Source organism: Myroides indicus (genome assembly GCF_004364575.1).
GTDB classification, from domain to species: Bacteria; Bacteroidota; Bacteroidia; order Flavobacteriales; family Flavobacteriaceae; genus Flavobacterium; species Flavobacterium indicum_A.
The window spans coordinates 1-87,359 of sequence record NZ_SOAG01000012.1 but is presented as its reverse complement, the minus strand read 5'-3'; the positions used below and the strand labels follow the sequence as shown (position 1 = coordinate 87,359).

Genomic DNA, 87,359 nt, shown 5'->3' with positions numbered 1-87,359 from the left:
GGTTCTTCAAAATATTTATTATGTTCTGAAAGTGGTTTCAGTTGATACAATTCACAACTTGGTGTTGCATTTTCAAATATATCTGCCACTACAGGGGCTGTAATGTTTACTTTATAAGCTGTTTCTTCATAACATCCCTCATCACTGTTTAATTGCAACAAATATATCACGTGTTCACCCGGTTCGGCCAAAACATCTCCAACCTGGTATTCTTTGCCCTGACCACCCGGTTCGGTATAATAATACTGATCGCCGTTGACTTGTGGGAATACATATTCTGCGCATACTGCAACGTTTTCAGGTTTAGAAGGAACAGCTCCTTGTTCTACCTTAATACGCAAAATAAATACTTCGTAGCAGCCCGTACGAGTATCTTCTATACGGATGTAAACATTTGAATCTTCCTCTCCTTCTACAACATAAGCTGATGTATTTTCAATAACATTTCCACTTCCCTGTGCAGCTTCTTCTTGTGTCAAATAATAAGCTGTAGTATAATCTTCTCGTTTAACCTCTGCAAACATTTCTGCTTCTACACCTGATAAATCCACTGTTCTTTCTTTGAGTGAATATCTGCAAACTTCAAGTTCTGCCGGCTTGTAAACCACTTTAGAAATAGCAGGATAAATCTCTACTTTAACAGATCCTATAACTTCACAGTTTATATCCGGATACCTTCCAACAACTTTATAGGTTCCAAATTCACAAGCTTCATAATTTGGTTGAGTGGCTCCCGCTATAGCTACATCATCTTTATACCATTGGATCTCCACATCCTCAGAAGTTAAACCGGATTTCAATGTAACACATTCTCCTCCACATAGTGCATTGTCTGTCTCTACTAATAAATCAGCACCCAAATCCAAATTCCCCAAATCAAAACTACCCGCATTAAAAAACACTGCTGAAGCATCTGCCAAGAAACCGCAAAAATCTGCTATGGCTAATTTGATATGGTATTTTTTACCTGGTTTAACCGCAACGGTCTCCGAACTCATCGGAACAGTCATCCCTGTATAATTAACAGGAGCTGACAAAGGATCATCTTGATTGTTATCATAGTTTCTCCAGTAATACTCCGGGTTAGTACTCTCACAACTAGCACCTGATTTTTGATTATCTCTAATCGTAGAAATGGCTATAGGATCTGTTGTACCCGGAACTAATGCCAGATTCTGCCCTTCTCCTGTTTCTATCTCAGTCAGCCAAGCTGCAAATAATGCTCCTCCCGGCTGGCAAACCACAGCACATCCTCTATTAAAACTATCCGATACAAACAAATATTCAAACTTAATAGAATCTTTTACCGGAATAAAATCAAATTCCAAGACAGCTACTGCCTTCTGACTGCCAAAACCAGCTCCTCCAACCTGATCAATCACTTCATTTAAATCCGGGTCACCTGTCCAAAATGGAATACGCGGCTTAAAGGCTTCAAACCCTCTGTAAGGTCCCGCAATATACTCTGAACCGTGTGTGGCTAAAACAATACCCTCTTCGAAAGGAAAATCAGAATCTCCCCGGTTAAAATAAGCCAGTGTATTCATGCCATTAGTACCGTCTCCTGCCTGATATCTTACATTGGAAACCAAATCGCAATTGGAATTGATCAATACATCGTTTATAAGCTCCTCAACAGAGTATTTTTCACCGCTGGGGCTTACTTCCAAATATCCTCCGTCATAGGAAGTTAAACACAAGTTAAATAACAATTGTGTCGGACTCGACCCACCTATGCGAAGATAGTATTTCTGACCAGGTATCAAACCGGTTAGCAAAGCCTGATATCCTCTCCACTCTGACATAGAAAAACATTCCAAAGACGCTCCTGCAGGCGACGCCATGGTACTGCAATCCTGGTCAAACAAAGCAACCTCTATATTCGGACTCCATGCATTGAGTAAATCTTTTACATCCAACGCTCTTAGCATATGCGCTGTTGAGGTAGCTGTAAACTCAAACCAAATATCAAACTGAAAACCCCATGCGTTACACACATTAGCAATAGAAGACATCGTCGCTCCGTTAGTGCTCACACTTACTGTTTTTTCGCATGCTGTCGTTTTATTTACAGGAATATTAATCGCTCCAACGCAATCATCATTAGCTCCGATTTTAGTTCCTCCTATGACTGGCGATCCCCAATCACTGTAAGATTTACCATCTGTACATTTTGCTCTCACGTAAATAGTATATGCCTTGCCTGAACCAAGTCCTGTTACCGTTGTTTTGGGTGTACCTGTTACAGTGACCGTCTGAACCGGTGTAGCCGTTGCGTCTTCTCCGTAATTGACCACAATAACCTCCCATTCTGTAGAATCACCGTATTGTTCCCACTCCACATCCATGGTTGTAGAAGTTTGATTACTTACTTTTATGTAATAAGGCTCCGGACAGGTTTCTACTTTTTTCAAGAAAACATTGTCTAAATAAACACTTGAATATCCAGAAGTAGTTACTCTCCATGCAATATTAGCATCCCCGATAATACCGTTAAAAAAGACTACATCCTCTGTGTATTTATCATTTTTATATGTCTGACTTGGTTTTATAACCGTAGTAAAATCTGCTGTATCGGTTCCGGTCACAGATGCCAAAATCTCAAACTTATTATCATAATACGATGCGGTCTGATGGTGGTACTTTAACACGTACATGCCGCCGTCTAACACAATTGTCGGAGATATTAACCAATCATCACTTGGGTTTCCTGAACCGTTGAAAGACATTACTCCATCTCCCTCATACATACTGTAATTGTTTTGACCCCACATCGCACCATTATTATCAGCATCAATTATCTCCCAGCATCTCGATGTTTGGGAGTCAGAATTAAACCCTTCCCAAAATGGTACCGTATAAACATCGCAAAGTGTTACAAATACAAAAGGTCCTGCCCAAATACTGTATTCTCCATTGCCGCAATCCGTACGCACATAATATTCATAGTCTGTATTGGGTTCCAATGAAGTGCCCGAAGCATCTGCTGTAACCACATTTTCTTTTTGAGTAGTAGCTGTACCTGACCCTGTCGGCAGCCCCTCTCCGGCTTTTTGAACTGTGTATTCCCATTTAGAAGCTCCAAAATCATCAGTCCACAAAATAGTAGCTTCTCTCTTATCGATGTCTTTTACCTCCAGATTTAAAGGTTCCGGACACCCTGTAACCTCCTCCACAAACACATTGTCGATATAAAGAGTCTTGGACCCCATGCCTTTTACGTGCCAGGCCAGATTAACACTTCCGCTTAACCCGGCAATAAACACCTTTTCCTCTATATAATTGTCATTTGTGTAAACTTTATCCTTTACTATTTCTTTTATAAAGTCAGTCGGTTTAATTCCGCTACTGGACGCCAAAACTTCAAAATTATTACTGGCATTATATGAATTTGCTTTATAATGATACTTTAAGCGGTAAATTTTACCTGGATTAAAGTTAAAAACAGGAGAAATCAACCAGTCATCTGTGCTAACTGTATTAATATAGTCATAAACATAGAAGTACATAGCATGCGACCCTTCATACTGGCTATAATTATATTGACGCCACATTCCGGAACTGCTTGTTCCATCGCCATTCATATCAAGGATTGTCCAACAATAAATACCTTCTGATTTACTGTTAAATCCTTCCCAGAAAGGAGTCGTAAATACAGAACAAGCTGTCCTAAACTTATACGGTCCGGACCACTCTCCTTCTTTGCCACTTCCACAGCTGGTACGAACGTAAAATTCATACTCCGTATTGGCTTCCAATGCATCTCCGTTTTTATCAGATGTAACCGCGATCTCCTTGGTTTTAGTTCCTGTGCCCGACGAAGGAACATTCCCCCCTGATCGCTGAACTACGTATTCCCAATCTTTGCCAAAATCATCCTGCCAAAATATAGTCGCCTTATCTATGTCGATATTTTTAACGCCTAGATTCATCGGTTCAGGACAAGCTACCTCTTCTAGGAAAACATTATCTACATACAAATTACTTCCTTCATCATTAGCGTTGACATGCCAAGCTACATTGATAATGCCATCAACTCCACCAATAATAATTTTTTCTTCTTCCCACTTGTCATTCATATAGCCTTTTTTGGTCAATAAAACTTTAGTAAAATCAGCAGGATTAACTCCTGTCGTGGAAAGAGCCACCTCAAAATCATTTTTGTAATAAGTATTTGTCTTATAATGATATTTTAACTTATAAATTTTGGTTGCATCGAGATTAAATCTCGGCGAAATCAAATAATCATCATGCGGTCTTTTAGACACATCATATTGAGAGCCTGAAAAAGACATTTGTTGATCTCCCTCATAGGCTCCGTACGTATACGTCATCCACATATTATTGTATGTTGTACCATCATTATTGTTATCGATAATAGACCAGCAGCTCAAGGTTGGAGAAGTAGTATTAAATCCTTCCCAGAAAGGCAGTGTCTGCACATCACATGGTGTTCTGAATTTAAATGGTCCGATCCAACCACTGTTTTTGCCCGGTCCGCATACAGAACGAACCCAAAATTCATATTCAGTATTAGGCTGTAAATTTGCACTGCCCGTACCATTTGTTCGCGTTACCGTTACAGGCTTGCTGTTGGTAATGGTACCGCTGCCTGTAGGCTTGGAACCACCGGCTGCCTGAACATAGGTTTCCCACTGTGAATTTGTAGTGTCCGTCCAGTTAAATTTAGCTTTGTCTTTTTCTAAATCACTGATTGTAATATCATCCTCCGGTCCAATACAGTCCACTTTCTCAAGGGTAATCATATCCAGGTAAACATATGTGGTACCGGTTGAAACCACATGCCAGCCGATATGAACCTCCCCGCTTGCTCCGGTAATATACGCTGTCTTTTTAACGTAAGAACCGTTTTTATAAGTACTCTTAGGCACAACATCAGTTGTAAACTGGCTGGGATCTGTTCCATTATTAGACCACTTTACTTCAAACTCATTGTCATAGGAAGAAGAAGTTTTATAGTAATAAGTCAACTGGTAAGTATCTGTGCTACTCATGTTTATTGCAGGAGAAATAACCCAATCGTCATGTGTAGTCCCTGAAGAACCGCTAAAATACATACTGTAACTGCCCTCATAAGCATTAGAAGAACTGTTATAAAGACGCCACATATTGCTTGAAGTAGGTGAACCGTCTTTATTGCTGTCAATAATAGTCCAGCAAGCCAAAGTTTGAGAAGTAGTTTCAAAATTTTCTGTAAACGGCCAATTCAAGGCTTTACAGCTAGTTCTAAATACGAAAGGTCCCGACCAATCACCAAAGCTTCCATCCGAACACTTGGCACGAACATAAAACTCATACTCCGTATTATCTTTTAAATTGGCTCCGCCACGGTCTTTGGTTACAGTCGCTTCTTTTGTACTTAAGGCTGTTCCAGTTCCGCTTGGGTACCCATCTCCTTCTGCCTGTACAATATACTCCCAGCTCGCATTAAAATCATCACTCCAAACAATAGTTGCCGTATTGGTTTCGATATCTTTTACGCCCAAGTTTACCGGATCGGCACAATCTACCTCAACAAGAGTAACAGCGTCCAAATACAAATAGGTTCCTGCACCTTTGGAAGTTACCCGCCACGCCAGATTGACGTCTCCTGAGATTCCGCCTATAAATAAAATCTCTTCCTCCCAGGCACTGCTGCTATGTCCCTTTTTAGCCAAAAGCGTAGTTGTAAAACCACTTAAAGCCGTTCCGCTTTGGGAAAGCAAAACCTCAAAATCATTGCTGTAACTTGTAGTTGTTTTATAAAAGTACGTGAGTTTGTATAATTTAGAAGCATCTAAAGTTAATGCAGGGGAAATCAAGTAGTCATCGTGCGGCATTTTGGAAGCATCACTTTGATAACCAGAAAAATACATTTGCTGATCTCCCTCATAAGCACCATATGTATACGCCATCCAAGTATTACTATATGTTGTCCCATCACTATTGTTATCTATGATAGTCCAACAATCCAAAGATGGTGAATCCGTGTTAAATCCTTCCCAAAAAGGAACGGGAAAAGATGTACAAGTAGTAGCTGAAAAATTCCTTTCATCACTTTTTGCTGTAAAATTGCTAGTGCCACTCAATTGCGTCGAGACATTAAACTTTTCAGAGGTTTCCTCAACAAAGGTTCTTTTGATTTTAGTGTCTAAACCTAAAATCCTTCCGCTTATATCATACTCCATATTTATAGCATACATTATAACACTACAAATAAGAAGCAAAACACTTGCAAAAGTTTTTGTAATTTTTTTCATCTTAAACTAATTTTAGTTAAACAACCAAAGATATATTTTTTAACTTATTATAACAAAAAAATAACATTAAAAAAAATAACGCATTACAAATAAAATAATATACAAAAAATTTACGCAATAAAAGTATCAATATTAGACACTATTCTTTATTTAAAAGAAAAGGATAATATTTATCTACATCTGATAAGTTTAATAAATAAAACACAACGTAGGTTTGCCCCGAGGTATTGTTATAACAGAGTAAGCTCACCTTAATATACTTTGTGATAATCCTCATCAGGCTTACCTTCATTTTCTATATACTTTCCGTATTACTTTTGTTTCCATAGAAACCTGCTGTATTCGCGTAAAAGCCACTTGCCCATAGATTACCTCCCTATAATAATTGCTTTATCCAGGATGAAAACGAGACACTTCACGAACGGTTATAATTTTTACTGCACGTACCATTATTTGACTCAAAGACAAACTTGGTAGATTTTGTATCAAAAATGTACGTGATCTGATTCATACCTATTTCCAAAAAGCTTTCTCATAGCTTTCTCATAGCTTTCTGATATTTCTTTACAGATTGTAACTAAAGTAATTCCTGACTATTCAGTAATTATTTTACACCTATATTTCATAGATGGTACTATTACTATTAAGATATAATACTAAGGTCTTATTGTGACTGCTACAAATATGCCCATCATCCATATAGCTAGTTTGCATTTTTTCAAAGTGTGTTGAAAAACTGGTCGTTTTTAAATTTTTTCTTTTGGCTCCAAGGCAATCTTCGGGAATTCTTTATATTACAAACATTTTAAGTAGCTAATAAAAAAACACTTCAAAAGCAGTAAACAAAAAGAATAATTTTTCATTGTTTTCCACCTAAAAATAAGTAAGTTTACACTCTACCAATTAAAACCATTTTAGATTTATGAAAATTCGAGTTTATATTTTATCTGCATTTTTAACTTTGGGACTGTTTTCTTGTAAAGACACCCAAAAAGAAGCTCTAGCAACTGAAGATACTGAATTACAAGCTACAATACCTGCTCAGGAAACGCCTGCGCAAAATGAAGCACAGGAAAAAGCTCCGACAACAAATAATCAGACTCCTGACAATTTAAATCCTGCTCACGGACAACCAGGTCACAGATGTGATATTCCAGTAGGTGCTCCTTTAGACACGCCTGTTCACGAGCATGATCATAATACACAATCACAACTTCCTTCTCAGCCTTCCTCTGGCTCTAACGGCAGCAGTCCGTTTTTAGTTAATGATCAGGCCAAGAGTAAATTGCAAAATTCAGGAGGTTCGGCAGGAACAACTGCTTCTGGAAAAGTTAATCCTCCTCATGGACAACCCGGACACAGATGTGATATTCCAGTAGGACAACCGCTATAGAATATTTTCTAAAAAATCCTTGCTTTTATCAAACAAGGATTTTTTTTAACGATATACTTTTCCGCTAATTATTTTCAGTTGCTCTCTTTTTTCTAACTGCTTAACAGTACGAATTACTGTTTCTACCCGAAGTCCTGTCAAATCTGCCAATTGCTGACGGGTTAATGGCACTAAAAAGTCTTTAGTTAAATCTATTGACTGATGTTCTTTCATATAGTCAATTAAAGTAAGAATCCTTTTTTCCGGATCTTGAGAAGATATTTCAGGAGCCATTACCGATTTATAATACAACCGCCGGGCTAAACTTTGTGTTACCGCCAAAGAAGTTTCGGGATATTTTTTAAGCATTTCATAAAAATTGTTTTTTTTAAGCTGAACAACAGTTGCATTTGTAACCGCAACAGCACTTGCGGGATAGGGTTCGTCAATAAACAAAGGTGGCTCACCAAAACTTTGTCCCACTGTAAAAATATTCTGAATAAACTCCTTACCGTCTTCATTGTAATTATTCATCTTTATTTTTCCTTCCAAAACCTGATAATAATGCGTAGGGTAATGATCCACACTAAAAACAATTTCATTTTTGTGCAGCTCTCTTATTTCTGCTCCGCTTTGCATTAACAAATCCAACTTAATCATTGAAGTACCGTATTTTATACAAATATAACCTCGTATGTTTCAATTTGCAAATTGAAAAAGAAAACTAAACAAACAAGAAAATAGAGGTAAAATACTCTTGCACTTTTATCTCTTTTGCTTTTGTAAAGAAATACTGTATACCGTAAAAGGATATATTTTTTTGGACACTATAAAACTTACAAAAACAAAAATTAAAAGAGGCAGAATTAGGCTGTAATTATTAAATATTCCGCAAGTAAGAAAAACTGCTGTAAAAGGAGCATGCAAAGTAGCGCTAACCGTTAATGCTATTCCCATAATTACAAAATTTATTAAAACAACATCGTCATAAAAGTAAGTTTTAACAATTATCCCAATCATTAATCCTAAGCAAGCTCCTCCAAAAATACTGGGAGCAAATACGCCTCCATCCCCTCCTCCTGCCAAAGTAATTCCCGTAATCCATGGTTTAATCAATACTAAGACCATCAATAATCCCGTTGAAAAAGTCAATATAGTTTGCGGAGAAGTAAACGACTTTAAAGTATGATACCCGTCCCCATACAAGTGGGGAAATACAAATAAGATTGACCCTATCAGTATACTTGCTGTGACGAACTGTAAAACGGGCATATTTTTAAAAGGAAATTTTTGCTTGGAAAACAATACTATTTTTGTCATATATACTCCATAAATTCCCGCTAACAGACTAATAATAAAAAAATAAGGCAGTGCTTGTAAGTGCCATATTTTTGGTAAAAAATGTAATTCAAACAATGGTTGAACATCAAATAAAAACATTAGGAGCACAGCTATAGAAACTCCAATTGCATGGGAAATCCAAAAAACATTTGAATTTTGTTTTTTGATATTTTCATATGAAAAGAAAAAACCTGCCAACGGACTGCAAAATAATATTGAGATGCCTGTCGCTACTGCAGCTCCCATAAATTCTTTTTTATATTTTTTAAAAATCGGCTCTTTTTTAGAAGCCAAATCTCCCATGGCCGCCGTTGCAACTACGGTGGAAACTTCTATCCCGGTGGCTCCGCCAAAAATCACAGTAAGAAAACCATTAAAAAAATGTGACGGAATTTTATAAGCGGGCAGCTTCTTTTTAAAGTGAACGGCTTCTAAAACTTCCGATATCCCCTTATTTTTTCGGTTGTGAAAAACAAAAAGTCGCAAACAATAAATGAGTCCTAACCCCATTAAAGGGAGAACAAAAAACATAACTTTAGTGGATTGAGCCTTAGAAAAAAGGATATGCTCATACTCTTCAACCAAATTTTTAAACATCAATGTTACCAACCCTACTACAAACCCTATCAAAACAGAACAAAATATAATTTTACTCCATTTAATCCAATAAAAATTTTTCTTTGAAACGTGAATCTTTAAATCCATAAAACACAAAAAGAGAAGTCAAACTTCTCTGCAATTAATTTGTTCAAAAAAACAACACTGCGTAAAATTACTCATTATACAGGTTCTAATTTTATGATTAAAATCATAAAATTATTGCTTTTACACATTGCAATAGACTGTTTTCTATATTCACCAGCGCGATATTTATTTAATTTAAGTCTCTTTAAATCCGCTTGTATTGTTTATTTTTGTATTTTATTTATATCTGATATGATACAAAACCCTAAGAGATATACCATCACAGCCGCTTTGCCCTATACAAATGGTCCTATCCATATTGGTCATCTAGCAGGTGTATATGTTCCTGCTGATATTTATGCTCGTTTTTTGCGTTTGCAAAACCAAGACGTAGCTTTTATTTGTGGTAGTGACGAACACGGTGTGGCCATTTCTATGAAGGCAAAAAAAGAGGGAATAACGCCACAGGAGGTTATTAACAAGTACAATCAAATCATAAAACAATCTTTTTCAGATTTTGGAATTTCATTTGACAATTACTCCCGCACCTCTTCTTCTATTCACCATCAAACCGCCTCAGAGTTTTTCAGAAAATTATATAAAGAAGGTAAATTTATAGAAGAAGTTTCTGAACAATTATACGACGAACAAGCCCAACAATTTTTAGCAGACCGCTATGTATTGGGTACTTGTCCCAAATGTGGAAATGAAGAAGCTTATGGAGATCAATGTGAAAAATGCGGTACTTCGTTAAATGCTACAGACCTTATTAATCCAAAATCAACGCTTACAGGTTCTAAACCTATATTAAAATCTACCAAACACTGGTTTTTACCATTGGATCAATATGATACATTCTTGCGCCAATGGATTTTAGAAGGACATAAAAATGACTGGAAGCCAAATGTATACGGTCAGGTAAAATCATGGTTGGATGACGGTTTAAAACCTCGTGCAGTAACCAGAGACTTAGACTGGGGAATTCCTGTTCCGGTAGAAGGAGCAGAAGGAAAAGTACTCTATGTTTGGTTTGATGCGCCAATCGGCTATATATCCTCTACCAAAGAGTGGGCAGAACGAGAAGGAAAAAACTGGGAACCTTACTGGAAATCTGAGGACACTAAACTGGTTCACTTTATAGGAAAAGACAATATTGTTTTTCACTGCGTTATTTTTCCTGCAATGTTAAAAGCTGAAGGAAGCTATATTTTGCCTGACAATGTTCCGGCTAACGAATTTTTAAATCTGGAGGGCAACAAGCTTTCCACTTCTAAAAACTGGGCAGTTTGGCTACATGAATATTTAGAAGACTTTCCTGACAAACAGGATGTTTTGCGCTATGTTTTAACGTCAAATGCACCCGAAACAAAAGATAACGATTTTACCTGGAAAGATTTTCAGGCAAGAAACAACAACGAGCTCGTTGCTATATTTGGTAACTTTATTAACCGTGTGGTTGTCCTGACCAACAAATATTACAACGGCATAATTCCCCATCCTAATGAATTTACCGAGACAGATATTGCTACTTTACAGGAATTAAGAGCTTATCCTTCTGTTATCGAAAGTTCGGTCGAACGCTATCGGTTTAGAGAAGCGTTATCAGAAATGATGAATGCAGCGCGGTTAGGGAATAAATATCTGGCAGACGAAGAACCTTGGAAGCTAATTAAAGATAATCCGGAGCGCGTAAAAACCCAAATGTATATTGCTTTGCAAATTGCAGCAGCTCTAAGTACTCTGGCAGAACCTTTTTTACCTTTTACTGCTCATAAATTAAAATCTATTTTAAAGATAGATCAACCTACTTCTTGGAATAATTTAGAAAAAGATATTCCTCTTTTAAAAGCAGATCACAAAATTGGCGAAGCAGCATTATTATTTGCCAAAATTGAAGATGAGGAAATCCAAAAACAGTTAGATAAGCTAGAAGCTTCTAAAAAAGCAAATGCTTCTGCCAATAAAATTATTGAACGGCAAAAAGAAACTGCTACTTACGAACATTTTTCAAAATTAGATCTCCGAGTAGGAACCATACTTGAAGCTGAAAAAATGCCAAAAGCCAATAAACTTTTAGTATTAAAAGTAGATACAGGAATGGATGTTAGAACTATTGTTTCCGGGATTGCTGAACATTTTTCACCTGAAGAAATTATCGGAAAAAAAGTAACTGTTTTAGCTAATCTTGCTCCTAGAAAGTTAAGAGGAGTTGAGAGTCAGGGAATGATACTGATGACGGAAAACGCTAACGGCAAATTAGTTTTTGTTAATCCGGATGAAGGAAATACTACCAACGGAGCTATTATAAGCTAATAAAAAAAGAGCTATTGCAATAGCTCTTTTTTTATTAATATACACTTGCCCTTTCCAATTCTTTTATTTCTTCATCTGATAATTCCAGAGATACAGATTTTATTAGACTTTGTAATTGAGTAAAGGTAGTTGCGCTGACAATAGGTGCAGTTATTTCTGGTTTTTGAATTTGCCATGCAATTGCTATTTCTGCCAATTCTGCATTATGATTAGATGCAATAACTTGTAAACTGTCTAGAATTTTCATTCCTCTTTCATTAAGGTAACCTTTTACCATGTCTTTGCGTTTACTATTTTCCAAATCTGTTTGGGTTCGGTATTTCCCACTTAAGAATCCGCTTGCCAGAGCAAAATAACTCATAACAGCCATATCATCTTGTTGTGAAAGTGGTAGATATTCCGTTTCAAATCTCTCCCTGTCATATAGATTGTATAAAGGTTGTAACGCAACATATTTTTCCCAACCAGATTCCAATGCAATTTTATTAGCGGAAACTATACGTTCTGCTGTAAGATTTGAAGCGCCTAAATAACGTACTTTTCCCTCTTTTACTAATTCATTAAACTCTTTCATCGTTTCTTCCTGAGGTGTATCAATGTCATCATAATGTGAAAAATATAAATCAATATAATCCGTATTTAATCTTCTCAAAGAATCTTCTACACATTGTCTTATATAATCTCCTCTGAGCCCCCGTGTACCATCTCCCATTTTACCTCCAACTTTAGTAGATAGCACAACTTTTTGCCGTTTGCCTGTTTGCTTAAACCATTTTCCGATAATTATTTCGGACTCTCCTCCTGTATTCCCGGGTACCCAATGCGAGTAATTATTGGCAGTATCTATAAAAGTTAATCCTTTATCATAAAGTTCATCTAACATTCTAAAAGATACTTTTTCATCTAACGTCCATCCAAATACATTCCCTCCAAAAGACAATGCGGGGGTAAATAAGTTTGTTTGTCCAAATTTATATTTTTTCATTTTTTGCAACTTTAAAACTAAGTTATGAAATTACAACATAATATCCATTTAGCAATCAAAAAAAGGGCTATACAAATTGTACAGCCCTTTTTTTTGATTATATAAAAAAATAATTTTTCTTAGAAGTTAAATCTCATGGTAAAATTCCATGTTCTTCCTGCTCCCAACATAACCTCATTTCTCACATCTACACCTTTCCAAGTTACACTTTCCGGGGTAGCTTCAATATTTGTTCTTGCAGAGGAAATATATGTAGTGTCAAATACGTTATTCACATTAACACGCATAGTCAAGGAATTTTGTTTTTCTTTCCCAACTTCCATTCTATATGATAGACCAGCATCAAATAAATTAAAAGCCGGAAGCTTCATTGAACCACTCATTCCTTCTTCCTTCGCATCAGCAATAGCTAAAGTTCCATAAAAATTATCATTGTATCTGTAGTTAGCATCCACATGTAATCCTTTTACTAGCTCGTAACTAGCTCCTAAGTTTGCAATTAACTGTGGTGCACCTCCAACTTTTGCACCATCAATATATAATGTATGTGTTTTGAATCCGGAATCAGGATTACCTGGCTCATTATAAATTGGTTGATTTGTTTCTTCGTTATAATATGTTCCAGTTACATCCGATGCATAATGCCAATCACCCCATGAAAATGATCCTGTTACCGTTAATCGATCAGTTGGGAAATAGATGAAATCCATTTCCATTCCAGTGTGAACTTGCTCTACTCCAACTAAAGTAGCATATCCATTAACTGCTTTTTTACTTCCATCTTCAGCAATATCCTCAAATCTTCCTGTTGCACGCGTTACTCTGTCTTTCCAAGATGTTCTATATAAGTTCAAATTTGCTCTGAAGTTTTGGCTTCGATAGCCATATCCGGCTTCTAATCCGAACACTTTCTCGTTTGTCAAATCTGGATTAACAGTATTTGTGTTATTTAAATACACCCCATTGTTCATAAAAGGTTGGCGAGAAAAATAACCGGAATTTACGAATACATTGTGATTTTCGTTAATATTATAGTTTGCTCCTCCTTTAATGCTACCTCCTAAGATACTTTCCCAATCACTTTTATATTCTTTTGCTCCTTCTCCAGTAGTACGATCATAATTAAAGTAGTCTATTCTTTGCATCCACTGATTAGAAATAGCTCCCTGCACAAATACTGATAAATTATCTTTGGAGTATTCTACTTGTCCAAACCCACCCAACCATTTTACATTACCGTCATTGTGATATCCTACTTTTTCTCTGTTATTCCAATTTACCCACGGATTCATAGATGCTTTTGCATCATATGTTTGACTTACAATATAATGTTGTCCTCCGTTATTTTTATTATTGTCAACGTAAAATCCATCAGCTCCCATTAAATTATCAAGCAATTGATAGTGATATCCTTTATAGATACGTCCGTCTAAACCAAAATCAATCATCCAGTTCTCGTTTACTTTAGCATTCAGGTTTATAACTGTACCATACCAGTCATGTGAATTAATACTTGTACGACGCGCCCAACCTCCTCTATCTTTATTTCTTGAATCATAATTCATTACATAGTAACCCTGTTTATCGGGATTGTTCGGATCATCTATCAATACATTACCCGTACCATTATCTATAGGATTCCCTTCTTTGTCAAGTTTATTCCAATCAGCAATAATTTCGCCTCTATTCCAGGCAGCAATATCATCAAAACGCATATGCCCGTTAGCATCTCTTACTTCTGTGCCAAAATCTCTGTAGCCATTCGGTCCGCCACCAATTGCTCCGGTTCCGCCACCACGACCCCAAGATCCATAGAATACAGTTCCTAATGTCCAAGTTTCGTTAATATTGAAATCGTAATTGATGGACATTACTGGTTTGTTGTAGTAATTAGATTTAAAGTTAAATCTCTCTCCATTATAAAAACCAGTATCGGGATTAAACCTTTTATTCATTCTCCCATTATTCCATTTTTGGATATTTTCAATAGAAACTGAAGTAGATCTTTGATCATGATCTTGCTTAGCACCAGTAAATGTAAATTGAATATTATGACGAGAATCTTTAGAACGGTATCCTAAACCTAAATAATAGTTATATCCCTCAAATCCTGTTCCTTCAACATATCCGCTTCCTCTTGCGTAACCTAATAATACGGAAGCTGATAAACCATTCTCTAAAACCCCCGTATTATATGAAGCTAATCCTTTAAAATAATCTCCAGTTCCTACACTTCCGGAAATCGATCCTCCTTCTCTAGCGTCAGAAGTACGGGTTAACACATTAATTGTACCTCCAACAGAAGAAATTGCAATTTTAGAGGAGCCTAATCCTCTTTGAACCTGTATAGCGGTAGTTACATCCGACAGTCCAGCCCAGTTTGACCAATAAACAGCTCCTCCTTCCATATCATTAACAGGCATACCATTAATTAATACAGCAACATTTCTTTGGTCAAACCCTCTGATATTGATATTTGAATCTCCGTAGCCTCCGCCACCTTTTGAAGCGTATACAGAAGGGGTTGTGTTTAAAATTTCGGGAAACTCTTGTGAACCTAGTTTTTCTTGAATTTCAGCAGCTTTAATTGTAGAGACAGCTACCGGTGTTTTACGGTCTTTTGCAACGTCTGCAACTCCCATAATAACAATATCATCCAACATATTCTCGTCGGCTTTAAGAACAATGGTTCCCAGATTTGTCTTACCGCTCCCGATAGTAAAAGGAACTGTTCTGGTTTGGTAGCCGATAAAAGAAATCGTTACTTCGCCTTTGTCACTGCTAACGCTAAGCTCAAACTCTCCATTCGTATCTGTCGAAGTTCCATTTTGAGTTCCCTTAACAATAACGGACGCTCCCGGCAATCCGAAATTCATTTCGTTGTCGATTACTTTACCAACGACTTTGTTTTGTGAAAATGCGGATGTTGCTGTAAATAACATTACAAAAGACAGCATCCAATTCTTCAAGTTTTTCATTTTTTAAGTGTAAGTGATAAATTATTTCGAGACAAAGGTACAAAATCACCCCTACGTTATGTTACGTAAACATTAAATTTAACGTTTATCTCTTTACACTATTTCTTATTTTTTATCACTCTTTAAATAATAATTCAATAAAAAACCTGTAGAACAATCATGTTTATTTATATTTTTAGAAAAAATTTCATTTTGTATATTTTTAGCTAAAATCTTTCCGTATTCTACTCCGAATTGATCAAAGCTAAAAATGTTCCAAATTATTCCTTGAACAAATGTTTTGTGTTCATATAACGCAATAAGTATTCCTAATGTTTCGGGTGTTAGCTGGTCTATCAAAATTGTATTGGAAGGTTTGTTCCCAACAAAATCCTTAAATTCTCTAAGAGAATCCTGACTATCTGATTGATAAGCTTCTCCTCTTTTTCCGTTGAGCAAAGCTTCTGACTGTCCAAAGAAGTTAGACATTAATATATCGTGCACCGGTTTGCTTTTTTCAAAAAACGGATTAACAAATCCTATAAAATCAATTGGAATCACTTTGGTTCCTTGATGAAAAAGCTGAAAAAAAGCATGCTGGGCAGAAACCCCTACTTCACCCCAAACTAAAGTTCCTGTTTGATAGTTTACCGGATATCCTTCTCTACTAACGTTTTTTCCGTTGCTTTCCATAATCATTTGCTGCAAATGTGCCGGAAATTTTTCTAAAAGCTGACTGTAAGGAACTACGGCTTCTGTTTCATAACCAAAAAAGTTATTATACCACACACTAAGCAAAGCGCATATAACGGGAATATTCTTTTTAAACTCAGCATTTTTAAAATGTACATCCATTGCATTGGCTCCTTTCAGCAGCTTTTCAAAATTACTATACCCCACGGCTAAAGCAACAGATAATCCTACTGCACTCCACAGCGAATAGCGACCGCCTACATAATCCCACATCGGAAAAATATTTTCTGGTTTCAATCCGAACTTTACAGCTTCATCAATATTGGTTGAAACACCTATCAAATGATTACTTATATCCTCTTTTTGTAATGAGCTTTTAAGCCAATCCTTTACGGCTAATGCATTAACAATCGTTTCTTGTGTAGTAAAGGTTTTAGAAACAATCAATACTAGGGTTGTTTCGGGATCTAATTTATTTAGCACAGAAAACAAATAGTCATTATCTACATTGGAAACAAAATAAACATTAAGTTGATTTCTGTAATTTTCAAGTGCATTTACAACCATTTTTGGGCCTAAATCCGACCCTCCTATACCAATATTAATTACATTTTGGAATTTTTTACCGGTAGATGATAAATATTCTCCCGACAAAACTTTCTCTGTAAAGTGTTTGATTTTCATACGGGTTTTTCTGACTTCCCCCAAAACATCTACTTGGTCGACGACAATATTTTCCGTATCAGAAAAATTTCTGAGAGCTGTATGAAGGACTGCTCTGTTTTCTGTTTTATTTATTTTTTTTCCAGAAAACATCGCATCAATAGCTGATTGCAATCCAACTTCTTCGGCAAGCTCTATCAATAGCTTAACCGTCTCTTCGGTAATTTTATTTTTAGAATAATCCAATAAAACAGATCCCCATTCTACATTCATTTTTTTCACCCGCTCTTTGTCATCTGCAAATAAATCTTGCATTTGAACAAACTCCATTTTCTCAAAATGCAGACGCAACTTTTCCCAAGCTGCAGTACCTGAAGGATTAATATTTTCCAAAATTTCTTCTTTTAAAATTTTTGATTAATAACCGTATCTAACTCTTGTTTCAGTGGTTTGATATATTCTTTAAAAGCCGGAATATCTTTTTTATCCATTGGTTCTGAATTTGGTAAAACTTGACTTAACGGATCTACTTGTACCCCGTTTTTCCAAAACCGGTAACATACATGAGGTCCTGTTGCCAAACCAGTACTTCCTACTAAACCTATTTTTTGCCCTTGCTGGACATATTGTCCTACTTTTACCAATATTTTAGACATATGTAAATATTGTGTGGAATATGTTCCGTTATGTCTGACCTTTACATAGTTGCCATTGCCCGCAGTATAACCTGCTCTTTCCACTACTCCTGATGCGGTAGTCATAATAGGTGTACCTGTAGGTGCTGCATAATCAGTTCCGTTATGTGCTTTCCAAGTTTTCTGTACAGGGTGAAAACGACTTTTAGTATATCTTGAAGTAATTCTGAAAAACTCCAATGGTGCTTTTAAAAACATACTTTTCATCGGTCGTCCTTCTTCGTCGTAGTAATCTATTCCTTTAGATTCCGGTCGCTTATACGGAAAGGAATATAAATCCTTACCTCTATAATTAAAATAAGCGGCATCTATTTTAGATATACCTGCATAAATGGTATCATTAATGTACTTTTCTTCTATAGTAACAGCAAATCGATCTTCTGGCTGTAATTTAAAAAAGTCTATAGACCAAGCAAAAATTTGGGACATTCGGGTAGCTAAGGATTGGTCTACGCCTTCTTTGTCCAAACTTAATGAAAGTGATCCTTCAATTTTTGCTGCTATTGTTCTGCGCTTTATTGTTACAGGATATGTTTTGGTATAAGCAGAAATGGAGTCTCTTAAATCTATAACCTGATATCCGGATATATTGGGATGATAAACCAATGCCGCCAATACATTCGGATCCTTTTTATATTTTACCAAAGTATAAGGTTGCCCAATACGTATATTTTTAACGTTGATAGTATCTTTAATCTTTTCGACAATATTGTGCACTTCAGAAGGATTAAAATTATTGTCACCTAACAGCTTTCCCAGATTATCTCCTCTTTTAATTGTATCTTCTACCAATAAATAATCATTAAGATTAAAACCATATAACTCAGCTATTATTTCTTCAACATTTTCTTCCTGAATTCCTTGCTCAACTTGTATTTCTTCCGTTTTCTTACAAGAGAACAAAAGCATAGCTGCCAAAAAAGTATAAATTAAACGCTTGTTGTATTTCAAAATTCTTCTTTTTTCAAAACTTACACCAGACCTTTGCCCCAGTTATCTAATTCCTCTTGCTTCCACAAACTCGGAAAAAATATGCGTCTTTGATATTCTGGTAACATATATTTTTTCCAATCGCTGCCACCTGTAGCTTCTTTGGTTTCATAAGGGTTCTCTAAATATTTAAGAGCCGCTTTATAATGCCCTATTACCCAAGTAATGTTTACCGTTTTATCATAATGACGCATCGCTTCTACAAGTTCCGAATTTTCCTGAACTTCTTTAGGCAATTCTACAAATTTCTGCCATAAATTTGTTTTTTCATAGTCTTTCATGGCTTTAACAAAATTTTCACTATATCGCTTCGTAAATTCGTTGAGCAAATAAGATTTTTTACCTGTTTTGTAATCCTTGCCTGCTGCCTGCCAATACATAAACTCCAAAGCTTCTTCTTCAGACATATCTTTACTGATTTTATCTATAAATCTTTTATCAATTAGATTAATCCAGTCTGTAGAAGCAAATTCAATCAAACGATATTGTGCACTTTGAAAACCACTTGCCGGTGTCAGCGTATTTCTAAATTTTAAGTATTGCTTTATTTCCATGCCGTCTCCCATAATATCAAAAGAGCTGGTAAGCATATCAAAATAACGACTTATTCTCATTAATTTATCTGTAAATACCTCAGCATCTATTTTCTCAGTTTCAGATATCTGATTAATTTCCCATAAAATCATTTTAAACAACAGCTCATTAATTTGATGATACATGATAAAAACCATCTCATCCGGCAACAAGGTGCGCTGAGTTTGAAGACTCAACAAAGCATCTGTCTGGATATAATCCCAATAAGTAATTGGTTTTGCATACAACAGCCCCTCTAAATGAATTGCTGTTTTTTGTCCCATTTCCGCAAACTTTTCATTTAAAGCTGCAATATTTTTTTCTAATATATTATCCATGATTTTATTCAAATTTTAATTCGGAAACCAATCCGCTATACTCTTCTAAATCTGCTTTTAAAGATCCTACTGCAAGGCTTGCTTTTATCCGAAGCGGTACTTTATTGCTATCAGCAGACACCCAAACAGTAAGACTTTCTTTTTCTTTAAAAACGCGTCCTGCCATTACATAGGGTCTGAATTTCATTGACTTCACTTTGCCGAATTTAGTCCTTAAGGTTTCTTCGCCTAAATATTTTAACTGAAACTTAAAGACTTCTCCATCGAAAAACATGTCTATTTCTACTGATTCTCCTGTTTTTAATTCGTCTAATTTGGGGTGCTTCCTCAAATAATAAAATGCAGAAACTATATCCTGAACCCCTCTGCCAATAGAAAAGTTTTCATTGGTTTTTTTTTCGTAATCTTTTACCAAAACAGTCATTTTCTGGTAATCAAAAAATCCTTCCTGATCTTTGGTGTACCCTCCTTCATCAATTTTTCGAATAAACCGATGAGGAATCACATTGTCTTTCTCAAAATAACTTTGGTAATCGTCGTAAACTTTAAAAAATAATTTGGGAACACCAGTTGTATACCCTATCCCTTTGGCGTGATATAAGGTACGTCCTTTATAAACTGTATCGGTGATTTTTAGAGTTGCTATACCGGCATTCATAATACCATAGCTAATCCTAAACTTTAGATATTCGTTCGTATCGAAAGCCTTTTTAGCAGAAGTTGTCTGAGCCGACAAGAATCCCGTGCTCCATAAAAGGATAAAAATTAACAATTTACTTTTCATAGTTGGAAACATTTTATATCAAAAATAGCAAACAAAAAAACCCAGTCAAAAAAATGACTGAGTTTTTATGCTATTAACCAACCAAAAAACTATAAATTATGAAAAATTTATTACACTCAAATAAAGCTTATGACTACCTTATTTTTGTGACTGCAAATCTATAGTTTTTCGGCTAGGAAAAAGTAATAATATGGATTTTTAACCCTACTTTAACTTCATAGCTTTGAAAGTCAGCCTTTTTATGTTTTACTTAACTATAAAACTAAAGAGTTCCTCTTTTTTCTTGCTCTCTTTCAATAGATTCAAAAAGTGCCTTAAAGTTACCTGCGCCAAAGCCTCTTGCCCCCATTCGTTGAATAATTTCAAAGAAAAGCGTCGGACGATCTTCTACCGGTTTGGTAAATATCTGCAGTAAATATCCTTCCTCATCGGCATCAATCATAATCCCTAACTTCTGCAATTCTTTAATATCCTCTTTAAATTTACTCATGTGATCTTTTAAACGATCCGGAATAGCATCGTAATAAGCTTGCGGAGGTGTAGATAAAAATTCTACTCCGCGACTTTTCATATCTGCGACCGTTTTAATAATATCATCGGTTGCCACAGCAATGTGCTGCACTCCTTCTCCTTCGTAAAAATCTAAATATTCTTCAATTTGAGATTTTTTCTTCCCTTCTGCCGGTTCATTAATCGGGAACTTGATACGTCCGTTTCCGTTTGCCATCACTTTAGACATCAACGCAGAATATTCAGTTGTAATCTGTTTGTCATCAAACGACAAAAAGTTAACAAATCCCATTACGTCCTCAAACCATTTTACCCAAACATTCATCTGATCCCATCCTACATTTCCTACCATGTGATCAATAAACTTCAAGCCTACCGGTGCCGGATTGTAATCTGTTTCCCATTTTACGTAACCAGGCATAAAAACACCTTTATAATTCTTGCGCTCCGTAAACATAAAAACGGTTTCCCCATAGGCATAAATTCCTGCCTGAACAACCTCTCCGTGTTCGTCTTTGGTTGCTACGGGTTCCATAAAAGATTTTGCCCCTCGTTTAATCGTTTCTTCATAAGATAAACGGGCATCCTCCACCCAAAGCGCTACTACTTTTACTCCATCTCCGTGTTTTTTAACATGTTCTCCAATAGGTGAATCAGAATTTAAAGCTGTAGTTAATACCAAACGGATTTTATCTTGTTTAATAACATACGATGCTCTGTCTCTCACTCCTGTTTCTAAACCGCAGTAAGCGTCTGACTGAAAGCCGAATGCTGTTTTATAATAATGTGCTGCCTGCTTAGCATTTCCTACGTAAAACTCTACGTAATCCGTTCCTAAAATTGGCAAAAAGTCTTGTGCTCCTTCAAATATTTTATCTAATCCGTATTCTACGGATTTTAATCCTTCACTCATGATTTATTGTATTTTAGTAGTTGTTTTTTAATTTTTGTTATTCCAGCCAAGATTGATAGTACTGTTCATCAGCTATCCCCATTGCCTCTTCAGTCAGCATTAAGGGTTTAAAAGTATCTACCATTACTGCCAGTTCTTCCGTTTTAACTTCTCCTATTGATCTTTCGGCAGCTCCGGGATGCGGTCCGTGAGGGATCCCAGCCGGATGCAGCGAAATATGTCCGGGAGCAATGTCATTTCTGCTCATAAAATCTCCATCCACATAGTACAGCACCTCATCACTGTCAATATTACTGTGGTTATACGGTGCCGGAATTGAATCCGGATGATAATCGTATAAACGAGGAACAAATGAACAGACTACAAATGCACTGGTTTCAAATGTCTGGTGTACCGGAGGCGGCTGATGAATTCTGCCTGTTATGGGTTCAAAATCATGGATAGAAAATGCATACGGGTAGTTATAACCGTCATATCCGACCACATCAAAAGGATGCGTGGCATAAACCATATCAAAGATTTCATCCTGTTTTTTAACCTTGATCAAAAAATCTCCTTTTTCGTCATACGTTTCCAAGTGATCCGGTCTGCGGATATCGCGTTCACAAAAAGGAGAATGCTCCAATAATTGTCCAAACCAGTTTCTGTAACGCTTTGGCGTATATATTGGATGCCTGGACTCAACGATAAACAATCTGTTGTCTTCCGTATCAAAATCAATCTTGTAAATAATTCCACGTGGAATTATCAGATAATCTCCGTATTTAAAGGTCAGATTGCCCAATACTGTCCGCAAAGTTCCACTGCCTTTGTGAACAAAAATCATTTCGTCCGAATCTGTATTTTTATAAAAGTAATCTTCCGTAGATTTTTTGGGAGCCGCTAATACAATGGTACAGTCACTATTAGTCAGCACTGCTTTCCGGCTCTCTAAATAATCATCTTGCGGTTGAATCTGAAATCCTCTCAGACGATAAGATTGAATATTATTTGCTCTTGCAATTTTTGGTGCAACACTATATTGTCTCAGAATCTTTTTAACCTGTGTGGGTCTATGTTCGTGGTACATATTGGTCGACATTCCGTCAAAACCTATAGTGCCAAACAATTGCTCATAGTACAAATCACCGTTTTCTTTTCTAAATATAGTGTGACGTTTAGGGGGTATCTTCCCCAAATGATGATATAATGGCATAATTACTTATAATTTAAGTTAGTAAATAAAAAAATATAAATAAGTAATAGTATCTCTCACTCAGGATTTCTCTTGATGAGGAACTTTAAGTAAGCCAACAAACCGTCCCATTGTGTTTTCATAATTACACAAATATCGAAATAAAATTGTATAATCCAATTTTTTGAGCGGTTTTTATTTCTGTTTACGCAACTACAGCCTCTGCTTTGTTAACATAATCAAAACCAAAATCCAACAGAAATCATCGTATATGTATTTCCGGTATCAGGAGAATAAGTAAACTTAGCTTCGATAGGACCAATTACGGTTTGCATTCCATAACCCAGCGCATAACCCGAATAATTTGATTTTGTAAACCATTCCGAGCTGCTAAAAATTCGCTCTCCTGCATTGGCAAAATTTGCAGAGATATTAATATGATGTTTTCTCAAAATTTCATAATCCAACTGCACACCCCCTGTAATAAAAGAGTTTCCTCCAAGAGATAAGAAATCGTATCCTAAAAAGGGGATTATATTTTCTGAATCTGCAAAACCATATCCGCCCAATATAAAATTAAATCCCATAGGTGCATGCTCGCCTATTATAGTTCCCAAGCGAGATTTAATATCAAAAGACAATCGGCTAGTGATGCTTTTTGCATAGCCTATCTGTCCGGATAAAACTGAAAAATTATCAAATTCATTCGCATAGTCGCTCGAATAGAAATAGTTTTTAAATTCTCCTTTCAGCATAAATCCGTTGCGGGGAAAATACTTATTGTCATAAGTATCAATCGTCATATTGGCAAACCCTCCTAAATAATTACTGTTGTCAAATTGATTTTCACTGCTTGACAAAGTAGGGCTTTTAATATTAAAATAGCGGTGCTCCAACCCTATAGAAAGCAAATATCTTTGTTGATAAAATGTAGAAAAAGTGAGCCTGTTCGTCAAATCCACGTAATCTATCGTAAATTTTGAAGGCAAATTACTTGCTTCACCAAAACCATCTCTGGTTTCTTCTAACAACTTGTAGGGCATTGACGCAGAAAATTTCTGGAACTTAGAACTGATGCCGACACTCCAGTAAAAACCGTTGTCTACAAAATAATTAAAATTATAACGCAGATTATCGCCCAATCCAACATCTAAGGAAGCAACATCACTTTTCATTAAAAAATTTCGCTGGGTAACATTCACTAAAGCCGCGGATTTGTACAATCCATCGTAATGCAGCCCCAGCTTCAACAATCTTTTAACCGGATTTTCTATCAAATCCAGCACAAAAACATCTCTGTCTCCATCTTTGTCAAAACGGTAAGAAATACTACTAAAATTTTCCGTAGCGCTTAACTGGTCTATCCCTTTTTCCAACTGCTCAAAAGTAAAGCTTGAATTGGGTTTAAAGCCCAACTTTCCGTGTATATACCGATTTGTATAACTTGTAACTCCATTAATTTTTATATCACTGATTCTCATCGAATCAGTATATTTAGGAACAAATTGTTCTTTATACAAATTTTCGTATCCTCCTATTTTTTTCAGCTGGTCAATTGTTTCATCAGCAGCCAGTTCGCCTCTTTTAATGATTGCCTCACCCTGATCAAACGAAACTACGGTATAGCCTATAATATCCGGTTTGATATAGATATCTGTCTTCGGTGCTTTGTCTTTCATTTGGCGAATAGTCGAAAAATTGGAAATTTGCAAAAGCAAATCTGTCGCTCCTTTGATATCTTTAATTGTCTTTAAACTGTCTTGTACATCTACTCCGATAATGATATCCGCCCCCATATTTTTTAAAGCTTCAATCGGATAGTTGTCTACTATTCCTCCGTCAACTAAATATTCTCCATCAATCTCAACCGGAGCAAACAGGGACGGAAAAGCACCACTTGCTAAAATTGCCTGAGGCAGATAACCTTTGTCCAGGACAACTTTTTCTCCTGTTTGAACATCAGTTGCTATACACAAAAAAGGCGTATTTAAATTATTAAAATCCCTCACGTGTCTGACATGCGCCAATAGCTTATTCATCAGGGTATAGTTATACATCCCTTTAGACAGCGCCTGAGGCAAACCTATTCTAAAATTATCAAAAGGCAGTGCCAAGGCATAAATTTCATCATTCTTTTTTTCGTAAAAAGATTTTGATATTCTAGGAATATAATCCCGAATTAAAGCATTCGCATCAATTCTTTTAAAAATAGAATCCAGCTCAGATGCAGTATAGCCCGAAGCATATAAACCGCCAATAATAGCTCCCATACTTGTACCGGCAATATAGTCCACTTTTACTCCTTCTTCTTCCAAAACTTTCAGCACTCCAATATGTGCAAGTCCTTTTGCTCCACCTCCACTCATTACCAGCCCTACCTTGGGTCTGTTTACCTGATCCTGACTATATCCTATAAACACAGTCAGAACAGCAATTATAAAAATATACAGCCTTTTTTGCATTACATTACAGATTTGCACAACTAATTTACAGTAAAAAATTCAATTACAGCGTTTGCTCTTGCTTTTCCTATTACTTTTTCCAAATCTTCTCGCGAAGCTTCTTTAATTCTCTTGACCGACTTAAAATGGCTTAACAGTGCCGTTTTTGTTTTTTCCCCTATACCCGGGATAGCATCTAATGCACTGGTAATGGCATTTTTGCTTCGCTGGTTCCGGTGAAAAGCCAACCCAAAACGATGAGCTTCATCCCTCAGATGAATGATTACTTTCATCGTTTCGGAACGCTTGTCCAAATACAGCGGATAGCTATCTCCGGGATAATATATTTCCTCCAATCTCTCTGCCAGACTTATAACCGGGATTTTTCCTCTAAGACCTAACTTTTCCAAACTTTTAAGCGCAACGCCAAGCTGTCCTTTTCCGCCGTCAATCACAATCAGATCCGGGAGCGGCTCTCCCTCACTCAAAACCCGTTTGTATCTCCGGTAAACGATTTCTTCCATCGACGCAAAATCATTCGGACCTTCGACTGTTTTTACGTTAAAATGTCGATAATCTTTTTTACTCGGCTTACCGTCTTTAAAAACAACACAGGCAGCCACAGGATTAGTCCCCTGAATATTAGAGTTGTCAAAACATTCTATGTGACGAGGCTCGCGCTGCAGTCTTAAATCTTTTTTCATTTGTTCCATAATGCGTTTTACATGCCTTTCCGGATCTACAATTTTAATTTGTTTCAGCTGATCCATTCTATAAAACTTAGCATTGCGTTCGGACAAATCCAAAAGCTGTTTTTTATCGCCGAGTTTAGGTACAGTAACTCTGATATTTTCTCCTACTTCTACTTCAAAAGGCACAATAATTTCTTTAGAAGTTAAGTGAAAGCGATCCTGAAGCTCTATAATTGCCAGCTCCAGTAAATCCTTGTCTGTTTCATCCAGCTTTTTTTTCAGCTCCATCGTATGGGAGCGGATAATAGCCCCATAAGAAAGCTGTAAAAAGTTGACATACGCCGCCGATTCGTCCGAAACAATAGAAAAAACGTCTACATTGCTGATTTTTGGATTTACAATGGTTGACTTAGCCTGATAGTTTTCTAACAATTCTATTTTTTCTTTTATTTTCTGAGCTTCTTCAAATTCCATTGCTTCCGCAAGCTCCGCCATATGTCCTTTAAATTCCCTGAGGTTTTCTTTAAAATTCCCTTTTAAAATATCTCTGATCGCTATAATTTTGGCTTCATATTGCTTTTCTGTTTCGCGCTCTTCACAAGGTCCGGCACAGTTTCCTATGTGGTATTCCAAGCAAACTTTAAACTTGCCGGATCTGATATTGCCCAACGACAAATCGTAATTGCAGGTACGCAGCGGATACAGTTCTCTGATTAAGTCTAATAGTGTATGTACCGTTTTAATATTGGTGTAAGGACCAAAGTATTCCGAACCGTCTTTTACAATTCTCCGCGTCATAAACACCCTCGGAAAAGGTTCTTTTTTAATGCATATCCACGGATAGGATTTATCGTCTTTCAACAACACGTTATATCGGGGCTGCAATCGTTTAATCAAATTGTTTTCCAGCAATAAAGCATCGGTTTCTGTAGGAACGACAATGTGTTTAATCTGTTCAATTTTTTTGACCAGCACATTGGTTTTAGCATTGTCGTGTACTTTGTTGAAATACGAGCTTACCCGCTTTTTCAGATTTTTGGCTTTTCCTACATATAAAATCTTTCCTTCTTTATCAAAATACTGATAAACGCCCGGCTGATCGGGCAGAGTTTGTATTTGTACTGCTAAAGAAGATTTTATCTGCATTTTTTAGTTTTTAAGCTCATACAAAAATAGTTTTTCTTTTACAGGTATTCAAAATTCGGGAGGTTTTAAAAAAAGCTTTATCTTCACTTTTTAAAATCAGCTGATGAAAATACTTGATGAGATTATCCATCCGGGCGAGACCAAGATTCTTAATCTTGAAATAGCAAGGCTGCACACTGCCACCAAACTCAAAATTCCGGTTGTAGTGTCTAAATCCAAACAGGAAGGACCTACGGTTTTGCTTTCTGCCGGTTTGCACGGCGACGAATTAAACGGAGTAGATATCGTTCGGCAGATTATCCACAAGGGAATCAATGTACCGGCAAAGGGAACTATTATCTGCATTCCGGTGATTAACATCTTTGGCTTTATCAATAAATCCAGAGAATTTCCGGATGGCAGGGATATGAACCGCATTTTTCCCGGCAGTAAAAGCGGATCTCTCGCCGGACGATTTGCCTATCACCTCATCCAGTACATTTTGCCACACGTGGATTATGCGATAGACTTTCACGCGGGCGGGCAAAGCCGTTTTAACGCTCCCCAAATCAGGATTGCACCCAACCAAAGCGAGTTAAAAGAACTGGCAGAAATATTCAGCCCTCCTTTTTTGCTATATTCTTCCCAAATCGCAGGTTCATTTCGCAATGCCTGTGCCAAACTCGGCATTAAAATGCTTTTGTTTGAAGGCGGAAAATCGATGGACATCAATGCGGAAGTTTCTACAGCAGGCGTAGAAGGTGCCAAGCGCTTTTTGAATCACTTTGGCATGCTCCAAAAAAAGTTTGTTACCGAAAAGCCCTCTGCACCTATGATTGCAATCAGTCAGTCCGTATGGATCCGAGCCAAAAAATCGGGTCTGCTCCACGATCAGGTAAAAACAGGCGTATTTGTCGAAAAAGGACAAACGCTTGCCTTTATTTCTGATCCGTACGGAAAAGAGAATACAGCGGTAAAAGCGCCCAACAGCGGCTATATCATCAACGTAAACGATTCGCCTATTGTGTATCAGGGCGATGCTATTTTTCACTTGTCAAAAAACATTGTACATGAACAAGAACGAGTTAAGAGTTAAATACAAAAAACGGAGAGAAAGTCTGACGGAAGAACAAATTGAAAATCTGAGTCTGGAAATTGCTAACCGGACTTTAACGCTTCCCATTTGGCATAAAACCAATTTTCACCTCTTTTTGTCCATCCAAAACAAAAAGGAAATTGACACGGAATTTCTTTTGCAGATACTTGCCGGAAAGGACAAAAATGTCATTCTTTCCAAGTCGGACTTTGCAAACGGAACCATGCAGCACTACCTGCTTACCGACAATACGCGCCTAAAAGTAAACGCTTACGGCATTCCTGAGCCGGTGGACGGTATTTTAATTCAGGAAAGCCAGATAGAGGTTGTTTTTATTCCGCTTTTGGCTTACGACCAAAACGGGAACCGCATCGGTTATGGCAAGGGTTTTTACGATCGATTTTTAGCGCTTTGCCCGCCCGAAACGATTAAGATAGGGCTGAGCTTTTTTGAACCTGAACCGCTGATTGAGGACATTTTTGACAATGATATTCCGTTGGATTACTGTGTTACTCCCGACAAGATTTTTAGCTTTACTCCTTAATCAAAAATAAAAATCTAATTTTACCTAAAATTTAAAACTTATGAACCATATTACAGAAATTATTCTTTTAGGCTTTTTGGCAATTACTTTTTTACAGTCGGGATACGATAAAATCGTTGACTGGAAAGGAAATACCGGTTGGCTGAAGTCTCATTTTGCAAATACATTTCTTGCGGATAAAGTTCCTTTTTCGCTTGGAATTATTTTGATTTTAGAAATCTTTGCAGGAATCTTTGCACTGGCAGGAATTTACCAGTTGCTTCTTTCCGATGCTAAAGACATGGCTTTATATGCCGGTATTATATCTTGTATTACTTTGTTGTTTTTATTATTTGGACAGCGCATTGCCAAAGATTATGACGGAGCCCGAACAATTGTTATTTACCTGATACCCGCTGTATTTTTAGTTTATATCTTAAGCTAACCAGTTTTAGTCGCAATAACAGCCTTTTCAGTTGACTGCAACTGGTAACCCGCTTGCTTGCCCGTGTGCAAAGCAAAGCTATGCCGGTTACAAGATATTTTTACAGGATGAGTATGTATTCTATTAAACCTACAGCGTTATCAAAACCCTGCAGGCTGTATTGTCTTCTCTTATTTTAATACTTACGGCTTTGCCCTAAAAAGCTTTACACTGATGCCCAAAACCACGAGCAGGCAAACTACCGCTGCCCAAAGCCACTCCGGAGGAAACACCAAAAAGTTCATCCCTGCCCATATCAGCAGCAGTATCGCCATAATTTTATAACGGTATGTGATTATTTTTTCCATGTGATTAAAATGAAACTGTGAACAAGTTTTATTATCTTTTTAATTATTTTTCTATTTATAAATAGCATATTTAGATAAGAGATTATCTTAAATAATCAACCTTTTCTTTGGTAAACTCAGCGCATTCTGTAGTCTGAAAATCTTTTTCAGTAATTGCTTTATTGGTGCTGTCCACACTTAAATCCAGAATATACAAATAGTTGAGTTCATTTATCTTTGTAACGGTAGCGGTACGTTTTTTTAACTTTTTGCCCATAAATGTTCCCCAAGACAAGTAAACATTCCATTTTTTGCGTTGCTTTTGATTTTCCTGATTAACAACCATTTCAGACGTTTGGGTAATATAATTTTTAATCGGCAAAAAGTCTTCTTCCGAAACGCACTTTAGAAAAGAAATATCTCCGTTGTTTAAATCTTCAAACGTGTCTCTGATATCGTCAAAACAATTTACTACGTAGTATTCATTGTTTTCAGTATCTTCAAAGTAAACATTACCGAGTTGACTGCCGAAATAATTAATGTTTTTACAAAACTCTTCCGGATTTTTTAAGGTATAGATACTAATGTTATCAGCTTCTAAATAAGGCTGATAATATTTTAATCGTTCCGGGTTTTTCATCTGATATTCCATTGTAGAACTAACTCCGGTTACTACCTTAAAAAATGTCTGACATCCGGAAAATAACACTGCTATTACTGTAAAAAAAGCCAGTCTATAACTAATACTTTTAATCATATTATCAAATTTTGATATATAAGTAGTGGAATAATAGCAACTCTTTCGAGTTGCTATTATCCATCAATTTATTACTTTCTAATTAATTGTCTTTTAATATTTTGATCAAAGAAATTTTGATAAGCCTCCTCCTTATTAAATCCTAAGAATTCAGATACTATTTCTCCTTTTTCATTCAGTATTACAAAAAACGGAATACCTCCTTCAAATTGTAATCCGGTTTTTTTAGTAAAATTTTTGACTGCATCTTTATTCATCAAATCTGTTCCGCTAGACTCTTTAATCAAAAAAGAAGAAGCCACTTTTAACCGTTGCATCTGTTTGGTCAGTATCTTTTTTTGCTTTTCGTTATTTCTATCTGCACTGATAAAAACTAAATCCATATTATTCTGCTCTGCATACTTTTTTAAAGCTGGTATTTCTTCTATACAAGGTTTGCACCAAGATGCCCAAAAATTAACAATTGTAGGCTTATTAATTTTCTGTTTCCATTTTAAAAACTCCTCTGCCGTAAGTTCCTCAATGTTTGTTTTAAAATGAACCGTTTCTGAATCATATTGTTCTGTTTTCTCTTCATTATCAGGTGTGTCACCCATAGTTACATTATCTTTCAGCATAAAATAACCTATTACTCCTAAGACAATTATACTTGAAAAAGCACCACACAAAAAAACTATTACTTTTTTCATCTTTATTTAGTTTTATTATTCTTACTATCAATTATATATCAAATCCATATTAAAAAACTTTTTGACTCCTTTATCTAAATACCCAAATGAATTTCCCTTATAAATGCCTTTCTCAAAATAAAAGTATTGAGGATATCCTCCAACTACACTAACATCAGGAATCAGATTACTTAAAAAATCTTTCATTCTTCTTCCCTGATCTATAATTTTTATATTTTCTTTATAGGCAAGCGGATCTATAAAATAAAAAGATTCTTTAAAATCTCTTCTTTCCGCAAATTCCTTTATTCTATCATCCATAGAATAGCAATGTAAATCATCGAAAACAATTAGATAATCTATCTTATTTTCTTTACACATTTCAATATCTTTTTTTATCCACTTCATACCTTCTTCCGAATCTACTCCTCCACACGTAGAGCTCAGTACAAACAAAACAAATGGTTTATCCGCCATGTGCTCTTGTACCGTCGGATGCGTGATGGTTGACATCTGAGTTTGGTAATTAATATTTTCATTATTTACAAAAAAATACACAAAGGCAATCAAAAGCAGTAATAGACTTATTATACTTATTCCTGTTATTTTCAAAAACTTTTTCATAATTTAGTTAGTTATTTACAATAAGTCGCAAAAAATATTTTTTGTTACAATTAATTAAAAGGCACTAAAGAATAGTGCCTTTTAATCAAAATAAGCTAAATCATTATTTATTAAGTACTTTCACAAATACATTAATTTCTGCCCACTCTTCCAAAAGATCTAAGAAAAGCAAACAGTTCATTCATACTCATTAATACCATACAAAATTTCTTTCATTTTTGAACCGTTTATCTCTACCGGTTTATAGGCTACATTAAACTTATCAATTGCTACATCAATGTCATTCTTTAACTTTTGATATTCTAAAGGTAGTTTGGTCTGACATTGTTGTTCATTTTCATAACTATTTAAAATAATTTTGAATTTTTCATAAAATTTAGAACCCTGATCTATAAACCCATTGTATTGATTAATGAATTGCATCAGCCGATCTATAGGAAATTCTATATCTATATACATTCTAGACTGTGAGACTCCTGAACTTTCATCTAATTTGCCAAGATATTCAGCTACTTTTTTTCTAATAGATTCCCAATCATCATTTCCTCTGCATTGCTCCAGCGTAACAGAATAATCTATCGGTTTTGTATAATCTTTAAAAAGAATTTCAATGTCTTCTTTTATTTTCTCATTACTTTTTTGCAAAAATGCCGTTTCAAAATAAATTGTATTTAAATCCCCCTGCATCCTCAACGTAAAATCAATAATGCACTCTACATTTTTAAGTTCTGCTTCTTTTTCTTCTTTTGTTAATCCTGACACCAGCATATTTGAAAAAGTATTAACCACAGAAACTAAAGTGTTACTCCCTAAAACAGAAGTTAAATCAAATCCTGATTTTCTGTCTCTTTTATTCTGAACAATCTCTTGTACTTTTGTGAATTCGGGATATTGATTTGGATTTGCAATCTTATTAATTTCTGAAAAAGTACGAGTAGATGCAAAGTGATGGTCTAAACTCAGGACTTTTTCATATAAAATACGAATAATCTGCAATCCTTTTAAATAACGTATCCTAGACACATCACTTGCACTTTCCAGCTCCAGCTGTTTCATTTCGTCCTTTAATTTATCTTTATAAATTAAAAGATCGATTTTGTAATTTATATCTGCTGTTTCTGAAAGTTGTGAAGTAACCTGATGCAGTTCTATTTCTTTTTCTAGAAAAAGTTGTTCAAAGCTTTTATTACTAGCATCTATTTCCCACATCATCTCTGTCATAACCCTGTTAGGGTCATCTTTCCAAGAAGGATTAACAGCAAACAATTTTGATACAGACAACAAAATTGCTGCAATCAAATAGAGCAGAATTTTCATCATTTTTTTATTTTTTATCAGATAGATTAAGCACAAGTTCTATCTGGCGTTCTCTGTTTAATCTTATTTTGTGCTCTCCCCTTGCAATAAACATGTATTTTGGATTTACTCGTAATTCTCTGATCAATTCTGGATTTAAGTCAATACTTTCTTCCTGATAAAAAGGTAGTTCTTCCATAGGAGCCACCTCTTCTACAGGTCTTCCCAGCCATACTGATTGTTCGTCACGCGCAAGTTTTAGCCCGTCTAATACAACAAGAATTTGTTTTTCGCTATGTAGAGATATAAGCGCGTTGGCTTCAGATTGCATAGATTGTACCTTTTCAATAGTGCATATACTGCTTTTACTACCACTACAATCTCCCCCTAGCCTGCTTCCTCTTTTTACTTCTGCTTGCGTTTGAGCCAATAAAACAGAGGGCAGCATAGCCGCTGCTATTAAAAATGTTTTTTTCATAAATAAAATTTTTAATTATAATCTGACTATTATCTATAAGCATAAATAAATTTTATAAACCCAACAGTACTTGTTGGGTTTATAAATAGGTTCTATTTTTTTCTTGCCATTGAAACAATGTAATATCCTTCGGATAAAATTGTTCTGTAGACTTTTCCTCCTGCTACCACAACTTCTCCTCTTACCCCTAATTTTTCCGAAACATCCCTAGGCAGGGAAAAATCTTTATCTACCATCAGTCCTTCTTTTAAATACTGAGCATTAGCTTTATAGAATTCCTGACTAAATGCCACTGCTACATTGCTTTCTGTAATCTGAATACCCGTAGAAAAGCCACGGTCAATATCCTGAATTCCGCCCGAACAAAAAGCTCCTCCTTGCACACACGGACCGGCATAACTGGAAACTTTGCCAAGTCCTAATTCAACTTGTTTAAAACCTTTGGGTTGTGCCTGTACAGACAAAACTCCTGCAAATATTGTGGCTAATGCGCCAAAAATCATTTTTTTCATGATAATGTATTTATTTTTAATTAATAATAGATGTAGTAAGCCATCACGGCTAATGCTATAAAAAGAGCTATAACTCTAAGCAGATTAAACGTATATTTTCCTTTTTTTTAATTCCTCTAAGAAGCCTGTATACATCAAAAAGCAAAAAGACGATACACGCATAAAATGGCAAAAGACCTATAAAATGTTTCATTTTTCATTTTATTTTTAGAGGAAAGTCATCCTTTTCGTTTGTACAACTTTACGCTTAGCATAATAATAGGCGCTAATAATAAAATAAATAGGGGGTAAAATTTTTTTGGTAATAAGAAAAAAGGTATTATCCCTATTATAATACAAATAATTGAAAGTATCTTGTACATAAGATTTTTTTTAAATTTTTTATTTTTTATTCCAAAGAAATGCTGAATATCTTAACGTAGAAAAATATACAGATAATTGCCCTATTGCTCCATCTGAAAATGATTGATTAGAAATGAGGGTGTTTTCGAAGCGTTTCACTTCTGAAATAAAAACTTTTAAATCTTCTAATTTCCCAATTCTTCTCAAAAAATCAGCAAACTCCTTTTTATCAACATCTTTGGGTAGTTGTTTCAACGTATACTGAACGACATCTTCATAATTTTTTAAATTTTTCATCTCAGAATATTGAGTAGATAAAAATTTTATATCAACACTTTTATTATTTGTATCATACTTCTTAGAAAATTCTAAAAACACATCCGGAGTATAACTTTTATTTACTTTTAAATAATCCACCAGAATTTCATTATGCTTTGCTCCCACATAATCCATAGTATTAAGAGAGTTAGCCAAATATTCAGGTGCTTTTTCAATTAAAGGCTGACTTTCATACACAGCCAAAGAGCCTGCTACTCCACCAATAAGTGCTCCTCCACCTAAAACCAACCATCCAGGAGGAGTTAAAGACAAAAAATTAATAATACCCGCAGCTGAGCCAGCTCCACCCAAAGCTCCTGCTGCATCGGCAGCGGCAGTTTGCCTGCCATTTTGTGCATTACCACTAAAGCTTACTAATACAATTGCTATCAGGCATAAAACTGATTTAAAAAATTTGTTTAACATAATAATGTGTGTGTTTTGCAAACCCGTTATTGATCTTGTTTTTTTAACAGCAGGTTTACGCGTTAATAAATAATTTTTAATTTTATTTTTTGTTTATCAAAGGCTCTACACCTTTAGTTTCTAATATGATTTTCAAGTCTAAAAACTTATAGAAGTTTTTAAATCCGATAGGGGTCAATGTTCTTATTTTTACATACATCTTTACTGTTTGTCCTTCTTCTAAAAAAACTTCAATCTCATTGGATTGAAACATACTATCATATTCTACTTTAGTATAGACAATATGTTTTCCTGGTTTTAATTCAAATGTTTTTGTTTGTCTATTTGCGAGAGTACCTACCTTATTTCCATCAACATACACAGATATTTTCCTTAAGAACCCAATAAATCCTGACCCCCTTGTAATAACAAGCTGTTGCATCTTTTATTTGATGTAAACTGGTTGATTCAGATTGATAAACTGATCAAAGGCTGATACTCTTTCTACTGGTTTATTCCAATACGAATAATCACTACCAACAGAAATTTGTTTTTCCGGCAAATATTCCTGTGCAAGAACAGAAGCTACTGCTCCTCCAATAATTCCTCCTATTCCAAATCCTGTCAATCCACCAATCACTGCTCCTACTGCATCTGCGATAATAACTTTTGACCCTTTAGAAAGTCCTTGGGTTTGAAACTTTCCTTTATTTTCATTTTCTACCGAAGCCCAAAAATTATAAGAGTTAATTAAAGTATAGCCAAAAGTTTGAATGGCTACAGTTTCTTCGGCATTTTTACTTTTATAACCTATCAGGTTATTTATAGTTTTTTCGGCATTTTCTTTATTGGACAATGTATAAGCATCTTTTGTAGCTTGGATAATGATTCCTTTTAATTCTGCCGAAATTTTATCCTGCTTTTTAAAAGCGTTTTCAAGCTCTCCTACAATATAAGTATAGTCAACATCTTTAATCTCTTTACCGGAAACAGAAGTATAAACATTCGTTTGCCCAACATTCAAATATTGTTCAAAGTTTGTTGCTAACCTCCCAACAGTTAAATCTTGTTGCAAGTATAATCCTTTAGAAAAATAATGGGCAAGAAGTTTGTTGTGATAAACTGCAACATCTTTTGTTGTTAATTCAGATGGTTTCACTTGTGCATTTCCATGAAAACTTACTAATACAATAGCCACCAGGCTTAAAACTGATTTAAAAAATTTGTTTAACATAATAATTTGTTTTTTGTGATAAACCTGAGTTATGCTGTTTTAAAAACTGCAGGTTTACCGATTAATAATAAATTAACTTTTTTCCTTATAAAGGAAGATCACCATAACAAGCGGTGTTTTTTTAAACACCGGACCAATGAGCTGTTTTCCGCTGCAGCGCTGTTTACTAATCTTTAACAGCTCACAGGCACAGAACACAACGGCTGTCCGGTGTTTGTTCAACCCAAACCGTCTTATTTATGGCTATATAACTTTTGTTTCTGACCGGCATTCCGGACTGCCGGCTTCCGAAACAACAATTATTTTAATGTGTTTTTACTGCTTGCCCTGCCAACACCGCAAACACTACCGCACGGGCTTTGCCCATCTGGTAACCATAAGCTAAGGCGATTCTTCTTTTTCCATCCCATATATCGTCAGGATCATCTCCATAACTTAATAATATCTGTAGCAATTCCCATTCAGCAGCAGACAATGCTGTATCCGTTATAGGGTCGGCAGTCCACGGTTCGTATGTTACCCAAAGCCGGTACAGGTAGGTTTTGGCTGCTGCTGAATAATTCATCTGTTCTATCAGCTCTGCCACATCAGTATGCTTTACCTCATCCAGCTCTGCTGCTGTCGGGGACGCATAGCCTTTTTTTGCCAATGCGGCAAATGCGGGATTGGCAAACGCGGCACTTTCCACATAACGGATAAGTTCTTCTGTGGTTTTAAAACTCTGTCTTGTGCATTGGTTTTCTATATCGGTTATCAAACCTGTCCATGTACTTTGAGCAGTACTTTTTACGGTATTCTGTATTTGTACCGGTTGTTCGGTTACTGCTTCGGTACTGCAGGCGGCAAGCAATACACTAAGTACTGCGCATGTATAAATCTTTTTCATTGTTTCGGTAATTAATGAATTAATACTTTTGTGAGTCCACTCGTTAACCTGTTAACTGTTTTTAACCTCACAAGATTTTTATTAACCAAAACGATAGGTACTGCCCGGGTAGCTTTTTCCGTTTTGCTTCTGAAACAAACTTAGAGCGCCCAACAAAAAACCACAAGATTTTTGCCTCTGTACATCGGACGTTTTGTCAATAGCATCGGACAAATTGTAAATAACTCTGATTTTCAACTACTTATCATTTTCCAAATTTACAGAAGGATATTTTGTCAATACCGCGGACATTTTGTCAATGGCTACTGATAATCAATATTTTATAAAACACAAAAAAGCATTACCTTTGTTAAAATACCTGTTAACGAATAAAAGATGTTTTTAAAAAAATTTTGGATTTTATTTTTTTTAAGCTTTAGCGGATGTTTTTTTTACTTCGCTGCTGCCCAAAATAACGCCGATTACAAAAACTGGACGTTGAAAGAACTGCTTTTTATGATTAATTCGGGTAAACTTACCCCTGCCGATAGGGAAATTTATCTTGAATATTACCTGCAAAAAGCCAAAAAAGAACAATCTGCAGAAGACATTATTACCGCCTATCGCAAAAAAGTATACCAGCTTAGCAACTATACCGGCAAAAAACAGTACGCCGACAGTCTTTTATCTTTTGCCTTACAGCTAAAGGATAGTCAGGCTATCGGCATCGCTTATAATATTAAAAGTTATATTGAAGAAATAAATAAGAATTATCAAAAGGCTTTGGACTATGGCTTAACAGCCGAAGAATATCTGGAAAAAGCAAATGATAACTACACTCTGAATATAATAAAAAGTTCTGTTGGCTCTATTTATTACCATTTGGAAGATTATGCTAAATCAGAAAAAATAACCCTAGAAACAGTTACTTATTACCAAAATCACCTTAAGGACACCGATAATGCCTATAACAATTTAAGAGGGTATATCAATAATTTATATGGGCTTGGCAAAACCTATTTCCGTCTGCAAAAAAATGATACGCTGAGCCTGCTGCTCAACGAAGGGTATATAGCTATTAACCAGCTAAACACCAAAGATAAAATACTGGAAACCGCCTATTTTGATCTTATCAGCGGGATGTATAACCACCGCATGCAGCACTATACTGCATCGGATTCTTTGCTGAATGCGGCGCTGCTGCCCATACAAAACAACGGAGATTTTGCCAACGAGCACCTTGCGTACCTGTATTTGGGCAAAAATGCGTGGGATACGGGGCAAAGAGAAAGAGCCTTGCCGTATTTTGAAAAAATAGAAACGCTGTACCAAAACCAAAATTTTAGCAATGTAGAACTAAGCGAAGCTTTTAGTTACCTGATTACATATTATCAGGACAAAAAAGAGATGGAAAAGGAACTGCATTATACCAAACTGTTAATGAGGCTTTCTACAGAACTGCACAAACAAAACAGCCGGCTCAGCTCGTATATGCACACCCATCTGGATACCAAAAAACTGGAAACTTCTAAAAAAAAGCTGGAACACGAGCTTACTAAAAGCAAATTAAAGATAAAAGAGCTGTATGGAATTGTCGTTGTTCTTGCTTTAGTTTTATTTGCCGGATTGCTGTACTATCAAAAAGTACAAAAAAAACTAAAACAGCAGTACAAACAGCTCATCAGCCAACAACAACACGAGCAGGAACAAACGGAAAGCCTCACTCAAAACAACGAGGAGGAAACAAAAGACAACACTGGTTTGCAGAATGTTGAAATGCCCGAAACCGCTGAAGTGTTGAACACGGTACAAATTATCTTCAAAAAACTGGAGAACTTTGAAAAACAAAAGGGCTTCCTGCAAAAAATAACACAGGATGAGTTGGCACGGCAGCTTGGTACCAACCGCAATACGCTGTCTAAGTTTTTTAATGAAGAAAAGAAAATCAGTTTCTCAGATTACCTCAAACATTTGCGCATTCAGCATGCCATCCGCGAGCTGACCTATAATCCTAAACTCCACCATATGACACTTAACGGTTTAGCAGACGAATTTGGTTTTGGCAGCGGCAAAAACTTTTCTGCCAGCTTTAAAGAAATTGCCAAAATATCCGTCATGGATTTTATCAAAATGCGCCGACAAGACGAGAATTTTAAAGAGCTGGACAAGGAACAGCTTTCTTCATCATAAAAAGCAAGCAAGTTGCCCTATAATAAGGCTAACTCAGCTTCATAAAATTGGAATAACTGAATTGTTGTCTTTTAATATAAAAGGGCAATTATAATTTACCTATTTCTTAAAAACCCTTTTGTTGAAAACGATCAATATCTCTACCCCAACCAAAATAGCAGCATCTGCCGGATTAAAAAGGCTTAAAGTTCAAAATAAAGAGATGCCGTGACATAGCAATTTTAGTTTTCTAATGCTCCCCAGCCGCTCATCATAATCGCTAAAGCTTTAAAACCCCAATTGATATCATCTTGCGGATAAACCGGAGTAGTGGTTCTGCTGATTAAGTCGTGTGCGGTAAGTTTGATTTCTTTAATTTCCTTTGGTTTCATTACCAAAGTTGGGGTTTCGCTATTTAAATAATAAACATCTAACCGCAAAATTCCCTGATTTTCTTCTAAATAAAAAGGATGTGCAAAATTGATGGCATCAGTAAATAACGGCGAAGTATAAACAACTAATTTTTGCAATTGCATGGGTGCGTTTTCATCTAATGTTTTGGGAGTGTAAACAATTACATCACATTCATACCCCAAAACAGTTTGTTTGGCGCTTTTTGTTTCCCGATTAAACTGACTGAAATCCACATCGTTTATTGCTCCGGAAGTTCCATATTCTGAAGGCTTGTATGAGGAATATATTTTTTTATCCTGTTCGGTAATTTTATCAGTCTGTACCAACGTTTCCAGATAAAGACCTGCCTGATTCTGAGATTTATTATAATAATTATCCATTGTCCATCCAAAACCGCAAACTTTCCCTAATACTTCATCATTTTTAATGTTATAGGTACATTCAGCAATATTTAACGTTACCGCCCAGGCTGCTAACGGATTTTGATTTCCAATAGTAGCAATCAAATCAATAATTGCTTTTGCATCGGCATCATTGGCTACTAATTTTTCATATTGTTCTTTTACGTTAGCTTTAGAAAAATCTATCTTTCCTATAAGTTTTCCTAAATCAATATCATTACTAAAAATTCCCATTTCAACAAAACCTTCTGTAAACGGAGTGTCAATAATTTCATGGTTATTATCTGGTAACTTGTTTTCGTCCGAAGAACTACAGCTAAACAAGAAAAACACGGATAATAAACTACTTACAATAACTTTTTTCATCAATAATTGATTCAAAAAAGCTGTCTCCGGTCTTCAAGAAACAGCTTTTTATTATTAATTAACTTTTACCAATTCAACTCTGCGATTTTTAGCTTTATTTTCTTCCGAATCGTTTGCTACCAAAGGATTTTCAGAACCAAAACCTTTTGCTGTTAATCGAGCTTTGTCAATTCCGTCTGTAACGAGAGCGTTCAGTACCGAATTTGCCCGAGCATCGGATAATTTCTTATTGTGTTCCGCATTTCCGCTATTATCCGTGTGTCCTTCAATAGAAATGTTTAAGTTTTTATCTTTTTGAAGCGCTTCGGCAATTTGCGTAACCACTTCTTTTCCTTCAGCCGTAATATTAGACTTATCAATATCGAAATTGATATATAAAATAGATTTTCCTTTTTCGGTCAACTCTTTTGCAATATCATCAGCCGTTACTTTGGTAATGGTTTGCTTAAATGCTTCTTCCAACAAAACATTTAGTTTTCCTCCTGCGTTATTAGAAGTAAATTGGATATAAATATTCCCTTTATCTTTACTTCGAATCACATAGAATTTTATCTCTTCACCTCCATAACCTATGTCTCCATCATTGCCTTTATTTGGGTCTTGTTTGTGATAACGGTCGTATTCTTCTCTGGTGATTTCGCCGTCAAAAACTTTAACCGCTCCAACAGATAGCAAATAATCTTCCATACTTTTTTCAAAATACCGTTGAGAATATTCTTCACCTCGTTCATTGGTAACGTATATTTTATACAACCTACCTTCAAAAGGAGTCATAATGCCATTGATTGGAAAGAAACAAACATCAAATTTTCTTTCTAATGGTTTGTTCATAGACCGTAATCCTTCTGGAAGATTGATAAAAGGGAAGTCTCCAATATCGGCAGTAGAAAACGCAATGTCTTCTATATTGAAATCAGTAGCGGTATTTGCTTCTTCTGTTTTAACTTCGTTTGCTTCAACGGTAACTTCTGTGGAATCTTCTGTATCTTCCTGCTGTTTTACAGATTGATTACAAGATACAATCAAAGCTGATAATCCAAAAATAAGGGCTGTTTTTTTCATTTTTTTATAGTTTTTGATAGGCTAAAGATAAACGTTTTACGTGCTAAAAAAACATCTAATCTATTGTTTTACGCCATCAAATAAAAAATTAATATCTGTTTCAGCTTGTTGATTTGTTGCCATTTCAAGAGTTTTTACATCAGCAGTATACCAAAGGTAACCTTCTAAAATACCGTAAACAGACTGAATATCGTTATTATATCCCCCCTCCACTTTAAAAGTTTTAGGCGTAACGCTGGAATAAGCTTCACCAGATTTTGGCGTAACTTTTAAATGTTGGTCATCTACTTTAGTAACAATAACTACAGCATCAAAATATTCGTATTGATCGAGATGACTTGATCTCAACTTTCCTTTATACGTCCCTACAGCAGCATCGATAGTACCCTTTGTTGGTTGTTCATATCCACCATTATCATCATTTTTACTACAACTTGTAGCTATTATTCCGAATGTCAGTACCGATAATATTCCTAAGAATGCAATTTTTGTGTTTACTTTTTTCATATTATATCTTTTATTTTGAATTACAAATTTCTATAGATTGTAAAATCAAGACAATCATTGAAAACCATGATTTTTTTCTAATGGTTTACCATGATTTTTTATTCCAATAAAATTTTATGCTTTTTTATAAAGATATTTGTCTTAAACTTTAGATCAAGATGTATAAATTCTCCTTGTTTTTTCTTATTTTATTCGGGTTAACTTCCCAAAAAAATCACGCACAACTTCCACTAGATATGGAACAATATGCTAAAGATTTATACAAATCCTTAGAGACAGCCTCCAACGATAGTTTGCGCGCAACGATTTACTTTAATTTGGTTACGTACTGGACACCTAAAGACTCGTTAAAAACTTTTGAATATTTAGAAAAAGGGTACAAAATGGCTCATAACAACCTGTATTTAAAAGGCTTGTATCATGCAAAAAAAGGATATTATTATTACTCAAAAGGAAATCTGGAAGAAAGTAAAAAACACTATTTAACAGCAGATTCTTTCTTAAATAAAATTTCGGGAAGCCAAGAAAGTTACAAAACACAATCTGACATTTGGAACAATATTGCGGTGATTCATCAAATTGAGGATGAAGATGAAAAATTTGTAGAAATAACGCTGAATAAAGCCATTCCGTTTGCCGAAAAAGCGAAAGATAACAGCAGACTTGCTACACTTAACATTAGTTTGGGAATAGGTTTTATGAATTTAGAACAATATGAAAAAGCAATTGTTTACCTTTTAAATGCAGAAAAGCTTCTTCTATCTCAAGAAAATCAAAATCACAGGTTAATAAGCATGTACAATCGCATAGCCGAATCTTATGTTATAATGAACCAAACAGATGAGGCAAAAAACTATATTGATAAAGCAAGAGAAATTCTCAAAAACAATCCTGATTCTGATCAAAAAAGTATTTTTTATTTAATAGAAGGTTTATACTTCCAAAAAAATAATCAGTTTAACTCTGCATTAAATTCCTACAACAAAGCCTTAACGTTTACAGCTGGTCCAAATAAAACCTATCATATTTATGAAATAAATATAAATAAGGTTGCCTTATTATTAGAATTGAAACGTTTTAACGAAGCTTTACAACTGGGTTTATTATTAGAAAAAGATCCATTTACGAATGAAGTTGATACAAACAAAGCGTCAGTTTACAAACATATTTCGGGTGCTTATAAAGGTTTAGGAAAAACAGAAAATGCTTATGACTATTTAAAAAAGTACAGCGATCTCAATATAGAAATACATGATCAGGATTTTAAGGAACAAATTAATGATTTAGAATTAAAATACGATGTAGCCCGTAAAGAAAAAGAATTACTACTTGCTAAAAGAAGTGAAGAAGAAGCGCAGTTTAACTTAAAAAACAGTAAATTAATTACAGCTTTAGCACTTGCCGGAATCGTTATTTTATTGCTAATTACACTCATTACTTTTAATTATTACCGAAATAACAAACGTCGATTACTTCAAAATGAAATTATTCATCAACAGAAAATTAAAGAAAAAAGCACCGAAGCAAAATTGGCAGTAAAAAATGCAATATTAGAAAGCGAAGAACAAGAACGCCAGCGTATTGCTCAGGATTTACATGATAGTATGGGCGGAATGCTTGCCAATATCCGAATGTCGATTTCTCAAGAAAATACTCAAAACTCGAGCGAATTGTTGCAAAAAATAGATAAATCAATTGTAGAAATGCGTCGTATTTCCAGAAATTTAATGCCCGAAACACTAAAAAATCTCGGATTGGAAATCGCACTAAAAGAACTTTGCGAATCCATGTCGCAGAAACAATTTCACATTCAGTTTGAAGCGTTCGATTTGTCAGAAAACATTCCTTTTAAAATACAATTGTCACTATATCGCATAGTTCAAGAAAGTATCAGTAACGTAATCAAATATGCTCAGGCAGGCAATGTTATTGTTCAAATTAGTCAGCATCAAAATACGATAAATTTAACGATCGAAGATGATGGAATTGGTTTTGATACAACTAAAGTTGATTATGGTTTAGGAATAAAAAACATTAAAAACCGTACTGCGCTAATTAATGGAACGGTAGAGATTTTGTCGGAAAAAGGAAAAGGAACCACTATAAATGTAGAATGTTATGTATAAAGATGAAAGTTTAAATTTAGTAATAGTTGATGATCATCCAATGGTTTTGGAAGGGTTAAAATCACTATTGGATCAGGTAAAAAAATTTAAAATATTTGCTTTTACAAAAGGATCGTCTGCATTAGATTTTATTCAGGAAAATAAAACCGATATTGTTTTACTAGATATTGTTTTGAGTGACGGAAGCGGTTTAAATTTTTGTCAGTTAATTAAACAGAAATCGCCTAAAACCATTGTCATCGGAATTAGTAATCAAGCTGAACGCAGCATTATATTCCGTTTTTTGGAAAACGGCGGAAACGGCTATATCTTAAAAAATGCAGATGTAAATGAAATTATTCATTGTATCGATAATGCCATAAATGGAGATTTGGCATTAAGTAAAGAAGTACAGGAAATTATGTTGCGTCCGTCGGCAAATAATTTTGAACTTCCGCGATTAACAAAGCGAGAACAACAAATTCTTAAATCAATTTCTGAAGGAAAAACTTCTGCCGAAATTGCAGATAATTTATTTATTTCAATAATTACCGTAGAAACGCATCGCAGAAACTTATTGCAGAAATTCAAAGCCAAAAATATGATTGAGCTAGTTAAAATCGCTACGGAAAATAAACTGATTTAAAGATAATTATTATAGGCTTAAATTTGTTTCATCCTTTGTTTATCTGTCGTCAATACCGCAAAACTAAAGGCTAACTGCTGAAAACTCTACTTCTTAAAAATCCTTTTGTTAAAAACAATCAATATCCCTACTCCAACCGAAATAGCGGCATCTGCCAGATTAAAAATAGCGTTGAAGAAGGTAAAGTAATTTCCGCCCCAAATCGGCAGCCACTCCGGCAAATAGCCTCTCCAGATAGGAAAATAAAACATATCCACCACTTTTCCGTGAAACCAGCTGCCGTAAGGTTTATCTGAAAATAAAGTTGCTAACTGATGTGTACTGTCGTCAAAAATTACCCCGTAAAAAACAGAGTCAATAATATTGCCCACAGCACCTGCCAAAATTAAAGCGACAGCAACAATGAGGTAATTGGTTGCTTTTTTTTGAACAGAGTCGTTAAGCCACCACGCTATTCCGCCAACGGCTATAATTCTAAAAATCGTTAATGCCAGTTTGCCATAATCGCCCGGTAAAACTACTCCCCAAGCCATTCCTTCATTTTCGATAAAATGGATTCTAAACCAATCAAAAACGAAGACCTCTTCATCCAGTAAAAAATTAGTTTTTATGTAAATCTTTAACCACTGATCCAATATCAATACGACCAAAATAAGTAAGTAGGCTCTCTTTAACGACATTTTTTTTTATTTACAAGGCAAATGTAGTTTATTTTAAGGGATAAAAAAATATACATTCTCGGGCAGAACAGCGCCGTTCACGAATTTTAACATATCGTTATCAGGACGAAATCATAAATACTTCCTGATTAAAGCGTTAAAACAAAAAGCTGACCTTTTTAGGTCAGCTTTTTGTTTTAACGCTGCATATTTTTTGCCTCTATACTCATCGTAGCATGAGGAACCAGCTTTAGCCTTTCTTTGTCAATCAATTTTCCGGTTACTTTGCAAATGCCATACGTTTTGTTTTCAATTCGTATCAGTGCATTTTTTAAATCGCGGATAAACTTTTCCTGACGGATTGCCAACTGAGAGTTGGCTTCTTTAGACATGGTTTCGCTTCCTTCTTCGAATGCCTTAAATGTAGGAGACGTATCATCTGTTCCATTATTCAAATCATTCATATAGGCACTTTTGATTAACTCCAAGTCTGATTGAGCTTTCTCAATCTTAGCTAAGATCAAATCTTTAAATTCTGCCAGCTCAGCATCAGAATAACGTACTATTTCACCTGCTTCTTTCATAATTTTAATTATTTTAAAATTAATACCCGCGTTTTCAGCTCGTCAAACTCTACAGCTGTTCCTTCTTTCAATTCAGGAACAAACTCCAATGTATGAGTTAGTGTCTCGGACTTTACATAGTCCTCATTTGCCAAAATTGCCTCTCTTATTTCTTGTTCTTCTTGTAATGTCACTTTTATTTTATCGGTTACTTCAAAACCGGAATCTTTTCTCATATTCTGGATTCTGTTAACCAGTTCTCTTGCAATTCCTTCTTTTCTTAATGCATCAGTAAGGGTTATATCCAGCGCAACCGTAATATTGCCTTCGTTTGCCACTAACCAGCCTTCAATGTCCTGTGAAGTTATCTCCACATCCGACAATGTTAAGATAGCGTTTTTTTCTGGTAGTTTCAACACAATCTCTCCTCTTTTTTCTATTTCGCTGATCTGTTCCTGAGAAAAACCCTGTATCTCTTTAGCTATCAACCCCATATCTTTACCAAAACGAGGTCCTAATACCTTAAAATTAGGCTTAATCTGCTTGACTAACACACCGGAGGCATCATCTAAAAGCTCAATTTGTTTAACGTTTACCTCTGCTTTTATCAAATCAGCTACCGCTTCTATCTCCTCTTTCTGTTTTTGATCTAACACCGGAATCATTACTTTTTGCAAAGGCTGTCTCACTTTTATCATTTCTTTCTTGCGCAATGACAATACCAATGACGAAATGATTTGGGCTTTGTGCATTCTGCTTTCCAAATCTGAATCTACCAAAGATGCATCGTAATTTGGAAAGTCCGCCAAATGTACCGACTCAAAGTTTTCTGTAGATGTTATTGCGGTTAAATCTATGTAAAGTTTATCCATAAAAAACGGTGCTACAGGCGCTCCTAACTTAGAAATAGTTAGCAAACAAGTATATAAAGTCTGATAAGCCGCTATTTTATCCTGTCCGTAATCGCCCTTCCAGAATCTTCTTCTGCACAAACGCACATACCAGTTGCTCAAGTTTTCAGTCACAAAATCGGTAATAGCTCTTGTTGCTTTTGTAGGCTCGTAATCAGCATAAAACTCGTCTACCTTTTGTACTAATGTATTTAGTTCAGACAAAATCCAACGATCAATTTCCGGTCTTTGATTTACAGGTACTTCTTGTTCTGCATATTTAAAATCATCAATGTTTGCATACAAAGCAAAAAATGAATAAGTATTGTAAAGCGTACCGAAAAACTTTCTTCTTACTTCGGTAATTCCTTCCAAATCAAATTTTAAGTTATCCCATGGATTAGCATTAGATATCATATACCAACGCGTAGCATCCGGACCGTGTTCTGCCAGTGTTTCAAACGGGTCAACAGTATTGCCTAAACTCTTAGACATTTTAAGACCGTTTTTATCCAGTACCAAACCATTAGAAACTACACTTTTATAAGCTTTAGTGTCAAAAACCAATGTAGCTATGGCGTGAAGCGTATAAAACCATCCTCGTGTCTGGTCTACTCCTTCGGCAATAAAATCGGCAGGGTAAGCCAGCTTATTATCTATCAGCTCCTTGTTTTCAAAAGGATAATGCCACTGTGCATACGGCATAGATCCTGAATCAAACCAAACGTCAATTAAATCTGCTTCGCGATACATCGGTTTGCCCGACGGAGAAACCAAAACAATAGTATCTACCACGTTTTTGTGCAAATCTACTTTGTCGTAATTTTCCTCACTCATATCGCCTGCTACAAAACCTTCGAAAGGGTTTATTTCCTGAATGCCCGCCTGCATTGATTTTTTTATCTCATTTACCAACTCTTCTACAGAACCTACAATCAACTCTTCTGATTTGTCTTCGGTACGCCAGATTGGCAGCGGAATCCCCCAAAACCGCGAACGGGACAGGTTCCAGTCGTTGGCATTTTTCAGCCAGTTGCCAAAACGCCCTTCTCCGGTTGCTTTGGGTTTCCAGTTAATGGTTTCGTTCAGCTCAAACATCCGGTCTTTTACTTCCGTTATTTTAATGAACCACGAATCCAGCGGATAGTACAATACCGGTTTGTTGGTTCTCCAGCAATGCGGATAACTGTGAACGTATTTTTCTACTTTAAAAGCTTTGTTTTCTTCTTTTAATCGGATTGCTATTTCTACATCTACAGAGCGTTCCGGTGCCTGTCCGTCATCGTAATATTCGTTTTTAACGTATTTACCACCCAAGTCGCCCATTTCTTTTACAAAACGCCCTTGCAAGTCAACCAAAGGAACCGCATTTCCGTCTGCATCCAAAATCAGCATCGCGGGCACTTCAGGCACAGCTTCTTTTGCTGCTTTAGCATCATCGGCACCAAAGGTAGGCGCCGTGTGTACAATTCCTGTACCGTCCTCTGTTGTAACAAAATCTCCTGCAATAATGCGGAATGCATTTTCGGGATTTTGATAAGGTAATACATACGGCAGTAACTGCTCATATTTTATTCCTACCAGATCGGCACCTTTAAATTCTTTTACAACAAGGTAAGGAATTTTTTTATCTGCAGTTGTATAGGCTTGCAGGTCGGCTTCGGCATAAACCTCAGCAAATTTTCCGGAAAACTGCTTGCCGATTAAAGGTTTTGCCAAAACTACATTAATGGCTTCTCCCGTATATTGATTATATGATTTAACCAGAGCATAGTCAATTTTAGGACCTACTGTCAAAGCTGTATTAGACGGTAAAGTCCAGGGAGTTGTAGTCCACGCCAAGAAATCAATCGTTCCAAAACCTTGTAAAAAGTCCGGAAGGGTTTGTTCAATAGCTTTAAATTGTGCTACAATGGTTGTATCTGTAACATCTTTATAAGCTCCGGGCTGATTAATCTCATGTGATGATAATCCCGTGCCTGCCTTTGGCGAATAGGGCTGGATAGTATATCCTTTATACAGCAGATTTTTACTGTATATTTGTTTTAACAGCCACCACACCGACTCCATATACTTGGGTTGATACGTAACATACGGATTATCCATATCCACCCAATAACCCATTTTTTGGGTCAGGTCATTCCACAAATCGGTATAGCGCATTACGGTTCGTTTACACGCCTGATTATATTCTTCTACCGTAATTTTTATACCTATATCTTCTTTGGTAATTCCCAGCTCTTTTTCGGTTCCAAGTTCAACCGGAAGTCCATGTGTATCCCATCCTGCTTTGCGCTTTACCTGAAACCCTTTCTGTGTTTTATATCGACAAAAAATATCTTTAATCGTACGAGCCATTACATGGTGAATCCCCGGCTTTCCGTTTGCTGAAGGCGGTCCTTCAAAAAACACAAAAGGCTTGTGTCCTTCCCTTGTACTAATACTTTTCTCGAATATTGATTGTTCTTTCCAAAAATCAAGCATTTCTGATGCTACCTCCGGCAAATCAAGACCTTTATATTCTGTAAATTTAGTGCTCATTATTAATAATTGTATATTTTTTTCAATTTCGCGAATTTACGGAAATTTCATTTAATAACAACTCAAATAATTGACAGGAAAATATTTAAAATGTTTACGAAGCAAAAACTTCTCTCAAAACCTCTAACGAATTAGGTCTTCTAAAATCGCTGATATGTTTTTCGTAATAATTCAAAAGCAGGTTTAACAGAACGTTTCTATCCTTGGCGGTAAATACTTTTTGGTTATGAGAAAATCCAAGTCCGAGGAGCTTTTTAAACAGAACCGTCTCTGTTTGATCAATGCAAAAAGGTGTGTAGAAATCTGTAAAATTCCCGTCCTGAATATTAAAATACAGCTTATCCGACCATTTCATATCCGGGTAAAATCCGAGGTATTTAGTCAGCTCTACTAACAATATCAAGTGAAAATTTGCCGTTTCTTCGTGCGCATCCAACCACAAAACCGCAGTTTCTAAAAAGGTATAAAAAGATTCGTCATTTTGCTGTTCTTTGACGGCATGGTGGAGCATTTCTGCCACAAAAATAGCAATGCTGTTTTTAGAAAAGTCTAAATAAATACTTTGATAAACATATGCCAGCCTCAGATCTTTAAAATATTGCAAACCGCTTTTGCTTTTATATGCAAAATCTATTTCCAGTACCGTCAAAGGCTGAAAATAAGCTGTTTTTTGTGTTGTTTTACCTTTGGAAAAAGCATTTCTTACAAAAAACGACTGGATACCCATCGCTTCTGTAAAGCATTTAACAATCAGACTTTTATCCTGATATTTCACCACACTCAACACAATCGCTTTTGTTTTGACCTGCATTATCTTATAATCATCAGTTTTTTAACTGCTTTGTGTTCTCCTTTTCCCGAAGAAACTAAAACCAGATATACTCCGGAACTCACTCTGCGTCCGTTAAACCCATACGTGTCCCACAAAACCATTCCGCCTTCCGAAGTTGTTTCAAACACCAAATTGCCATCTAAATCAACAATTTTGACATTTGATTTGTCAACCAATCCTGCAATTTTGACGTCTCCAAAAAACTCCGGACGCACCGGATTGGGGTAAACGTAAAAATCGCTATAAGATTCCTGTCCTTCTGAAGCATCACCCATAAAAGAAACAACACCCAAATCAGTAGCAAAAAACACTTCGCCTGTAGTACCGTCAATTTCTATATCATTAATGGTATTGCTCGGCAAAGGCGAATTTTCTCTGGTAAAATGATGAATAATTTTTTGTCCGTTTGACGATACTAAAAAAACGCCGGCATCTGCAACAGCCACCCATTTATTATTTGCCCCGTCAACTTTTATTTTAGTTATGTACTGCTGATAAAATAGCTCTTGTGCTATGCCATCCTGCTTAATTATGATAGATTGCGTAGCAATATCTGTTGATTGCAAAAACTTATCTACCCCAGTAACCAACCTCAATCCTTTTTCTGTGCCTATCCAAAGCTGGTTGCTTTTATCTATTGCCAGCGAACTGACATTATCACTTGGCAGATTTCCTTTTTGTTGATTAAACAACGCTACCCGGTTTCCCTTTTTCTCATTAAAAGCAACTATGCCATTCAACAAAGTAGGTATCCATTTGGTACCATTTTTATCAATAACCATCCTGCCATAATTGACATTTGTATAATCGGGAAAGTAATTGGTAAAATTATATGATTTCCAGTCTCCTGCCGGATTCAAACTCTTGAGCGAACGGGTTGTAAAGTTATTAGTTACCCACAGCAATCCTTCTCTGTCAAAAAAAGCCCCATTTATCCGCGTTGTTTTATAGTCTTCATTTACCCTTAAACTTTCTAATCCCTCGTTTCCTGTATTTTCATCATTGTAGAGATATACTGTGCTTTCTCCCAGATTTTCTTCTTTCAAGTCTATCTTTAGCAACCCCGAATGGTAAGAAGATACGAACAGCTGACTTGTATTTCTGGGATTAATGGCTGCAAAAGAAAGCGCCTGCGCATTTAATTTACTGTACGGGATGCGCTCCCACCCCCTGTTTTTACTATAAAAACCCAAGCCATAAAAGCCCAAAAAAGGAATATGTGGATTATAAGTATATTTGTCATATCCTCCGGCTACAAACCAAATACCGCTGTCTGTACTGAGCATGGAAAAAATCCGGTTAGTTTCCGGCCCTTCCGGCGATAAATAAACGGGAGCATTCCAACTGCCCCAGTTAAACTGCAATAAGCCACTTCTCGGCGTGCCTACATACAGCTTATTCCCGACCTCTTCTGCCGTTACCTTTTCATGAATCGTTTCAACTTTATTGAGCGATAGCAGCTCTTTATTTTTGATGTCTACTGTATTTTTTGTGGTTATCAGCAAATAATTGTCACTTTGTTTTAAGTCTGTTATTGGCACATCATAACTTTCTGCAAGTTGCGTTAGTCCTGAATTATTAATCACCTGATAAAGTTCACCTGCATCGGTCTCAGCCTCATTTTTAGACAATAGCAATTTATCCTGATAAACGATTACTTTATCCCATTTTCCACCTACAAATAGTAGCCACTGCTTATAGTCTACCAGATTGGGATTGCTGAGCAAGGCTTTTTTCACTCCTTCTGATTCCGTAACGGCATAAATTGTTTGTCCCTGAATTGCAAGGGATATGACTGCTTGATTTTTGCCGCTATTTCCTAAAAAATAGGAATCGCCAAATTGGTTATTATTTAAATTTAAGGCACTTATCCCATAATTTGCGGCAATATAAACAATGCCTTTTTGTTCAGCAAAAGCATTTATCTTTTTTTCGCCCGGCATCAAAGCCCCTTTGTTTTTAATATCATCTATAAAAGATATTTTCCCACTTTTCCGGTCGATAATCTGAAGTGATCCATCTTCGTTGCCGACAATTATTTTCTTAAAAGGCTCACTGTAATGCAAAGCGGTAATATTGCCCGTATGCAGACCATTAATTGTATTGTAAATCTCTATTTCTTCTCTTACTGTATTGAAAACGAGTACTGATGCTGTTGTTGCAGCAAACACTTCTTCTTTTCCGGAAGCCATTGCTACTATCTCTGCATAGGACAAATAACTGTTCCAACGCTGCTGCGCTTGTGTTAATACTGCTGTCAGAAGGGTAAGAAAAAGAATTAATCTCTTCATAAATCATATTTAAAACCTAACAAATATATTACTAAATTTTTCAACTGCTCTTTTTTGTATAAACTGTTTCATTTTTCAAAAAATGTTTTTGGTAAAACACCCCAAATATGTATCTCAAATTAATTATCTTTACAAAAAGCTATAAAAATCTATGAAAAAAACACTTTACGTCTGTCTGTCTCTTTTACTTCTTGTCGGTTGTAAAAAAAAGATAGCAGAACCTGTTTCTTTTGAATTTGAATTACAGGAGTTTCACAAAAAATCCGATGTCAACTGTTTTGAAGGCGATTGTACTGAGGTGAATATAAGCATTCCTGTAATTGTGAGTCCAACCAGTGATATTGCTCAAAAGATTAATCAAAACAACTTAAACGTTATTCACGATATTGTTTCTTTTGACGAAAGTCATTCCAATGCCAAAAATTATGGAGAAGTTGTGGATTCATTTATCAATTCGTACGAAAAGATGACAGCAGAATTTCCGGATGAAAATATCCCCTGGAAAGCTGACGTTTCAGGCGAGATTACATACTCAAACGACGATTTACTCACTTTTGCGGTAGAATACTACACTTTTGCGGGTGGCGCTCATGGTTTTAAAAGTGAAAAAGCAATTCACTACAATCCAAAAACAGGAGAGATTTACCGAACAGAAGATTTAATTAAGGATTGGAAAGGATTGCAAAAAATTATTACCAAACACCTCAACCCTGATGATATTAGTATTTATGATGAGAACAATCAATTGATTTATCCGGAAAGCATTTTTTTCTATGACAATTCTATTGTTGCACTCTATAACTCTTTTGACGTAACGGCTTTTGTAGACGGTCCGATAAAAGTTGAAATGAGCAAAGAAGAAGCAGCTCCTTTTTTCAAAATTAATTTAGATTTAGCAGAATAAGGATGAATCGGTAGAAATACGTACTTTTGACGTACATTTCAATCCAAATACAACTGCGTTTTGAGTATCTATAAAAAGATTTTCCAACAAACTGCCATATACGGTCTGGCAGCAGTTTTTCCGAAGGTAATCGGTTTTTTTCTCGTTCCTTTTCATACCGAAGTGATGCAGAGCGATGCCTACGGACAATACAATGTTGTATTTGCCATTATCATGTTTTTAAACGTAATTCTGGCCTTTGGAATGGAAACTGCCTTTTTTAGATTTTACACTTTAAAAGATAATCAAAAGGACGTTCTCAACAATGCAATGTTGTTCTTGTTGTTTACTTCTTCTGTTTTTCTGGCTATCAGTCTGCTTACCCAAAACTTCTGGACTGCTTTTTTAAATATCCCAAAAGACATTTGGCAATACGTAATCTGGATTTTGGTTTTGGATGCTTTAGTCATTATACCCTTTGCTAAACTCCGCGCCGATCAGCGTCCTATGTTTTACAGTGCCGTGCGAATAGGTAATGTTTGTATCAATGCTTTTCTCAACGTCTTCTTTTTGTATTTGCTTCCTTTAATCGTGTCCAAATATCCCGATTCGATTTTTGCTGTTATTTATGTAGAAGACTTTCAGGTATCTTATATTTTCATCGCCAATCTAATTGCCAGTCTGGCAACGTTTTTAGTATTTTATAAGTCTTATTTCAAAATACAATTCTGCTATAATTCCGTTCTCGGAAAACAAATGATAAACTACGGGATTCCCATCATGATTGGCGGATTGGCATTTGCTATTAACGAAAGCTTTGACAAAATACTACTGGAGCGGTTGCTGCCTGCAGACATTGCCTTGTCTGAAGTTGGAAAATATTCGGCATGCTATAAATTAGGGCTTTTTATGGTTTTGTTTAGACAGGCATACACGCTTGGCATAGAGCCCTTCTTTTTTAACTATGCTAAAAACGACGATGCACCGACTAAGTACGCAACCATAACCAAATATTTTGTCATTTTTGGCAGTTTGATTATGCTTTGCGTCATTGTGTTTTCAGATATCTTAAAAATATTTTTTATCCGAAACGAAGCGTATTGGGATGCCATGAAAGTGGTTCCTCTTATTATTCTGGCTAATTTTTGTTTGGGTATTTACACCAATCTTTCGGTGTGGTACAAGCTAAAAGACAAAACCCTGATAGGTGCTTATATTTCCATTATAGGTGCTGTGCTGACTTTAATTTTTAACTATGTGCTGATTCCTGTCTGGGGCTATATGGGTTCTGCTTTTGCCACGCTGATTGCTTATGGCTCTATGATGCTTATTTCTTATCTGCTAGGTCAAAAATACTATCCTATTCCTTACCCTAAAAAAGCAATTATAGGCTATATGGGAACTTCCATTGCTTTGTCTTTTTTATACTTCTACTTTTTTAGAGAAAATTACTGGATTGGAGTCACGATCATTGTTCTGTTTATTGTGACAGTGGCTAAAAATGAGAAAAAACTCTTAATCAGTTTTGTCAAACGATAACCGCAATACTAATTTAGTGGTCTTTGTTTGTGTACCGATTTGCGCTTGTGAAAAGTTTCTTTGTAATGTCCTTGTGTGTCTTTGGCAATGATGCTGATGTTTCCGTCTATTTCAAAAGTAGCCAGCTTAATCTGTTTAAAATATTCAACCCCGTGTTCGTGCATTGCTTCAGTTAACTCTTCGGATGTAATGCCCAATCGAGTTGCTTTTTCAAAATCGACCACGCCGTTATGCACAATAATTTCAGGTTTTTGCTGTAACAGCCGATTGACCAGCTTGTTTTTTGACTGTAACTTTTTTACGCCATAATTAACCACAAAAAGAGAAAAAGCAGCTACTATTCCTCCTTGCAGACTTGTATCGTTGCCCACCATTGCATTTTGGACTGCATTACTGATGAGCAAAATCAAGATTACATCAAACGAATTTAACTGTGAGAGCTGTTTTTTGCCAAAAATACGCAACGCAACTACCATAAACAGATATACAGCAACACATCGTCCAACAACAATTAAATATTCCATGACTACTATTATTTTAAAGATAGAGATATATAAACTCTCCTTGTACTCTATTAAATTCCAATAAGCATTCTGTCCTTATTATACCTTATCTGATAACCAAAACGCAGTTTTTTAGTTTCTCCTGCTTTTAATTTTAAATTCCATTTAAGCAGTCCTTTTTCCTGATCAACTTCTGCATCGGAAATTTCAGATAATATAACTTCTATACTGTTATCCGTACTAATAGGGAACTGATCCTCTACCTGAATAGCAATGGTTTCTTTTTTATTGTTTTTAATCGTTATTTCGTACACAAAGTTTTGTTCTTTTTTTGAAGAAAGCGTTTTTGTTCCGGATTTGTCCGAAATTAAAGTACGTTCCAATGAAATCCGGGGGTCTTTGCCGATGTTCAGACGCAACTTTTCTTCTGTGTTTTCAGTGGATAAACGTGTTTTGCCGATGTTCATTCCATCATAAATAACATTAGCTTCTCCCGGCAGCAGATTGTGTTTGGAATAGTCGGAAATTTCGGTTACCAAATAGGCATTTTTATCCAATTTTGGTGCACTGTAATATTTATAATCTCCGTTGAGTTCAAAGTTATTTAAATCCACGCTGTGTCGTTTTCCATTGCTCAGGATAGAATATGGAATAGCAATGTCAAACGTAACATTGAGTTCGCTTTCGTGTATATTGGTATATTCTGCAATGGATTTTCGTTCTTCATAGGAAACTTGAGGAGCGCTCACATTTGTAACGGTAACTCCCGCGGCTTTTCCTTCTATCATGCTGCTTACATCAGCCACTCCACCTACTCTTAATTCACTCGCATTAATACGAGAAACAGCTCCACTACCTCTTCTTCGGGAAGAACCATAGCCCGTACTTATAACTATTTCGTCTGTTTTGTCATTATTTACAAGAGGCTCATACTGAATAAACCAATTATACCAATTGGGCATCGTATTATTTTGATTGATATTCCCAGAAGTCAGGCTTAGCTTCACGTTCCGCCAGTCAATGCCGGAAGTTTGTACTACTTGTGCTTTATACATCATTTTTACCGGTTCACCCACCTTTTCAATTCGCAAATCATAAGACGGAATCCACTGCGCCCTTGAAGTAGCGTAATTTACCTTAAATGGAACTTTGCCTTCTTGGGCATTCATAATCTGAACGATAAGTTTTCCCTGACTTATTTTTTCGGATTTATCGCTTCCCAAAGACAATTTTGATTTTAAATCGTTCCATTTAGCCTCTATAATTTCTTTTTCCTTCTTTTTCAGATAAATCCCATTTTGCAAGTTTTTATATTTTTGTCCGTAATAATCTACCCATTTTGCCATCTCTGCAACTGACGAAATTTTTAGGGAGCTTTCTTTATCATAAGAATCAGAACTATTTTCCAAAAGTTGGATAGTCTTTAAATCAGCGTTAATCGAATTGGTTATTTTTTCGAGTTCCAGCTCCACTGCCGCAATGCTATCTCGCAAGGGCTTTGTTAAAGGCGAATTATTTACGTTGTCATATTCCTCAATGTACGCATTGGAAAACTGAACCGACATAACCGTTACCTCATCTGTTGAGCCCACTTTTATAGTGTTTTCTTTTAATTCATTTGAAATATTGGTAATCACCACTTCTGACATGCCTTTTGGCAGCTTTACTTCGGCATTTTGCGTTAATTCTGCTCCATCGTAATACACTCTGGCGCTTTCTAGATTTGCTTTTGTATAAATCGGTTTTTGTGCCCATAGACCAACTGTAGTCAAAACAACAGCAGCAATTGTAAACTTTATTTTCATAGCTTTTATTTTATCCAAAAAGATATTCTACCACATCTTCTATTTTAGTAACTAAGATAACTTTTATACCAGAACTTTTGTAGGTTATTTTGTTGTATTTTGAAATAAATATAGTTGAAAACCCTAATTTTTCGGCTTCCTGAATGCGCTGATCTGCTCTGTTTATCGGTCTTATTTCTCCTGTTAATCCCACTTCTCCGGCAAAAACAAAATCTTTTCCCACCGGCAAATCCTGATCCGATGACAAAATAGCAGCAACAACGCCTAAATCTATTGCCGGATCGTCAACTGTAATTCCACCGGTAATGTTTAAAAACACGTCTTTTTGCCCCAATCGGAATCCGGCTCGCTTTTCCAAAACAGCCAAAATCATATTCAGGCGCTTTAGATTATATCCCGTAGCACTGCGCTGTGGGGTTCCGTAAACTGCTGTGCTTACCAAAGCCTGAACTTCTACCATCAGCGGACGCATTCCTTCCAATGTTGCGGAAATTGCCGTTCCGGATAATTCTTCTTCTTTATGTGAAATCAGTATTTCCGAAGGGTTTGCCACTTCTCTGAGCCCGCTTCCCTGCATTTCGTAAATACCGAGTTCTGCTGTGGAGCCAAAGCGGTTTTTATTAGCTCTCAAAATCCGGTAAACGTGATTTCGGTCGCCCTCAAACTGTAAAACGGTATCTACCATGTGTTCCAGCATTTTGGGTCCGGCAATGCTTCCGTCTTTGGTAATATGCCCGATAATTAAAACCGGCGTTCCAGTTTCTTTGGCAAATTTGGTCAGTTCAGCTGTACATTCCTTAATTTGAGATACAGTTCCGGCTGAAGATTCGATGTAATCAGTATGCAAGGTCTGGATAGAATCTATAATCAATACATCAGGTTGAATTTCGTCTATTTGTCTAAAGATATTTTGCGTATTGGTTTCGGTCAGGATATAGCACTGTTCGCTTTGTGGATTGATTCGCTCTGCGCGCATTTTAATTTGCTTTTGACTTTCTTCTCCTGAAACGTACAGCGTTTTATAGGGCAGTTTAAGCGAAATCTGCAACAGTAGTGTACTTTTCCCTATGCCGGGCTCTCCTCCCAGCAGCACCATAGAACCGGGAACCAATCCTCCGCCAAGTACTCGGTTTAGCTCCCCATCCAGCGTATTCATTCGAATTTCTTCGGCACTGTCTATTTCTTTTACTTTCAAAGGTTTTGCAGCCCGCTGTGTAGCTGAAATATTGGATGCGAGCTTCCAGCTGCTTTTTTCTTCTTTTTGAATTACTTCTTCTACCAAAGTATTCCACTCTTTACAAGCTGTACACTGTCCCATCCATTTGGGAAATTGCGTTCCGCAATTTTGACAAAAAAAAGCGGTTTTTACTTTCGCCATACATTTTTATTTTAAAACGTAAAAATACAAAAATAACGCGAAAGCAATCTTACGCTATCTTGCCGATTTTGAGCTTATCAAAGGCAAAAACAAGAGAGAAAATACCCCTAGAATCACAATAATTGCCGTTTGTGTAGTCCATAAAATCCAGCCAAACGCAGTACCTGAAACTGTAGAAACTCCATAGAAAAGCAATAGCTCGGAAATAATCAGCGGAAAAGCGCCAATACCGCCATTGGTAAAAGAAATTGCAAAACTTCCGGCTACAAAGGCAGACATAACAACAGGAAAAGTCAGCGCGCTTGTTTCTGCAAGAGCAAAGGTACCAAAATAAAACGTTGCGATATATCCGCCCCAAATCAACAGTGTAAAAAAGAGAAAACCGGTTCTATACGGCATTCTGAAGATACTTTGTACTCCTTCTGTCAATCCTTTTATTTTATTTTTGACATATACAACTGCTTTCCAGCGAGAAAATTTAAAGATAAGTGTAAAAGCAATAATCGTCAAAACTAAGAAAACGCCCAGTCCAAACAGTTTTTTAACCGGCACATAGTTTAATAAAAACTCTTTCAAAATATCGTATTGCAAAATCAATGCGGTAAAAACACATAACAAAAGACAAAATAAATCAATTATCCGTTCAGAAATAATTGTACCAAAAATTTTATCAAAAGGGACTTTTTTATATTTCTGCAATACTAATGCTCTGGAAATCTCACCTGATCGGGGAACAGTTAAGTTCATCAGATAGCCGACAGAAAGTGCCATAAAGTTGGTAAATGTACCTGAATCATATCCCATAAAGCGCAAAGCGTACTTCCAACGGTATGCTCTTGCCCAAAGACTGAGAACAGAGAAAAAGGAGGCTAAATAAATGTATTTATAGTCTGCGTTTTTAAATTGTACTCCTATTTCGTGAATCTGCTGGGCAGTAAATTGTTGATAAGCGTAATAAATCAAAAAAACTCCCAGCAAAAGCGGGAGTCCGATATTGAATATTTTACTTATCTTTTGTTTCAATCCAAAATATTAACTTAACTGGTTGGTTTCTTCGTTTGGAAAGATAATTGCCGGTTTAAAAGACTTTGCTTCTTCAAAATCCATTATCCCATAAGCAATAACGATAATGATATCTCCTTTTTGAACTTTGCGAGCTGCGGGTCCGTTTAGTGTAATTTCCCCACTATTTTTAGGTCCGGGAATCACATAGGTTTCAAATCGCTCTCCGTTGTTGATATTGACAATAGCTACTTTTTCGCCTTCAATCATATTAGCGGCTTCCAACAAAGATTCATCAATAGTTATACTACCAATATAGTGTAAATCAGCGCCGGTTACTTTTACGCGGTGAATTTTTGATTTTACTACTTCAACTTGCATTTTACTTTTGTTTTTATTAAAAAGACAGATTATCTATTAACCGAACACCTTCAATATGCGCTACCAAAAACCCTCTGTATTTATGCCCAGCTTCTTTTGTTTGAGCATTTTTCAAAGTTTCTTCATCAGCAATGGTAAAGTATTCGAGGTCAAAGTTAGAATTATTTTTAAATTCACTCTCAACAAATTGCTGTACTTTTTCAATTGTTTCTGTTTGAAACAGTTCTTTTGCCTTATTTAACACCTCAAATAAAAAAGCTGATTTTTTTAATCCTTCTTCAGAAACTCTTTCATTTCTTGAGCTCATAGCTAATCCGTTTTCTTCTCTAAGAATAGGCACCCCTGAAATTTGAATCGGAAGTTTTTCTTTTTCAACCATTTTTCGGATAACCTGCAATTGTTGAAAATCTTTTTCTCCAAAATAAGCTCTGTTCGGCTGTACTAATTCAAAAAGTTTTTTCACCACAGTTCCCACTCCGTCAAAATGTCCGGGTCTTTGTGCTCCTTCCATTTCGTTTTCAAGCCCATCAAAATCAAAAGACTGCGCTACCGTATTACCCTGATATATTTCATGTACAGATGGAGCAAAAACCACTATCTGATTTGAAAGAGTTTCTATCATCTGAATATCTCTGTCCAGAGTTCTCGGGTATTTTTCCAAATCCTCAGGATTGTTAAATTGTGTAGGATTGACAAAAATACTAACTACGGTACAGTTATTTTCTCTTAATGAATGTTCCATCAAAAACAGATGTCCTCTATGAATTGCACCCATAGTAGGGACAAGTCCCACAGTTTTGCCTGTTTGTTTAAAAGAGCTTAAAAACTCTTGTAATTCAGCTTTTGTGCTAAATAAAAACATTTATATATTGTTTAAAATAATGGCAAAATTAGCTATTTAAGAAATAACTCCATAAAATTTCGTAAATTTGCAGTGTTTATTTATTTCAAAATCAGAAATCAGAATTGAAGATGAAAGATAAGAGGATATTATATGTATCATCTGAAGTGGTACCGTATTTAGCAGAAAATGAAGTTTCATTAATGTCTTATGACGCTCCTAAGATGATTAACGATCAGGGGGGACAAATAAGAATTTTTATGCCGAGGTACGGTAGTATAAATGAGAGAAGACACCAACTACACGAAGTAATCAGACTATCAGGCATGAATCTTGTTGTAAATGACATTGATATGCCTTTGATTATTAAAGTGGCTTCTATTCCGAAAGAGCGCATTCAGGTGTATTTCATCGACAATGACGAATACTTTAAAAGAAAGTCGACTTTTACAGACGAAGACGGTGCTTTATTTGCAGACAATGACGAGCGCGCTATTTTTTTTACTAAAGGAGTAATTGAAACGGTTAAAAAGCTAAACTGGGTACCTGACATCATCCACGTACAGGGTTGGATGGCTTCTTTATTGCCGGCTTATTTAAAGCACTTTTATAAAAATGAGGCTATTTTTTCTGAAACAAAAGTAATCACTTCTGTTTTTAATGAAGCTTTTGAAGGTGTATTGAGCAGCAATATGAAAGATAAGGTAGCATTTGACGAATTGCCGAAAGAGGTTTTGGCAGATTACGAAAAATCGACCTACGAGAATATTATGAAAAATGCGATTCAGAATTCAGACGGCGTTATTATAGCCTCTGAAAACACGCTTCCAAGTTTAACAAAATTTATAGAATCTTCTAAAAAACCTTTCTTACCTTTCACTCCAAAAGAAGGCTTTGCGGAAGCTTATACCCGGTTCTATAAAACCTTTTTATAATTAAAACCCACAATCGGATAGAATAGATGAATCGTAAAAACATCTTTAAAGGAATACTTTTTGCTTTGACCTTTATCGGCCTACAATCTTGTGATAAGGATTTCAGCGATGTCGGAGGAAATATTATCGGCGATGGCAATATCAATATAGAAACATATACTGTTGAAAATATTGTTGCTTACAATCAAAGCTATGGTGCTGCTGACACAAAAAACTTAGTTGAAATACCATTAGGTTTTTATGAAAATGGCACTTTAGGGCAAACTTCCAGTAGTTTTGTAGTACAAGTTGCATCTAACAGCTCGGCTTTTTCTTTAATCGGCGAAAATGCAAAAATAGACTCTGTTTACGTTTATATCCCTTATTTCTCTGAATATGAAAAAACAGAGAACGATATCGCTAAGTATAAACTAAACAATGTTTATGGCGATGGATCTTTTGATTTAAAAGTATATCAAAACGGATATTTTTTGAGTAATTCTAATCCTTCACAAGGTGGAAGCTCTAAATATTTTTCTAATAACAGTTCTATTTTTAATTCTAACAAAATAGGAAATATACTTAACGACTCTCCCGACAGTAAGCAAAACACTAATTTTGTTTTTACCAATACAAACATAATCATATATAAATACGACAAAGACGGAAATCCGATAAAGGATGAAACCACGGGTAAACATCAAGAACAAGAAAGACTATCTCCAGGACTTTGGCTAGATTTAAATAAGGAATATTTTCAGGAATTATTTATCGGAAAAAAAACAGCGCTGCAAGATCCTAACACTTTTAATGATCTGTTTAGAGGTTTATATTTTGTTGCCAGCGGGAATTCGTCTAAAGGAGCTATTGGGTTGTTAAATATTTTTCAGGGACAGCTAGTTGTCAAATATACAGACGAAAAAAAATCGACTAACAGCGAAGGAGAAGAAACAACAACTACTGAAAAAAAGACAATGACTTTTTCTCTTTCCAGCGGTGTAAGCAGCGGAAATTTAGATGCAAATTCAAACATAAATGTAAATCTTTATCAAAACTCCAATAATGCTGAATACTTGGATGCTATATCACAGGCAGATACTAAAAACGGAGATGATAAACTTTATATAAAAGGAGGTGAAGGCTCTATTGCCATAGTTGATCTTTTTTCAAAGAACGATTATGCTGAACTTAAAAAATTAAGAGAAGACGATATTTTAATCAACGATGCCATCCTGACTGTATATGTTGACGAAAATGCGATGAGCAATAACATTAATCCAAAGCGTCTTTATCTTTACAATTACGATGACGAAGTATCTTTAGTAGATTTTTCAAATGATACAAATACAAATTCATCGTATCTAAAAGCTGTTTTTGGAGGAATTTTTCAAGAAGAAAACAAGGATAAAAATCTGGAAGGAAACCTATATAGATTTAGAATCACAGAATACCTTCGCTCCCTTATCAAAAGCAAAGATTTTAAAAAGAGTCCTAAATTAGCATTGTCAATGACAAATGATTATAACAGCTCTTTTTTAAATTATATTAAAAATCAAACTTTAGAATCACCAATTGATAATTCACCTAACGATATCAAAACTATACCTGCTTTTTCTGTCAGCTGTCCTGTTGGAACAGTTTTGTACGGTGCCAATACGCAGGCAGAAGGCAAAAAAATGAAGTTAGAAATATTTTATACAAAAACTAAAAATTAAAATTGTATGTGTGGAATAGTTGGATATATCGGACATAGAGATGCTTTTCCTGTAATTATAAAGGGACTAACCCGCCTGGAATACAGAGGATATGACAGTGCTGGCTTAGCCGTATTTGACGGAGAACAGATAAACCTTTGTAAAACGAAAGGAAAGGTTTCTGACTTAGAAGCTAAAAGCACAGAAGAGATAAAAAAAGGAACTGTCGGAATCGGGCACACCCGATGGGCAACCCATGGCGTTCCAAATGATGTTAACTCTCATCCCCATTTTTCTAATTCCGGAGAATTGGTAATTATTCACAACGGAATTATTGAAAATTACGATTCTTTAAAAAAGGAACTGATTAAACGGGGATATACATTTAAATCAGATACTGATACCGAAGTTTTAATCAATTTGATTGAAGATGTTCAAAAAACCCAAGGTGTAAAGTTAGGAAAAGCAGTACAAATTGCTTTAAATCAAGTTGTGGGAGCTTATGCTATTGCAGTAATGGACATCAAAAAACCAGATGAAATTGTTGCTGCCCGACTTGGAAGTCCGCTGGCAATAGGGATAGGTGAAAATGAATATTTTATTACTTCTGACGCCTCTCCTTTTATTGAATATACCAATAATGCCATTTATTTAGAAGATGAGGAAATGGCAGTGATTCGTTTACACAAACCGCTTCGCATCAGAAAGATAAAAGACGACAGTTTAGTGGATCACTACGTTCAGGAATTACAACTAAATCTTGAACAAATAGAAAAAAATGGCTATGACCATTTTATGCTGAAAGAGATATACGAACAGCCCGAAGTAATTAAAGACACTTTCAGAGGTCGTTTGCTGGCAAACCAGGGACTTATCAGAATGGCTGGAATTGAAGACAATATAGATAAGTTTTTAAACGCCAAAAGAATAATCATCGCCGCTTGTGGTACATCTTGGCATGCTGGTCTAGTTGCCGAATACATTATTGAAGAATTTACGAGAATCCCGGTTGAAGTAGAGTATGCATCTGAATTCAGATACAGAAATCCTATTATCAACAACGATGATATTATTATCGCTATTTCTCAATCGGGAGAAACAGCAGACACACTCGCTGCGATAAAGCTTGCCAAGAAAAAAGGAGCTTTTGTTTTTGGCGTATGCAATGTAGTAGGTTCTTCCATTTCCAGAGAAACTCATGCAGGCGCTTATACTCACGCCGGTCCGGAAATAGGAGTTGCTTCTACTAAAGCCTTTACAACTCAGGTAACTGTACTAACATTGATTGCTCTTAGGCTGGCAAAAGCAAAAGGAACACTGTCCAACTCTGAATACCAGAAATATCTGCACGAATTGGAAACGGTTCCGGAAAGAGTGGAAGAAGCACTTACACAAAATGATACAATTTTTAAAGTGGCACAAGCCTACCAATCTGCCACTAATTGTCTTTATCTTGGACGAGGGTATAATTATCCAGTTGCATTGGAAGGAGCTCTTAAACTCAAAGAAATTTCTTATATACACGCTGAAGGTTATCCTGCAGCAGAAATGAAACACGGACCTATTGCTCTTATTGATGAGCATATGCCGGTGGTTGTAATTGCTCCTAATCAGCATCACTATGACAAGGTTGTGAGCAATATACAGGAAATTAAAGCCCGAAACGGAAAAATTATTGCTGTAGTTACTAAAGGAGATAAACAAGTAAAGGAATTAGCAGATCACGTTATTGAAGTTCCGGGAATTTCTGAAGCCTTGTCTCCGATCTTAACTACTATCCCTCTTCAACTACTATCTTATCACATAGCCGTTTTAAGGAATTGCAATGTAGATCAGCCGCGAAATTTAGCAAAGTCAGTAACAGTAGAATAGATAAAAATGCGAGTTAATATTTAGCTCGCATTTTATATTTAAAAATAAAAATTTCAAACTTTTTAATTTTCAGAAAAAAAACTATCTTTGCACTCTGAAAAAGTATAATTTTTCACCAAACCTAAATAGCTGTTAAATAAATACATAAGCAATGTCTAAAGTTACAGGAAAAGTTGCGCAAGTTATCGGACCAGTAGTTGACGTGGTTTTCAACACTGAAAACGCCGAACTTCCGAAAATTTACGATTCGTTAGAAATCACAAGACCAGATGGTTCAAAATTAGTACTTGAGGTACAATCTCATATTGGAGAAGACACAGTCAGAACTATTTCCATGGATTCTACTGATGGTTTAAGCAGAGGATACGAAGTATCAGCTACTGGAGCTCCAATTCAAGTACCCATTGGCAAAGAAGTATTTGGTAGATTGTTTAATGTTGTAGGAGACGCTATTGACGGTCTTGGAGATTTGCCAAAAGAAGGACAAAACGGATTGCCTATCCACCGTCCTGCTCCTAAATTTGAAGACTTATCAACTTCTACAGAAGTTTTATTTACAGGTATTAAAGTAATCGACCTTATCGAACCTTATGCAAAAGGAGGTAAAATCGGATTATTTGGCGGTGCCGGAGTAGGTAAAACTGTATTGATTCAGGAGTTGATTAATAATATCGCAAAAGGTCACGGAGGACTTTCTGTATTTGCAGGAGTTGGAGAGCGTACTCGTGAAGGAAATGACTTATTGCGTGAAATGTTGGAATCAGGCATTATCAAATATGGTGATGATTTCATGCACTCTATGGAAAATGGCGGATGGGATTTGTCAAAAGTAGACAAAAGCGGCATGCTAGACTCTAAAGCTACTTTCGTTTTCGGTCAGATGAACGAACCGCCGGGAGCTCGTGCTCGTGTAGCTTTATCAGGATTGACAATTGCTGAATATTTCCGTGACGGAGCTGGAGATGACCAAGGAAAAGACGTTCTTTTCTTCGTAGATAATATCTTCCGTTTTACTCAAGCAGGTTCTGAAGTATCTGCTTTATTAGGACGTATGCCTTCTGCAGTGGGATATCAGCCTACTCTAGCTACAGAAATGGGAGCCATGCAAGAACGCATTACTTCAACCACAAAAGGATCTATTACTTCTGTTCAGGCGGTTTATGTACCTGCGGATGACTTAACTGACCCTGCACCGGCAACAACATTTGCTCACTTGGATGCTACAACTGTATTATCTCGTAAAATTGCTGAGCTAGGAATTTATCCGGCTGTAGATCCATTGGATTCTACTTCTCGAATCCTTACTCCAGAAATTTTAGGTAAAGAACACTATGCTTGTGCACAAAGAGTAAAAGAAATTTTACAAAAATATAAAGAACTTCAGGATATTATTGCAATCCTGGGTATGGAAGAATTATCGGAAGAAGACAAACTAGCTGTACACAGAGCTCGTCGTGTTCAACGCTTCCTATCTCAACCGTTCCACGTTGCAGAGCAATTTACAGGTATCCCTGGAGTTTTAGTAGATATTAAAGATACAATCAAAGGGTTTAATATGATTATAGATGGTGAACTTGATCATTTACCAGAAGCTGCATTTAACTTAAAAGGATCAATAGAAGAGACTATTGCTGCCGGAGAAAAAATGCTTGCTGAAGTTTAATCAATTCAATCTTATTAAAAAACACCACTATGAAATTAGAAATTGTATCACCTGAAGCTGTTTTATTCTCCGGAGAAGTTACCTCTGTTTCTGTTCCGGGCATCGACGGTGAGTTTCAAATGCTAAACAATCACGCCCCTATTGTATCTATTTTAACAAAAGGTGATGTCAAATTTAGCGGAGACAATATCGTTATTGCTTCAGAATTTAAATCTAAATTTCAACAGATAAGCAATACCACTTATCACTTATCTATATCTTCCGGAACGATAGAGATGAACGCAAATAAAGTTATCGTATTAGTGAATTAATATCTTTTAGAGATACTACATACAAACAACAATAATAAAAGCGCGATTAATATTTAATCGCGCTTTTTAGTTATATTCCTTTTGAAGGTACTGGTACTCTAAAATTAATTGCATTACAATAAAAACTTCTCGGCACTAACTCCCTTTTCAGTATTTTTAATGAAGTATAAATAATTCAAGCTGACTTTTTCGCCAACTTGAATTATTTACTAATAACCGAATAAATCTTCTAAAGTAACTTCTTTAATTTTTCCGAATTTTTTAACCGCTTCCCAGTCCAAATTTTCCTTTTTACCCAATAGTCCAACATTGAACGATTTTCCTTTTACATGTGCATTAAAAAAATCAACCAAGTCTACCATCTTCATGCTTTTAGTTTTACTGTAGATATCTTTATTAATATCATAATTTAAACCCCTTTCCTGAAGTGATAACCAGTAATAAAAAATTTGAGCTTTAGTATAACGCTGTGAAGCAATACTCTTTAAAACGGAATTCTTAGCATTTTCAAATTGATTTTCCACTTGCGGCATATTATTCATCAGTTCCATCATAGCATCAACCGCTTGTGGCAATTTGTTTGCCTGTGTTCCTACATAAGCCATCAAATAGTTATGTTTATCCGCTTTGCCTGCATTGGTATAATATGCATAAGCAGAATAGGCTAAAGATTTTGACTCTCTGATTTCCTGAAAAACAACAGAGGCCATTCCTCCTCCAAAATAGTTATTAAATACACTGCTTGTTGCCAGTAAATCTTTGTCAAACTTTTTTTCTCTTCCTCTGTAAGTAATTTCTGCCTGAACCATGTCATAAGGCGTAAAATAAAGTGTGCCATCTGTCTCCGGTTCCGGATAAATTTTAGCAGCCGGTATTTTTTTGCCTTTTCCTAAATTATGATTTTCAACAATCGCTTTTTCGGTGTTTTCCAAATCATTTCCGTAATAAAACACATCCTGATTATAGTCAAAAAACGAATGAACAAGACTTACCAATTCTGCGGGTTTGATAGATTTTAATTCTCTCTCACTTAAAATATCTTTAAATCTGCTCAACTCTCCATTTGAAATAATATAACTATTTAGTGCTCTCTGGATTCCTCCTTTACTGGATTTGGCATCTGATCGAGATTTCAAGATCTGATCTACTAAATTGTTATACGCCTCCTGATCTGCTTTCGCATTAGTTACTAAATGCTCTAACAGCTTAATTCCTTGCGGGATATTTTCTTTTAACCCCTTAAGAGTAACATAGGTTTTATCCGTTCCTGTTATCAAAGCATATTCAATTCCCAATTTGTAAAACTCTTTCTGAATATCCTCTGCTGAATATTTATCCGTGCCCAAATACTCCAAATAACCAATCGCCAAACTTAGCTTTTTATCGTGATCAGAGCCGATAGGCGTTATGTACGTTACTGTTGCCAAATCATTTGTTGTATTGACAATGGAAAACAAGTTGGTTTTTTGTTTACCTATTTTTTGACGCTTCATCGCTTTGTCAAAATCCACAAACTCCGGCTCAATCTCAGCTACATTGATTTGACTCAATCGCTTATAAAACTCAGACTCGCTGTCTCTATTTAAATCAACAGGCGTAATTCCGGGATTTTCTACGCGAATCAAATCTTTATTTTCTCCTTGTTTTTTATAAACAATTACGTAATTATCTCCATAATTTTTATTGGCGAACTCAACAATTTCCTGTTTTGTTATTTTAGACATTCTGTCTAAGTCAGCTACAACATCTTCCCACATTCTACCCTGAATAAATGCATTGTACATTTCTGTAGCCATTGCATCATTACTCTCCAAAGCTTCCATTGATTTTTTACGGAAATCATTTACTACAGCCTGCAAAATCCAATCGTCAAACTCTCCTTTTTTTACCTTTTCAATTTCTGCCAATAAAATGTCTCTAACTTCTTCTAATGTTTGACCTTCATTGGGCATTCCTGTTAACTGATGAACAGAATAATCTTTCATAATCATAGATGAACTTGCAGCATACAGTGTTTTTTGCTTTTGATTAATATCTAAATCAATTAATCCCGCCTGTCCATTACTCAACAACATATCTATCAAAGACAAATAAAGGGCGTCTTTGGTTTTAGACCCACCTAAACGGTACCCGATCTCAATTCTTTCACTTTGCGGACTAAAAATATCAACTGTTTGTACCTTGGTTAAAGGCTTTTCTGCTGCTACATATTCTTTGGGCTGAATTCCTTTTTTCATACTGCCGAAATAGGCATTGACCAATTTTATAGTAGGTTCAAACTCCAGATCTCCCACTAATACAACAGCCATATTATTTGGCACGTAATATTGATCAAAGTAGTTGTGAATCGCTTCCATAGAAGGATTTTTTAAATGCTCGGAAGTACCTATGGTAGTTTGCGTTCCATAGTGCGTTGTAGGAAAAAGCAATTTCATCATAGCCTGATGAGAAGCCCAGTAATCGTTGTCTTGTCCTCTGTTGAACTCTTCATAAACAGCTTCCAGCTCTGTGTGAAACAAACGCAATACTAATTCTGAAAAACGCTCACTTTCTATTACTAAAAACTTTTCTAACTCATTGGAAGGTATTACGTTCTTGTAAACCGTTTCATCAAACCAGGTATGAGCATTCGTTCCTTCTGCTCCAATAGAGGCAACCGATTTATCATACTCATTGGCAACAGCGTACTGAGAGGCTGTTTTAGAGATTTCGTCTATTTTATGGTAAATAGCTTTTTTCTTTTCCGGATCAGTTGCTCTTTTATGCTGTTCATATAAGTCTGAGATTTGTTTTAACAGCGCTTTCTCTGTTTCCCAATCTACCGTACCCAGTTTAGAGGTTCCTTTAAACAACATATGCTCTAAATAGTGAGCTAATCCTGTATTATCCTCAGGGTCATTGTTAGAACCCGTACGCACCGGAATATAAGTTTGAATTCTTGGCTCATCGTGATTCTGCGCGAGATAAACTTTCAGACCATTACTAAGGGTATAAATTCTTGCTTTTGCCGGGTCGTTTTCTACGTATTCATAAGTAAAGCCATTGCTGTCCTTCTGGGTAATTGTTTTGTACTGAGCATGTAATATTCCGCTCAATGAAAAGATAAAACCCAATATGAGGTGTTTCATTTTCATAAGATTAACTATTCATTTTTGATTATCCTCCAAAGCTATAAATAAAACTCTTTTCTTTTTAAAAGGAAAGAAATTTTTATATCGAAAGATTATAAGTCTACTTTTAGCTAGCCCCCGACTTTGGAATCTAAAAGCCAAGCAAAAAATACTCCAAAATTTTGGGAAACATAATCTATAACAAAACTGCTTCTACCATAAAAATACCCAAAAATGGGTATTGACAGCTATATTACTGATAATTTAATTTTACAAAATTGAAATATGTTGATACGATTTCTTCAAATGCTAACATAAATTACTGTATTATGAAAAAATTTCATCTTATTTACGCTGCCTTCATCATAGGTAATGCAATTTTTTGGAGCGGATGTTCCAAAAATGACAACGACAGTCCTGATCCCGATCCTAAACAGGAAATTACGATGCCCAAAGAAGCTTTTCAGCTTCAAATTGTGGAAGCGCAATTTTCACAACCGCTTTTGCAGGAAGAATACGATGCCGATTTGGGCGGAATTCCGCTTAAACTAGTTCGTTCAAACGACAACACATTAGTATTCTACGTTCCGGGAACAACTGCTGTAGGAGAAACGACGTTAAATATTCCACAGCTGGAAGCTCAATCCAAATTTGAGGTTAAAAAAAGTGTTTTAAACGGCAACGAAGAAGTCATTTTAAAGCCTTTTTTTGAAGATTTAAACTTTAGCCAAAACAGAATATCCGATGAAGAATATTCGGAGTATCTGGCAGATGCTCTAACGGCGTTTGAAGCATATTACAAATCGCTTTCCAAGGACGACAAAAACCAAATGGCGCTGTTTTATCAGGTAAACGAAAACTGGTTTAAAAAAATTTTAGGTTTAAACTCAACTCCAAAGTTTACTACGTTAGGAGCAGCTTCTACTTTTAAGAGTGTAAAAAATTATCAACTAACTGTGCTAACTTTTGTAACAAGTGGTTTAATTGTTGTTTATGGAGCAACTCCTTTAGAAAAATCAGTAGCGGCTGTTGCTTGCTTAGCATCCGGAGCATTCGCCTGGCAATATCAAAAAGAGTTAGTTGGCGAAATCAAAATTGTCGATAAAATAGTGGATAAAATCATTGATCCTGTTTTTGGAAACCAAATCACAAAAAGCACACTGGGAACTCAAGGGCTTGTTTTTACAAATGACGAGGCTCAAAATGTAAATTTGTATACCGGAAACAGAAGTGTAACCACTGCTGATGAATTAAGCACTGCCGAAGGAACAAGCATTTATTTTGATGCTTACGGACGTTTGATAAACATCACAGAAAAGGTAAACGGTGTTATTCAATTTATAAACGATAATCTGTTTTTTTCTAATATTTCACAGATACCCGTTCACAAAATACCTGATTCTGCCGAAATGCAAAGCGGTGTTTTAACAGCAGAGGATTACAACAGTTTAAAGTTTACGGTAGCTGATGCCAATGTACAACTGTCTGATGTTGCTTTTGAAAACGGTGTGGTACGCATGAAAATGACCGTTAAAAATCCCGATGCTGTAACCGGAAACAGCGTAAAAACCACGTTAAACTATACTTATCAAAACGAGTTTAGCAATGCTAACGGAAGTATTGCCATAGAGATATTTATTGAAAATAATCCTTGTGATAATAGTAATACAATACCTCCTATAATTACCAATACAGAAATTGTATGTAATTCATATGGAGGTATCTCTATTTTAATTTCTTTTACAGCCGATGGTACCGGAGCATTAATAAGCTCTGACTCTGGTGCATGTGATCAGGCAGATATGTGTTATCCTGTTCGATTATATTTTCTCAGTCCGGGAGCTTCTGAATATTCTATAGCTGCTAATGGTTATAGCGCCAAACTTAAATCAGGGAGCGTAAATGCTGGAGTTATAGAAATTATAATCAGCACCCCCTACTGTTTGCCAGAAAAAACTGCCGCTCAATCATTAGAACAATTCTATCCTAATTATCAATGGAAATTGGAACTTATGAACGGTTGCAATCAAAGATCTAACCAAGTAAGCTTATAATAAATTAAGTTTTTGTCTGAGTACTCCTCTGCTGAAAGTCAAGATATTTTGCACAAAAACATAATAAACAAGCGCAAGGCTTATAACTTTACTCCACAGACAGCTCTTTACCACAAAAGTAAAGAGCTTTTTTATTATACTAAACGTTATTGTACATCAATCGCTTCATAAATAGGTTGCCCAATATTTCCGTTTGGAAATTCTATTTTTAGGATTTGTGAAATTGTCGGGGCAATATCTGTCATATGGGTTTCTCTAACTGTTTTTCCGGGTTTTACTCCCCAGCCCATAAATACGGCAGGAATATGCGCATCGTAAGAATTCCATGAACCGTGGGTAGTTCCTTTCCCGTCTTTTTTACCGCTGTACCACTGTGGTTCTAGAATATACTGAATTACGCCACTTCTTTTAATATTATATCCATTTACAATACGCTCTCTTAGTTTTTGTGGTATGGCCGAAACAGATGCTTTATCCATATCGGTAACAAACGCTATACCTTCTATTTTTTTTAGTTCTTTGACAATAGCACTTCGGATATCTTCTTCATCCAATTCTTTTTCTGCAATCAGTGTATTGTTTAAGTGGACCTGATAATTCATCAAACTAGCTACAATACCCTCTTCTTCGAATTGATCCTGCAATTTTTCATTAAGCTGCTTTTTAATTTCTTTAGTACTAAAATAACCAGAGTTTCCTTTTTGATCAGCAAAAAACTTAGGATTATGTGCTGCTCCATGATCAGCCGTCAAAAAGAAAGTATAATTGCCCTTTCCTATATGTTGGTCTAAATACGATAGAAAATCAGCTAAATCAGCGTCCAATCTCAGATAAGTATCTTCTATTTCAATAGAATTTATGGCAAACTGATGTCCTATATAATCTGTAGAAGATAAGCTTACTGCTAAAAAATCTGTAAAGCCTCCTTCATTATTACCTAGTTTTTCCTCGTGTATTGCTTTTTTGGCAAAATCTAACGTTAATGTATTTCCATACGGAACAGATTTAATCAGTTCATAACCATTCTCTTTTTTCAATTTATTTAAATTCCTTGGAAAAACCGGTTTATCTTCTCCCTTAAATGCTTCTTCATATGCATTGTCATCAGTCGTACTCAACACATACGTATCTATCGGATATAGTGTATTCCATCCCTTTTTAAGGTATTCGTCAGGATACCTTTTCGTGTTAAATTCCCTTACCCATTTTGGCAAAGTATTCATATAGTAAGTACTGGTTATCCAATCACTCGTAGCTCCGTCTAACCAATAGGCAGCATCTGCAAAATGTCCGGCGGGTAAAATTCCTCCCCTGTCTTTAATGGCAATACCAATAACTTTAGATTGAAAATTTGTTGCCAATTTCAATTGATCCGTAACAGTTGATACCAATAAGTTGTTTGGCGACTGTTGTCCTACTTTTCCTTCTCCTCCCACTGCTTGAACACTATCATCCTGCGTACAGTACATATTTTCTCCCGTTGCCTGAATAATAAAATCGTTTCCTGCTATTCCGTGAATTGCCGGAACACTTCCCGTATAAACTGTACTGTGCCCGATCGCGGTATAGGTAGGGACATAATCAATCAGCATATTTTCGCTTGAAAACCCCTCGGATAATAAGCGCTTAAATCCATTTTCCGAATATCTATCGTAATATTTATATAAATAATCCCATCGCATTTGATCTATGACCATCCCCACAACCAATTTGGGTTTAGGTAGCGTTTCGTCAGCAAAAACAGAAATTGAAAACAAACAGCACATAGCTGCCAATAGTGTAGACTTAAAATTCATTATTTTATATTTTATAGCAAAGTGTTCTTTCTAAAAACAGTAAACAAAGCTATACAAAGTATTCTTCTAAAACAGCAGGTCTTTTAAATTTGAACTTTTTTTAACATCAAAGTAAAATGGTGATAATATGGGGCAATAGCATTCTAAACACTATACTAAAATTCAGATTTATGCTAAATAAAGATTATGATGAAAAATAAATTATTTTCAGCTTAAATAAATTAGTTAATTATATGTTATAAATAACGTATAACTATCTAAATATAATTTATATAGATAATATATATAATGTTAATTTCTATTTTGAATCTATTTTTATTCTATTGTTAAAAATTCTTTAATCCACATCTTTTTAAATATTTTTGATTTTTAATAATTTAAAACCAGCTATAGCTATTCAATTTTAATTTGATATGATCATTTTTTAATTAAGTAGCTCTAGTCAGATTTGGATATATTGTACTAAATAAACTTTAATAAACATGAAACTGAAACTAACAACTATTTTTCTGGGAATTACTATGCTTCTTGGGTATTTGTTATTCGCTAACCAGAAATTTCAAAGTCTTTTCTCAGATGACTTTGTACGTGAGCAGATATATTCATTTGACAAAAAGAGTAGTTCAAAAACAACAACTAATTTGAGTGAAATTTTTAATGATGATTTTGAAACTACACAAAACTGGAGTTTTGTCAATTCTGATATAAATAAATGGTACGTTGGATCTACTATCAATAATGGGGGAACTAACGGTTTATATATTTCTAATGATAATGGGGCGAGTAATGCCTATAGTAATTCCAAATTAACTGAAGAAGTTAGTTTAGCACTAAGTCCTTCTTTTACAATTCCTAGTGGTGCAAAAGATTACATTATTAGTTTTGATTGGAGCTGTGTTGGAGAAGGTTCTAGCTGGTCAGTTAGTGATGCATTAAGTATCTGGCTTATTCCTGAAACATATTCGCCACCAAAAAATTTGAGAATTAACCCTTCTTCTGGCGGAATATTAGTGAGTGGAGATTTGTATGATCAGGCTACTTTTAAGAAAGAAATAGCAGAAGTAGACTTAAGTAGTTTTGCCGGAACTAAAATGAAATTAGTTTTTCAATGGGTGAATAATCAATGGACAGTAAATCAACCTCCAGCTGCGGTCGACAATATTTCAATTTATGAAAAAACTTGTGAACAACCATCCGACCTTGAAGTAAAAGATATAGAGCTAGATAAAGCTACTGTTACCTGGTCTGCACCTAATAACTCTATTACTGACTTTGAAGTATTTATTGGAACAGATACTAAGTATCCGACAGGAGTAGGCTCCGTAGATGTTAAAGGCGCCACTGAATATACATTTACTAGCTTGAATGCGAGTACTTACTATTATGTATGGTATCGATCTGTATGCTCTGCCTCTGACAAAAGCTACTGGGTGGGGCCTGTAAAATTTATGACTAAATGCGGCGTATTTCCTACTCCTTTTTTCGAAACATTTGATACAAACTCTTTGAGTGTAGAATGTTGGACATTTCTACAAGAAAATAATGCAGATGATACTTCTTTTGAAATAACATCAGTTTATTTAATGAATGGAGATAGAGGACTGATGTTTCAAAGTTATGATTACGGCGGTAGTACAAAACATGACAGTTATGCAATAACCCCTACTTTTAATTTAGATGGTGGCATCTACAAATTAACCTATTACTATAAAACCTCACCCTCTGGAGGTAATGAATTTGAAGTTTTATTATCCGATAATGGAATTAGTGCAGATAAATTCACTACAACGCTTATAGCGAAACAAAAATACCAAAAATCAAATTATGAAAAAGAAACGGTATTTATATCAGGTATTACAGGAGAAGTTAACATCGCATGGCATATAAATTCAGTAGGCGAGTCTACTTTTCATTTAGATGATGTGAATCTTGAAAAAGTTAGTTGTACAGAACCCCTCCATCTAGAAGTATCGGATATTAAAACAAATAGTGGAAAATTTAAATGGGACGATGATATTGCAACAGAATGGGAATATACAGTTGTAAATTATGGAAGCGCTCCGACTAGCACGGGCACAAAAGTTTCTAACCAAGAAGTTGTTGTGACAAAAGATGCATCAGGAAATAATCTTACACCTGATACAGAATACGAATTCTATGTAAGAGCTAAATGTCTAGACGGTACGTTTGGTGATTGGGTAGGTCCTTTGTATTTTAAAACTGCATGTAATGCTAAAAATGTACCCTATGTTGAAGGATTTAATACAATAGAAAGTGATTTGGGTTGTTGGACAATTTTAGATATAAACAATGATGGTACATCTTATGGAAATAAGTGGGATCAGTCAGAATGGACCGTTTATGAGGGAGACAGATGTATGTATTATAGTGGATCATCACCAGTAAATGATGATTGGTTAATTTCTCCAGGATTTAATCTGACAGGCGGGCTGTATGCAGTCACTTTCTATTATCAATTAGATCAATATACAACAGCAGATGTTCAGGTTAAATTATCTGTTAATGGAGTAGAACCGTCAGCGTTTACACAAACTATCGGAACTACCCTTACATATGTGGGAGCATTTTATACTAAAAAAGTAGTATATGTAGAAGGCGTAACAGGTGTGGCTAATATTGGCTTTCATGTAGAAGGAATCAGTGGTACAATTCAATTAGACCTGTTTAGTATTGAAAAGGTTGATTGTCGTGCTCCGGAAGATATAATTATCACAGATATAGGAAGCAAGAGTATAGATATATCATGGACAGATAATACGAATAATAGCTGGGAATATTATGTTTTACCTGAAAATGGGTTGAATACTCCTCCTGTAGGATCAGGTGCTATGGCTACAAATACGAATGTTAGTATTGACAGAGTTACTAATCCTAGTGCTCCGTTAGAACCAAATACAGAATATAAGTTGTTTGTACGATCAGCTTGTGGAACAGGTAAATTTAGCGAATGGGTTGGTCCAATAAAGTTTAGAACAGAATGTGAAATTGCCACTCTTCCATATCAGGAAGGGTTTAATTCTGATTCGGAAACTCAGTATTGCTGGAGAATTGTCGATGGAAATAATGATGCTCCCTGGTATGGCGGAGCCGGTGAATGGTTTACTACAGATGCTCAGGCATACGAAGGAGATCAATCTATGTATTTTACAAATTTTGATTCAACTAATGATGATTGGTTGATCTCGCCAACCTTCGAGTTCGATAAAAATAAGGTTTATCGTATAACATATATGTATCGTACAGAACCAGGTGTACATGCTGAATTTGAAGTAAGACTGTCTGATTCAGGAAGAGAAAAAGAAGATTTTACACAAGTTTTATTGCCTAATGCAATTTATGATAATGTTCCATGGAAAAAACACAAGTTTTTACTTTCAGATATTGATGGTGAAGTGAGTATTGCGTTTTATGTAACAGATTTTAAAGAATGGGGTTCACGTGTTTATATTGATGATTTCAGAGTCGAAGAAGTTACAAATTGTCCGGAACCACTAACGCAAGGTGCAGAAAATATTACAGGAACATCCGCAGATATTTTTTGGGATAATGATTTTGGAAATACAAATTGGGAATATTTTGTCCGTAAAAAAGCTTTTTTGATTGCCCCTCCTCTTTCAGATGGAACTCCAACAACATCTAATAAAGTAAATGTTACAAAAGATAATTTTGGAGGTAATTTGGAAGGAAATACATGGTATGAATTTTATGTACGTTCAAAATGTGATGACGGATCAAAAACAGAATGGACGGGACCTTACTATTTTAGAACAGATTGTACTTATTCTACATTGCCTTATTGGGAAGGTTTTAATGGTGACGACAGTTCACTTCGCTGCTGGACCATGGTAAATGGTAATTCAGGAGCTAGTTTATGGAAACAAAGTGCTTCTAATACATATGAGGGTTCTCATGCGATGAACCTTACGCAATCTGGTACAGCTGATTCTGATGATTGGCTTATTTCTCCCTTGTTCAAAAACCTGGATTCGACTAAAACATATAGAATCAAATTTAATTATAGAGGTACCGGTTCAGGAAATAACGAAATGGAAATTCTGGCCTCAACAACCGGAATTAACGCAACAGATTTCACACAGACAATTGTCCCAAAAACGAGTTATAAATCATCTACCTATCAAGATGGAATTTACTTCTTTAGCGGAATTTCTGGAGATATGTATTTAGCATTTCACGTTGTTGGGGATGGGGCTAAAAACATTACTATTGATAATTTATTTATAGATGAAGTTACAACTTGTGGTCAACCGTTTAATTTAAATGCTAAAGATATCCAAGGCTCCAGTGTAAATCTGTTTTGGGATGATGCTTTTAATGCTTCAGCTTGGCAGTATATAATTCAGGAAACCAAACAAATTGCTCCAACTGATATGGATACTGGAATACCAACATCATCAAACGACTTTACTGCAGATAAAGATATTAATGGTAAAAAACTCGTCCCAAATACGGACTATGTTTATTATGTTCGTACAGATTGTGGCAATGGCTCTTTTAGTGAATGGACAGGACCATTCTCTTTCACTACTGCTTGCGATGCTTATACAGTTCCTTTTACTGCTGGTTTCAATACTAATTCTAAACAATTACGTTGTTGGACAATCACAAATGGTGGAGGCGGTACTACAAATTGGACAACAAATTCTACATGGGCTTATGAAGGAGACGCTTTAATGCAATTTAAACAAACATCTGCAGCGGCAGAAGCTGATGGATATCTTATTTCTCCTGAAATTGCTTTTGTAGCGGGTAAAAATTATGTATTAAAATATTATTATAAGACTGATCTTGTGAATATGAATGAGTTTGAAGTTTTACTTTCTACAAAAGGTAATGATATTTCAGACTTCACAACTACTTTATTAACCAGAAAATCCTATAATAATGATAATTATAAACAGGAAGTAATTTACATTTCGGGAATATCTGGAAATGTAAATATTGCATGGCATACCATGACAAAAGGAGCGATGACGCTAGGAATAGACTATGTTACTATAGAAGAGGCTTCTTCTTGTCCAGAGCCAACAAATGTAACAGTTACAAATTATACAGATAGTACTATTGATGTAGAATGGACCCAAAATTCTGGTGTTAATGAATGGGAAGTTTATGTAGTAGAATATGGTAATTCAATTCCTGCTGGATCAAGCGGTTCGGTTGTTACGGGTACTCCAAAATATAAAGCAACCGGACTCGAAAGTGGTAAAGCATATCATATTTATGTTCGTGCAAAATGTCCTGACGGTACAGACATGAGCAATTGGTCTACACCTGCAAATGGACCTACAGAAGTAACGGGTAACGGAGAGTGTACAGGGGCTATTACTATTCCTGTAAACAGTGGTGCAGATTGTATACAAAAAACAGGTGTATCCACTATAGGCTCACCAGAAGTGATGCCAAATACACAATCAAACTGTATGGATTATCGCCATACAAATGAAATGTGGTTTGAGTTTACAGCATTATCGTCAACTCATCTAATATCATTTGATAATTTAATAAGTATAGGTGAGTTAGAGTCTCCTTCTATTTCATTTACAGTTTATTCAGGTAACTGTGGACCTTCTATTTTCGGGACTATGGTAAATTGTTACGATTTTGATGGTTCATATGGAAGCCCTTCAAAAGATGATACTGCTGCTACAATAAGCGGATTAATACCTGGTAATAAGTATTATCTCCGAGTGGCTATACCTGAAGGAAAGTTTTTGTTTAATATATGTATTACTACAAATGAAAACAACTATGTGTCAGTAAGTAAAACTGGAGATGAATACACAACAGAAGAATTGGTAAAAGATGTCTTAATCCAATCCGATTGTGATTTAGTATCTAACGTAAAATACCAAGTAGGTGATGGAAGTTCAGCAACAAGTTTTATAAATGCCTTAGGCTATTTTAATCAAAACGGTTCTAGTTTTCCGTTTGAAGAAGGAATTGTTTTAGCAACACATGATATAGCTACAACCCCTGGTCCATATTATGATTATGGAGACGCGGGAGGATTTATGGGGGTAAGAGGAAGAATTCCAGACTGGGAAGGAGATGAAGATTTGAATGCCATTATTGCAAGTGCTGGCGGTAATGTTTATGGCGGAAATAAATCTGTAGCAACATTAGAATTTGATTTTGTACCGATTAAAGACACCATTAAATTTGAATATTTATTGGCGTCCGAAAGTTACCTGCATAATTGTACAGTTGTTTGTTGGGGAGCAGGATCTATTTTTGCGGCGTGGCTGACAGAAATTGAAACAGGGCAAGGACAAAACCTCGCTATAATACCTGGAACGAACGAACCTATTACTATTTCAACAGTCCGGGATACAGAACGTTCTGGCGCTATGTGCGAAAGTGTTCATCCAGAATGGTTTGGAAACTACTATGGAAACGGACAAGATGATCCACTTTTAGCACCAATTAACTATATTGGAATGACAAAACCAATGAGCTCTAAACCTATTGCCGTAAAACCAGGAGTAAAATACCGTATTAAATTAGCAATAGCTGATTACTGTAATACAAACCACGTTTCTGCCGTGTTTTTTAATGCTAGAAGTTTTGATTTAGGAGGCTTAGATCTTGGACCTGATTTCTTAATAGAAGACAATACAGCTATTTGTAGTACAAATACAAAAACAATTCATTCGGGCTTATCTCCTGAAAATGTTAAGATTAGCTGGTATAAAAACGATGAGCTTATAGAAGGAGAAAATAAGCCAGATTTAGAAGTTGGAGAAGCAGGTGTTTACAAAGCAGTTGCTTACTATGAAGAAATTAAATGTGAGATTTCCGGAAGTATTACAGTAGAAATGTATCCTCCTATTTCCGAAAGCGTACATCAGGCAAAAGATATTATTGTTTGCAGACAAGCTTTGGAAGAAGTTTCTGTTAATTTGATCTCTGTAGAAACAGAAATGTTTAAAGATGTTGAAAGAAGTGATTATACTACAGAATACTATAAGACAATCGAAGAAGCCGAAGCATCGGAGAATGCAATATCTAATGCAGAAAATTATGCATTGGGCAAAGAACCACAAGCCCAAACAGTATATATCCGTGTTGAGAGTATGATAACGGGCTGTCATGAGATATTTGAGTTACACATTCAGCCGGAACAAGGTGCTATTCCGGATAAACCATCTGATGTTACGGTTTGTGCAGAATATGTATTCCCTCAAGTAAATGAAAAACAATATTATTATATGCAGCCGGGAGGAGAAGGAAAAGCTTATAAAATGGGAGACGTTTTAGCTGAACCGGGTGAGCATACCATTTATCTGTTACAGATAAACAATGAGGAAGGTTGTTACGAGGAAATAGCTTATAAAGTAAAAATAACAGCACCTGTAGTGGCAGATGTATTTGAAGATAAAACACTAAGCTGTGAGTACTACGAGCTAAAACCACTTTCTGAGTACAATCATTATTTTACAGAACCGGGAGGAAATGGCGACGAACTATACCCAGGCAGACAGATTCTCGAAAAACAGACCATTTATGTGTATGCCAGTTCAGAAGGCGGTTTATGTACGGATGAAAGCAGTTTTACTATCGATTATGAAGATTGTCCGATACCAAGAGGAATCTCTCCCAATAACGATGGTTTAAATGATGCTTTTGATCTGACACCTCACGGCGTGGAAAACATAAAAATTTATAATCGATGGGGTACAGAAGTTTATTCGCATGGAGCTGGATATACCACCCAGTGGCACGGACAAAATAAAAACGGCAAACAACTTCCGGACGGAACGTATTACTACGTAATTCAGGCGCATGGCAAAACCCGAACCGGATGGGTACAGATTAATAAATAATTATTAGTTTTTTGGTTAGATTTGGTTAGAAGAAGGGGCTGTTTTTACAGCCTCTTTTTTTATACTTATTAATTTTTTGGAAAAATATCCGAATTACTTTTTTACAAAAATCTTGAGTATAAAATCTTTTTTAAAGAGGTTTTTTTTAGTGCAATTATTAACAAAACAAAACAAAAACATTTAATTTACTCATTTTCAACATATTATCAATTGTTAAATTTTCAAATTGTTTACTATTAGTTTACTGTTAAAATTAGGTTTCTTCTTGTTTTATGTATTATTTAGTCGGTAAGGTTTACAAATAAAACCCCCTACCAATTAAAATTATACATTATGAACAAAAAAACTATTTATGTCATTTTAGTTTTTTTTCTGTTAACAGTTACCTTTGGATTTTCAAACTGGATTAACAAAGACCAATTTTCTTTCAAAGAAAACGATGTAACAACAGAAGAAAAACTTTTTAAAACAGAGCACAAAACACAATCTACATTTGCATGTGCTTCTCCTTCTGATCAGGGAGTAAAAAATCTTAAAAGTGATGAAGCCACTATTTATTGGGATGACAATTCCGGCACTGCCTGGGAATATATCATTCAGCTTCCTACAGATCCTTATCCTACCGGATCTGGAACACCTGTAAATACAAAAGAGGTAATTGTAACGCAAGATAGCAAGGGCAATAACCTTCAGCCTAATACCACTTATGAGTTTTATGTACGTACTGATTGTGGGACAGATGGTCAAAGCAGCTGGCTAGGACCGTTTGAATTTAAAACCTTGTGCGCTTCTTTCACTATTCCTTTTGTAGAAACATTTAATACAACCTCTGTCAGTTTAGATTGCTGGACTTTTATAGATGCTAATAATGATGCCAACCCTAGTAATGTTTGGAGAAGTAATATTTGGAAAAAGGAGGATCAAAATCCTTATGAAGGAAATGGTGCTGTTTTCTTTGGAGGAGATCGCAATAAAACACACGATGACTGGTTGATTTCTCCTGCTTTAGAGCTTTCGGATACTGAAATATATGAAGTTACATATTATATAGTGGTATCTGGAGAAAATAATGAATACGGGGTTTTACTATCTGTAGACGGTATGGATTTAGATAATTTTACGCATGTTTTAAAGCCCTATGAAAATACCAAGGGGTATCATCTTTATGAAAAAAGAAAGCTCTACATAGAAAATATAAGCGGAAAGGCGCATCTAGGCTGGCACACAATTTCTTCAGGAATAACGGGTATCTATATTGATTTGGTTTCTGTTGAAAAAGTTTCGTGTAAAGGGGTAGATCAAACAAACATAGAAATTGCTGAATCAAAAAGAGATGAGGTAACCATTGAGTGGAAAGACGATAATAATAGCAATTGGGAATATTACGTACAGCCTTCTAATAACGGTCTTCCAATACCTTCGGGAGGAGGAATCCTTACTGGCTCAAAAAAAGCTGTTATAAATAGAACTACAGGTTCAGGCGGTTTAGCCCTTCAGCCTAATACAGAATATGAATTTTATATTCGTTCTCAGTGTAATTTAGGAGCCAATAGTACTTGGGAAGGTCCCGTACTGTTTAAAACATCCTGCGATGTTGTTAGTCTTCCTTTTTGGGAGGGCTTTAATTCTACATCGGATACTTTTAATTGCTGGAAGATTATTGATGCCAATAATGATGGAGCAATGTGGAATAATGCGGGTGATTATTATGAAGGAGATAGGGGGATGAGATTCCGCAGTGGTGTTAGTACTGGTTTTTCTACTACTAATGATGAATGGCTTTTTTCACCTACCTTTCAGTTGGATCAAAATAAGATTTATAAATTAAGTTATAAGTATAAATTAAGCGATCCCTATAAAAGCTCTCCGGTTATGGGGGTGTTAGCCAGTAATAAAGGACAAGTTATAGATAACGATGCAGCTGTAATTGTGCCTTATAATGAAGCAATGGGTAATAGTTGGGATCAGAGCTCATGGAAAAAAGAAGAAATTTATTTTACAGATGTAGGTGGTGAGGTTAATTTGTTATGGCATGTTAAGGGTACTACACTACAGAATTCAACATCATTGTTTGGAGGAGATTCTTTTTATTTAGACGATATGCTTATTGAAGAAGTAGTTTGTCCAAGCCCGCTTATAGTAGACATTGAACAAGAGGAAGATAAAGAAGAGATTAAGCTGTCTTGGCAAAATGAATTTGGAAGCGATAGTTGGGAGTATTACATAAGGAAGCCATCGCAAGATACTCTACCTCCTTCAGGCAGCGGGATTTATACCAATCAAACGGAAAATATTGTAGACAAAGATTTTTTCGGAGACCTTTTGGAATCTAATACAGAATACGAAGTGTATGTACGTTCCTATTGTAGTACTGGGAAATACGGAGAATGGTCGGGACCTTTTATTTTTAAAACAGCATGCGGAGTTTTTCAGGTGCCTTTTTGGGAAGGGTTTAATTCTGGTTCAAAAACCTTGGATTGCTGGCTGTTTTATGACGACATGACAAAATTATTTGGATTATATGAGAGTGTGTGGATAAGCGAAGATATTACAACATACGAAGGAGATGGGGCACCACAAATATTCTGGATTACTTTTGATACTGAGAAAAGTGAAAATTGGCTAATCTCTCCTTCTATTTATTTGGATGGTGGAGATTACGTTTTAAAATACAACTATTTAGCGCCACCCGATTTAGGTGGAATGTATCTTTTTTCCAATGAATTCGAGTTGTTGTTATCTACAGATGGTACAGATTTCGATAATTTTACAACAGTGCTACAGTCTGAGCAAAACTTGCAATCCAAAGTCTGGGACGAACAAACCGTTTTTATAAGTGGAATTACCGGAAATGTTAACTTAGCATGGGTAATAAAAGCAGCAGATGCATTTATGGCGATTGACAATGTGAGCCTTACCAAAGTAGAAAACTGCCCGGAACCTTATGATATAAAGGAAACAGATTATTCTGAAGATAGTGTTACTATAGAGTGGAAACAGGAAGGCAATATCACAACGTGGGAAGTATATGTTTCTGATTCCGATTCTTTACCGCCTGCATCCCCCGCCACGCTCATCAAAGTATCCGGAAATCCAGAAGTTACCCTTCCTAATTTAGACTCCGGCAAAAAGTATACTATATATGTCAGGGCAATATGTTCTGAAGCTAATTATACCAGTGCCTGGTCTACTCCTTTAAAAACTACCACAAAGATACAGAACGATGATTGCAGCAGTGCAATTAATATTCCGGTAAATAAAGGATATGAATGCATTGAAAACCAATTAGTGTCTTTTAAAGGAGCTACAGCCTCTGCAGCAGCTGATCCGGATTGTTATTTTGACGATTATCCCAAAAAAGACGTATGGTTTGAATTTGTTGCAACTTCGTCTTGGCATAGGATAGCCATTAACGAAGAGGAAATATATCCTAAAAGCCGAAGTAATCTTTTAGAAGCGGAACTTGACAATTATCCTCAAATTTATGGAGCTATATATGAAGGGGATTGTTCCTCAAATATAGCAGGTACGAGCTCGCCTGCTTGTTTTATGTTTTCCGAAAAAATGGGGTATGGCTATGATTCTACTTTAACCGAGCGCTATGAAGATGCATTAACTGTTATTGTAAGCGAGCTTGAGCCAGGTAAAAAGTATTATATAAGATTGCAGATGGATGAAAGAAGACCCGAATACTTTTTTAATATTTGTATTACTTCTCCCTATATTGAGACGGAGGGTATAAGTGATGAATATGATGAAGAACAGTTAGTAGAAGACTATTTGTTTGGAACCACGTGCAATATCATTTCAAATGTCAATTATACACAGGGAGATGGAAGTAACCCCTCCATAAACTCCTTAGGCTCTTTTAATAAGGCAGGATCGTATTTTCCTTTTGAAGAAGGATTGGTACTGTCTACTTTTTCGATAGACGAACTTCCTGGACCAGGAACTTCTTTTAATGGGTTTCCTGTCGATCAGGTGGATAGGTTTCCATTGATGAATTTAACATCGGATATCCAACTTTTTTTAGAAGATATTTATTTCCCTTCTACTTTTCTCCACAAGATTGCAAGTTTGGAATTTGATTTTGTAGCGTTACAGGACACCTTGCAGTTAGAGTATTTATTTGGTTATAAAAGATCACAAAACTGTACCCCATATTCGAACGCCTATTCAGCGGTTTTATTGACAGACTTAACCACCGGCACAACAGAAAACATATTGTTAACGCCTGAAACAAAAGACCTTATTTCTGATTTTTATATCAAAAAGTTTGTTGATGAGGAGAGAGAATGCCAAAACAGGAATCCAACCCTGTTATGGAAAGATTTTAATGAAATAGATAGGTATAGTGGTAAAATATCCAGAGAAGAACTGTGGAATAATCCCACGTCACTCAACGTATTGTTTCAGGTCATGACTACAGAAAAACTGGTTCTTAACCCCGGAAAGAAATATAGAATTCAAATTTTAACCGGCACACATGAAGATCCTTTCCTTCCAGGACCTAGACCTAATGCTTTGTTTTTAAATAAGCTCTCCCAAAGCTTTATTCCAACAGTAGAATTGGAGGTTTTAAAAGACGATAACTATTGTAAAGTTAAAAAGCGAAAAATTGTTGTAAACTTTAATGTGGATCAAACGATTAAGAAAAAAATAGAGTGGTACAAAGACGGCGTTCTGTTAGAAGGAGAAAATGCTATGGAATTATCAGCCAGCGAAAACGGAGCATATGAAGTGGTAATTTCATTAGCTGATTTTGGCTGTGAGTTTTCGGGTTCCATAGAATTAGAAATTCGTCCTCTTATTTCAGAAGTTGTGCAACAACCGGAGGCAATACAGGTATGCCATTCTTCCTTACAAGATATTGTGGTTAATTTAAAACAAGCCGAGAAAAGTATGTTTAA

General features: G+C 35.7%; 58 protein-coding genes. 18 read left to right on the top strand and 40 right to left on the bottom strand.

Annotation, left to right across the window (positions count from 1 at the left end; translation table 11 throughout):
• Positions 1-6,260: choice-of-anchor J domain-containing protein (locus C8P70_RS06555; protein ID WP_133712543.1), on the bottom strand; the 6,260-nt coding region annotated here is incomplete at its 3' end.
• Between the two features lie 922 nt (positions 6,261-7,182).
• Between C8P70_RS06555 and C8P70_RS06550 the strand changes: the two genes are divergently transcribed.
• Positions 7,183-7,653: a hypothetical protein gene (locus C8P70_RS06550; protein ID WP_133712542.1), complete on the top strand. Its 471-nt coding sequence runs from the start codon at positions 7,183-7,185 to the stop codon at positions 7,651-7,653.
• A 45-nt stretch (positions 7,654-7,698) separates the two neighbouring features.
• Here C8P70_RS06550 and C8P70_RS06545 read toward each other — a convergent pair whose 3' ends face one another.
• The gene (locus tag C8P70_RS06545) at positions 7,699-8,292 is read right to left on the bottom strand and encodes a Crp/Fnr family transcriptional regulator (protein ID WP_133712541.1); all 594 of its coding nucleotides are present in this window, start codon (positions 8,290-8,292) and stop codon (positions 7,699-7,701) included.
• A 105-nt stretch (positions 8,293-8,397) separates the two neighbouring features.
• Positions 8,398-9,678 (bottom strand): chloride channel protein, encoded by a 1,281-nt coding sequence (locus C8P70_RS06540; protein WP_133712540.1) that lies wholly within the window; start codon positions 9,676-9,678, stop codon positions 8,398-8,400.
• Positions 9,679-9,909: 231 nt separating this feature from the next.
• On the opposite strand from C8P70_RS06540, the gene metG reads away from it, so the two are divergent.
• Entirely contained in the window at positions 9,910-11,970 is a 2,061-nt protein-coding gene (gene metG / locus C8P70_RS06535; protein ID WP_133712539.1) for a methionine--tRNA ligase, read from the top strand.
• Positions 11,971-12,004: 34 nt separating this feature from the next.
• Here metG and C8P70_RS06530 read toward each other — a convergent pair whose 3' ends face one another.
• From C8P70_RS06530 to uvrC, 10 genes are all read right to left on the bottom strand, one after another.
• Complete coding sequence (locus C8P70_RS06530; protein WP_133712538.1) at positions 12,005-12,955, bottom strand: aldo/keto reductase; 951 nt, start codon at positions 12,953-12,955, stop codon at positions 12,005-12,007.
• 119 nt (positions 12,956-13,074) lie between these two features.
• Entirely contained in the window at positions 13,075-15,933 is a 2,859-nt protein-coding gene (locus tag C8P70_RS06525; protein ID WP_133712537.1) for a TonB-dependent receptor, read from the bottom strand.
• A gap of 105 nt (positions 15,934-16,038) precedes the next feature.
• The gene (gene pgi / locus C8P70_RS06520) at positions 16,039-17,664 is read right to left on the bottom strand and encodes a glucose-6-phosphate isomerase (RefSeq protein WP_133712536.1); all 1,626 of its coding nucleotides are present in this window, start codon (positions 17,662-17,664) and stop codon (positions 16,039-16,041) included.
• A gap of 8 nt (positions 17,665-17,672) precedes the next feature.
• Positions 17,673-18,872 carry a M23 family metallopeptidase gene (locus tag C8P70_RS06515; RefSeq protein WP_133712544.1) on the bottom strand — a complete coding sequence of 400 codons (1,200 nt, stop codon included), beginning with the start codon at positions 18,870-18,872 and terminating at the stop codon, positions 17,673-17,675.
• A 62-nt stretch (positions 18,873-18,934) separates the two neighbouring features.
• Positions 18,935-19,810 carry a tryptophan 2,3-dioxygenase family protein gene (locus C8P70_RS06510; protein WP_394346291.1) on the bottom strand — a complete coding sequence of 292 codons (876 nt, stop codon included), beginning with the start codon at positions 19,808-19,810 and terminating at the stop codon, positions 18,935-18,937.
• A gap of 58 nt (positions 19,811-19,868) precedes the next feature.
• A complete protein-coding gene (locus tag C8P70_RS06505) occupies positions 19,869-20,648 on the bottom strand; it encodes a DUF3108 domain-containing protein (protein WP_133712534.1) in 780 nt (259 codons plus the stop codon).
• Between the two features lie 262 nt (positions 20,649-20,910).
• Positions 20,911-22,071 carry a 4-hydroxyphenylpyruvate dioxygenase gene (gene hppD / locus C8P70_RS06500; RefSeq protein ID WP_133712533.1) on the bottom strand — a complete coding sequence of 387 codons (1,161 nt, stop codon included), beginning with the start codon at positions 22,069-22,071 and terminating at the stop codon, positions 20,911-20,913.
• A 37-nt stretch (positions 22,072-22,108) separates the two neighbouring features.
• Complete coding sequence (locus C8P70_RS06495; protein ID WP_133712532.1) at positions 22,109-23,266, bottom strand: homogentisate 1,2-dioxygenase; 1,158 nt, start codon at positions 23,264-23,266, stop codon at positions 22,109-22,111.
• A gap of 218 nt (positions 23,267-23,484) precedes the next feature.
• Complete coding sequence (locus tag C8P70_RS06490) at positions 23,485-25,707, bottom strand: patatin-like phospholipase family protein (RefSeq protein ID WP_133712531.1); 2,223 nt, start codon at positions 25,705-25,707, stop codon at positions 23,485-23,487.
• A 20-nt stretch (positions 25,708-25,727) separates the two neighbouring features.
• The gene (gene uvrC / locus C8P70_RS06485; RefSeq protein WP_133712530.1) at positions 25,728-27,524 is read right to left on the bottom strand and encodes an excinuclease ABC subunit UvrC; all 1,797 of its coding nucleotides are present in this window, start codon (positions 27,522-27,524) and stop codon (positions 25,728-25,730) included.
• A gap of 103 nt (positions 27,525-27,627) precedes the next feature.
• Here uvrC and C8P70_RS06480 point away from each other — a divergent pair, with 103 nt between their 5' ends.
• From C8P70_RS06480 to C8P70_RS06470, 3 genes are read left to right on the top strand one after another with little or no spacing between them, the layout of a single operon-like run.
• Positions 27,628-28,599 (top strand): succinylglutamate desuccinylase/aspartoacylase family protein, encoded by a 972-nt coding sequence (locus tag C8P70_RS06480; RefSeq protein ID WP_133712529.1) that lies wholly within the window; start codon positions 27,628-27,630, stop codon positions 28,597-28,599.
• Positions 28,574-29,143: a 5-formyltetrahydrofolate cyclo-ligase gene (locus C8P70_RS06475; protein ID WP_133712528.1), complete on the top strand. Its 570-nt coding sequence runs from the start codon at positions 28,574-28,576 to the stop codon at positions 29,141-29,143. The genes C8P70_RS06480 and C8P70_RS06475 overlap by 26 nt, the downstream gene beginning before the upstream one ends.
• A gap of 40 nt (positions 29,144-29,183) precedes the next feature.
• On the top strand, positions 29,184-29,567 hold the full coding sequence (locus tag C8P70_RS06470) for a DoxX family protein (protein WP_133712527.1): 384 nt from the start codon (positions 29,184-29,186) through the stop codon (positions 29,565-29,567).
• A gap of 429 nt (positions 29,568-29,996) precedes the next feature.
• On the opposite strand, the gene C8P70_RS06465 is transcribed toward C8P70_RS06470, so the two are convergent.
• The 11 genes from C8P70_RS06465 to C8P70_RS13785 form a co-directional block, all read right to left on the bottom strand.
• Positions 29,997-30,650 carry a hypothetical protein gene (locus C8P70_RS06465; RefSeq protein WP_133712526.1) on the bottom strand — a complete coding sequence of 218 codons (654 nt, stop codon included), beginning with the start codon at positions 30,648-30,650 and terminating at the stop codon, positions 29,997-29,999.
• Between the two features lie 71 nt (positions 30,651-30,721).
• The gene (locus tag C8P70_RS06460; protein ID WP_133712525.1) at positions 30,722-31,339 is read right to left on the bottom strand and encodes a TlpA family protein disulfide reductase; all 618 of its coding nucleotides are present in this window, start codon (positions 31,337-31,339) and stop codon (positions 30,722-30,724) included.
• Positions 31,340-31,366: 27 nt separating this feature from the next.
• On the bottom strand, positions 31,367-31,942 hold the full coding sequence (locus C8P70_RS06455) for a hypothetical protein (protein ID WP_133712524.1): 576 nt from the start codon (positions 31,940-31,942) through the stop codon (positions 31,367-31,369).
• 177 nt (positions 31,943-32,119) lie between these two features.
• Positions 32,120-33,262, bottom strand: a complete 1,143-nt coding sequence (locus C8P70_RS06450; RefSeq protein ID WP_133712523.1) for a hypothetical protein — start codon at positions 33,260-33,262, stop codon at positions 32,120-32,122.
• A gap of 4 nt (positions 33,263-33,266) precedes the next feature.
• A complete protein-coding gene (locus C8P70_RS06445) occupies positions 33,267-33,716 on the bottom strand; it encodes a hypothetical protein (RefSeq protein ID WP_133712522.1) in 450 nt (149 codons plus the stop codon).
• A 92-nt stretch (positions 33,717-33,808) separates the two neighbouring features.
• Positions 33,809-34,228 (bottom strand): hypothetical protein, encoded by a 420-nt coding sequence (locus C8P70_RS06440; RefSeq protein WP_133712521.1) that lies wholly within the window; start codon positions 34,226-34,228, stop codon positions 33,809-33,811.
• A gap of 381 nt (positions 34,229-34,609) precedes the next feature.
• On the bottom strand, positions 34,610-35,314 hold the full coding sequence (locus tag C8P70_RS06435; RefSeq protein ID WP_133712520.1) for a hypothetical protein: 705 nt from the start codon (positions 35,312-35,314) through the stop codon (positions 34,610-34,612).
• Between the two features lie 82 nt (positions 35,315-35,396).
• On the bottom strand, positions 35,397-35,735 hold the full coding sequence (locus C8P70_RS06430) for a hypothetical protein (protein WP_133712519.1): 339 nt from the start codon (positions 35,733-35,735) through the stop codon (positions 35,397-35,399).
• Positions 35,736-35,738: 3 nt separating this feature from the next.
• Positions 35,739-36,527 (bottom strand): hypothetical protein, encoded by a 789-nt coding sequence (locus C8P70_RS06425; protein ID WP_133712518.1) that lies wholly within the window; start codon positions 36,525-36,527, stop codon positions 35,739-35,741.
• A gap of 304 nt (positions 36,528-36,831) precedes the next feature.
• Complete coding sequence (locus C8P70_RS06420) at positions 36,832-37,413, bottom strand: hypothetical protein (protein ID WP_133712517.1); 582 nt, start codon at positions 37,411-37,413, stop codon at positions 36,832-36,834.
• 81 nt (positions 37,414-37,494) lie between these two features.
• Entirely contained in the window at positions 37,495-37,650 is a 156-nt protein-coding gene (locus tag C8P70_RS13785) for a hypothetical protein (protein ID WP_166666179.1), read from the bottom strand.
• A 138-nt stretch (positions 37,651-37,788) separates the two neighbouring features.
• Here C8P70_RS13785 and C8P70_RS06415 point away from each other — a divergent pair, with 138 nt between their 5' ends.
• Positions 37,789-39,582 (top strand): helix-turn-helix domain-containing protein, encoded by a 1,794-nt coding sequence (locus C8P70_RS06415; protein WP_133712516.1) that lies wholly within the window; start codon positions 37,789-37,791, stop codon positions 39,580-39,582.
• 221 nt (positions 39,583-39,803) lie between these two features.
• Here the strand turns inward: C8P70_RS06415 and C8P70_RS06405 are convergent, their stop codons facing one another.
• The 3 genes from C8P70_RS06405 to C8P70_RS06395 are packed head-to-tail and all read right to left on the bottom strand — an operon-like array spanning position 39,804 to position 42,311.
• Complete coding sequence (locus C8P70_RS06405; protein ID WP_133712515.1) at positions 39,804-40,742, bottom strand: hypothetical protein; 939 nt, start codon at positions 40,740-40,742, stop codon at positions 39,804-39,806.
• 54 nt (positions 40,743-40,796) lie between these two features.
• On the bottom strand, positions 40,797-41,804 hold the full coding sequence (locus tag C8P70_RS06400) for an OmpA family protein (protein WP_133712514.1): 1,008 nt from the start codon (positions 41,802-41,804) through the stop codon (positions 40,797-40,799).
• 60 nt (positions 41,805-41,864) lie between these two features.
• Positions 41,865-42,311 (bottom strand): hypothetical protein, encoded by a 447-nt coding sequence (locus tag C8P70_RS06395; protein WP_133712513.1) that lies wholly within the window; start codon positions 42,309-42,311, stop codon positions 41,865-41,867.
• Positions 42,312-42,469: 158 nt separating this feature from the next.
• Between C8P70_RS06395 and C8P70_RS06390 the strand changes: the two genes are divergently transcribed.
• Positions 42,470-44,437: a tetratricopeptide repeat-containing sensor histidine kinase gene (locus C8P70_RS06390; protein ID WP_133712512.1), complete on the top strand. Its 1,968-nt coding sequence runs from the start codon at positions 42,470-42,472 to the stop codon at positions 44,435-44,437.
• Positions 44,430-45,062, top strand: a complete 633-nt coding sequence (locus tag C8P70_RS06385) for a response regulator (protein WP_133712511.1) — start codon at positions 44,430-44,432, stop codon at positions 45,060-45,062. Before C8P70_RS06390 ends, C8P70_RS06385 begins: the two co-directional genes overlap by 8 nt.
• An 86-nt stretch (positions 45,063-45,148) precedes the next feature.
• Here C8P70_RS06385 and C8P70_RS06380 read toward each other — a convergent pair whose 3' ends face one another.
• The 5 genes from C8P70_RS06380 to porZ all read right to left on the bottom strand — a co-directional run bounded on the left by C8P70_RS06380 (position 45,149) and on the right by porZ (position 52,838).
• Positions 45,149-45,742: a lipoprotein signal peptidase gene (locus tag C8P70_RS06380; protein ID WP_133712510.1), complete on the bottom strand. Its 594-nt coding sequence runs from the start codon at positions 45,740-45,742 to the stop codon at positions 45,149-45,151.
• A gap of 176 nt (positions 45,743-45,918) precedes the next feature.
• A complete protein-coding gene (locus tag C8P70_RS06375; protein ID WP_133712509.1) occupies positions 45,919-46,305 on the bottom strand; it encodes a TraR/DksA family transcriptional regulator in 387 nt (128 codons plus the stop codon).
• An 8-nt stretch (positions 46,306-46,313) separates the two neighbouring features.
• Positions 46,314-49,715, bottom strand: coding sequence for an isoleucine--tRNA ligase (gene ileS / locus C8P70_RS06370; RefSeq protein WP_133712508.1), 3,402 nt, complete (start codon positions 49,713-49,715; stop codon positions 46,314-46,316).
• 94 nt (positions 49,716-49,809) lie between these two features.
• Positions 49,810-50,526 carry a DNA repair protein RecO gene (gene recO / locus C8P70_RS06365; protein WP_133712507.1) on the bottom strand — a complete coding sequence of 239 codons (717 nt, stop codon included), beginning with the start codon at positions 50,524-50,526 and terminating at the stop codon, positions 49,810-49,812.
• The gene (porZ, locus tag C8P70_RS06360; protein WP_133712506.1) at positions 50,526-52,838 is read right to left on the bottom strand and encodes a type IX secretion system anionic LPS delivery protein PorZ; all 2,313 of its coding nucleotides are present in this window, start codon (positions 52,836-52,838) and stop codon (positions 50,526-50,528) included. Before porZ ends, recO begins: the two co-directional genes overlap by 1 nt.
• Before the next feature lie 151 nt (positions 52,839-52,989).
• On the opposite strand from porZ, the gene C8P70_RS06355 reads away from it, so the two are divergent.
• Together C8P70_RS06355 and C8P70_RS06350 are read left to right on the top strand one after the other, a co-directional pair.
• Positions 52,990-53,742, top strand: coding sequence for a DUF4163 domain-containing protein (locus tag C8P70_RS06355; RefSeq protein ID WP_133712505.1), 753 nt, complete (start codon positions 52,990-52,992; stop codon positions 53,740-53,742).
• Positions 53,743-53,802: 60 nt separating this feature from the next.
• Entirely contained in the window at positions 53,803-55,260 is a 1,458-nt protein-coding gene (locus tag C8P70_RS06350) for an oligosaccharide flippase family protein (protein ID WP_133712504.1), read from the top strand.
• Between the two features lie 8 nt (positions 55,261-55,268).
• Here the strand turns inward: C8P70_RS06350 and C8P70_RS06345 are convergent, their stop codons facing one another.
• Genes C8P70_RS06345 through panC form a run of 6 tightly spaced genes read right to left on the bottom strand, consistent with a single transcriptional unit; the run spans position 55,269 to position 61,191 of the window.
• Positions 55,269-55,784: a DUF421 domain-containing protein gene (locus C8P70_RS06345; RefSeq protein ID WP_133712503.1), complete on the bottom strand. Its 516-nt coding sequence runs from the start codon at positions 55,782-55,784 to the stop codon at positions 55,269-55,271.
• A 50-nt stretch (positions 55,785-55,834) separates the two neighbouring features.
• A complete protein-coding gene (locus C8P70_RS06340) occupies positions 55,835-57,568 on the bottom strand; it encodes a DUF4139 domain-containing protein (protein WP_133712502.1) in 1,734 nt (577 codons plus the stop codon).
• A 10-nt stretch (positions 57,569-57,578) separates the two neighbouring features.
• Positions 57,579-58,946 (bottom strand): DNA repair protein RadA, encoded by a 1,368-nt coding sequence (radA, locus tag C8P70_RS06335; RefSeq protein ID WP_133712501.1) that lies wholly within the window; start codon positions 58,944-58,946, stop codon positions 57,579-57,581.
• A 54-nt stretch (positions 58,947-59,000) separates the two neighbouring features.
• The gene (locus tag C8P70_RS06330) at positions 59,001-59,969 is read right to left on the bottom strand and encodes a lysylphosphatidylglycerol synthase transmembrane domain-containing protein (protein WP_133712500.1); all 969 of its coding nucleotides are present in this window, start codon (positions 59,967-59,969) and stop codon (positions 59,001-59,003) included.
• Positions 59,970-59,978: 9 nt separating this feature from the next.
• Positions 59,979-60,329 carry an aspartate 1-decarboxylase gene (panD, locus tag C8P70_RS06325; protein ID WP_133712499.1) on the bottom strand — a complete coding sequence of 117 codons (351 nt, stop codon included), beginning with the start codon at positions 60,327-60,329 and terminating at the stop codon, positions 59,979-59,981.
• 16 nt (positions 60,330-60,345) lie between these two features.
• Complete coding sequence (gene panC / locus C8P70_RS06320) at positions 60,346-61,191, bottom strand: pantoate--beta-alanine ligase (RefSeq protein ID WP_133712498.1); 846 nt, start codon at positions 61,189-61,191, stop codon at positions 60,346-60,348.
• Positions 61,192-61,301: 110 nt separating this feature from the next.
• On the opposite strand from panC, the gene C8P70_RS06315 reads away from it, so the two are divergent.
• From C8P70_RS06315 to C8P70_RS06295, 5 genes are all read left to right on the top strand, one after another.
• A complete protein-coding gene (locus C8P70_RS06315) occupies positions 61,302-62,105 on the top strand; it encodes a glycogen/starch synthase (RefSeq protein WP_133712497.1) in 804 nt (267 codons plus the stop codon).
• A 26-nt stretch (positions 62,106-62,131) separates the two neighbouring features.
• A complete protein-coding gene (locus C8P70_RS06310) occupies positions 62,132-63,799 on the top strand; it encodes a DUF4270 domain-containing protein (protein WP_133712496.1) in 1,668 nt (555 codons plus the stop codon).
• A 6-nt stretch (positions 63,800-63,805) separates the two neighbouring features.
• The gene (glmS, locus tag C8P70_RS06305) at positions 63,806-65,650 is read left to right on the top strand and encodes a glutamine--fructose-6-phosphate transaminase (isomerizing) (RefSeq protein ID WP_133712495.1); all 1,845 of its coding nucleotides are present in this window, start codon (positions 63,806-63,808) and stop codon (positions 65,648-65,650) included.
• A 151-nt stretch (positions 65,651-65,801) separates the two neighbouring features.
• Complete coding sequence (atpD, locus tag C8P70_RS06300) at positions 65,802-67,313, top strand: F0F1 ATP synthase subunit beta (RefSeq protein WP_133712494.1); 1,512 nt, start codon at positions 65,802-65,804, stop codon at positions 67,311-67,313.
• 29 nt (positions 67,314-67,342) lie between these two features.
• The gene (locus tag C8P70_RS06295) at positions 67,343-67,624 is read left to right on the top strand and encodes a FoF1 ATP synthase subunit delta/epsilon (RefSeq protein WP_133712493.1); all 282 of its coding nucleotides are present in this window, start codon (positions 67,343-67,345) and stop codon (positions 67,622-67,624) included.
• A gap of 209 nt (positions 67,625-67,833) precedes the next feature.
• Here C8P70_RS06295 and C8P70_RS06290 read toward each other — a convergent pair whose 3' ends face one another.
• Positions 67,834-70,758: a M16 family metallopeptidase gene (locus C8P70_RS06290; protein WP_133712492.1), complete on the bottom strand. Its 2,925-nt coding sequence runs from the start codon at positions 70,756-70,758 to the stop codon at positions 67,834-67,836.
• 305 nt (positions 70,759-71,063) lie between these two features.
• On the opposite strand from C8P70_RS06290, the gene C8P70_RS06285 reads away from it, so the two are divergent.
• Positions 71,064-72,788: a hypothetical protein gene (locus tag C8P70_RS06285; protein ID WP_133712491.1), complete on the top strand. Its 1,725-nt coding sequence runs from the start codon at positions 71,064-71,066 to the stop codon at positions 72,786-72,788.
• A gap of 146 nt (positions 72,789-72,934) precedes the next feature.
• On the opposite strand, the gene pafA is transcribed toward C8P70_RS06285, so the two are convergent.
• Positions 72,935-74,584: an alkaline phosphatase PafA gene (gene pafA, locus C8P70_RS06280; RefSeq protein ID WP_133712490.1), complete on the bottom strand. Its 1,650-nt coding sequence runs from the start codon at positions 74,582-74,584 to the stop codon at positions 72,935-72,937.
• 482 nt (positions 74,585-75,066) lie between these two features.
• Between pafA and C8P70_RS06275 the strand changes: the two genes are divergently transcribed.
• Positions 75,067-82,449 (top strand): choice-of-anchor J domain-containing protein, encoded by a 7,383-nt coding sequence (locus C8P70_RS06275; protein ID WP_133712489.1) that lies wholly within the window; start codon positions 75,067-75,069, stop codon positions 82,447-82,449.
• Positions 82,450-82,782: 333 nt separating this feature from the next.
• Positions 82,783-87,359, top strand: a 4,577-nt coding sequence (locus C8P70_RS06270) for a choice-of-anchor J domain-containing protein (RefSeq protein ID WP_133712488.1), incomplete at its 3' end; no start/stop codon positions are given.

Excerpts from the sequence above, each read along its gene's own strand:
- C8P70_RS06385 (WP_133712511.1), top strand. The coding sequence starts at position 44,430 with ATGTATAAAGATGAAAGTTTAAATTTAGTAATAGTTGATGATCATCCA.
- C8P70_RS06425 (WP_133712518.1), bottom strand. The coding sequence starts at position 36,527 with ATGTTAAACAAATTTTTTAAATCAGTTTTAAGCCTGGTGGCTATTGTA.
- C8P70_RS06295 (WP_133712493.1), top strand. The coding sequence starts at position 67,343 with ATGAAATTAGAAATTGTATCACCTGAAGCTGTTTTATTCTCCGGAGAA.
- C8P70_RS06510 (WP_394346291.1), bottom strand. The coding sequence starts at position 19,810 with ATGGGACAAAAAACAGCAATTCATTTAGAGGGGCTGTTGTATGCAAAA.
- recO (WP_133712507.1), bottom strand. The coding sequence starts at position 50,526 with ATGCAGGTCAAAACAAAAGCGATTGTGTTGAGTGTGGTGAAATATCAG.
- C8P70_RS06315 (WP_133712497.1), top strand. The coding sequence starts at position 61,302 with ATGAAAGATAAGAGGATATTATATGTATCATCTGAAGTGGTACCGTAT.
- C8P70_RS06390 (WP_133712512.1), top strand. The coding sequence starts at position 42,470 with ATGTATAAATTCTCCTTGTTTTTTCTTATTTTATTCGGGTTAACTTCC.
- hppD (WP_133712533.1), bottom strand. The coding sequence starts at position 22,071 with ATGAGTGAAGGATTAAAATCCGTAGAATACGGATTAGATAAAATATTT.
- C8P70_RS06480 (WP_133712529.1), top strand. The coding sequence starts at position 27,628 with ATGAAAATACTTGATGAGATTATCCATCCGGGCGAGACCAAGATTCTT.
- C8P70_RS06550 (WP_133712542.1), top strand. The coding sequence starts at position 7,183 with ATGAAAATTCGAGTTTATATTTTATCTGCATTTTTAACTTTGGGACTG.
- C8P70_RS06340 (WP_133712502.1), bottom strand. The coding sequence starts at position 57,568 with ATGAAAATAAAGTTTACAATTGCTGCTGTTGTTTTGACTACAGTTGGT.
- uvrC (WP_133712530.1), bottom strand. The coding sequence starts at position 27,524 with ATGCAGATAAAATCTTCTTTAGCAGTACAAATACAAACTCTGCCCGAT.
- C8P70_RS06530 (WP_133712538.1), bottom strand. The coding sequence starts at position 12,955 with ATGAAAAAATATAAATTTGGACAAACAAACTTATTTACCCCCGCATTG.
- C8P70_RS06440 (WP_133712521.1), bottom strand. The coding sequence starts at position 34,228 with ATGAAAAAAATGATTTTTGGCGCATTAGCCACAATATTTGCAGGAGTT.
- C8P70_RS06445 (WP_133712522.1), bottom strand. The coding sequence starts at position 33,716 with ATGAAAAAAACATTTTTAATAGCAGCGGCTATGCTGCCCTCTGTTTTA.
- metG (WP_133712539.1), top strand. The coding sequence starts at position 9,910 with ATGATACAAAACCCTAAGAGATATACCATCACAGCCGCTTTGCCCTAT.
- C8P70_RS06430 (WP_133712519.1), bottom strand. The coding sequence starts at position 35,735 with ATGCAACAGCTTGTTATTACAAGGGGGTCAGGATTTATTGGGTTCTTA.
- C8P70_RS06495 (WP_133712532.1), bottom strand. The coding sequence starts at position 23,266 with ATGCCATTATATCATCATTTGGGGAAGATACCCCCTAAACGTCACACT.
- C8P70_RS06375 (WP_133712509.1), bottom strand. The coding sequence starts at position 46,305 with ATGAAAGAAGCAGGTGAAATAGTACGTTATTCTGATGCTGAGCTGGCA.
- C8P70_RS06515 (WP_133712544.1), bottom strand. The coding sequence starts at position 18,872 with ATGCTTTTGTTCTCTTGTAAGAAAACGGAAGAAATACAAGTTGAGCAA.
- panD (WP_133712499.1), bottom strand. The coding sequence starts at position 60,329 with ATGCAAGTTGAAGTAGTAAAATCAAAAATTCACCGCGTAAAAGTAACC.
- C8P70_RS06405 (WP_133712515.1), bottom strand. The coding sequence starts at position 40,742 with ATGAAAAAAGTTATTGTAAGTAGTTTATTATCCGTGTTTTTCTTGTTT.
- C8P70_RS06460 (WP_133712525.1), bottom strand. The coding sequence starts at position 31,339 with ATGAAAAAAGTAATAGTTTTTTTGTGTGGTGCTTTTTCAAGTATAATT.
- C8P70_RS06525 (WP_133712537.1), bottom strand. The coding sequence starts at position 15,933 with ATGAAAAACTTGAAGAATTGGATGCTGTCTTTTGTAATGTTATTTACA.
- ileS (WP_133712508.1), bottom strand. The coding sequence starts at position 49,715 with ATGAGCACTAAATTTACAGAATATAAAGGTCTTGATTTGCCGGAGGTA.
- C8P70_RS06290 (WP_133712492.1), bottom strand. The coding sequence starts at position 70,758 with ATGAAAATGAAACACCTCATATTGGGTTTTATCTTTTCATTGAGCGGA.
- panC (WP_133712498.1), bottom strand. The coding sequence starts at position 61,191 with ATGTTTTTATTTAGCACAAAAGCTGAATTACAAGAGTTTTTAAGCTCT.
- C8P70_RS06450 (WP_133712523.1), bottom strand. The coding sequence starts at position 33,262 with ATGATGAAAATTCTGCTCTATTTGATTGCAGCAATTTTGTTGTCTGTA.
- C8P70_RS06275 (WP_133712489.1), top strand. The coding sequence starts at position 75,067 with ATGAAACTGAAACTAACAACTATTTTTCTGGGAATTACTATGCTTCTT.
- porZ (WP_133712506.1), bottom strand. The coding sequence starts at position 52,838 with ATGAAGAGATTAATTCTTTTTCTTACCCTTCTGACAGCAGTATTAACA.
- C8P70_RS06285 (WP_133712491.1), top strand. The coding sequence starts at position 71,064 with ATGAAAAAATTTCATCTTATTTACGCTGCCTTCATCATAGGTAATGCA.
- C8P70_RS06435 (WP_133712520.1), bottom strand. The coding sequence starts at position 35,314 with ATGTTAAACAAATTTTTTAAATCAGTTTTATGCCTGATAGCAATTGTA.
- C8P70_RS06470 (WP_133712527.1), top strand. The coding sequence starts at position 29,184 with ATGAACCATATTACAGAAATTATTCTTTTAGGCTTTTTGGCAATTACT.
- C8P70_RS06475 (WP_133712528.1), top strand. The coding sequence starts at position 28,574 with ATGAACAAGAACGAGTTAAGAGTTAAATACAAAAAACGGAGAGAAAGT.
- radA (WP_133712501.1), bottom strand. The coding sequence starts at position 58,946 with ATGGCGAAAGTAAAAACCGCTTTTTTTTGTCAAAATTGCGGAACGCAA.
- C8P70_RS06505 (WP_133712534.1), bottom strand. The coding sequence starts at position 20,648 with ATGAAAAGTAAATTGTTAATTTTTATCCTTTTATGGAGCACGGGATTC.
- C8P70_RS06540 (WP_133712540.1), bottom strand. The coding sequence starts at position 9,678 with ATGGATTTAAAGATTCACGTTTCAAAGAAAAATTTTTATTGGATTAAA.
- C8P70_RS06465 (WP_133712526.1), bottom strand. The coding sequence starts at position 30,650 with ATGATTAAAAGTATTAGTTATAGACTGGCTTTTTTTACAGTAATAGCA.
- C8P70_RS06355 (WP_133712505.1), top strand. The coding sequence starts at position 52,990 with ATGAAAAAAACACTTTACGTCTGTCTGTCTCTTTTACTTCTTGTCGGT.
- C8P70_RS06310 (WP_133712496.1), top strand. The coding sequence starts at position 62,132 with ATGAATCGTAAAAACATCTTTAAAGGAATACTTTTTGCTTTGACCTTT.
- C8P70_RS06455 (WP_133712524.1), bottom strand. The coding sequence starts at position 31,942 with ATGAAAAAGTTTTTGAAAATAACAGGAATAAGTATAATAAGTCTATTA.
- C8P70_RS06415 (WP_133712516.1), top strand. The coding sequence starts at position 37,789 with ATGTTTTTAAAAAAATTTTGGATTTTATTTTTTTTAAGCTTTAGCGGA.
- C8P70_RS06490 (WP_133712531.1), bottom strand. The coding sequence starts at position 25,707 with ATGCAAAAAAGGCTGTATATTTTTATAATTGCTGTTCTGACTGTGTTT.
- C8P70_RS06420 (WP_133712517.1), bottom strand. The coding sequence starts at position 37,413 with ATGAAAAAGATTTATACATGCGCAGTACTTAGTGTATTGCTTGCCGCC.
- atpD (WP_133712494.1), top strand. The coding sequence starts at position 65,802 with ATGTCTAAAGTTACAGGAAAAGTTGCGCAAGTTATCGGACCAGTAGTT.
- glmS (WP_133712495.1), top strand. The coding sequence starts at position 63,806 with ATGTGTGGAATAGTTGGATATATCGGACATAGAGATGCTTTTCCTGTA.
- C8P70_RS06545 (WP_133712541.1), bottom strand. The coding sequence starts at position 8,292 with ATGATTAAGTTGGATTTGTTAATGCAAAGCGGAGCAGAAATAAGAGAG.
- C8P70_RS06395 (WP_133712513.1), bottom strand. The coding sequence starts at position 42,311 with ATGAAAAAAGTAAACACAAAAATTGCATTCTTAGGAATATTATCGGTA.
- C8P70_RS06345 (WP_133712503.1), bottom strand. The coding sequence starts at position 55,784 with ATGGAATATTTAATTGTTGTTGGACGATGTGTTGCTGTATATCTGTTT.
- pafA (WP_133712490.1), bottom strand. The coding sequence starts at position 74,584 with ATGAATTTTAAGTCTACACTATTGGCAGCTATGTGCTGTTTGTTTTCA.
- C8P70_RS06400 (WP_133712514.1), bottom strand. The coding sequence starts at position 41,804 with ATGAAAAAAACAGCCCTTATTTTTGGATTATCAGCTTTGATTGTATCT.
- C8P70_RS06380 (WP_133712510.1), bottom strand. The coding sequence starts at position 45,742 with ATGTCGTTAAAGAGAGCCTACTTACTTATTTTGGTCGTATTGATATTG.